Source organism: Pseudomonas sp. GW821-FHT09C09 (assembly GCF_059418105.1).
In genome coordinates this window covers 247615-362957 of the sequence record NZ_JBWKPF010000005.1, presented here as the reverse complement: position 1 = coordinate 362957, position 115343 = coordinate 247615, and the positions used below count along the sequence as shown (strand labels likewise).

Annotated in this window: 102 protein-coding genes (2 of these 102 only partly in view); 40 read left to right on the top strand and 62 right to left on the bottom strand. The window is 61.0% G+C overall.

Features of this window, described 5'->3' with window-relative positions:
- Positions 1–165 carry the beginning of a helix-turn-helix transcriptional regulator gene (locus AC07NR_RS18205; RefSeq protein WP_085709445.1) on the bottom strand. 636 nt of this gene lie to the left of the window's left edge, so 165 of the gene's 801 nt are visible here — the first part of the coding sequence; it begins with the start codon at positions 163–165; the stop codon falls past the left edge of the window.
- Positions 166–290: 125 nt separating this feature from the next.
- Here AC07NR_RS18205 and AC07NR_RS18200 point away from each other — a divergent pair, with 125 nt between their 5' ends.
- Positions 291–1112: a carbon-nitrogen hydrolase family protein gene (locus AC07NR_RS18200; protein WP_305833523.1), complete on the top strand. Its 822-nt coding sequence runs from the start codon at positions 291–293 to the stop codon at positions 1110–1112.
- Positions 1113–1229: 117 nt separating this feature from the next.
- Entirely contained in the window at positions 1230–2555 is a 1326-nt protein-coding gene (locus tag AC07NR_RS18195; protein ID WP_248739276.1) for an APC family permease, read from the top strand.
- A 12-nt stretch (positions 2556–2567) separates the two neighbouring features.
- On the opposite strand, the gene AC07NR_RS18190 is transcribed toward AC07NR_RS18195, so the two are convergent.
- Genes AC07NR_RS18190 through AC07NR_RS18170 form a run of 5 tightly spaced genes read right to left on the bottom strand, consistent with a single transcriptional unit; the run spans position 2568 to position 10492 of the window.
- Positions 2568–3971, bottom strand: a complete 1404-nt coding sequence (locus AC07NR_RS18190; RefSeq protein WP_495079091.1) for an ATP-binding protein — start codon at positions 3969–3971, stop codon at positions 2568–2570.
- Positions 3968–5782, bottom strand: coding sequence for a DAHL domain-containing sensor histidine kinase (locus AC07NR_RS18185; protein ID WP_495079206.1), 1815 nt, complete (start codon positions 5780–5782; stop codon positions 3968–3970). The genes AC07NR_RS18190 and AC07NR_RS18185 overlap by 4 nt, the downstream gene beginning before the upstream one ends.
- The gene (locus AC07NR_RS18180) at positions 5782–6705 is read right to left on the bottom strand and encodes a cytochrome-c peroxidase (protein ID WP_495079205.1); all 924 of its coding nucleotides are present in this window, start codon (positions 6703–6705) and stop codon (positions 5782–5784) included. Before AC07NR_RS18180 ends, AC07NR_RS18185 begins: the two co-directional genes overlap by 1 nt.
- 41 nt (positions 6706–6746) lie before the next feature.
- Positions 6747–8621 carry a putative bifunctional diguanylate cyclase/phosphodiesterase gene (locus AC07NR_RS18175; protein WP_495079090.1) on the bottom strand — a complete coding sequence of 625 codons (1875 nt, stop codon included), beginning with the start codon at positions 8619–8621 and terminating at the stop codon, positions 6747–6749.
- Positions 8618–10492: a putative bifunctional diguanylate cyclase/phosphodiesterase gene (locus AC07NR_RS18170; RefSeq protein WP_495079089.1), complete on the bottom strand. Its 1875-nt coding sequence runs from the start codon at positions 10490–10492 to the stop codon at positions 8618–8620. Before AC07NR_RS18170 ends, AC07NR_RS18175 begins: the two co-directional genes overlap by 4 nt.
- A gap of 248 nt (positions 10493–10740) precedes the next feature.
- On the opposite strand from AC07NR_RS18170, the gene nosR reads away from it, so the two are divergent.
- The 4 genes from nosR to AC07NR_RS18150 all read left to right on the top strand — a co-directional run bounded on the left by nosR (position 10741) and on the right by AC07NR_RS18150 (position 13798).
- A complete protein-coding gene (gene nosR, locus AC07NR_RS18165; protein WP_495079088.1) occupies positions 10741–12096 on the top strand; it encodes a response regulator c-di-GMP phosphodiesterase, NosR family in 1356 nt (451 codons plus the stop codon).
- A gap of 72 nt (positions 12097–12168) precedes the next feature.
- Positions 12169–12603, top strand: a complete 435-nt coding sequence (locus tag AC07NR_RS18160) for an NUDIX hydrolase (RefSeq protein ID WP_495079087.1) — start codon at positions 12169–12171, stop codon at positions 12601–12603.
- Positions 12604–12626: 23 nt separating this feature from the next.
- Positions 12627–13265 carry a LysE family translocator gene (locus AC07NR_RS18155; RefSeq protein WP_248739271.1) on the top strand — a complete coding sequence of 213 codons (639 nt, stop codon included), beginning with the start codon at positions 12627–12629 and terminating at the stop codon, positions 13263–13265.
- Between the two features lie 2 nt (positions 13266–13267).
- Positions 13268–13798: a GNAT family N-acetyltransferase gene (locus AC07NR_RS18150; protein WP_495079086.1), complete on the top strand. Its 531-nt coding sequence runs from the start codon at positions 13268–13270 to the stop codon at positions 13796–13798.
- Here the strand turns inward: AC07NR_RS18150 and metR are convergent.
- Positions 13782–14699 (bottom strand): transcriptional regulator MetR, encoded by a 918-nt coding sequence (gene metR, locus AC07NR_RS18145; RefSeq protein ID WP_096818509.1) that lies wholly within the window; start codon positions 14697–14699, stop codon positions 13782–13784. The genes AC07NR_RS18150 and metR overlap by 17 nt on opposite strands.
- Before the next feature lie 111 nt (positions 14700–14810).
- Here metR and metE point away from each other — a divergent pair, with 111 nt between their 5' ends.
- Positions 14811–17123 (top strand): 5-methyltetrahydropteroyltriglutamate--homocysteine S-methyltransferase, encoded by a 2313-nt coding sequence (gene metE / locus AC07NR_RS18140; RefSeq protein ID WP_495079085.1) that lies wholly within the window; start codon positions 14811–14813, stop codon positions 17121–17123.
- Positions 17124–17166: 43 nt separating this feature from the next.
- On the opposite strand, the gene AC07NR_RS18135 is transcribed toward metE, so the two are convergent.
- Positions 17167–22692 carry a dermonecrotic toxin domain-containing protein gene (locus AC07NR_RS18135; protein WP_495079084.1) on the bottom strand — a complete coding sequence of 1842 codons (5526 nt, stop codon included), beginning with the start codon at positions 22690–22692 and terminating at the stop codon, positions 17167–17169.
- A 207-nt stretch (positions 22693–22899) separates the two neighbouring features.
- Between AC07NR_RS18135 and AC07NR_RS18130 the strand changes: the two genes are divergently transcribed.
- Positions 22900–23934 carry an alpha/beta fold hydrolase gene (locus AC07NR_RS18130; protein ID WP_495079083.1) on the top strand — a complete coding sequence of 345 codons (1035 nt, stop codon included), beginning with the start codon at positions 22900–22902 and terminating at the stop codon, positions 23932–23934.
- 107 nt (positions 23935–24041) lie between these two features.
- Here the strand turns inward: AC07NR_RS18130 and AC07NR_RS18125 are convergent, their stop codons facing one another.
- A complete protein-coding gene (locus AC07NR_RS18125) occupies positions 24042–26375 on the bottom strand; it encodes an immunoglobulin-like domain-containing protein (RefSeq protein WP_495079082.1) in 2334 nt (777 codons plus the stop codon).
- Between the two features lie 251 nt (positions 26376–26626).
- On the opposite strand from AC07NR_RS18125, the gene AC07NR_RS18120 reads away from it, so the two are divergent.
- Positions 26627–27292, top strand: coding sequence for a DsbA family oxidoreductase (locus AC07NR_RS18120; RefSeq protein WP_495079081.1), 666 nt, complete (start codon positions 26627–26629; stop codon positions 27290–27292).
- A gap of 37 nt (positions 27293–27329) precedes the next feature.
- Here the strand turns inward: AC07NR_RS18120 and AC07NR_RS18115 are convergent, their stop codons facing one another.
- The 6 genes from AC07NR_RS18115 to AC07NR_RS18090 are packed head-to-tail and all read right to left on the bottom strand — an operon-like array spanning position 27330 to position 34638.
- Entirely contained in the window at positions 27330–28718 is a 1389-nt protein-coding gene (locus AC07NR_RS18115) for a sigma-54-dependent transcriptional regulator (RefSeq protein WP_495079080.1), read from the bottom strand.
- Positions 28708–30483: a sensor histidine kinase gene (locus AC07NR_RS18110; RefSeq protein ID WP_114885259.1), complete on the bottom strand. Its 1776-nt coding sequence runs from the start codon at positions 30481–30483 to the stop codon at positions 28708–28710. The genes AC07NR_RS18115 and AC07NR_RS18110 overlap by 11 nt, the downstream gene beginning before the upstream one ends.
- Before the next feature lie 6 nt (positions 30484–30489).
- Positions 30490–31617 carry a GNAT family N-acetyltransferase gene (locus AC07NR_RS18105; RefSeq protein WP_495079079.1) on the bottom strand — a complete coding sequence of 376 codons (1128 nt, stop codon included), beginning with the start codon at positions 31615–31617 and terminating at the stop codon, positions 30490–30492.
- Between the two features lie 42 nt (positions 31618–31659).
- Entirely contained in the window at positions 31660–32541 is an 882-nt protein-coding gene (locus AC07NR_RS18100; RefSeq protein ID WP_085709464.1) for an alpha/beta hydrolase, read from the bottom strand.
- Positions 32538–33932, bottom strand: coding sequence for an aspartate aminotransferase family protein (locus AC07NR_RS18095; protein ID WP_169431726.1), 1395 nt, complete (start codon positions 33930–33932; stop codon positions 32538–32540). The genes AC07NR_RS18100 and AC07NR_RS18095 overlap by 4 nt, the downstream gene beginning before the upstream one ends.
- Positions 33925–34638: an HAD-IB family phosphatase gene (locus AC07NR_RS18090; RefSeq protein WP_085709466.1), complete on the bottom strand. Its 714-nt coding sequence runs from the start codon at positions 34636–34638 to the stop codon at positions 33925–33927. Before AC07NR_RS18090 ends, AC07NR_RS18095 begins: the two co-directional genes overlap by 8 nt.
- A 218-nt stretch (positions 34639–34856) precedes the next feature.
- On the opposite strand from AC07NR_RS18090, the gene AC07NR_RS18085 reads away from it, so the two are divergent.
- Both AC07NR_RS18085 and AC07NR_RS18080 read left to right on the top strand, forming a co-directional pair.
- The gene (locus AC07NR_RS18085; protein WP_119427771.1) at positions 34857–35618 is read left to right on the top strand and encodes a MipA/OmpV family protein; all 762 of its coding nucleotides are present in this window, start codon (positions 34857–34859) and stop codon (positions 35616–35618) included.
- A gap of 67 nt (positions 35619–35685) precedes the next feature.
- Positions 35686–36552, top strand: a complete 867-nt coding sequence (locus tag AC07NR_RS18080; RefSeq protein ID WP_495079078.1) for a fatty acid desaturase family protein — start codon at positions 35686–35688, stop codon at positions 36550–36552.
- 45 nt (positions 36553–36597) lie between these two features.
- Here the strand turns inward: AC07NR_RS18080 and AC07NR_RS18075 are convergent, their stop codons facing one another.
- The 14 genes from AC07NR_RS18075 to AC07NR_RS18010 form a co-directional block, all read right to left on the bottom strand.
- Entirely contained in the window at positions 36598–36981 is a 384-nt protein-coding gene (locus tag AC07NR_RS18075) for a DMT family transporter (RefSeq protein WP_495079077.1), read from the bottom strand.
- Between the two features lie 31 nt (positions 36982–37012).
- The gene (locus tag AC07NR_RS18070) at positions 37013–37387 is read right to left on the bottom strand and encodes a DMT family transporter (protein WP_495079076.1); all 375 of its coding nucleotides are present in this window, start codon (positions 37385–37387) and stop codon (positions 37013–37015) included.
- On the bottom strand, positions 37384–38304 hold the full coding sequence (locus AC07NR_RS18065; RefSeq protein ID WP_495079075.1) for an arginase family protein: 921 nt from the start codon (positions 38302–38304) through the stop codon (positions 37384–37386). Before AC07NR_RS18065 ends, AC07NR_RS18070 begins: the two co-directional genes overlap by 4 nt.
- Positions 38305–38425: 121 nt before the next feature.
- On the bottom strand, positions 38426–38755 hold the full coding sequence (locus AC07NR_RS18060) for a GlpM family protein (protein WP_167443801.1): 330 nt from the start codon (positions 38753–38755) through the stop codon (positions 38426–38428).
- Positions 38756–38775: 20 nt separating this feature from the next.
- A complete protein-coding gene (gene aauR, locus AC07NR_RS18055) occupies positions 38776–40104 on the bottom strand; it encodes a two-component response regulator AauR (protein WP_085709473.1) in 1329 nt (442 codons plus the stop codon).
- Positions 40101–42014, bottom strand: a complete 1914-nt coding sequence (gene aauS / locus AC07NR_RS18050; protein WP_495079074.1) for a two-component sensor histidine kinase AauS — start codon at positions 42012–42014, stop codon at positions 40101–40103. Before aauS ends, aauR begins: the two co-directional genes overlap by 4 nt.
- 156 nt (positions 42015–42170) lie before the next feature.
- On the bottom strand, positions 42171–42905 hold the full coding sequence (locus tag AC07NR_RS18045) for an amino acid ABC transporter ATP-binding protein (protein WP_085709475.1): 735 nt from the start codon (positions 42903–42905) through the stop codon (positions 42171–42173).
- The gene (locus AC07NR_RS18040) at positions 42902–43573 is read right to left on the bottom strand and encodes an amino acid ABC transporter permease (RefSeq protein ID WP_495079204.1); all 672 of its coding nucleotides are present in this window, start codon (positions 43571–43573) and stop codon (positions 42902–42904) included. The genes AC07NR_RS18045 and AC07NR_RS18040 overlap by 4 nt, the downstream gene beginning before the upstream one ends.
- A complete protein-coding gene (locus AC07NR_RS18035) occupies positions 43573–44319 on the bottom strand; it encodes an amino acid ABC transporter permease (RefSeq protein ID WP_179693890.1) in 747 nt (248 codons plus the stop codon). The genes AC07NR_RS18040 and AC07NR_RS18035 overlap by 1 nt, the downstream gene beginning before the upstream one ends.
- A 192-nt stretch (positions 44320–44511) precedes the next feature.
- The gene (locus AC07NR_RS18030; protein WP_085709739.1) at positions 44512–45438 is read right to left on the bottom strand and encodes a glutamate/aspartate ABC transporter substrate-binding protein; all 927 of its coding nucleotides are present in this window, start codon (positions 45436–45438) and stop codon (positions 44512–44514) included.
- 342 nt (positions 45439–45780) lie between these two features.
- Entirely contained in the window at positions 45781–47316 is a 1536-nt protein-coding gene (glpD, locus tag AC07NR_RS18025; RefSeq protein ID WP_495079073.1) for a glycerol-3-phosphate dehydrogenase, read from the bottom strand.
- Positions 47317–47514: 198 nt separating this feature from the next.
- Positions 47515–48270, bottom strand: coding sequence for a DeoR family transcriptional regulator (locus AC07NR_RS18020; RefSeq protein ID WP_085709487.1), 756 nt, complete (start codon positions 48268–48270; stop codon positions 47515–47517).
- 95 nt (positions 48271–48365) lie between these two features.
- Positions 48366–49868, bottom strand: a complete 1503-nt coding sequence (gene glpK, locus AC07NR_RS18015) for a glycerol kinase GlpK (RefSeq protein ID WP_085709488.1) — start codon at positions 49866–49868, stop codon at positions 48366–48368.
- A gap of 78 nt (positions 49869–49946) precedes the next feature.
- The gene (locus tag AC07NR_RS18010) at positions 49947–50798 is read right to left on the bottom strand and encodes an MIP/aquaporin family protein (protein ID WP_134827960.1); all 852 of its coding nucleotides are present in this window, start codon (positions 50796–50798) and stop codon (positions 49947–49949) included.
- Between the two features lie 362 nt (positions 50799–51160).
- Here AC07NR_RS18010 and ybaK point away from each other — a divergent pair, with 362 nt between their 5' ends.
- Positions 51161–51631: a Cys-tRNA(Pro) deacylase gene (gene ybaK / locus AC07NR_RS18005; RefSeq protein ID WP_085709490.1), complete on the top strand. Its 471-nt coding sequence runs from the start codon at positions 51161–51163 to the stop codon at positions 51629–51631.
- Between the two features lie 89 nt (positions 51632–51720).
- Positions 51721–52503 (top strand): PhzF family phenazine biosynthesis protein, encoded by a 783-nt coding sequence (locus AC07NR_RS18000; protein ID WP_248739255.1) that lies wholly within the window; start codon positions 51721–51723, stop codon positions 52501–52503.
- 44 nt (positions 52504–52547) lie between these two features.
- Here AC07NR_RS18000 and AC07NR_RS17995 read toward each other — a convergent pair whose 3' ends face one another.
- Entirely contained in the window at positions 52548–53657 is a 1110-nt protein-coding gene (locus AC07NR_RS17995) for an ABC transporter ATP-binding protein (RefSeq protein WP_114885218.1), read from the bottom strand.
- Entirely contained in the window at positions 53654–54574 is a 921-nt protein-coding gene (gene argF / locus AC07NR_RS17990) for an ornithine carbamoyltransferase (RefSeq protein WP_085709493.1), read from the bottom strand. Before argF ends, AC07NR_RS17995 begins: the two co-directional genes overlap by 4 nt.
- Before the next feature lie 394 nt (positions 54575–54968).
- On the opposite strand from argF, the gene plzR reads away from it, so the two are divergent.
- The 3 genes from plzR (at position 54969) to grxD (ending at position 57941) form a co-directional block, all read left to right on the top strand.
- The gene (gene plzR / locus AC07NR_RS17985) at positions 54969–55259 is read left to right on the top strand and encodes a PlzR type 4 pili assembly inhibitor (RefSeq protein WP_085730176.1); all 291 of its coding nucleotides are present in this window, start codon (positions 54969–54971) and stop codon (positions 55257–55259) included.
- A gap of 137 nt (positions 55260–55396) precedes the next feature.
- Positions 55397–57502: a molybdopterin oxidoreductase family protein gene (locus tag AC07NR_RS17980; RefSeq protein WP_495079072.1), complete on the top strand. Its 2106-nt coding sequence runs from the start codon at positions 55397–55399 to the stop codon at positions 57500–57502.
- Positions 57503–57599: 97 nt separating this feature from the next.
- Positions 57600–57941 carry a Grx4 family monothiol glutaredoxin gene (grxD, locus tag AC07NR_RS17975; protein WP_039765841.1) on the top strand — a complete coding sequence of 114 codons (342 nt, stop codon included), beginning with the start codon at positions 57600–57602 and terminating at the stop codon, positions 57939–57941.
- Positions 57942–58047: 106 nt separating this feature from the next.
- Here grxD and bfr read toward each other — a convergent pair whose 3' ends face one another.
- Both bfr and AC07NR_RS17965 read right to left on the bottom strand, forming a co-directional pair.
- Entirely contained in the window at positions 58048–58524 is a 477-nt protein-coding gene (bfr, locus tag AC07NR_RS17970) for a bacterioferritin (protein WP_114885214.1), read from the bottom strand.
- A gap of 199 nt (positions 58525–58723) precedes the next feature.
- Complete coding sequence (locus AC07NR_RS17965) at positions 58724–58942, bottom strand: bacterioferritin-associated ferredoxin (protein ID WP_003227725.1); 219 nt, start codon at positions 58940–58942, stop codon at positions 58724–58726.
- Between the two features lie 291 nt (positions 58943–59233).
- Between AC07NR_RS17965 and AC07NR_RS17960 the strand changes: the two genes are divergently transcribed.
- Entirely contained in the window at positions 59234–59836 is a 603-nt protein-coding gene (locus AC07NR_RS17960) for a peroxiredoxin (protein ID WP_007963972.1), read from the top strand.
- A gap of 74 nt (positions 59837–59910) precedes the next feature.
- On the opposite strand, the gene rnt is transcribed toward AC07NR_RS17960, so the two are convergent.
- Both rnt and pyrC read right to left on the bottom strand, forming a co-directional pair.
- Positions 59911–60585 (bottom strand): ribonuclease T, encoded by a 675-nt coding sequence (gene rnt / locus AC07NR_RS17955; protein WP_085709496.1) that lies wholly within the window; start codon positions 60583–60585, stop codon positions 59911–59913.
- Complete coding sequence (gene pyrC, locus AC07NR_RS17950; protein WP_047296199.1) at positions 60582–61628, bottom strand: dihydroorotase; 1047 nt, start codon at positions 61626–61628, stop codon at positions 60582–60584. The genes rnt and pyrC overlap by 4 nt, the downstream gene beginning before the upstream one ends.
- 160 nt (positions 61629–61788) lie before the next feature.
- Between pyrC and AC07NR_RS17945 the strand changes: the two genes are divergently transcribed.
- Complete coding sequence (locus tag AC07NR_RS17945; protein ID WP_248739252.1) at positions 61789–62697, top strand: flagellar protein MotY; 909 nt, start codon at positions 61789–61791, stop codon at positions 62695–62697.
- Between the two features lie 129 nt (positions 62698–62826).
- Positions 62827–64044 carry an argininosuccinate synthase gene (locus AC07NR_RS17940; RefSeq protein ID WP_007963976.1) on the top strand — a complete coding sequence of 406 codons (1218 nt, stop codon included), beginning with the start codon at positions 62827–62829 and terminating at the stop codon, positions 64042–64044.
- 158 nt (positions 64045–64202) lie between these two features.
- Here the strand turns inward: AC07NR_RS17940 and AC07NR_RS17935 are convergent, their stop codons facing one another.
- A complete protein-coding gene (locus AC07NR_RS17935) occupies positions 64203–64787 on the bottom strand; it encodes a hypothetical protein (RefSeq protein WP_305833505.1) in 585 nt (194 codons plus the stop codon).
- A 335-nt stretch (positions 64788–65122) separates the two neighbouring features.
- On the opposite strand from AC07NR_RS17935, the gene AC07NR_RS17930 reads away from it, so the two are divergent.
- Positions 65123–65749 carry a response regulator transcription factor gene (locus AC07NR_RS17930; RefSeq protein ID WP_085730184.1) on the top strand — a complete coding sequence of 209 codons (627 nt, stop codon included), beginning with the start codon at positions 65123–65125 and terminating at the stop codon, positions 65747–65749.
- Between the two features lie 87 nt (positions 65750–65836).
- Here the strand turns inward: AC07NR_RS17930 and AC07NR_RS17925 are convergent, their stop codons facing one another.
- The 8 genes from AC07NR_RS17925 to metG all read right to left on the bottom strand — a co-directional run bounded on the left by AC07NR_RS17925 (position 65837) and on the right by metG (position 72866).
- Positions 65837–66010, bottom strand: coding sequence for a PA3496 family putative envelope integrity protein (locus AC07NR_RS17925; RefSeq protein WP_167443787.1), 174 nt, complete (start codon positions 66008–66010; stop codon positions 65837–65839).
- Positions 66011–66117: 107 nt separating this feature from the next.
- On the bottom strand, positions 66118–66756 hold the full coding sequence (nth, locus tag AC07NR_RS17920; RefSeq protein WP_085709532.1) for an endonuclease III: 639 nt from the start codon (positions 66754–66756) through the stop codon (positions 66118–66120).
- Positions 66753–67334: an Rnf-Nqr domain containing protein gene (locus AC07NR_RS17915; RefSeq protein WP_248739250.1), complete on the bottom strand. Its 582-nt coding sequence runs from the start codon at positions 67332–67334 to the stop codon at positions 66753–66755. The genes nth and AC07NR_RS17915 overlap by 4 nt, the downstream gene beginning before the upstream one ends.
- A complete protein-coding gene (locus AC07NR_RS17910; RefSeq protein WP_248739249.1) occupies positions 67331–67936 on the bottom strand; it encodes an RnfABCDGE type electron transport complex subunit G in 606 nt (201 codons plus the stop codon). The genes AC07NR_RS17915 and AC07NR_RS17910 overlap by 4 nt, the downstream gene beginning before the upstream one ends.
- Positions 67933–68916 (bottom strand): RnfABCDGE type electron transport complex subunit D, encoded by a 984-nt coding sequence (locus AC07NR_RS17905; RefSeq protein ID WP_248739248.1) that lies wholly within the window; start codon positions 68914–68916, stop codon positions 67933–67935. The genes AC07NR_RS17910 and AC07NR_RS17905 overlap by 4 nt, the downstream gene beginning before the upstream one ends.
- Positions 68903–70117 carry an electron transport complex subunit RsxB gene (gene rsxB, locus AC07NR_RS17900; protein ID WP_423204202.1) on the bottom strand — a complete coding sequence of 405 codons (1215 nt, stop codon included), beginning with the start codon at positions 70115–70117 and terminating at the stop codon, positions 68903–68905. Before rsxB ends, AC07NR_RS17905 begins: the two co-directional genes overlap by 14 nt.
- Entirely contained in the window at positions 70114–70683 is a 570-nt protein-coding gene (locus tag AC07NR_RS17895) for an electron transport complex protein RnfA (protein ID WP_495079071.1), read from the bottom strand. The genes rsxB and AC07NR_RS17895 overlap by 4 nt, the downstream gene beginning before the upstream one ends.
- Before the next feature lie 131 nt (positions 70684–70814).
- A complete protein-coding gene (gene metG / locus AC07NR_RS17890; RefSeq protein WP_248739245.1) occupies positions 70815–72866 on the bottom strand; it encodes a methionine--tRNA ligase in 2052 nt (683 codons plus the stop codon).
- A 155-nt stretch (positions 72867–73021) separates the two neighbouring features.
- Between metG and apbC the strand changes: the two genes are divergently transcribed.
- Positions 73022–74116, top strand: coding sequence for an iron-sulfur cluster carrier protein ApbC (apbC, locus tag AC07NR_RS17885; RefSeq protein WP_248739244.1), 1095 nt, complete (start codon positions 73022–73024; stop codon positions 74114–74116).
- A 68-nt stretch (positions 74117–74184) separates the two neighbouring features.
- Here the strand turns inward: apbC and AC07NR_RS17880 are convergent, their stop codons facing one another.
- Positions 74185–74943, bottom strand: coding sequence for an SDR family oxidoreductase (locus tag AC07NR_RS17880; RefSeq protein WP_011335726.1), 759 nt, complete (start codon positions 74941–74943; stop codon positions 74185–74187).
- Between the two features lie 162 nt (positions 74944–75105).
- On the opposite strand from AC07NR_RS17880, the gene AC07NR_RS17875 reads away from it, so the two are divergent.
- From AC07NR_RS17875 to groL, 4 genes are all read left to right on the top strand, one after another.
- A complete protein-coding gene (locus tag AC07NR_RS17875) occupies positions 75106–75837 on the top strand; it encodes a HugZ family pyridoxamine 5'-phosphate oxidase (protein ID WP_085709541.1) in 732 nt (243 codons plus the stop codon).
- 65 nt (positions 75838–75902) lie between these two features.
- Positions 75903–76379 carry an FxsA family protein gene (locus AC07NR_RS17870; protein WP_085709542.1) on the top strand — a complete coding sequence of 159 codons (477 nt, stop codon included), beginning with the start codon at positions 75903–75905 and terminating at the stop codon, positions 76377–76379.
- 259 nt (positions 76380–76638) lie between these two features.
- Positions 76639–76932 (top strand): co-chaperone GroES, encoded by a 294-nt coding sequence (locus tag AC07NR_RS17865; RefSeq protein ID WP_011335724.1) that lies wholly within the window; start codon positions 76639–76641, stop codon positions 76930–76932.
- Between the two features lie 51 nt (positions 76933–76983).
- A complete protein-coding gene (gene groL, locus AC07NR_RS17860) occupies positions 76984–78630 on the top strand; it encodes a chaperonin GroEL (RefSeq protein ID WP_495079070.1) in 1647 nt (548 codons plus the stop codon).
- A gap of 90 nt (positions 78631–78720) precedes the next feature.
- On the opposite strand, the gene AC07NR_RS17855 is transcribed toward groL, so the two are convergent.
- Together AC07NR_RS17855 and AC07NR_RS17850 are read right to left on the bottom strand one after the other, a co-directional pair.
- The gene (locus tag AC07NR_RS17855) at positions 78721–79464 is read right to left on the bottom strand and encodes a phosphatase PAP2 family protein (protein ID WP_408985996.1); all 744 of its coding nucleotides are present in this window, start codon (positions 79462–79464) and stop codon (positions 78721–78723) included.
- Positions 79465–79516: 52 nt separating this feature from the next.
- Positions 79517–81466 (bottom strand): LTA synthase family protein, encoded by a 1950-nt coding sequence (locus tag AC07NR_RS17850; RefSeq protein ID WP_134827945.1) that lies wholly within the window; start codon positions 81464–81466, stop codon positions 79517–79519.
- A gap of 203 nt (positions 81467–81669) precedes the next feature.
- Here AC07NR_RS17850 and colR point away from each other — a divergent pair, with 203 nt between their 5' ends.
- From colR to AC07NR_RS17825, 5 genes are all read left to right on the top strand, one after another.
- Complete coding sequence (colR, locus tag AC07NR_RS17845; RefSeq protein WP_085709546.1) at positions 81670–82353, top strand: two-component system response regulator ColR; 684 nt, start codon at positions 81670–81672, stop codon at positions 82351–82353.
- The gene (locus tag AC07NR_RS17840) at positions 82343–83653 is read left to right on the top strand and encodes a sensor histidine kinase (RefSeq protein ID WP_432217597.1); all 1311 of its coding nucleotides are present in this window, start codon (positions 82343–82345) and stop codon (positions 83651–83653) included. Before colR ends, AC07NR_RS17840 begins: the two co-directional genes overlap by 11 nt.
- 124 nt (positions 83654–83777) lie before the next feature.
- Positions 83778–84446, top strand: a complete 669-nt coding sequence (locus AC07NR_RS17835; RefSeq protein ID WP_114886777.1) for a class I SAM-dependent methyltransferase — start codon at positions 83778–83780, stop codon at positions 84444–84446.
- Positions 84447–84450: 4 nt separating this feature from the next.
- Positions 84451–85164 (top strand): lipopolysaccharide kinase InaA family protein, encoded by a 714-nt coding sequence (locus tag AC07NR_RS17830; protein ID WP_495079069.1) that lies wholly within the window; start codon positions 84451–84453, stop codon positions 85162–85164.
- Between the two features lie 2 nt (positions 85165–85166).
- A complete protein-coding gene (locus AC07NR_RS17825; RefSeq protein WP_114885184.1) occupies positions 85167–85394 on the top strand; it encodes a hypothetical protein in 228 nt (75 codons plus the stop codon).
- 67 nt (positions 85395–85461) lie between these two features.
- Here the strand turns inward: AC07NR_RS17825 and AC07NR_RS17820 are convergent, their stop codons facing one another.
- From AC07NR_RS17820 to AC07NR_RS17775, 10 genes are all read right to left on the bottom strand, one after another.
- The gene (locus AC07NR_RS17820; RefSeq protein WP_265813384.1) at positions 85462–88497 is read right to left on the bottom strand and encodes a multidrug efflux RND transporter permease subunit; all 3036 of its coding nucleotides are present in this window, start codon (positions 88495–88497) and stop codon (positions 85462–85464) included.
- A 13-nt stretch (positions 88498–88510) separates the two neighbouring features.
- The gene (locus tag AC07NR_RS17815) at positions 88511–89659 is read right to left on the bottom strand and encodes an efflux RND transporter periplasmic adaptor subunit (RefSeq protein ID WP_495079068.1); all 1149 of its coding nucleotides are present in this window, start codon (positions 89657–89659) and stop codon (positions 88511–88513) included.
- Between the two features lie 146 nt (positions 89660–89805).
- Complete coding sequence (locus AC07NR_RS17810) at positions 89806–90906, bottom strand: DUF1513 domain-containing protein (protein WP_085709552.1); 1101 nt, start codon at positions 90904–90906, stop codon at positions 89806–89808.
- A 14-nt stretch (positions 90907–90920) separates the two neighbouring features.
- Positions 90921–91985: an imelysin family protein gene (locus AC07NR_RS17805; RefSeq protein ID WP_134827940.1), complete on the bottom strand. Its 1065-nt coding sequence runs from the start codon at positions 91983–91985 to the stop codon at positions 90921–90923.
- 26 nt (positions 91986–92011) lie between these two features.
- Positions 92012–93439, bottom strand: coding sequence for a di-heme oxidoreductase family protein (locus AC07NR_RS17800; protein WP_495079067.1), 1428 nt, complete (start codon positions 93437–93439; stop codon positions 92012–92014).
- Between the two features lie 154 nt (positions 93440–93593).
- Entirely contained in the window at positions 93594–94937 is a 1344-nt protein-coding gene (locus tag AC07NR_RS17795) for an imelysin family protein (RefSeq protein ID WP_495079066.1), read from the bottom strand.
- A gap of 192 nt (positions 94938–95129) precedes the next feature.
- Entirely contained in the window at positions 95130–97181 is a 2052-nt protein-coding gene (locus AC07NR_RS17790) for a putative bifunctional diguanylate cyclase/phosphodiesterase (RefSeq protein WP_085709556.1), read from the bottom strand.
- Between the two features lie 354 nt (positions 97182–97535).
- Positions 97536–98132 (bottom strand): superoxide dismutase, encoded by a 597-nt coding sequence (locus tag AC07NR_RS17785; RefSeq protein WP_016773431.1) that lies wholly within the window; start codon positions 98130–98132, stop codon positions 97536–97538.
- Positions 98133–98308: 176 nt separating this feature from the next.
- Positions 98309–98911, bottom strand: a complete 603-nt coding sequence (locus AC07NR_RS17780; protein ID WP_085709557.1) for a LysE/ArgO family amino acid transporter — start codon at positions 98909–98911, stop codon at positions 98309–98311.
- A 5-nt stretch (positions 98912–98916) separates the two neighbouring features.
- On the bottom strand, positions 98917–99318 hold the full coding sequence (locus AC07NR_RS17775; protein ID WP_495079065.1) for an ACT domain-containing protein: 402 nt from the start codon (positions 99316–99318) through the stop codon (positions 98917–98919).
- Between the two features lie 96 nt (positions 99319–99414).
- Between AC07NR_RS17775 and AC07NR_RS17770 the strand changes: the two genes are divergently transcribed.
- The 4 genes from AC07NR_RS17770 to AC07NR_RS17755 all read left to right on the top strand — a co-directional run bounded on the left by AC07NR_RS17770 (position 99415) and on the right by AC07NR_RS17755 (position 103293).
- On the top strand, positions 99415–100308 hold the full coding sequence (locus AC07NR_RS17770; RefSeq protein WP_065258594.1) for a LysR family transcriptional regulator ArgP: 894 nt from the start codon (positions 99415–99417) through the stop codon (positions 100306–100308).
- Positions 100309–100362: 54 nt separating this feature from the next.
- A complete protein-coding gene (locus tag AC07NR_RS17765) occupies positions 100363–101355 on the top strand; it encodes an NAD-dependent epimerase/dehydratase family protein (protein WP_305833487.1) in 993 nt (330 codons plus the stop codon).
- Between the two features lie 105 nt (positions 101356–101460).
- Positions 101461–102315, top strand: coding sequence for an ATPase (locus AC07NR_RS17760; protein ID WP_495079064.1), 855 nt, complete (start codon positions 101461–101463; stop codon positions 102313–102315).
- Positions 102316–102447: 132 nt separating this feature from the next.
- The gene (locus tag AC07NR_RS17755; RefSeq protein ID WP_114885164.1) at positions 102448–103293 is read left to right on the top strand and encodes a cache domain-containing protein; all 846 of its coding nucleotides are present in this window, start codon (positions 102448–102450) and stop codon (positions 103291–103293) included.
- 44 nt (positions 103294–103337) lie between these two features.
- Here AC07NR_RS17755 and AC07NR_RS17750 read toward each other — a convergent pair whose 3' ends face one another.
- Positions 103338–104855 (bottom strand): MDR family MFS transporter, encoded by a 1518-nt coding sequence (locus AC07NR_RS17750; RefSeq protein WP_305833484.1) that lies wholly within the window; start codon positions 104853–104855, stop codon positions 103338–103340.
- A 79-nt stretch (positions 104856–104934) separates the two neighbouring features.
- The gene (gene pobA / locus AC07NR_RS17745; protein ID WP_495079063.1) at positions 104935–106128 is read right to left on the bottom strand and encodes a 4-hydroxybenzoate 3-monooxygenase; all 1194 of its coding nucleotides are present in this window, start codon (positions 106126–106128) and stop codon (positions 104935–104937) included.
- A 178-nt stretch (positions 106129–106306) separates the two neighbouring features.
- Here pobA and AC07NR_RS17740 point away from each other — a divergent pair, with 178 nt between their 5' ends.
- Complete coding sequence (locus AC07NR_RS17740) at positions 106307–107203, top strand: helix-turn-helix domain-containing protein (protein ID WP_248739228.1); 897 nt, start codon at positions 106307–106309, stop codon at positions 107201–107203.
- A gap of 9 nt (positions 107204–107212) precedes the next feature.
- Here AC07NR_RS17740 and AC07NR_RS17735 read toward each other — a convergent pair whose 3' ends face one another.
- The gene (locus tag AC07NR_RS17735) at positions 107213–107440 is read right to left on the bottom strand and encodes a hypothetical protein (RefSeq protein WP_248742765.1); all 228 of its coding nucleotides are present in this window, start codon (positions 107438–107440) and stop codon (positions 107213–107215) included.
- Positions 107441–107481: 41 nt separating this feature from the next.
- Complete coding sequence (locus AC07NR_RS17730) at positions 107482–108387, bottom strand: LysR family transcriptional regulator (protein ID WP_085709566.1); 906 nt, start codon at positions 108385–108387, stop codon at positions 107482–107484.
- A 114-nt stretch (positions 108388–108501) separates the two neighbouring features.
- On the opposite strand from AC07NR_RS17730, the gene AC07NR_RS17725 reads away from it, so the two are divergent.
- Both AC07NR_RS17725 and AC07NR_RS17720 read left to right on the top strand, forming a co-directional pair.
- A complete protein-coding gene (locus AC07NR_RS17725) occupies positions 108502–109380 on the top strand; it encodes an MBL fold metallo-hydrolase (RefSeq protein WP_096818389.1) in 879 nt (292 codons plus the stop codon).
- Between the two features lie 46 nt (positions 109381–109426).
- Complete coding sequence (locus AC07NR_RS17720; protein ID WP_248739227.1) at positions 109427–110041, top strand: NAD(P)-dependent oxidoreductase; 615 nt, start codon at positions 109427–109429, stop codon at positions 110039–110041.
- Positions 110042–110094: 53 nt separating this feature from the next.
- Here AC07NR_RS17720 and AC07NR_RS17715 read toward each other — a convergent pair whose 3' ends face one another.
- Entirely contained in the window at positions 110095–110973 is an 879-nt protein-coding gene (locus AC07NR_RS17715) for a LysR substrate-binding domain-containing protein (RefSeq protein ID WP_085709569.1), read from the bottom strand.
- 139 nt (positions 110974–111112) lie between these two features.
- Between AC07NR_RS17715 and AC07NR_RS17710 the strand changes: the two genes are divergently transcribed.
- The 3 genes from AC07NR_RS17710 to AC07NR_RS17700 all read left to right on the top strand — a co-directional run.
- The gene (locus AC07NR_RS17710) at positions 111113–112750 is read left to right on the top strand and encodes a 5-guanidino-2-oxopentanoate decarboxylase (protein ID WP_495079062.1); all 1638 of its coding nucleotides are present in this window, start codon (positions 111113–111115) and stop codon (positions 112748–112750) included.
- Entirely contained in the window at positions 112747–114198 is a 1452-nt protein-coding gene (locus tag AC07NR_RS17705) for an aldehyde dehydrogenase family protein (RefSeq protein ID WP_495079061.1), read from the top strand. The genes AC07NR_RS17710 and AC07NR_RS17705 overlap by 4 nt, the downstream gene beginning before the upstream one ends.
- A gap of 216 nt (positions 114199–114414) precedes the next feature.
- On the top strand, positions 114415–115343 hold the 5' portion of the coding sequence (locus tag AC07NR_RS17700) for an ABC transporter substrate-binding protein (protein WP_085730221.1). Its footprint extends 175 nt past the window's final position; the window shows 929 of its 1104 coding nt (coding positions 1–929); it begins with the start codon at positions 114415–114417; its stop codon lies off the right edge, out of view.

Below are 115343 nucleotides of genomic sequence, written 5' to 3'. Positions count from 1 at the left end.
CTGCGGGTGACGGTCGGCGCTGAACAGCAGGGCTACCCAGCTATCGAACGTGACGTACTGGTCGAGCAGGCGCACCAGTTGCGCCCAGAAATTCGGCTTGTCGAGGGCGTCGATCAACTGCCCGACGGCGCGGTGCCAGGTGATGTCGTCAAACGAAACAGTCATGCCTCTACCCCTATCGGGTTACCCCGGCCGCGTAATTCCCTGGCCAGTCGAATGCGAAGCATACTGGCCCACAGACAGCCGCCGGGCAATCTTTCGGCGCCCGGCGCTCATAACAAGGACTCCCCATGAAAGTCGAACTCGCCCAACTGGCGGGCCGTGACAAAGACACGGCGTACAACCTCGAACGCGCCCTGGCGGCGATTGCCGGGTGCCCGGCCGACACGCAACTGATCGTGTTCCCCGAGACCCACCTGATGGGCTTCCCGAGCGCCGACACCGTGGCGCAAATCGCCGAGCCGCTGGACGGGCCGACCGTCAGCGCGGTGCAGGCCGCAGCCCGCGAACGCAACCTCGCCGTGGTGATCGGCATGGCCGAAAACGACAACGGCCGTTTCTACAACACCACGCTGCTGATCACCCCCGAAGGCATCGCCCTGAAATACCGCAAGACCCACCTCTGGGCCTCGGATCGCGGTGTGTTCGAGGCCGGTGATCGTTACGCTACGTGCCTGTGGAACGGCGTGCGTGTCGGTTTGCTGATCTGCTACGACATCGAGTTCCCGGAGTCCGCCCGTGCCCTGGCGCAACTGGGCGCCGGGTTGCTGATCGTCACCAACGGCAACATGGACCCTTACGGCCCGACCCACCGCACCGCGATCATGGCCCGGGCCCAGGAAAACCAGGCGTTTGCGCTGATGGTCAACCGCGTGGAGGCGGGGGATGACGGGTTGATGTTCGCCGGCGGCAGTGCGCTGGTGGATCCGCTGGGCACAGTGCTGTTCGAGGCCGGGCGTGAGGAAGGGCGGTTCAGTGTTGAACTGGATTTCGGCCAGCTGGAACTGGCGCGCAAGGATTATCGGTATCTGGATGATCAGCGGTTGAGGTTGCCGGGGGCGGTGGTTGAACACGCTTCTGGACTGCGGGAGCTGCTGATTCCTTCACGCTAAAGAACAAGAGATATCCGATCGAACCCACCCTCTGCGTGGGAACGATCAGCAACACCCGGAACATTCGCCGAATTCGGCCTCTGCCATAAATCCAATAAAATCCGGAGTAAGTCGCCCATGGCTCGTTTGCAACGCACCCTTTCGCTAGGGTCGGTGGTGCTGTTCGGCATCGCCTACATGACGCCGATCATTGTCCTCGGCACGTTCGGCATCCTCGCCCAGTCCACTGCCGGCATGGTGCCCGCCGCGTATCTGGCGGCGCTGGTAGCGATGTTCTTCACCGCCATGAGTTACGGCCGCATGGCCGCCGCGTTCCCGGTGGCCGGCTCGGCCTACAGCTATGTGCGCAAGGCCATCAGCCCGAAGCTCGGTTTCATCGCCGGTTGGGCAGTGCTGCTCGATTATCTGTTTCTGCCGATGGCGATCTGGCTGATCGGCGCCGCGTACCTCGCGTCGGCCTTCCCGTCGATCCCGCAGTGGATCTGGGTGCTGGCGTTCATCGGCATCACCAGCGCGATCAACATCATCGGCCTGAAACTGGCCAACGGCATCAACGCCTTGCTGATGCTGGTGCAGTTCCTTGTGCTGGTCGCGTTCGTCGCCCTGTGCGTGCATTACATCGGCGGCGATGCCAGCACGCCGTTGTGGTCGATCAAGCCATTCTTCAATGGCGACATGCAGATGCCGCTGATCATGAGCGGCGCGGCCATCGCCTGCTACTCGTTCCTCGGTTTCGATGCAGTCAGCACCCTCACCGAAGAAACCCGCGATGCACGTCGCACCATCCCTCGGGCAATCATGTTGATCACCCTGATCGGCGGGCTGATTTTCGTCGGTGTGTCGTACTTCGTGCAGGTCGCGCATCCGTCGTTCCAGTTCGACAACGTCGACTCGGCGGCCTACGAGATTGCGCGCAACATCGGTGGCGATCTGTTCGTGTCGATCTTCCTCATCGGTCTGATCGTCGGTCAATTCGCATCGGGTCTATCGGCGCAGGCCAGCGGTTCGCGGCTGTTGTTTGCGATGGGCCGTGACGGCGTGTTGCCCAAGTCATTCTTCGGCACCTTGCACGAGCGCTTCGGCACCCCGGTCAACAGCATCCTGCTCTGCGCCGTGGTGGCCTTGCTCGCATTGAAACTCGACGTGACCACCTCGACCTCCTTCATCAACTTCGGCGCGTTCCTGGCCTTCAGCCTGGTCAACCTGTCGGTGATCTTCCATTACTGGATCGGTGGCGAGAAAAAAGGCCCGCGCGAGCTGCTGCTGTTTCTGGTGTTCCCGTTTATCGGTCTGGTGGCGGACTTGTGGCTGATGGTCAGCCTCGATCACCTGGCGGTGTATCTGGGCCTGAGCTGGCTGGCGATTGGCGTGGTGTATCTGGCGGTGCTGACCGGCGGTTTCCGTCGCCAGCCACCGGAAATGGATTTTCAGGAAGCGACCTGAACTGACCTGACATCAGGCCGCAGGCCGGGTCTGGCGCAAGGGCAATTGCACGCGAAACGTGGTGCCGGCGCCCAATGTGCTGCTGACTGAAATATCCCCGCCGTGTTTCTTCACGATGCCGTAGGACAGGGACAGACCCAGCCCTGTCCCCTTGCCTACGGGTTTGGTGGTGAAAAACGGGTCGAAGATTTTCTGCAGGGTTTCGGGCGCGATGCCCGAGCCGGTGTCGGCCACTTCGATGATCGCCGACTCGCCCTGCACCGCAGTGCGCAGGGTAATGGTGCCGCGCTCGGCCCCCATGGCCTGCGCCGCGTTGACCACCAGATTCATGATGACCTGATTGATCTGCGAGGGCAGGCACTCGATCTCCGGAAGGTCCTGATATTCCTTGACCACATCGGCCTTGTACTTGAGTTCGCTGGCGACGATGTTCAGGGTCGACTCGATGCCCTGTTGCAGGTTCGCCCACTGCCATTGCTGCTGGGTGTCTACGCGGGAAAAGTCCTTGAGGTCCTTGACGATCTGCCCGACCCGGCCGATGCCTTCCTTGGATTCGCGGATCAGCACCGGAATGTCTTCCAGCAGAAAATCCACTTCCAAGTGCTCGCGCATTTGTTGCAACTGCGCAGCCGGCTCGGCAGCCAGGGCCTGCCCCGCTGAGTGGTAGGCGCCGAGCATGGCCAGCAGTTGCTGGAAGTAACCGTCGAGGGTGCCGAGGTTGGAGGAAATGAAGCCGATCGGGTTGTTGATTTCGTGGGCGACTCCGGCGGCCAGTTGCCCCAGCGAGGCGAGTTTTTCCGACTGCACCAACTGGCCTTCCAGTTGCTTGCGTTCATCGATCTCTCGCTGCAAGGCTTCGCTGGCCTGCTTGAACTGGGCGGTGCGCTGGTCCACCAGATGTTCCAGGTGATGCATCTGCAATGAGGCGCGCTCGGTCATCTGCCATTTGGTCAGCAGGGTGTTGGCCATCTGCTGGACTTCGATGTTGTCGAACGGCTTTTTCAGGATCAGCAACCGGTCATGGGCGTGCAGGCGATCCAGCAGTTCATCCCAGGAATAGTCGGAATACGCGGTGCAGACCACCACCTGCAATTGCGGATCCTGCAGCCACAACTGCTCGATGGTTTTCGCTCCGTCCCAACCGTCGGGCATGCGCATGTCGACAAAGGCCAGGGCGTACGGGCATTGCTCCTGCAAGGCCAGGTTGAGTTTGGCCAGGCCTTCTTCGCCGCCATAGGCCGAGTCCAGTTCGAACATCGTCCGTCGGGGCTTGGCGGGGGCGCCGAACAGGGCCGCTTCCATCTCGTCCAGTTCCGCCGACTGCGCCCGGTTCGGGGTGAGGATCTTGCGAAAGTCTTCGTGGATCGACGGCATGTCGTCGATCAGCAGGATGCGGCGGTTCGACAGTTCGCTCATGCGTTCTCCGTTACCGTGATCAGCGGGATCTGCAAAGTGAACAGGGCGCCCAGGCCAGGCCCGTCGCTGTGGGCGGTGAGATGGCCGTTCATCTCGATGGCCGCCAGGGCGCAACTGTGCAGGCCGAAGCCGTGGCCATCCTTGCGGGTGGTGAAGCCGTGGGCAAAGATCCGCGTCATGTTCTCCGGTGCGATACCCTCGCCATCGTCCTTGACGCTGATCTCCAGAAAACCTTCATCGACGATCTTCACCCCCAGGGTCATGGTCCGCGGGCGGTTGCTGAGGTCGGACATCGCGTACTTGGCGTTGCTGATCAGGTTGATCAGGATCAGCAGCAGACGGTGCTTGTCGCCCATCACCTGGGGCACGTCGCCGTATTCCTTGAACACCGTGACGTGATGCCGGGTCAGCGCCCCGGCATTCATGCGCAGGGCGTCTTCGAGCAGTTCGTTGATGTACAGCGGCTCGGTCAGGCTGTTGGCGCCGGCATAGGATTGCTGGGTGGCGACGATGTCCTTGATGTGATCGACGCTCTTGTTCATCTGCGCCAGTTCGTCGGCCATTTCCTGCTGTTCCTGGGCGATGGCGCCCACCAGTTGGTTGAGGTAGCCCGGCAGCAGCTTGCCCTTGGCATCCTCGGTCAGGAACGGCCCGAGGTCGTCCGGGTGTTCGTTGATCAACTGCATCGCCTTGCCCAGACCCAGGGCTTTGCTGCTGCGCAGTTTTCGCGAGATCAGGTCGGAGGAAATGTTCACGCTGTTGAGCACGTTGCCGACGTTGTGCAACACGTTGGTGGCGATTTCCGCCATGCCGGCCTGGCGCGCGGCATCGAGCAATTCGCTCTGCACGTTCTTCAGTTCGCGAGTGCGCTCGTCGACCCGTTGCTCGAGCACATCGTTGGCCGTTTGCAGGGCCGCGTTGACCCGGTTGATCTCGGCAAAACTGCGGATCAGGCGGATGGCCAGCCACAGCAGCGACAACATCAGCAGGACAGAAAACAGCAGCAGGTAGAAATGGTATTTCTGGTCGGTGCGTTCGGCCTGTTGCTGATCCAGGTCGAGCATGTTGGTGATGGTGTCCAGGCGCTCGGCCACGGGGATCGACTCGATCTGATCGAGCAGGCGGTTGACGATCGGTTGCTCGCGCAGGATCAGGGCGATGTGATTGCTCAGGATCCTGATCGGAGTCTGAAAATCCGCCGGCAGGCGTTGCGCGTTCACCGCCAGTTTATTCAGACCCACCTCGATGTCGGACGCTTTGTCGTCGGAGGCGACCTGGGCAAATTCGAGTGCACTGAGCAACAGGTCATAGGTGTCGGTGACGATGTTCTGCAATTGAATCTTGTCGAGGTCGGACAGATTGGCCAGTTGTGCCTGAATGTCATCCTCGGCGCTGGGCAGAAACGCCAGGGAGTTGCGCAACAGCGCGTTGTGCGACTTGAACTGTTCCACCAGACGGGTCTTTTCCTGCATGGCGTCCAGGTAGCGTTCGTGGGCATGGTCCCATTGCCTGGATTCGTCGCGTCCATGCCCGGATTCCATGGATTCGAAACGTGCCCACAGGCGATTCATCTCGTTCATCGGCGAGACCAGCGGGTCGTAATTGTGAGTGATCGCCACCCGGGCCTTGAGGACTTCACTTTCCCACTGCGAATCCTGTTGCTTGATCTGACGGATCAGGTCCCGGGATTCGGTGTAGGTGGTGGTCTGCTCGGAACTGGACTTGAGGTAGAGAAACACCAGGACCGAGGCCAGCAATACGGCCAGGAGGCTGAGCAACAGCAGGCTGCGCCGCCCCGAGACGGTGGTCATCATGACTGACCCTCCCAGTGCCCGGTCAGGGTCTTGAGAAACTCGATGATCAGCGCCTTGTCTTCCTCGCTCGGCATGCGACCCAACTGATACTGAAACATCACGTCCACCGCCCGTTCGAGGGTGGACGCCGAGCCGTCGTGGAAATACGGCGCGGTCAGTGCGACGTTGCGCAGGCTCGGCACCTTGAACACGGCCCGATCGTTTTCGTCGCCGGTGACGTTGAACCGGCCCTGATCCGCCAGCGTCGGGTTGCCGCGATCGGCGATGTAGTCACCGAACACCCCGAACTTCTGGTACATGTTGCCGCCGATGTTTACCCCCTGATGGCAGGCAATGCAGCCGTAGTCCTTGAAGCGCTGATAGCCGTATTTCTCATCGAGGGTCAGGATGTCGGTGTTGCCAAGCAGGTACTGATCGAAGCGTGAGCCGGGTGTCAGCAACGTGCGTTCGTAGCTCGCCAGGGCGTTCTGGATATTGGCTTTCGTCACGGCATCCGGGTAGGCGGCACTGAAAGACTGGCGATAGCCGGCATCGTCGGCGATCCGTTGCACGACAGTGTTCCAGTCGCTGCCCATTTCGTGGGGGCTGGTGATGACGACGTTGGTCTGCTCTTCCAGCGTTTCCACGCGACCGTCCCAGAACTGGCGGAAGTTGAGGCTGGCGTTGAGCACGGTGGGGGTGTTGACCGCCACCGGTTGTCCATCGAAGCCCAGGGAAAGGGCCCGGCTGTCAGCGCCGTTCTTGTCCAGTTGATGGCAACTGGCGCAGGACAGGGTGTTGTTGAGCGATAGCCGTGGATCGAGAAAAAGCCGACGGCCCAGCTCGACGCGTTTCGGATCCTGTTTCGGAATGTCGGGCAGCGGTTTCAGGGGCTCGTCCAGCGGTGCGGCAACAATTCCGACGCAGGGCGCGAAAAGCATCAGGAACAAAACACTTCGCGACAGGCATGTCGTCGGCGTGTTCATGCAACGCTCCAGGGGCCAGGCACCCCGGCCACCAGCAGGCGGGCGAAGGCATCCGCCGGCAAGGCCTTGCTGAAATGGAAACCCTGGCCCTCCTCGCAGTCGTGGGCCCTGAGAAAGGCCAGTTGTTGTGCAGTCTCCACGCCTTCGGCGATGACGTTCAGGTTCAGGCTCTTGCCCAGGCTGATGATCGCGCCGACCAGTGCGGCGTCGCTGCTGTCATGGCTCAGTCCGCGAATGAACGACTGATCGATCTTCAGCACATCGATGGGGAACCGCCGCAGGTAACTCAGGCTGGAATAGCCGGTACCGAAATCATCGATGGCCAGCCTGACACCCAGCGCTTTCAACCGGTTCAACGCGCTCATGGTCGCGTCGACGTTCTGCATCAGTACGCCTTCGGTGATCTCGAGTTCCAGCAGGGCGGGATCCAGCCCGGTCTCTTTGAGCACCTGTTCGATGCCCTCGACAAACAGGCGCTGACGAAAGTCGATGGCCGAGGTGTTGACCGATATGCGGATCGGTGGCAACCCGGCTTTTTGCCAGTCCCGCGTCTGACGGCACGCCTCACCCAGTACCCATTTGCTCAGAGGCACGATCAGGCCGCTGTCTTCGGCCACGGGGATGAACTCCGATGGATACACCCAGCCATGCCCCGGTTTCTGCCAGCGTACCAGTGCCTCGGCGCCTACCACCCGGCCGCTGCCCAGATCGATTTTCGGCTGGTAGTGCAGGACGAATTCGTGCCGTTGCAGAGCCAGGCGAATGCCCGACTCGATGCCGTGCTGTTCCCGGGCGCGCTGGTTCATGGCCTCGATGAAGAAACCGATCTCGTTCGGACCGCTTTCCTTGGCGTTGCGCATGGCCGTCTCGGCTTTTTTGATCAGGTCGATGGCTTCCAGCCCGTCGTCCGGATAAAGGCTGATGCCCACGCTGGCGGTGACACTGACGTCGTGACCGACAATCGTCTGTGGCTCACGGATGGCCGCCAGCAGTTTTTCGGCGATGCTGCGGGTCTGCTGCGGGTGATTGATGTCGCTGAGCATCACCACGAACTCGTCGGAGCCGTAGCGAAACACCGAGTCCGATTCGCGCACGCAGGCCAGCAGTTGCTGGCCGACCCGTTTGAGCATTTCGTCGCCCGCCGGATGGCCCAGGGCATTGTTGATGCGCTTGAAGCGATCCAGGCCGAGAAACATCACCACCAGTTGTTTGTCATGGCGCCGGCAAGCGGCCAGTGACTGAGTCAGACGGTCACCGAGCAAGGTGCTGTTGGGCAGGCCCGTGAGGCTGTCGTACTGCAACAGGCGCGAGACCTTGAGCAGCTCATGCACCCGGGCTTCGACGGTCTGCTCGAGGCTGAGCAACTTCAGCGCCGCGTCCTGGGCCAGTTGCCATTTCCAGGTCAGGGCATTGGCCATCTGACGGATTTCCAGGGTGTCGAACGGCTTTTTCAGGATCAGCAACTGATCGCCGAATTCCAGCCGTTCGGCCATGGCTTCCCAGCTGTAGTCGGAGTAGGCGGTGCACAAGGCGATTTGCAGGTTCGGATCGACCTCCCACAGTTTTTCGATGGTCTCCAGGCCGTCCCAACCGGGCGGCATCCGCATGTCGGTGAAGGCGAGGGCATAGGGGCGACCTTCGTCCAGTGCGTGTTGCACCAGTTTCAACGCTTCCTGGCCCTGATAGGCGGAATCGAGCTGAAAGGTCAGGTGCGGCGACTGACGGGTGCCGAACAGCGTCTGTTCGAGACCGCTCAGATCCGCTTCAGCCGCCGTCTCGGGGGCGAGGATCTTGCGGAAATCGGCATGGATCGCCGGCGTATCGTCGACGATCAGAATGCGCCGGTTGGTCTGGGGAAAAGGCGTTTTCATCCTTCATCCTCCCTGGGCAGCGTGGCGGCCGCGCTGGCGTCCTTCAGCAGTCGGGCGGCCTGCTCAGGGCTGACCGCTGCGCTCAGGCAAAAGCCCTGCACGTTTTTCAACGGTGCGCCGGGCACGAGGGCGGCGCCCTGAGCGTCCGGCTGGATGCCCTCGGCGCTGATGTCGATGGCCAGGTCCCGGGCGAAATTGACGATCGCCCGCAGCCGGTTGGCGCCGTCTTCATCCCGGGCCGCATTGTCGATCAGGGACTGGGCGAGTTTGAGGTGATTGACCCGGTAGGTTTTCAGGTAATCGAACGATGAGTATTCGGTGCCGAAATCATCGATGGCGATGGTCACACCCAGCTCGCGCAGGCGCGGCAACGCATCGTTGTGGGTCCATTGGGTCTGGGCCAGGGTGGCTTCGGTGACATCGAAGCGCAGATCCCATGGCGCCAACTCCCAGCGAGCCGTGGTGCGCAGCACGTCGTAGATGAGTTCGGGGCCGGACTTGAGCTGCGCCAGGGAAATCTTGATCGCCATCACCGGAGGCGCCACCCCGTCGTTTTGCCACCGGTGCATCTGCCAGCAGGCGTGATCCAGAATCCAGCGCCCGAGAGGAATGATTGCCCCGGTCTTTTCCGCCGCCGGCACGAAGGCTGACGCCGGCAGCAGGCCAAGCCTGGGATGTTGCCAGCTGACCTGCGCGGCCATGCCGAGAATCCTGCCGCTGTGCAGGTCCACTTCCGGCATGTAATCGAGCTTCAGTCCTCCCTGGGTGAGGGCGGTGGTCAACTCCTCGGCAAGGACCATGCGCTCGGCCACCTCCCGAGTGATGTCCTCTGAGTGGAAGTGAAACTGATCGCGTCCGGACTCCTTGGCGCGGTACAGCGCCATGTCGGCCTGCCCCAGCAGGCTGTCGGCATCGAAGCTGGCGGGGGCATAGCCGCTGATGCCGATGCTGGCCGAAATGCGCACGGCGTTGCCGCCCAGTTGGTAGGGGGCCTGCAATGTTTCAAGGATCTTGGTGGCCATGGCGGCGGATTGTGTCGGTTCGCTGACGTCCAGTTGCAGGATCGCGAACTCATCGCCGCCCAGACGCGCCACCACGTCGTTTTCCCGGACCACGGCCTTGATCCGTTGTGCCACTTGCTGCAACAGCAGGTCGCCGACCGGATGACCGAGGGTGTCATTGACCCGTTTGAAGTGATCCAGGTCCAGGTAAAACACCGAGAATGGCGCCGCCCCCCGGCGCGCGGCAGCGAAGGCCTGGTGCAGACGCTCGATCAGCGTGGCGCGGTTGGCCAGCCCGGTGAGGCCGTCCGTGCGGGCCAGCAGGGTCACTTTTTGTTCCAGCTGATTCATTTTCAGCGCGGCGTCTTCGGTCATTTGCCATTTGACCGTCAGGGCGCTGGCCATCTGGCGGATTTCGATCGCATCGAAGGGTTTTTTCAGGATCAGCAGGCGATCATTCAGCGGCAACCGCTGATCGATCTCTTCCCAGGAGTAATCGGAATAAGCGGTGCACAGGGCCACTTGCAGCTTGGGATCGACCTGCCAGAGCCGCTCGATGGTTTCCAGGCCGTCCCAGCCCGGCGGCATGCGCATGTCGATGAAGGCCATGGCGTAGGGGCGACCGGCGGCCAGCGCGGCTTCGACCTTGTCCAGTGCTTCGCGCCCCTGAAAGGCCGAATCCAGTTCGAAAATTTCGTTCTGTGTGGCAGACGCGCCGGGCGGGGTACCGAACAGCAGGCTTTCGGTTTCGCCCAGACTGTCGTCTTCAACCGTGGATGACTTGAGGATTTTCGCAAAGTCGTCGTGGATCGACGCGGTATCGTCGACGATCAGCACACGGCGATTGATGGGTCCGGGTGGCGCACTCATGGCGCCATACCCGCAAGTTCACGCACGATCGTCATCGGGAGCATCCTTTTCCCCTCATCACAGGCCTGCGCGCAGGCTGATGGTGTCGTCCAGCGACTTGAGCATAGTTGCCCTGTGGGGACTTCGCCTTACCCGATGACTTGCGCGGTCCCGGCGCAAAAATCATCTAGCCTGTCACTCAGGCGCGGGCAAGGGAGGAGGTCTGTCGACACGCCTGCCACGTCCATCGTCTTTCGCGAGGCCACGCCATGGAAGAGCAATCCGCCCCGACTCCGGCCCATCGGCCTGCCGTGTTGCTGGTCGATGATGAGGAGTCGATCCTCAACAGCCTGCGCCGCCTGCTGCGGGGTCAGCCCTATGAGGTGTTGCTCGCCAGCAGCGGTGCCCAGGCGCTGGAAATGCTGGCGCAACGTCCGGTCGATCTGGTGATGAGTGACGCGCGGATGCCCAATATGGACGGCGCCACGCTACTGGCCAGCGTTCGTCAGCTGTACCCGGCGACCACGCGGATCATGTTGACGGGCTATGCCGACCCTTCGGCGATCATCAAGGCCATCAACGAAGGCCAGATCGACCGCTACATCAGCAAACCCTGGAACGACGAGGAAATGCTGCTGATCCTGCGTCAGGCCCTGGAACATCAGCATCTGGCCCGTGAGCGCGAGCGTCTGGAACAACTGACTCGGGTGCAGAACGATCAGTTGAAGCTGCTCAACAGCACCCTGGAAAAACATGTCAGCGCCCGTACCGCCGAGCTGCAGCAGACCGCCGACATGCTTGATCTGGCTTACGAGGAGCTCAAGCACAGCTATGTGACCGGCACCGAAGTGTTCTCGCTGCTGGCCAACCTGCGCCTGCCGCCGGCCAAGCAGACCAACCGGCAGATCATCGAACTGGTGCGCGGCTACTGCAAGGTGCATCGGCTGGACGAAGCCGCCAGCCGCGACCTGACCATGGCCGCCGCGCTGTACAACATCGGCAAGCTGAGCTGGACCGACAGCATGATGACCACCCCTTCGGACCTGTTGCACAGCACCGACCGCGACCGGTATCGGGGTTATCCGAAACAGAGCGAATCGCTGTTGATGACCCTGGACCCGATGAAGGATGCCGCGCGGCTGATCCTGCACCATCAGGAACACTGGGACGGCAGCGGTTTCCCCGACCGGCTCAAGGGCGAGGCCATTCCCCTGGGCTCGCGGCTGTTGAAACTGGCGGTGGATTTTGTCGAGTTGCAGCGCGGTTTGATTCTCGAACGGCAGATGAACAGCGATGAAGCATTGCTGTACCTGCGTCAGTACGCGGGCAAACTCTATGATCCCGAGCTGATCGAGGATTTCATCAAGGTGTGCGCGATGGTCAGCGACATCACCCTGACCGATCCGAGCGTCAAGGTGCTGGGCACCCGGGAGCTGGCAGCGGGGATGATGCTGGCGCGCAACCTCAATGCCGACAACGGCATGTTGCTGCTCAATGCCGGCAAGGTGCTGAGTGCACTGCTGGTGGACAAGCTGATCAGTTTCGAAGCCATGGAAGGTGGCAAATACAAGGTGTTCGTGAAAGTCCCGGAGGAGGGTGAGGCGGCGCTTCTGGCCCAGTCTTGAGACCGTATGAGGTGACGCTGGTGTCGCCGGCATGGGATCCTTGCGGTTTTTCTCAAGGCCGGTGGCTGCCCCATGACCTCTGTATCCGCTGTTTCCCCCCGCATCATTCGTATTGCCGCCGCGCTGCTGCTCAACCCCGACGGCCAGACCCTGCTGGTGCGCAAGCGCGATACCACCGCGTTCATGCAACCGGGCGGCAAGATCGAGGCCCATGAACTGCCGGTGCATGCGCTGGCCCGCGAGCTGGAGGAAGAGCTGGGGTTGGTGATTGATCCGGCGCAGGCGAGTTTTCTTGGCCAGTTCTCGGCACCGGCTGCCAACGAGCCGGGGTTCGTCGTGCAGGCCGAGATCTTTCAACTGACCATCGACGCCGAAGTCTCCCCGGCGGCCGAGATCGAAGAGGTGATCTGGATCGACCCGGCCACCGACGGCGATGTGGTTCTCGCCCCATTGACACGCGACCTGATCCTGCCGTTTTATCGAGCCTCGCTGACCGCGATCGCCTGATCATTCGTACAAAGGACTTCGTCATGATCCCGCTTCAAGACCTGCTGATTTTTGCTGCCGCTGCACTGCTGATGGTACTGACGCCGGGGCCGAACATGATCTACCTGATCTCCCGTTCGATCTGCCAGGGACGCAAGGCCGGGGTTACGTCGCTGCTCGGCGTGGTAGCCGGGTTCTTCGTGCATATGTTCGCGGCGGCAGCCGGTCTGACGGCGGTGTTTCTCGCGGTGCCGATGGCCTATGAAGTGTTGAAGTGGGCCGGTGCGCTGTACCTGCTGTGGCTGGCCTGGCAGGCGGTGAAACCCGGTGCGCGTTCGCCGTTCGAAGTGCAGGCATTGCCGGCGGACTCGTCGCGCAAACTCATCACCATGGGCTTTCTCACCAGCGCCCTGAACCCGAAGATCGCGGTGTTCTACCTCTCGGTGTTTCCGCAGTTCATCACGCCGGAACACGGCTCGGTGTTCAGCCAGAGCATCATCCTCGGCCTGACCCAGATCAGCGTCAGTTTCAGCGTCAACCTGTTGATCGCCCTGTCGGCGGCGGGAATCGCCTCGTGGTTCGCCAGCAACCCGTCATGGCTGGCGGCGCAGCGTTATTTCATGGGCTTCGTGCTCGGCGGCCTGGCGGTGCGCCTGATGCTTGAGCAGCGCAAGGCAGCTTGAGCATGTGGATCGAACGGCTGGATGCCAGTCATGCGCTGGCCTATCGGGAATTGATGCTGGAAGCGTATGACCGGCATCCGCAGGCCTTCACCTCCAGCGTGCGCGAGCGAGCGGCGATGCCGCTGAGCTGGTGGGAGTCGCGCCTGACCAGCAAGCTCGACGCGGTGTTTGGCGCGTTCGAAGCAGGCCGCCTGGCGGGCATCGTCGGCCTGGCGTTCGAGCCTCGGGAAAAGGCCCGGCACAAGGCAACGGTGTTCGGCATGTATGTGTCGGCTGAGTTTCGTCAGCGCGGGCTGGGTCTGAAGTTGATGGAGGCCGTGCTGAGTGAAGCGCAGCAGCATCCGGCGCTGAAAGTCATTCAACTGACCGTCACCGCCGGCAATGACGCGGCGTTCAAGCTGTACCAGCGCTGCGGCTTCATCCAGTTCGGCCTGGAACCGATGGCGGTGCGGGTCGGCGAGGATTACTTCGACAAGATCCATATGTGGTGCGCGCCTTTGCTGCCAACCGCCAGCCTCAACGAACCGCGCTGACCCCATCCAGCGTCGAGAACGACGTGTCCTTGGCCGTCAGCAGGAAATCGCGCATGTACGGCGCGTCCAGCATGTCGGCGCGGATCGCCGCGTACAGCGTCGCAAACAGACCTTTCTCACCCAGCCGCTTGGCCTTCACGTAACCCCGCGAGCTGTATTCATGCAGCGCCCAGTGCGGCATGCCGCACACGCCACGGCCGCTGGCCACCAGTTGCATCATCATCACTGTCAGCTCGGAAGTGCGTACCTGCGCAGGTTCGATGTCGGCGGGTTCGAGGAAGCGGGTGAAGATGTCGAGGCGGTCGCGCTCCACCGGGTAAGTGATCAGGGTTTCCGTCAGCAAGTCTTCGGGGACGATGTACGGTTTGCTCGCCAGAGCATGCTGGTTGGCGACCGCGAGCATCGCTTCGTAGGTGAACAGCGGCACGTAGGTGATGCCGGCGATTTCCAGCGGGTCGGAGGTCACCACCAGATCCAGGTCACCCCGGGCCAACGCCGGCAGCGGGGCGAAGGAGAACCCCGAGGCCAGGTCGAGTTCGACTTCCGGCCACGCATCGCGGAACTGGTCGATGGTCGGCATCAGCCACTGGAAGCAGCTGTGGCATTCGATGGCCATGTGCAGACGCCCGGCGGTGCCACCGGCCAGGCGCGCGATATCGCGCTCGGCACCACGCAGCAGCGGCAGGGTCGCGTCCGCCAGTTGCAGCAGGCGCAGGCCGGCACTGGTGAAACGCACGGGTTTGGTCTTGCGCACGAACAACGGCATGCCCATGCGTTCTTCCAGTTCCTTGAACTGGTGGGACAGCGCGGACTGGGTCAGGTGCAGGCGGTCGGCCGCATCCACCAGGCTGTCGGCTTCGCGCAGGGCATGCAGGGTTTTCAGGTGACGGATTTCAAGCACCACGGGCTCCATGAGGAAAATTTGTGATCAACACGAAAAGGTTGAGTTTGTCTCATGTTGGGTTGGCTGTCGACAATGGCGCCATCTTTTACGCAATGGAGAACACTCGACATGGCCGTGGCCCACACCCTTGGTTTCCCGCGCATCGGCGCTGACCGCGAACTGAAAAAAGCCCTCGAAGCCTACTGGAAAGGCGATCTCGATCAGCCGTCCCTGAATCAGGTCGGCCGTGAGCTGCGTGCCAGACACTGGCAATTGCAGAAAGACGCCGGCATCGACCTGTTGCCGGTCGGCGACTTTGCCTGGTACGATCAGGTGTTGACCCACTCGCTGACCTTCGGTGTGATCCCCGAGCGCTTCGACGGTGTGCGCGACGAGCGTGGCCTGCCGACCCTCGACACCCTGTTCGCCATGGCCCGTGGCGCCACGGCATCCTGCTGCGGCGGCGAGCACGGCAAGACTCAATACGCACAAGAGCTGACCAAGTGGTTCGACACCAACTATCACTACCTGGTCCCGGAGTTCACCGCAGACCAGTCGTTCAAGCTGAGCTGGGAACAGCTGTTCGATGAGGTCGAAGAAGCCAAAGCCCTGGGGCACAACGTCAAACCGGTGATCATCGGCCCGCTGACGTACCTGTGGCTGGGCAAGGCGAAAGGCAACGATTTCGACAAGCTCGACCTGCTCGAGCGTCTGCTGCCGGTGTACAACGAAATCCTCGGTCGCCTCGCCGCACAGGGCGTGGAGTGGGTGCAGATCGACGAACCGATCCTCACTCTCGACCTGCCGCAGGCCTGGAAAAGCGCCTTCGAGCGCGCCTATCACATCCTTCAGTACTCGCCGCTGAAGAAACTGGTGGCGACCTATTTCAGCGGTCTGCAAGACAACCTCGGCCTGGCCGTGGGCCTGCCGGTGCAGGGCCTGCACATCGACGCGGTGCGTGCGCCGGATCAGCTCGGTCAGGTGCTGGATCGCCTGCCGACCTACAAGATTCTTTCGGTGGGTCTGGTCAACGGTCGCAACGTCTGGCGCTGCGAGCTGGAGCAGGCACTGGCCCAACTGCAACCGGCCCAGGAGCGTTTTGGCGACAACCTGTGGGTCAGCAGTTCCTGCTCGTTGCTGCACAGCCCGGTGGATGTCGAGCGCGAAGACAAGCTCGATCCGGAACTGAAAAGCTGGTTGGCCTTCGCCGTGCAGAAGTGCGCCGAAATCTCCGTGCTGCGTGATGCGCTGAATGATCCACAAGCGCCGAAAGTGCAAAGCGCACTGGCCGAAAGCCGCGCTATTCAGGAAAGCCGCGCCCGCTCGCCGCGTATTCACAAGGCCGATGTGCAGGCGCGGATCGAAGCGATCAATGCCAGCGACAGCCAGCGTCATTCGCCGTTCGCCAGGCGCATCGCCGCGCAACAGGCACGTTTGAAATTGCCGGCGTTCCCGACCACCACCATCGGCTCGTTCCCGCAGACCGGTTCGATCCGTCTGGCCCGCCAGGCGTTCAAGCAGGGCAAGCTGTCGGCCAACGATTACCACGACGCGATGCGCAGCGAAATCCGCCACGCGGTGCAGGTCCAGGAGCGCCTGGGTCTGGACGTTCTGGTACACGGTGAAGCGGAGCGCAACGACATGGTCGAGTACTTCGCCGAGCAGCTCGACGGTTACCTGTTCACCCGTTTCGGCTGGGTCCAGAGCTACGGTTCCCGCTGCGTGAAACCGGCGGTGATCTACGGTGACCTGAGCCGTCCGAATGCCATGACCGTGGACTGGATCAGCTACGCCCAGAGCCTGACCGACAAAGTCATGAAAGGCATGCTGACCGGCCCGGTGACCATGCTGATGTGGTCATTCCCCCGTGAAGACGTGTCACGCAAAGTCCAGGCGCAGCAACTGGCGCTGGCCCTGCGTGACGAAGTGGTGGATCTGGAAAACGCCGGGATCAAGATCGTGCAGATCGACGAAGCCGCGTTCCGCGAAGGCCTGCCGCTGCGCCGCGCACAATGGCAGGAATATCTCGACTGGGCGGTGGAAGCGTTCCGCCTGACCGCCTCGGGCGTGAAGGATGAAACCCAGATCCACACCCACATGTGCTACAGCGAATTCAATGACGTGATCAAGGCCATCGCCGACATGGACGCCGACGTGATCACCATCGAAACCTCGCGCTCGGACATGGAATTGCTCGATGCCTTCGAAGCGTTCGACTACCCGAACGACATCGGCCCGGGCGTCTACGACATCCACTCGCCACGGGTGCCGGACACGGCGGAAATGGTCAAGCTGATGAGCAAGGCCGTGAAACGGATTCCGGCAGCGCGGTTGTGGGTCAATCCCGATTGCGGGCTGAAAACCCGTGCCTGGCCGGAGACGGAAGCGGCGCTGGTGAACATGGTGGCGGCGGCGCGACAGTTGCGCAGTCAGTTGGCTTGACGCATAGCAAAACGGGGAGCGGCCAACCGCTCCCCGTCTTGTTTTACAACGCTTCGAACCAGGGCAGGACCGCCGACCGTTTGCCGATGTCGGCATACGGCAGCGCCGCATTGTCGGCGTGAGTGAGGTAGCGGTGCTCCGGCAGTTTCAGATGCGCTTTCTCGAACTCTGCGAATGACGGCCTGGGTTTGTTGTAGTGGAAATGCGCATACCACAGCAGACGCGGCGGTCGGGCACTCAGGTCGTGGATTTCGTATTCCTGCAGATGGTCGGGACGACCGTCGGCGCGATTGCGCAGTTGTTTCATCAGGGCCACCTTGCGCACTTCCACGGCGTTCTGCCGGAGCAGGTCATCGAGCATGCCGTCTGTGGGTTTTCGACTCATCAGGGTTTGCCGGGTACGCAGCTGCCGCCCGGTGAGGCGCAATTCGTCGGCCTTCGATCTCAGTTCGCCGATGATCGGATTATCTGCCGACATCGCTTCAATGTCTCTGGCCCGATGGCTCAGGTCATCGGCTTCGCTGAGCATCATGTGTTCCAGATCCACCGGGAGCATGTCGCGTTCGGCGTGTCCCTGCACCTTGGCCTGATAGGCCGCTTGCCCGTCCAGGCGCTTGCGGGCGTCGGCCAGCAACGATGCAAGGTTCCGGGAAGGCGCGGGCTGCGGTGTGTTCACCGCCAGCAGGCGGAATTTGCCGTTGTCAGCCTGCTCCCAGACTTCCCGGCCCGCTTTGCCATGGTTCAGGACGAACTGCCGCTTGCGGGTTCTGGGTTCCCAGTTTTCCACCCCGATCAGCCATTGCTGGTCTTCGGTCTGGAAAATCTTCTTCTCGCTTTGTCCCGCTGTACGAGGGGGGGCGGGATGATCGATAGCCTTCCTGGCGCGTTCGGCCATGGCTTCGATGCCGGCCATCAACGGTTCGAATTCTTCCATGTGAAAGTACTGTGGATAGCTGGTCGTCCACTGATTCATTTCCCGGCAGTATCGGGCGTAGGTGTCGAGACAGTTGCCCAGGATCTGCATGCGCTGCGCCCGGTTGGCGCTGACTTCGGACAGGCTGAACTGGGTGAAGAGGGCCCGATCCATGTCCACGCGCAGTTGCCAGGACCGTTGTTGCAGGTAGAGCCAGGAAACATCACCGGTGTTTTCGAAATTCTTGATGGACTCCAGGCGGTGAGCGGTCTTCAGGTAACCCAGATTGAAGTCGTTCATGCGCCCGTTCAAATAGGTGACGGCCTCGGTCAGTCTGGCCTTGTCCGCACGTACCCCGATCAGCGCGTACCAGCGGTTCATATCGCCCATGAGCGCTTCGACTTCTTCAATGGCGGTGGTCACATCGACGCGCAATCTGCGCATTTCCTGCAGAAGAGCCAGGCGTTCGGCAATCGAGTTGTCCGGCAGGGCATCGAGGGTTGCGTGCCGGGTGTCGATCTCGTCGAGCCATTTGTAGATCCGGTGGTTGGCCATATAGACACGGTGCTTGAGCCGGTCGGTCACCCTTGCGGCGTCCTGGCTTTGTATTTCAAGCAGGGCGCGCAACTTGTTGCCATGGGTGAGGACGCGCAGCTCGGCGGCTGTCTGGTACTGCCGGGTGAGCAGGGCGATATCCTCGTCGCAGGCTTTCTGTGCGACGTTTCTCAGCAGAGCGTCATCGGGGGCCTGGCAGTAAGCGTTGATCGCCCTGTCGCTTCGCTCGATCTGGGGATCGAGGCGGTAACTCAGGTCATCACATTCAAGCGTCAGTTGGTGATGTCGGCGGTAGGTCCGGTCGACCAGCCAGCGCGGAAGACGCTCACGGATTGCCAGTGGCCACAGCGGGTCGAGTGTATCGGCCATATGCCCGAGCACACTGCCACCACCGGCACCGCCTCCTTCGAAGGTGGTGCCGTAGACGCCGAACCAGGTGTCCCACTCTCCGGCCTCGTTCAGGGCGATGGGTTGCCTGTAGGTATTCTGCGAAGTACCGCGCAGGCGCCAGTTGCGGGAATCACGGCTCCATTCGACCTGATAGATCCGGCCCTGCCGGACGATGAAATCACCGTCGGCGTGGCGGTAAATGTTGCGCCAGACGCCTCCCTCGGCCGCTCGCAGGCCTGCCAGCGAAATGGGATGCTCGTATTCGTAACCGGCAAAACGCTCAACGATGCGCCGGGCCTGTCGGGCATCGGGAACGGTCAGCGTACCGACCTCCGGGATCAGATTTCGCAGCAGGCGGGCACGGGTGGCCGAGCGGGCCGTCAGGGCTGCACCGGCGCCAGGCACGATGTCGATCAGCGCGTCGATCAGGCACAGCAACACCGATTCGACTTCGGCCAGGCCGTCGCCGAGCCTGCCTCGCAAAAAAGCGGCTACTGCCTGGTTGGCCGCGTTCCAGGCGTCGTACAGGGCGATGGCACTGCCAACAAATGGCAGCATGCCGAGGGCCATTTTCAGGTAATCGAACACCCGTGTGCCCTGCAGGGCATAACGTTCCCGATACAACGCATCGTTGGAGCGCGAGGAGCCGCGATGGACCTCGATCAGACGCCCCATGTGCGCATTGAGCAGATGAGCGGCCAGCGACGTGGTTACCGGCCAGCGCGGGCCGACACCGATCATGGCATCGAAGCGTTTGTCCACCGCCTGAGCGATGCGACGTTCGTGGGCGTTTACGCTGCCTTGCAAGGCCCGGTCGGCCAGATAGTGGATCATCTCGTCCTGGCTACAACGATTGAACAGATCCTTACGGGCGGCTTCAAGGCTGTCGTATCGGCGCAGAAACCTCGCGTCGGGAGCGTCCGGCAGATAGAGCAGCGTCGTACCGCTGTATTGTTCTTCGATGAAGGTCACTCCCGACAGCGTGGTGGGGCCTTCATTCGGTGTATCAGTGCCACCAGCGGCGAGGAATGCCGGAAGCAACGCAATGCGTCGACCGGCGGTGGTCCAGGCGTCGGCTGTGTCGGCATCGATTGCAGTTTCGAACAGGCTCAGGTCAGAGCCGCCAATGTGGTGCTGCAACTGTGCGCATCGGCCTTGCAGCCTGAGCATCACCCGCCAGGGTTCGAGCAGGCACTCCTGACGGTGCTCGCGCTGGAACGGTGGTTCATCGGTCGTGCCTTTGAAGGTGTCGTAAATCCTTTGTTCGTAGGCCTTGGGCAGGTCCAGCTCCGGTATCAGTTTGCGCAGGTAGGCCTGGGTAATACCAGCAGTGAGGGTCTGACGCTCCTGCTCATCGGTGGCGCTGACTTCGACGCGCATGAAGCCAAGGCGCAGTGGCAGTTGTTCAAGGTTCATCGACGGGGTGTTGTCGATATTGAGCTGGGCCAGGGTTTCGAGGGACATCCGGCTGCGGCTGGCGCTGGGGATGGCGACCACTTTTTGCGGGGTGCCTGGTGCACCGGAGGCACTGAAGGCCTGTTTTTGCAGCGCAACCGACTCCGGCAGATCCAGCTGTACCGAAAAGTGCCCCTTGAGAGAAAAGTCCCGACGCAGTCGGGCGTACAAATGCTGGCGAGTGAAGTCCTCCCGGGGTGGCAACGCGACGGTCAGCAGCTCATGACTGCGGTGCATCGCGCTGATCCAGGCCTGGATCAGCGTCTTGAGCGTGCTTTGTTCGTTGTCTCTCAGGTTGGCCAGCCAGGCGGGTGCCTGTGTGGCAAGGGTCGCGCTGCGTTCCTGCTGGATTCGATAAAGCAGCGCCAGGCGTCGTGCGGCATCGACAGGCACCTGTAGCAGGGGAAGTGTCTTGCGGCGCAGTTGCTCCAGTTCATCTGCACGCCGTTGTGCCTGTGATGGCTCGCTGTATCGCTGGCGAATCGTTGCCGCCCGGGTTTCAAACTCGCCGGTCAACTGATTCAACATAGAGAGTAACGGGTCACCGGTCAGGGTGTTCAATTGCAAGGTTTGCTGTGCGTCATTGGCGTGCAGCTTGAACACGTGCCGTTCAAGTGCCTGGCGATTGGCGAATCGCTGCAGGCCGCCACCGCTGCCGGGCCAGTAAAGCAACAGGCTCTGAATCGAGCTCATGGACATCAGTACGAGCGGGCCATGGAGTGTCTGGCGATGGTTGGTGACTTTGCCTCCTGCGGATTCGGTCAGTGACAGTGTCAGGCTTTTCACCACCCAGTCGGCATCGGTTCGGTCAGGTGCATCGAGCCATGCGATGAGCCGGTCATGCTCTTCGACACTCAGGCGATTCAGTGCCCGTTGCATCCTGGCTTCCGCCCGCAGACCTTGCATGTGCGCGTCGTACAGCGCGGTGAACTGGCGGTTGAAGCTGGTCAGGTCCAGCACCCGTTCGCGATAGAGCAGGGCGCGTGCTGCGAGATCGGCGGCCTGTTCGGCCGTTTCCAGTGTCGTTTGCAGCGCCTCGAACGATTTCAGGGTGTCGCCATCGCTTGATGCCTCGAGCGCATCGTGTGCCCGGGTGACGCTGGCCTGTCGCAGGGAACGGGGAATATCGGGGTGCAGGCTGCCGAACAGCGAGACTTCGTCTTCGTCCGCTGGCTGGGCGCCGGGCGGTTGATTGTCCAGGCCGGGCGGGGCGCAGAAGACGGCCATGCTGCGTTGCCGGTCGACCCTGTCGGCGAGGTCCAGCGCGTGGAGGCCCTGTTCGGCCAGACCGCGCGTTCCATCCGTGCCGTTGCGCAGGGCAGCAACCTGCGCGACTTGCTGCTGCAACAGCCATTCGTTGACCGCAGTGACCAGCGATTGCCCGGCCGGGGTGTATTCGACTTGAAGGCCTTCGAGCGACAGGCCGGCGGGCAACAGAGGTCGTTGCGCCAGCCAGGCATGCAAGTCACTGCGCCGGGTGAAAGCCTGGATCGCGTCCGCTTGATCAGGCACGTACAGCAACTGTGCGGCGTCGTCTCCACGGCTGATGACCCAGGCCGCCGGCGGTTTCACCCGCACGCCATTGTGCAGGCACAAGGTCGGCAGCTCGACGCCGAGGGTATCGTCAGCCGCAGGCCGTGTACCCGGCTCCCCCATCAGCGACCACAGTGGCTGAAGCTGGTCGGCTGTCACTGTGCGTCGGGCGAAGGCCATTTGCGCGGCCGCCTCGATATGCCCGCGATACAACCGGCTGGCCTGTTCCCGGCGGGAACGGGGCGTACCCGGAGCGCGGCTTTGCCAGTAGGCATTCCAGCGCTCATCGAGCGCCAGTGCCGGTTCGAGGGCTTTGATCCGCGCGAGCAGTTGCGACGGGGGGAGTGCCGCCAATGCATGACTGCTGTTCACACCGGTCACCCGGCATTGACTGTCGAGCCATTCCTCTGGTCGCGGGGATTGGGTGACGAAGGCACAGGCTGTCACCAGGCTGACCCGGCGCTCCGGGTACCCGTCGCCCGGGGGGAATGACAGGCCAGCCTGCTCACCGTCCAGGTTCAGTTCCTGACGGAGCAACCGGTTGAGCGTCTCGCGTACCGACAGTACGCCGGCACACAGTTGTCGCAATCCTTCGCTGCACGTCTGTCGGCGGGTGGCCGCATTGTGCAGCAGGCTTTCATCGATAGACGCCGGCAAGGCGGCAAAACCGGGAAACGCTGGTAATGGCGCAGGAGTGTTCACTAGAAAGAAGCGTTCGATCATGGCAATGGAGCTCAAGGGAAGGGCGGCGGATCCGCTCCACTCAAGCGCCATTCAAGGAAAATCAGCGGGTGCCCGGGTGCTACATAGTTATCGGCCCGTTCGACCGCTCGGCACTCTTCATCAAACTGTCATCGAACTGTGGCAGCGCGCTTGAACAAACTTCATCAGACTCGCGCTCTACTGGGGTTCTGCGTTTCGGTGTTTTTCATGTTCAAGGGAATTTTTGCAATCGCGGCGTTGTTGGCCGCGGTTTTTTTCGTTCCGGCGTCTTCTGCGGCGTCGCGTTGTGATGTCAATGTTCCGACCGAACGGGTCGATCTAGCACAGGTGAGCCTGGCGTACCAGAGCATCGGTCGTGCGTCGGATCCGGCGTTGCTGCTGGTGATGGGCCTGGGCGGGCAGTTGATCCACTGGCCGGACGAGGTGGTGATCGCCCTGTGTCAGCAGGGTTTCCGGGTGATCCGCTATGACAACCGCGACGTCGGCCTGTCGACCTGGCGCCAGGCGCCGGCCGACGCCAACCTGACGTTTGAAGTGCTGCGCTACAAACTCGGCCTGCCGGTGGCGGCGCCTTACAGCCTGACCGACATGGCCGACGATGCGCTGGGCCTGATGGACGCGTTGCACGTCGAGCAATTCCACGTGCTCGGCGCGAGCATGGGCGGGATGATCGCCCAACACCTGGCGGCCATGGCGCCGCAACGGGTCGAAAGCCTGACGCTGATCATGACCAGCTCCGGTGCCGAAGGCCTGCCGGCACCGAGCGCGGCGCTGGTGCAGTTGCTGTCGCGACGCGGCGCACCCAATCGCGAAGTGGCGCTGGAACAACAGGCCGATCTGCTGGCGGCGCTGGGCAGCCCGATGGTTACCGATGATCGTCAGGTACTGTTGCATCAGGCAGCAGTGGCCTATGACCGGGCCTTCAACCCCGAAGGCGTGAAGCGCCAGATCATGGCGATCCTCGCCGAGCCGAGCCGGGTGGCGTTGCTCAATCAGTTGCGGGTGCCGACCCTGGTGGTGCACGGCACCGCCGATCCGTTGCTGCCGGTGATGCACGGCGTGCATCTCGCTGCACACATTCGCGGCAGCCAGTTGAAGCTGATTCCGGGGCTGGCCCATCGTTTCCAGGAGGCGTTCAAGGCGCCGTTGCTGGCGGCGGTGTTGCCGTATTTGCAGCAGCACCGTGAAGACACTTCGCACTGGGCGCAGATCGAACCGGTGGGCGAGCGCAATCTGCTCTAGTAAGGGCGCCGTCGCGCGCAGGGGCAGGGCCTCCGATAAAGCCCATCGCATCAGTGGACGGTGATGGGCTTTTGTTCTGATCGGAAACCGATATGACGAGCTTCTGATCAGATTTTCCTGACATGGTAGAGAGGGGTGTCAGGGTGGGCGATAGCGCCTCGGTCATACGTCGCATTCAAATCATAGGCATAGGCTATACCTCCCACTTGATCATTGTTGGTATTTGACCAATACAAACCTGCGGGCCAACCGAGAAATGAAGCGACTGGCGTTCCGTTGAAGTAGATCGCTCGAAATACAGCCATCTCTGTAACGGAAAGTGCTGTCGCCCGCCAGCGCTGGCCCTCTATGTGATTTGGATAACCCGGCCAGCTCACCAGACCACCAAGCGTCACCAGGGTAATGCCGGATATGGTTAGAACAAAGGACGCTGTTTGACCCGAGCTGTCTCTGACTGTGATTGTCGCTGAGCCATTGCCGCAAGCCGTTATCAGCCCCGAAGTCGGGTTCACTCTCGCGACTAAGGTATTTGAGGACTGATAGTTGAAGCCTCCACTGCCTCCTGAGGCGGTGCGGAGATAGGTTCCCTGGGCAGGCGGTGACATTGGTGGTTGGTTGGGCACCAGAAAATAGTTCGACAAGGGGAGGTGATGGTTGGGGCCCAGATAAAGAGGTGCGCTAACGCGAAAACTCCAAGTGTTCGATACAGGTTGGCCGCCAGACTGCGCTTTAGCCATTATTTGATAACTGTTGGATCCGCTGACTGCAAATGTGAAGCGCCAAGTGCCATTCGATCCCGCCGTGGTGTTATCTAGGAGTATCGTTCCGTTTCGGATCTCCAGGTTTTCATTTGCTGATGCATCCCCGCTCACGGTCACACTACCTGCCGTCGTGGTACCGCCATCAGGTACAGGCTGGTTTGTCTGGGTGTTGATTGCAGCGGTAATTGTAGGCGTCTGTGTTTGTGGGGCACCGATCTGAAGCTGCAACGGTTCGGACTGGACTGAGGGCGCTCCCGGATTTTCGATTTTGTAGGCGACGATCAATGGTTTGCCAGGGAACCGTTCGATGTACTCGGCAAGCACGGTGAAGACAACCTCCTGGGTTGCATCGACAATGAATTGACTGAACATATACATGTTCACCACCCCGTCTGATCCGGTTATCTGCCAGATCATCGTAATCGTTGCACCGTTGACCAATGGCCAGTATCTGGGGATCACGACATGCGCCAGCGGGGTGTCCGCAGGTAGTTCGCCTCCTTGCTGTTCGGTAATGGTCGGGGCGGCGGCGGGGCTTTCGGATTTGCTTGCGCTGACGGTCACGGTAGCGGACTTGGAGTTTTGGATGATCGTGCCGCGTTCTTTCGTATAGCTGAGCGTAAACAGACCTTTGATGACGTTTCGAATGAGCTCGTTTGGCAACGGTATTTGCAAAAGCCGGCTGTTGGCCGCCACCGTCCTTTCGATCGCATGTTCGACCCGGTCACCCCCTGAAGTAAACAGGGCAATGGTGAGTACTACATAATCGCCAATGCTGAATTGGTCCGTCAAAAGAACCGTTGCTGCAGCGCCGGCCAGACTGCTGTAGTCAAGATTGTTTGCAGCATCCGCTTCATCCACCAGAGGGGCCGCGAGAAGCACATCGGTAGGCTTCAGGGAAAGCATGACTGCGCTTGACCATCCACTGCCGTTCTCCACCAGATCGACGATTTCATAACTGACCGGCACCTTGTCGGTGTTGGGCAGTCTGGCCAGGAAGTCGGGTGGCAAGTCAAAAAATACATCCCCCAGAGCGCTGACCGTTACGCTCACGACAAGCGGGCCTACCATCAGATAAACCGTGTCGCCGATTGCCTGATACAGGTACTGCGGCACGGTGACGATCATGCCGTTGTCCAGCACGGGTTTGTCGATTACCGTCTCCGAGGGAATCGGCAGTGCCAGCCCCTGGTTGTTGGGAAGATCGGGCCGGGTATCTGCTTCGCCAGGACCGAAGGGTTTGAACAGCAGAGGCAGGGGTGGAGAGGTATTTGTATTTCCGCTGGGGCGTGTGACAGTGAATACCAGCGGCAACGCATCAGGCATGGGGATTGGGAAGGAATACAACTGATTCAGAAGATCAGTTGGCAGGTAAAACGGTACAGGTTTGTCGACGTTTAGTCCCACCGGGATGGGGGCTCCGACAGGTCTGGGAGGTGTCCCGATGCGTAACTGTATGGAGTCCAGACTGTCCATGGCTGGGTACGGAAGAAAGTAACCCAATAACCCCCGACGATCGCTATTCACCATGTTGCGGTTCACGCCGTAGACGTTATTTGCCAGCGCTTTCGCCCCCGGGATGAACGGAGGGACATCCGCCATTGTGCCCAAGGGATTTGGATCCGTTGAAAAGACAAGTGTCTGAGTCGAAGCGTTGGTGTTGCTCGATAAACTGACCATGCGGTTGCCTCCAAGAGATAGCGCCATGCTCTCAACACGGGATGGCGTACAAGATCTGATTGGACGGTTGCTGCTGATGACTGTCGACTGTCAGAACTTACAGGTCAGGGTACTTTTCAGACTAGCGGTATGCCTGGTTCAGTCATGCGGATACGTCCGACATCTTCATGTGTCCCGGAGCTGTCTGACACCCCATTCATATGAGGTGTATCGTGCAGGCTTTCAGCTAAAGCAAATGTGCGAGGTGCGCGATGAGTTCTGCCCTGAAAATCGATTTTGTCAGCGACGTGTCCTGCCCGTGGTGCGTCGTCGGTCTGTACGGTTTGCTGCGGGCGCTGGAGATTCTGCGCGACGAGGTGCAGGCCGAGATCCGTTTCCAGCCGTTCGAGCTGAACCCGAAGATGGGCGCCGAAGGGCAGAACATCGGCGAGCATATCCAGGAAAAATACGGCTCGACCCCGGAGCAGTCACAGAAGAACCGTGAAGTGATCCGCGCCCGTGGCGCCGACGTCGGTTTCGCCTTCCGCACCGATTCCAACAGCCGCATCTACAACACCTTTGATGCGCATCGGCTGCTGCACTGGGCGGGCGAGGAGGGCTTGCAGTTGCCGTTGAAAGAGGCGCTGTTCAAGGCGTATTTCACCGATGGCGGTAACCCGTCCGATCACGGACAACTGGCAGAGATTGCCGAAAGCGTGGGTCTGGATCGGCAGCGCGCCGAGGCGATTCTGGCGTCCGACGAGTTCGCCAATGACGTGCGCCAGGAAGAACAATTGTGGCTGTCGCGGGGTGTGAGCTCGGTGCCGACCGTGGTGTTCAACGGGCAATACGCGGTGACTGGCGGGCAGCCGGTGGACACCTTTGTCGGGGCGATCCGGCAGATCATGAGCGAGGCGAAGGGCGGCACGGTGAATTGAAGCCGCGAGGTTCCCGGGCAACGCCCGGGAACCCGGATCAGCGGACGATCTTGTCGACGTGAATCCCCAGTTTCTTCAGGCGATACCAGAAGCTGCGCTCGGAAATCCCGATCAGTTGCGCCGCCGCAGCCTGCACGCCGTTGCTCTGGGCCAGCGCGGCGAGGATGTAGGCCTTTTCCACCTCTGCCAGCGCCGCTTCCAGGTCCGCCGGCACGCTGCCTTCGGCGACCAGCGCTCCCGACTGGGTCGGTTGTGAGGCGAACAGATAGGCCGGCAAGTCCTGCTCTTCAATCTCCGCGCCGGACGCCACGATGGTCGCGCGCTCGACGCAGTTCTGCAGTTCACGAATGTTTCCCGGCCACGAATAGCGGGCCATCGCCTGCAACGCTTCGGCACTGAAACCGCTGAAGCGTTTGCCCGCCGCAGCGCCCAGGGTATGGGCGAAATGCCGGGCCAGCGGGGCAATGTCTTCGACCCGTTCCCGCAGGGCCGGCAATGGAATCGGGAACACGTTGAGGCGGTAATACAGGTCTTCGCGAAATTCCTTGTTGGCCACCGCGTCCAGCAAGTTCTTGTTGGTCGCGGCGATGACCCGCACATCGACCTTGCGCTCGCGTGGATCGCCCACCGGTTCGATGATGCGTTCCTGCAAGGCGCGGAGGATTTTCGCCTGCAACGCCAAAGGCATTTCGCCGATTTCATCGAGAAACAGCGTGCCCTTGTCCGCCTGCTGAAAACGCCCGACCCGATCCGCCACCGCACCGGTGAATGCGCCTTTGCGGTGGCCGAACATTTCACTTTCCAGCAGCCCTTCCGGGATCGCCGCGCAGTTGACTGCGACAAACGGCTTGTCGGCACGGTTGCCGTGTTTGTGGATGGCCCGGGCGACCATTTCCTTGCCGGTGCCGCTTTCGCCGGTCAGCAGGATGGTGGCGTTGCTTTCGCGCACCGAATCGATCGCGCTCAAGACCCGGCGAAAGCTCGGGCTGTCGCCCACCAGGCTGTCGATCTGCTGGTGCTCGTCGAGTTCGGCGCGCATGCGCAGGTTGTCTTTGAGGATGTCGCGAAACTGCAGGGCCTTGCTGACGGTGATGTCCAGCTCATCGATGTCGAAGGGTTTGGCGATGTAGTCGAAGGCGCCGTTGCGCATCGACTGCACGGCATTCTTCACCGTGCTGTAGGCGGTCATCACGATCACCGGCAACTGCGGATAGCGGTTCTTGATTTCCGCCAGCAGTTGCGGGCCGTCCATGCCGGGCATGCGCCAGTCGCTGATCACCAGATCGATGTCTTCGGACTCCAGCACCTTGAGCGCGTGCAGGCCGTTGCCGGCGGTGAACACCACAATGTCGTTCTGACTCAAGGCCGATGCCAGCAGGTCGCAGAGCTTGGGCTCGTCGTCCACCACCAGTACGTTATGCGTCATCGCTGTCCTCGTCGAAATCTTCACCGTTGGCCGGAATGTACAGGCTGAAGGTGGCTCCGGCATCTTTTTCGCTGACGCATTCGATGCGTCCGTCATGGTTTTCCATGATCGAGAAGACTTTGGCCAGACCGAGCCCGGTGCCGGACGCCTTGGTGGTGACGAACGGCGTGAAAATCCGTTCGAGCATGTCCGCTTCGATGCCCTGGCCAGTGTCGCTGATGCTGATGACCGTGTTGTGTTGATCGCTGTGGATGCCCAGGGTCAGACGGCCGCCGTCGGGCATGGCGTCGATGGCGTTGACGATCAGGTTCAGCCCCGCCTGCTTGAGTTGCCGTGCATCGGCGTACAGGGTCGCACCCGGCGCGCGGTCCTCGATCTGCACATCGATGTTGTGGCTGGCCAGTTCCGGGGCGCAGAAACCCACCAGCTCATCCACCAATGGCCGTGCCAGTTGGGTCGAGCGCAGCGGTGCACTGGGTTTGGCGAAGTCGAGAAATTCGGTGATCAGGTCGTTGATGCGGCTGACTTCACTGACCACGTATTCCAGATGACGCTTGTCGGTCTCCGGCAGGTCGGCGCGTCGGTGCAGCAGTTGCGTGGCGGTTTTGATGATGCCCAGCGGGTTGCGGATTTCATGGGCCAGGCCCATCGCCACTTCGCCCAGCGCATGCAGGCGGTCGCGGCGCCGCAGTTGCGACTCCAGATGCTGCAACTCGCCGAGGCGTTCGCTCATGTGGTTGAAGATGCTGCTCAGTTCCGCCAGTTCATCGCCACCAGTGACCGGCAGGCGCTGGCGGTAATCCCCGGCGATCACCGCTTGCACGCCTTTGGCCAGACCGCGCAGCGGCTTGGTCATGCGCTCCGACACCAGCCAGCCCACCGCCAGCGAAGCCGCCGAGCTGAGGATGAAAATCAGGATGAACAGGTTGCTCTGGTTCACCAGCCCGACCAGCGTGGTGTGGCGCAGCAGACCGCTGAACACCACGCCTTGCAGTTCGCCGTTTTCGTTGAGAATCGGTCGGTAGATGCCGCTGTAGCGTTTGGTCGACTGCTCGATCGGCAGCTTGGTACTGCGTAACTGGTCCTCGATTTTCGCGGGCACGATTGCCGGGTGATCTTCAAAGCGCTGGGTGGAAAAGATCTCGGAGAAATCGGCGTCTCTGGCCAGGTACAGGCGCAGGTCCAGAGAATGCACGTCGGCGACGCTGGTGAGGAAGCTGTTGTCGAGGTAGGTCACCACGATCAGTTTGTAGTCGGTGCCGTCCTGCTCGCTCTCGAAGGTCGACACCACGGCGCCGGTCGCCACGCCGCCGACCTGCAGGGTTTGCAGCACGGCTTTGGGCGCGGTGCTGATCTGCCGCACGATGTCATCGGCGGCGGTGCTGAACACCACTTTGTGATCGCTGTTGCGCACCAGTGCGACCACATCGATGCCCATGGAGTCGGCGATGTCGGCGGTGAGTTTGTCGCGCCGGGCCGACTGGCGGTCCGTGGGTGGCCGGGTGTAGCGCAGGAACAACTGCGCGATCCGGGCATTGTCGCGCACGATCTCGCGGATCTCGTCCTCGACGATCTTGGTCGATTCCTGCAGCCAGATCCGCACGTTGCTGTCGAAAATCTGCGACAGGGTGGTGGCCGCCAGTTCCGCGGCGATCATGGTCGGAATCACGCTGACCAGCCAGAACGCCAGCACCAGTTTGCGTTGCAGGCTCCAGCCGGAGAGGGCGAAGGGTCGGGCGGTGGCGCGTCGGTCTTTGCTCATCATGCTCGCTTATTGTTGTTCGCTTATCGCAGTCGCCATGGCCGGATCGGTACGGTCCGGGCGGATGAAAATCTTCACCAGCCGCAGCAGGTGATTGAGTACGGGGTGGCGATGGCGGAAAAACACCGTATTGCCGATGAACGAACAGCCCAGGCGCAGCTTACTGGCATAACCGGCCTGGCCGCACGCGTAGATCGGAATCCGGTGTTCAATACAGTAGCCGACATTCGCCAGCCAGCTGCGCATGTACAGTTTGTGCTCGCGGGTGCGGGCCAGATCGTGGGCGAAGAACTTGTCCACCAGCCGCTGTTCGTCCAGCAGCACCAGATTGAACGCCACCAGCTCATCGTCCACCCAGTACAAAACGCAGGCGGCACGCTCGTCGAGGTGTTCCAGCACCTGGCGGAAATACGCAGCCGGCAGGCATTCGAAGGTCAGGTCGCTGCGTGCCAGGGTCGCTTCGTAAAGCCGCATCATGGTCGGCAGCAGATCGTCCACCGAGCGTCGCCATTCGATTCGCGGGCCTGAACCGCGCAGGGTCCGGCGCAGGTCCTTGCGGGTGGATTTGCCCAGGGTGCCGAGGTAAGCGTCAACCGAGGCAAATTTGATCGGCAGCTCGGCACCGGGCAATCCCGGCATGCTTTGCAAACCGGCCTCGCGGCAGGCCTGCAGCCATTGCGGGTTGCGGTGTGAAGCATCCTTGACCGCCAGCAGGCCGACTCCGGCCTGATCCGCGTCCTCTCGGGCCAGTTTCAGCAGGCGTGCGAACAGCGCCGGCAAACGTGCCGGATCGAGCGACGGGTACGTGCCGACATGGCACTGCTCCGCCACCGGCGAGCCGAGGGCGTAAAGACGAATGTCGAACAGCCCCGGCCAGCAACTGCGCAGCCACTGGCTCAAGCGTTTGCCGGTGCCTTGCAGGGTGGTGTCGAGCGAATAGGCCGTGGTGAAGGCCACGACCGCCGCAATCAGCCGGTCGTCTTCAAACAGCGCCAGATAGCGCCAGTGAAAGCCGTCGATGCCGGCCTGTTCCACGGCGCGATAATAGGCCCAGTCTTCGAGCTCCTCGGGAAAGCAGGCATTCCACGCGTCGCGATCAATCGCTTCGATGGTTGAAAAGGCTTGGGCCGTGATCACGTCGTTTCCTTAACCGGCATGGCATGTCGTTTTGCAGGCGCTTCACGCTCGCTGCCGGTATTCCTCGGTTGGCAGGGAATGAGCGGAGGGCGCAAGGTCGGTGCGATGGTTGTTGATGAACTGCACGCTCAGTTCCACGACACGTCGGTACTGCAGGTCGACGGTGATCATGTGATAGCAGTCGTCGAGCAGGATTTTCACCACTTCGCCACCGAGCTTGCGTTCCACATAGTCGGCATTCCAGCGGCTGGTGATGTCGTCCTCGATGGAATGCAGCACCAGCGCCGGCACGGTGATCGAAGGCATGCGCTTGCGCACCACGGCGTTCATCCGGTGCAGTTCGCGCACGGTCACGCCTTCCATGGTCAACAGGCCGGCCTCACTGCTGTGGCCTTCCTTCATCTGCCGTTCGACGATGGCCCGCAGGCGCTCGTTCTTGATGCCGTAGGGTGGTTTCTCTTCGAACTTGCAGATGTGTACGCCGAACGGGATTTTCATCAGCAACGGCGTGAGGAACGCCAGTTTGTTGATGCTCCAGCCGTCGTACTTCAAAGTCGTGGAATACATCAGTAATCCGGCGACCTGACCCGGGTGTTCGGACGCCACGTACATCGACATCACCGCACCCATCGACAGGCCGCCGACGAATACCTTGCTGTGCTGACGACGAATGCCGACGAAGGTCTTGCGCACGCCTTCGTACCAGTCGCGCCAGCCGGTGGCCTGCAGGTCGGCATTGCCGCCGCAGTGCCCGGCCAGGGTCGGCACGTACACCGTGCAACCGGCCTTGGCCAGTCCCACGGCGACCCGACGCAACTCCGTCGGGGTGCCGGTGAGGCCGTGGATCAACAACACCGCGACCTCCCCTGTGCCGAGAACGAAACCGGCGTCGCCTTCGCCCAGATCGATCCCGGCCGCGTTCATCGTTTCATCGCCCGGGCCAGCAGACGGTCGAGCAGGGCGATGCCCAGGTCGATTTCCGGGTAGCTGATTTCCAGCGATGGCGCGAGGGTGATCACGTTCTTGTAGTAACCGCCCACGTCGAGGATCAGGCCCAGTTTGCGGCCGTCGATCTCGATGTCGCCCTTCATGCCTTCCTCGACCATGAAGTCCAGGGTGGCCTTGTCCGGGGTGAAGCCGTCCGGGGCGCAGATTTCGCAACGCAGGGCCAGGCCCAGGCCATCGACGTCGCCGATGATCGGGTAGCGTTTCTGCAGGTCCTGCAGGCCTTCGAGGAAGTATTTGCCCTTGGCCATGACCATCGCGCCGTAGTCGACTTCGCTGGTCATCTTGAACATTTCCAGGCCCACGGCGGTGCCCAGCGGGTTGGAGGCGAAGGTGGAGTGGGTCGAGCCTGGCGGGAAGACTTTCGGGTTGATCAGTTCTTCCTTGGCCCAGATGCCGCCCAGCGGGTTGAGGCCGTTGGTCAGTGCCTTGCCGAAGACGATCACGTCCGGTTTGACGTCGAAGTGTTCGATCGACCACAGCTTGCCGGTGCGGTAGAAACCCATCTGGATTTCGTCGACCACCATCAGGATGCCGTGCTGGTCCAGCACATGCTTGAGTTCGCTGTAGAAGTTCATCGGCGGAATCACGTAGCCGCCGGTGCCCTGGATCGGCTCGACGTAGAACGCGGCGTACTCGCTCTGGCCGACTTTCGGGTCCCAGACGCCGTTGTATTCAGTCTCGAACAGACGGGCGAACTGCTGCACGCAATGGCTGCCGTATTCTTCCTTGGTCATGCCTTTCGGGCCACGGAAGTGGTACGGGAACGGGATGAAGTTGGCGCGCTCGCCGAAGTGGCCGTAGCGGCGGCGATAGCGGTAGCTGGAAGTGATCGACGAAGCGCCGAGGGTACGTCCGTGGTAACCGCCCTCGAAGGCGAACATCAGGCTCTTGCCGTTGCTGGCGTTACGCACGACTTTCAGCGAGTCCTCGATGGACTGCGAACCGCCGACGTTGAAGTGCACGCGACCGTCGAGGCCGAACTTCTTCTTGGCGTCCACGGCGATCATTTCCGACAGCTCGATCTTGCCTTTGTGCAGGTACTGGCTGGCGATCTGCGGCAGGGTGTCGATCTGCTGTTTCAGCGCGTTGTTCAGGCGCGGGTTGGCGTAACCGAAGTTGACCGCCGAGTACCACATTTGCAGGTCGAGGTAGGCCTGGTCTTCGGTGTCCCAGACGTAGGAGCCTTCGCAGCGGCTGAAGATGCGCGGCGGTTCGATGTAGTGAACGGTGTCGCCGTAGGAGCAGTACTTGGCTTCTTTTTCCAGAAGGATCTGGTCTTCCTGGGTAGCGATTCGAATATCAGACATGGTGGAAGAGTTCCTGGGTTTCGGTATTGAAGGTGTCGGAGTTGAAAGCGGTGGCGTTGGCCGCGCTGGCTTTTGGCAGCAGCGCCAGCAGCGCCGGGAGTTCGGCGAAGCTGTCGAAGCGCGCGTAAGGGATCGCGTTGCGTTCGCAGTACTCGGCGAGGCGACCCTTGGCGAAGACGAAGTCGGCAGTGGACGACACGCACATGTCGGACTGGCCGTCCCCGATCACCAGCACCCGTTTGTTGCCCGGCGTGGATTTGCATTTGCAGTTGCCGGACGCTGCGCGGCAGGCGTCGCTGGAATGCGGGAAGTCAATGCGCCAGCTTTCGTGGTCGAGCTGTCGCAGGCGGTTGGCGAGGATCGGCAGCAGGGTCACGTAGTTGCGCGACAGAATCCGCGCGATGCCTTGCTCGATGCCGTCGCTGACCACTTCGAACGAAGCGCCAAGGCCGATGGCGTGGTCGACGAAGTCGGGGAAGTCCGGATCGATCTCGATGCTGTCGAAGAATTCCAGCAATTGGCCGGGCGTGGCCTTGACCAGCGAGAGCTGGCGGCTGAGGCATTCACGGGAACCGATTTCACCGGCCAGCCACTGGTTTTCGATCGTTTCCCAACTCGGGTCGGCGAAGCGTTCGAGGATGCTGTCGATCACGTCGGTGCGGGTGATGGTCCCGTCGAAATCACACACGATATGCCAGTCAATCATCTGCATTACCTATTGGTCAGAGCGCGTTGTGTGCGCTTGCCGAGGGGTAGAGCAGGGACTGTGCCAAGTGCCATCAGCCCCTTGCCGGCGGGGCCGGTGAGGTGCTTTGGTAATTTGAAGCTACAATTTTTGTAGCTTGCTACAAACAACATGAGTGCTTGCGCGGTGGGTGGCATCCGGGGATTGATGCGTGCATGTTCAATTAAAGGAATGGCCTCATGATGAGGAAGACACTGTTTTTATTCGCAGCGCTGGGCGCTTTCTCAGCCAGCGCCATGGCGGACGGCATCACCGGGGAGGCGGGCGTGGGCCTGGGTTATCAGCCTCACGACCCGAGTGGCAGCCGTTATGAAACACGGCCGATACCCTATCTGGATCTGGACTGGGGTGACGTCAGCCTTAGCACCGACGACGGCCTGACCTGGAGCGCCTTGAAGACCAACGGCTTCAGCGCCGGCCCTTATGTGAATTACCTGCCGGGCCGCACCTCCAACGGCGAACTGCGCGGTTTGCGCGATGTGCCCGACATGGCCGAGGCCGGTGGCTTCGTGCAGTACGCGCCGGCCGACTTCTGGCGGGTGTTCGCGTCCGTTGGCCAGGCCATCGGCGGTAATGGCGGGCAGGGCGGCGTGCTCGGTCGGGTCGGCGGCGAGATCGGTTATCCACTGGGCGGCGGCGTGATCGGCAGCAGCAATCTGACCGCGCATTTCGCCAACGCCCGGCAGAACAACACGTTCTTCGGGGTCAGCGACAAGGAAGCCCTGGCGTCCGGCATCCGCGCCTACAACGCTGGCGGCGGCCTGCAGAACATCGCGCTGACCCAGAGCTTCGAGTTCCCGCTTGGGCCGCAATGGTCGCTGGTGACCAGCGCCAGCTGGATTCACCTGACCGGTTCGGCGGCCGACAGCAGCATCGTCAAGAGCGTCGGCGATACCAATCAGGGCGAGGTGCAGATGGCGATCGCCTATAAATTCAAGTAGGCCAGACGGGAACTGGTCTGGCCTTTGCAGACAGCCGTGACGAACCCATTGTTTCAGGATGTTCTTCATGGCTCGCCCTGCTTACCGTTTGCTGGCCCATTCGTTGTGGGACCTGATTCCCGTGGCCCTCGGCCTGGCCCATTTCGCCTTCGTGGTGTGGCTGGTCCTGGCCTTTCACGCGTTGTCCTGGTGGGCACTGCTGCCGCTGGCGCTGGGCTATGCGGTGAGCCTGTCATGGAGCATCAACAGCATTTCCCACAACCAGATCCACAACGCTTACTTCACCCCGGCATGGCTCAATCGGGCCTTTGACCTGTTGCTGTCGGTGACCATCGGTTTCTCCCAGACCCTCTATCGCGATATCCACAACCGTCATCACCGCGGAAATTCGGACCGGCCGGGGGCGGATGGCAAGACCATCGATCCGTTGTCGATCTATCAGCGCGGCAAGGACGGTCAGCCCGAGAATCCCTGGGCCTACACCTTCCTGAGCTTCTTTCGCGACGACCCCAAGCCGATCTACGACGAGATGCAGCGCAAACGTCCCGCCGATGCGCGTTGGGTCAAGGTGGAGATCGGTGTGACAGTGGCGTTCTATCTGGGGCTGGCGATCTGTGACTGGCGGGCAGTGCTGGTGTTGCTGCCGTTCTGGTATCTGGGTCAGGCGCTATCGTCGCTCAACGGTTATTACGAGCATTTCGGCGGCAACCCGGATTCGCCCATCGCCTGGGGCGTCAGCGCCTACAGCCCGCTCTACAACCTGCTGTGGATGAACAACGGCTACCACGCCGAGCATCACTACCGGCCAAAAATGCACTGGACCCGGGTCAAGGCGTTTCACCGGGAAATCGCCGGGCAGCAGCGGGAGGCGGGGGTGAAGGATATTCCGGTGGCCCACGGCCTCGGATTTCTGGTGGCGCATCGCAAGGATTGAACCGTAAGAAATGTGGGAGCCTGCAGGCTCCCACGACCGTTCACCTCAGTTTTCCTCGCCCTCGGCCAGCAGCGCAATGCCGCCCATGATCACGGCCACGCCCACCCAGTGCAGCAGGCTGATCTCTTCACCGAGCCCCAGCCACGATCCCAGCAGTACACCGACGAACACCAGCGAACTGAGCGGAAACGCCAGTGACAGGCTGCTGCGCCGCAGAATCAGCATCCAGACAAAGAACGCGCCGATGTAGCAGGCAATTGCTACCAGCACGCCCGGCGCCTGGGCGACGCTGAGCAGCCATTGCAGGGTGAAGTCCATCTGCCCCAGTTGATCGCCGCCGACCTTGGTCGCGATCTGCCCGCCACTTTCCAGAAAGATCAGCAACGCCCAGAGCACCACGGTGCCGAGGCGGCCGTGCAGCCAATCCATCGAGCCATTCCTTTTGAGTATGAGTTGAGAATCAGGCATGGCCGACACACACGAGCATCACGCCCGCCGTAATCACCAGAGTGCCCATCCAGCGCCGTCGGCTGACGGTTTCGCCGAGGAACACCTTGCCGGTCAGCACCACGCCGCAATAGGCCAGCGCCGCAGCGGGGAACAACAGGCTCAGCGGCGCCCGGGACAAGGCTTCGAGCCAGACGAAAAACTCGATCACGTAGGCGCCGATGCCGCACCACAGCAGCGGCGCGTTGAACACCTGGCCCCAGAACGCACCGAGCCGAAAACCGCCTTCCAGTTCCGGCAAACGGTCCAGGCCAAGCTTGAAACAGAGCTGGCCGATCACGTCGAGCACGATGGAAAACGCCACCAGCAGAATCACGGTCAAGGTCATGGGAACAGCTCCTCGAACAACTCGATCAGCGCCTGATTGGTCGCCGAGTTGCGCAGCAGATCGGTCTCGCTCCAGCGCTCGGCCGGCGGCTGGTCGGACTTGGCTTCCCAGCGTTTGAACGCGTTGCTGAAAGCCGGGCGGGCGAACTCGCCGCAGATGTCGATGCCGATCACGCGCTTGCTGGCGGCGAGGCTGCGAATGGCCTGAAGCAAATGGCTCAGGCGCATCTGGCCCTGATCCCAATTGGTCGCGGCGTCTTCACTGGCCAGCACGTCCTTGTCGATGGTGATCCACACGGCCTGGGTCGGAAGGCTGGCGATCATCCGCTCGAGAAACGCCGTCCAGTCCTGATCGGCCAGGTTGTTCCAGTGCAGCAGGTTCTCCTGTTGCTGATGGCCGGCGCCGTCACCGACCCGGCCCCAGACTTTCGACGGCGGGTGCTGCCACGGAAACAGCTGCAACACCCCGCGTTTGAGGGCCCCGAGATTGCCGCCCTTGATCTGCGGATTTTGCAGGTCGTCGCTGCACGGCCCGAGGGTGACGATGCGTTCGATGTTCGGCAGTTTCAGTGCCTGATTGACCCATGAACCGCAATGCCGGCGGGGCGCGAAGTGCACCCAGTCGGGGTGGTTGTCGAAGTGGATCAGGCTTACCGGCTCCGGTAAATCAGTCAGGAAGGCCGGGGTCAGATGGTGATAGTCGCCGGAGCCGACGAAGAAAATTTCCGGTGCCGGGCCATTGTGCCGGGGCCGCTCACGCAGGCGTTCGGCAAAGCGGCGGAAGGTGCGTTCGCTGGACCAGAGCCGCAGTTTCGGGCCCAGGTCGAGCAGGTCCAGGCGCCGGGCGCGGCCGCTGTCGAGCAGCCGCGCGATGGACGCCTGACCGGTCAGGCTGTGGTCGAGATCTAAAATATTCAAGGTCGCAATTCACCCTTGGCAGACCCTCCCAGACACCGGCCTCATCGAACATGAGCGCCGGCCGGGCGGGCTTTCGGGGGTAAATGCAAGGGACGGGCCAGGCCCTCTCCCGCACGGCAGCTCAGGCGTGCAGGCGTACCCAGACGCTGACCAGCACCGTCGCCGCCATCAGCCACGCAACAGCCGCCACGGCCAGCGAAGCTTCGAGACGCATCCGGTCGACCATCACGTACAGCGTCGCCAGATAAACGAAGTAGGGAATGATCGACCACATGCCGAACACGATGGTGGTCTTCAGGTCATCGACCGAGCGGCCCTTGCCGACGATGTAGTGGGCGATCAGGGCAAAAGTCGGAAACAGCGGCACCAGACCGGCGATGTAATAGTTTTTGGTCTTGGCCAGCATGGCGAGGATCACCACCACCGCCGCACCCAGGAAGGCTTTGAAAATCAGATCCACATCGTTCTCGCTTAATGGCTCAGGCCGTATTTTTTCACTTTGTCGAACAGCGTGGTCTTGGCCATGCCCAGTTCCAGGCTGGCCTGGGTCAGGTTGCCGCCGCTGCGCTGCAGAGCATCGCTGAGCAGGTTGCGTTCGAAGGCTTCCACCGCTTCGGCGAACGCCAGACCCTGGCCGCCGCTGCCGGCGCCGGACTTCTTGAACGCCGGCAAACCGAGGGCGAAGCGTTCGGCAACGTTGCGCAATTCGCGCACGTTGCCCGGCCAGTCGTGGCTCATCAAGCTCGACAGGGTCTGGTTGTCCAGTTCCGGCAGCGCGCGGTCGAAGCGCAGGGCCGATTGCTGGGTGAAGTGTTCGAAGAGTTGCAGGATGTCTTCGCGGCGTTCGCGCAGGGGCGGCAGTTCCAGCGTCACCACGTTGAGGCGGTAGTACAAGTCGCTGCGAAACTCCCCGGCCTTGCTCGATTCGTCGAGGTCGGACTTGGTCGCCGCGATCACCCGGCAATCCACCGCTACGCTCTGGTTCGAGCCGAGGCGTTCGAGGGTGCGCTCCTGCAACACCCGCAGCAGTTTGATCTGCAACGGCAGTGGCATGCTTTCCACTTCATCGAGGAACAGCGTGCCGCCGTCGGCGTGCTCGATCTTGCCGATCCGCCGTTTGCCGGCGCCGGTGAAGGCGTTGGCCTCGTGGCCGAAGATCTCGCTTTCGAACAGGTTTTCCGGCAGACCGCCGCAGTTCAGCGCGACGAACTGTTTGGTGTGGCGCCGGCTGAAGTCGTGCAGGCACCGGGCGACCAGTTCCTTGCCGGTCCCGGTTTCGCCTTCGATCAACACGTTGGCCGAGGTGTCGGCGACGTTGGCGATCAGTTCGCGCAGGTTCTGCATCGCTGGCGAGCGACCGATGATCCGTCCTTCAAGGGAATCGCGTTCGGCCAGTTGCCGGCGCAGGGACGAGACCTCACGAGCAAGGCTGCGTTGCTCCAGCGCACGCCGGGCCACATCCACCAGCCGTTCCGGGGAGAACGGTTTTTCCATGAAGTCGTAGGCGCCTTTCTGCATCGCGCCGACCGCCATGGAGATGTCGCCGTGACCGGTGATCAGCACCACCGGCAGGCTGCGGTCCCGTTGCTTGAGGCGGGTCAGCAGTTCCAGACCGTCGATGCCGGGCAGGCGGATGTCACTGATGACGATGCCGGCGAAATTGTCGCCGACCCGCTCCAGCGCTTCTTCGGCACTGCCGACGCCGATGCAGGGAATGTCTTCCAGGGTCAGTGCCTGCTGGCAGCCGAGCAGCACATGGGGATCGTCTTCGACGATCAGCACACTAAGGTCGTTGTTCATATTGGCTCGGCAGGAGTAGGGCTTACCAACGGTAAACTGAGGACGAAGGTGGTACCACCGCTGGCCGGGTGCTCGACACCCAGATGTCCGCCGGTGGCGGCGGCCAGGCTGGCGGAAAGGGTCAGGCCGAGGCCCAGACCCTGTTCGCCGGGTTTGGTGGTGAAGAACGGTTCGAACAGATGCTTGCGCGCTTCGGCATCGATGCCATGACCGTTGTCGCGCACCCGCAGGCGATATTTGCCGTCGAATTCTTCGCCTTCCAGCCACAGCTCCGGCAGCGGTTGGGCCTGCATGGCGTCGAGGGCGTTGCCGATCAGGTTAACCAGAATCTGTTCCAGTCGCGTCTGGTCGATCTGCACTTGTTCATCTAAGAACTGACGATGCACTTGCAGCGCGGCTTTTTCGACACGGGCGCCGAGCACTTGCAGTGCCGCGTCCACCGCTTTGCCGAGGCTGGCTCGGCCCTTGTCGTCACCGCGCCGGGCGAACGAGCGCAGGCTGGCGGTGATCCGGCCCATGCGGTCGATCAGGTCGTTGATGGTCTTGAGGTTGGTGCTGGCGACGTCGAGCTGGCCGCGCTCCAGAAAACGCACGGTATTGCCCGACAGCGTGCGCATCGCCGCGAGTGGCTGGTTCAGTTCGTGGGCGATGCTGGTGGACATCTGGCCGATGGCCGCGAGCTTGCCGGCCTGCACCAGTTCGTCCTGGGCCCGGCGCAGGGTTTCTTCGGCCTGACGGCGTTCGCGGATCTGACTCTTGAGCCGTTCGTTGCTGGCGCGCAGGTCGGCGGTGCGTTCGGTAATCCGACGCTCCAGCTGATTGTTGGCTTCCTGCAAGGCTTCCCGGGCAGCGAGGCGGGTGGCGATGACCTTGCGCCGCTCGTTCCAGGCAATCAGCAGGAACGCCACCAGCGCAAAGGCCACGGCCACCAGAATCCCCTGATTGATCGCCTCGCGCCGCAGGTCCTGTAGCGGCGTGAGCAGGGTGAAATTCCACGGCGTGTCGCTCAATGGCCGGGTCTGTGCCAGGTAGCTGATGTTCTCTTCGTCGCGGTCCTGTTGCGGCAGGACTTCGCTGTTGGCCGGGAAGGTGAGTTTCTCCACGCCTTCGGCCAGGGTTTCCCGGGCCAGCGGTTGCAGTTCGTTGAGCGGGAACCAGTAGTACTGCAGGCTGCGGGCAAGTTTTTCCTTGGTCTCGTCGCTCAGCGGCACCACGGATTTCAAACGTCGGGCCGGGTCGCTGGAGAGAATGATGATGCCGTTCTCGTCACTGACGAAGGCCTCCAGGCGCGCCCGTTGCCAGCGCTCTTCCATGGCTTCCATGCGCACCTTGACCACCGCGACGCCGATGATCTTGCCGTGTTCTTCCAGGCCGTGGGCCAGGTAATAGCCGGGTTCGCCATTGGTGCTGCCGATCCCGTAGAAGCGTCCGGGCTCGCCACGCACGGCCTTCTGGAAGTAGGCGCGGAAGGACAGGTCTTCGCCGAGGTAACTGTCGACGTCGCGCCAGTTGCTGGTGGCCATGACGCGGCCGGTGGTGTCCATGACATAGATGGCCCGGCTGCGGCTGCGCCGGTTCAGGCCTTCCAGGTAATCGTTGACCGTTTGCCGGTGTTCCGGGGTCGGGTCGCCGAGCAACTGCGAAACGCTCGATTCGAGTTCCAGCAGGCTGGGCAGGTAGGTGTATTTGCTGATTTCGCTTTCGACGGCGCGGGCGTTCAGTTCGAGCTGGCGCTGGCCGTTTTCGCTGAGGCTGCGAATGCCGAAGCGTTCACTGATCCAGAAGCCGGCGTAACCCAGTCCGACCATCAGGATGATGATCAGCGGCGGCAGGAACAAATGGCGGATCAGACGGGGTTTCACGGCAAGTGATGGCGTGGTTGCGCGATAGAGATTGGGGTCGCATTTCATCACAGATGCCTTGGGTCAACCACAACACTTACCTGAAAGCTGCCACTGCCCCTGTGGGAGCTGGCTTGCCAGCGATAGCGGTCTGTCAGTCGACATCATCGACAACTGACAGGGCCCCATCGCGGGCAAGCCCGCTCCCACAGGGATCGCAGTTTTTTAGTGCTGCAGGATTTTCTCGAGGAAATGCTGCGCGCGTTCGGAGCGCTGGCTGATGTCGCCGAAGAACTCTTCCTTCTTGCAGTCTTCGATGATCTTGCCGGCATCCATGAAGATCACGCGGTCGGCCACTTTGCGGGCGAAGCCCATTTCGTGGGTCACGCACATCATGGTCATGCCTTCGTGGGCCAGCTGCACCATCACGTCGAGCACTTCGTTGACCATTTCCGGGTCCAGCGCCGAGGTCGGTTCGTCGAACAGCATGACGATCGGGTCCATCGCCAGCGCACGGGCAATCGCCACACGCTGTTGCTGGCCGCCGGACAGTTGACCCGGGTGCTTGTGGGCGTGAGCCGACAGACCGACGCGATCAAGCAGTTGCAGACCTTTCTTGGTCGCTTCTTCCTTGCTGCGGCCCAGCACCTTGATCTGCGCGATGGTCAGGTTTTCGGTGATGGTCAGGTGCGGGAACAGTTCGAAATGCTGGAACACCATGCCGACGCGCGAGCGCAGTTTCGGCAGGTTGGTCTTCGGGTCGGCAATCGAGGTGCCGTCGACCACGATGTCGCCTTTCTGGAACGGCTCCAGCGCGTTGACGCACTTGATCAGGGTCGACTTGCCCGAACCGGACGGACCGCAGACCACGATCACTTCACCCTTTTTGACCTCGGTGCTGCAATCGGTCAGCACCTGGAAGTCCCCATACCACTTGTTGATGTTCTTGATAGAGATCATACGGCGAACCTTTTTTGCAGACGCTTGACCAGCTGCGAGGCGGCAAAGCTGATGATGAAGTAGACGACACCGGCGAAGATCAGGAACTCATTGGAGCGTCCGATGATGTCGCCGCTGGAGCGGGCGGAGTTGAGGAAGTCCACCAGGCCCACGGTGTAGACCAGCGAGGTGTCCTGGAACAGGATGATGCTCTGCTGCAGCAGCAGCGGGGTCATCTTGCGGAACGCCTGGGGCAGGATGATCAGGCGCATCATCTGGCCGTAGGTCATGCCCAGTGCCTGGGCGGCGCCCATCTGGCCCTTGGGAATCGACTGCACGCCGGCACGGACGATTTCGCAGAAGTACGCCGCTTCGAACATCATGAAGGCCACGATGCACGAGGTGAACGCGCCGATCGGGGTGTCTTCGCCGGTGATCCAGCGCAGCACGAACGGCACCGCCAGGTAGAACCAGGTGATCACCAGCAGCAGCGGGATCGAACGGAAATAGTTGACGTAGGCGCCAGCGAGGTTCGACAGCAGTTTGTTGTGGGACAGACGGCACAACGCAAGGATGGTACCGAGAATGATCCCGCCGACCACGCCCAGCGCCATCAGCTTGAAGGTCATCAGCATGCCGTTCCACAGGCCGGGAATGGCCGGGACGATGCCACTGAAATCGAATTCCATCATTTACCCCCCACGGAGATCAGGCCGGGCACGGAGACTTTCTTCTCGACCATGCGCATCAGCAGCATCAGGCTCATGTTCAGGGTGAAATAGATCAGGGTCGCCAGGGTGAACGCTTCAAACAGGTTGGCCGAGAACTCGGCGGTCTGTTTGGTTTGCGCCAGCAGTTCCATCAGACCGATCAGCGAGGCCACCGAGGAGTTCTTGAACACGTTCAAGAATTCCGAGGTGAGCGGCGGAATGATGATCCGGTAGGCCTGGGGCAGCAGCACGTTCCAGTAGATCTGCGGCAGCTTGAAACCCATGGCACGTGCGGCGGATTCCTGGCCGCGCGGCAGCGCCTGGATACCGGTGCGAACCTGTTCGCAGACCCGGGCAGCGGTGAACAGGCCCAGGCACACGACAACGCTCAGGTAGGCCGAGGTGGTCGGGTTCAGGTCCTGTTTGTACCAGTCCTGCAGGTTCTGCGGCAGCATGTCGGGTACCAGGAAGTACCAGATGAACAGCTGAACCAGCAGCGGCACGTTGCGGAACAGTTCGACGTAGCAGGTCGCGATGCCCGACACGATGCGGTTCGGCACGGTGCGCATGATGCCCAGCAGCGAGCCCAGCAACAGGGCGATGATCCAGGCCACGACGGCGATGGCGATGGTCCAGCCCAGGCCGGAGATGAACCAGTCGAGATAGGTCTCGCTGCCCACGCCGGTGGACTTGAAGAACACGCCCCAGTCCCAGTTGTAATTCATTAGGGTCTCCCCTCGATTCGATCGATGTACAAGTGCCCGCCTGGGGAAGATCCTTTCCCGTCTGACGTTGAACGTCAGGCACACGCGATCGGCTCGAAAACCACCAGGTCGAGTGTTCCAGTTGAAACCAGCAGGTATTAACTGTCGCCCGAGGGAGGGTTGGCTCCCTCAGGTGACAAGGTTAGATCAGTGTCAGATTTTTACGTCTGGCGCAGGCTTGTCGCTCGGATTGGCGATCAGCTCTTTAACCTTTTCGCTCATCGGGAAGTTCAGGTTCAGACCCTTCGGTGGGATCGGGCTCTCGAACCACTTGCTGTAGATCTTGTTGATCTCGCCGGACTTGTAGAGCGCGACAATGGCGTCGTCTACAGCCTTCTTGAAGGCCGGATCGTCTTTACGAACCATGCACGCGTAGGCTTCGAAGGACTGTGGAGTACCGGTGATGACCCAGTCGTCCGGCTTCTTGGCCTTGGCTTCTTCGCCGGCCAGCAGGGCGTCGTCCATCATGAAGGCGACGGCGCGGCCGCTTTCCAGCATCTGGAAGGATTCACCGTGGTCCTTGGCGGAGATGACGTTCATGCCCATCTGCTTGTCAGCGTTCATCGCCTTGATGATGCGCTCGGAGGTGGTGCCGGCGGTGGTCACGACGTTCTTGCCTTTCAGGTCGGCAAAGTCGGCGTAGGACGGCTTGCCTTCCTTGTCTTTCTTGACCAGCAGGCGGGTGCCGATTTCGAAGATGTTGACGGTGAAGTCGACTTGCTGGGCGCGTTCGGCGTTGTTGGTGGTGGAGCCGCACTCGATGTCCACGGTGCCGTTCTGCACCAGAGGAATACGGGTTTGCGAGGTGACCAGGTTGTACTTGGCGTTCAGGTCAGGCTTGTTCAGGTCTTTTTTCAGGGCTTCGACGATAGCGACCTGAATGTCGTGGGAGTAGCCCACAGGTTTGCCCGAAGCATCGGCGATGTAGGAGAAGGGAATGGAGCTGTCACGATGCCCGAGGGTGATGGTGCCCGAGTCGTTGATCTTCTTAAGGGTGCCGGTGAGCTCGGCAGCGAAAACTGGTGTGCTGATCAGAGCGGCAGCAATGGCTGCGCCCAGGATATGGGGAACGATGCGCATCAAATTTTCCTCGACATTGTTTTTTTTATGGAGCCGGTTGAGCGGGCCCTTTTGTGCTTCGAATGCCTGACGGCTCCTGTTGTGCTGGCGCAACAGGCATTCGTCGAAGGAGTGTAGAGCATGAGTCGTGCCAGACCAGTTGCAACAAGTTAACTGGTTGATTTTGCTGGTGATTAAAGTTTTGTGATGGTGTTTTTCAGCGTTTCTGATCCGGTTATCCGAACCGACCGACAGGTCGCGTTCGGAAAACCGAATGCCATAAGGCGGGCCGCGTTTCAGCCTGAATGCAAAAAGCCCCTGAATCTCGTGATTCAGGGGCTTTTCGTTTTACGGGCCGATCGATCAGGCTGCTTCGATCTTGCGGTTCTGCTCGACCTGGTTCAGGTACGCCGCCAGCTTTTCCTGTTCGGCCGGGGTGGTGAACAGGCCCAGCTTGCTGCGGCGCCAGAGGATGTCGTGAGCGGTGGTGGCCCACTCTTCGGCGCACAGATAATCGACTTCACGGGTGTAGAGACCGCCGCCGATGTGTTCGCCCATGTCGGCGAGGCTGTCCACGCCCTCGAGCATGCGCCAGGTGCGGCTGCCGTAGGTGGTGGCCCAGCGGCGGGCAATCTCGCTCGGGACGAAGTCGAACTTGTCGCGGATCAGCGCGCTCAAGGCCTGCGGCGTGGTCATGTCTTCGCCGCCCGGCAGCGTGGCGCTGGCAGTCCAGCTCGGACGCATCTGGGTGAAGAACGGCATCAGTTGCGCCATCGCCGACTCGGCGAGTTTGCGGTAGGTGGTCAGCTTGCCGCCGAACACCGACAGCAGCGGGGCTTCTTCGGTGCTGCCGGACAGCGCCAGGGTGTAGTCGCGGGTCACGGCCGAAGGATTGTCGGATTCGTCGTTGCACAGCGGACGGACGCCCGAGTAGGTGTGCAGGATGTCGTCACGGCTGATCTGCTTCTTGAAGTGGGCGTTGACCACTTTAAGCAGGTAATCGGTTTCGCCGTCGGTGATCGCCACTTTGGCCGGGTCGCCGGTGTACTCGCGGTCGGTGGTGCCGATCAGCGTCAGGTTGTTCAGGTACGGAATGGTGAAGACGATGCGCTGGTCTTCGTTTTGCAGGATGTGCGCGTGATCGCCTTCGTACAGTTTCGGCACGATGATGTGGCTGCCCTGGATCAGGCGGATGCCATACGGCGATTCCATCTTCAGGTCGTCACGGATGAATTTGGCGACCCACGGGCCGGCGGCGTTCACCAGTGCCTTGGCGGTGATCGAGAACAGGCTGCCGTTGGCGCGTTCCAGGTTCAGGTGCCACAGGCCTTTGGCGCGGCGGGCGCTGACGCAACGGGTCTGGGTGTGCACATGCGCGCCTTTTTCACGGGCGGCCATGGCGTTCAGTACCACGAGACGGGCGTCATCGACCCAGCAGTCGGAGTATTCGAAGCCTTTGGTGATTTCACTTTTCAGCGCGCTGTCGGCGCCGAACTTCAGGCTTTTCGAACCTGCGAGCTTTTCGCGCTTGCCGAGGTTGTCATACAGGAACAGGCCGGCACGGATCATCCAGGCCGGGCGCAGGTGAGGACGGTGCGGCAGCACGAAACGCATTGGCTTGACGATGTGCGGGGCCTTGGCCAGCAGCACTTCGCGTTCGGCCAGGGCTTCGCGCACCAGACGGAATTCATAATGTTCGAGGTAGCGCAGACCACCGTGGATCAGCTTGCTGCTGGCCGACGAGGTGTGGCTGGCCAGGTCGTCCTTTTCGCAAAGGAACACCGAAAGACCGCGACCGGCGGCATCCGCTGCGATCCCCACGCCATTGATCCCGCCGCCAATGACGGCGATATCGTAGATCTCGGAGATAGGGGGCGTACGCAAGGTAGAGGTGGACATCGGCTGGCCTCGGGCTCTTTTGATTTTCTGTCTTGGAAATCGAACATGAATGTTCATTTGCGAAAATGGTAGCCCATAAAGACGCGCGCAGCCAGTCGACTTCGATTGAAAAAACTCATCGAAGGGCGACTAAAAGAAAATATTCGAACATCAGATGCGCATAAGGCGCCCATGAAGGCGCCTTATGCGGGAGGAGGGTTAAACGACTTCCAGACGAATCTTGTTCTGGCTCAGCAGTTGCGCCAGGGCCGGCACCGGCTGCTGGTCGGTGACCAGGCAATCGATCAGGCTGATCGGGCCGAGTCGAATCATCGCGTTACGGCCGAACTTGCTGGAGTCCGCCGCCAGGATCACCTGCCGGGCATTGGCGATGATCGCCTGGGACACCCGCACTTCCTGGTAATCGAAATCGAGCAGGCTGCCGTCTTCGTCGATGCCGCTGATGCCCACCAACGCAAAGTCGACCTTGAACTGGTTGATGAAGTCCACGCTCGCCTGACCGACTACGCCACCGTCGCGACGGACATTGCCGCCAGTCAGCAGCACATCGAAATCATCCTTGGCGCTGAGCATCGAAGCGACGTGCAGGTTGTTGGTGATGATTTTCAGATGACTGTGGTTGAGCAGGGCGCGGGCGATGGATTCGGTGGTGGTGCCGATGTTGATGAACAGCGAGGCGTGATCGGGAATCTGTGCGGCGATGGCTTCGCCGATGCGTTGTTTTTCGTCGCGCATCTGGTCGGCGCGCATCGCATAGGCAGTGTTTTCGACGCTGGAATCATAGGCGGCGCCGCCGTGGTAGCGACGCAGCAGATTGGCTTCCGCCAGTTGATTGATATCGCGGCGGATGGTTTGAGGGGTAACAACGAACAGCGTGGCCATTTCCTCGATGCTCACATAGCCGCGTTCGCGGACCAGCTCGAGGATTTGCTGCTGACGGGGAGGCAGATTCATGGGGCTTCCTTTGGGCTGCCGTGCAAAATTTGCCCATGATGCCGCAGGAATCCGCTCCCGACCAGTTACATGCCGTTACCAGTCCTCAGACTGGCTTATTCAGCGTCCTCACGTTCCCAGTCACGGGTACGGCTGACGGCTTTTTTCCAGCCTTTATACAGCTTCTCTTTTGCCGCTTCGTCCAGGCTCGGTTCGAACTCGCGCTCGATCACTGCCTTGCCGCGCAGTTCTTCCAGGCTGCCCCAGAAACCGCACGCCAGGCCGGCCAGGTACGCCGCACCGAGTGCAGTGGTTTCGCGCATTTGCGGACGCTCGACCTGAGTGCCGAGGATGTCGGCCTGGAACTGCATGAGGAAGTTGTTCGCCACCGCACCACCGTCCACGCGCAGGGCTTTCAGGCGTTCGCCGGAGTCCTGTTGCATGGCGTCGAGCACGTCGCGGGTCTGGTAGGCGATCGATTCCAGCGCAGCGCGGATGATGTGATCCACACGTACGCCGCGAGTCAGGCCGAACAGCGCGCCACGGGCATACGGGTCCCAGTACGGAGCGCCGAGGCCGGTGAAGGCTGGCACCAGGTAGACGCCGTTGCTGTCCTTCACTTTATTGGCGAAGTACTCGGTGTCGTGGGCGTCGTTGATGATTTTCAGTTCATCGCGCAGCCATTGCACGGTCGAACCGCCGTTGAACACAGCACCTTCCAGCGCGTAAGCCACTTCGCCGCGGGGGCCGCAGGCGATGGTGGTGAGCATGCCGTGCTGGGATTTCACCGCTTTGTCGCCGGTGTTCATCAGCAGGAAGCAGCCGGTGCCATAGGTGTTTTTCGCCTGGCCCGGCTCGACGCACATCTGGCCGAACAGTGCAGCCTGCTGGTCACCGGCGATACCGCCGATGGCGATGCCGCTCTTGGTGCGACCGTAGATTTCCGAGGAGGCTTTGACTTCCGGCAGCATCTCGCGCGGGATGTCGAGGATCTCCAGCATCTTCGAATCCCACTCCAGCGAGTGGATGTTGAAGAGCATGGTCCGCGAGGCGTTGGTGTAGTCGGTGACGTGCACCTTGCCGCCGGTGAATTTCCAGATCAGCCAGCTGTCGACGGTGCCGAACAGCAGTTCGCCATTGCGCGCACGCTCACGGCTGCCTTCGACGTTGTCGAGGATCCACTTCAGTTTGGTGCCGGAGAAGTACGGGTCGGTGACCAGGCCGGTGTTCTCACGGATGTAGTCTTCATGACCGTCGCGCTTGAGCTGCTGGCAGATCTCGGTGCTGCGGCGGCATTGCCAGACGATCGCGTTGTAGACCGGGCGGCCGGTGGTCTTGTCCCAGACCACGGTGGTTTCACGCTGGTTGGTGATGCCGATGGCGGCGACCTGGTCGTGGTGCAAACCGGCCTGGGCCAGCGCCTCGACCATCACTGCGCTCTGGGTGGCGAAAATTTCCATCGGATCGTGTTCGACCCAACCGGCTTGCGGGTAATGCTGGGCGAATTCGCGCTGCGCGGTGCAGACCACGTTCGCATCGCGGTCGAAAATGATCGCGCGGGAGCTGGTCGTACCCTGATCGAGGGCAATGATGTAGTTCTTATTCTGAATGTCGGTCATGTCGATTGCCTTGGACGAAATAAGGGTGAGTGGGCCGTGGCGCGGGCTCGAAATGGGCAGGAACCCGCGCCGACTGTTTCAAGAAGTTCTTGGTTTGCCGTCAATGGCCGGTTCTGCGTCCTTTGTAGCAGGTGTGGCGCCGGTCAGGTGACGGGCAATCAGCCCGCGATACCCGGCAGCGCCGAGGCAGGCACCGACAATCGGTGCAAAAATCGGAATCAGGAAGTACGGGATTTCACGGGCGCCGGTGAAGGAAATTTCACCCCAGCCTGCGAAGAAAGTCATCAGTTTCGGACCGAAGTCACGGGCCGGGTTCATCGCGAAACCGGTCAGCGGGCCCATCGAACTGCCGATCACGGCAATCAGCAGGCCGATCAGCAGCGGCGCCAGCGGGCCTTTCGGTAGACCGTTATTGTCGTCGGTCAGGGACATGATCACGCCCATCAGGATCGCGGTGATGATCACCTCGACCAGGAACGCCTGAGCGGTCGACAGCGCAGGGTTCGGGAAGGTGGAGAACACCGAGGCCAGTTCCAGGCTGGCGGCCGAGCCACGAACCATATGGTGAGTTTGTTCGAAATCGAAGAACAGGTTGCTGTACAGCGTGTAAACCAACAGCGCGCCGCAGAAGGCGCCGGCGACCTGGGAAAGAATGTAGAACGGCAGTTTGCGCTTTTCGAAGTCGGCGAAAATGCTCAGGGCGATACTGACGGCAGGGTTCAGGTGCGCACCGGAAACTCCGGCGGTGAGGTAGATCGCCATGCTCACGCCGACGCCCCAGATGATGCTGATTTCCCACAGGCCGAAACTCGCGCCCGCGACCTTGAGCGCGGCGACGCAGCCCGTACCGAAAAAGATCAGCAGTGCAGTACCCAGAAACTCGGCCAGGCACTGGCTCGAGAGCGATGGTTGCTGTAACGCAGTTGTCATTGAAAACCTCGGTTTTTGTTGTTGTCTGGCGCGGTTGCCGACAGGGCAAGGCGCGATTTTCGCCGGGGCAGGATCCCCATCCTGTTCCCGGTTTACTGCTGGGTGCTGCGGTGACGATAATTCTTACATTATTCAGATTCGAAAAAATATAGACAAGAAACAAAGCTGTCAAAGGTCGAAAGTGAACCATCGGTCACAAATAAACTATCAGCCAGGTGAATGATTCTGCGGGGGCACTCCCCGGGCAATCCCGCTGTCAGCCTGCAAGCCCCGGGAAACGTGGCGTGCAGTAGAGCCTTTTGCGTGGCGATGGCCTAGAATCCGGCGCAGGATTTTTTGTCACTGCCGAGCCCGGAGCTGCCATGACCCCTGCGTTGGACTTGTTGAAAAAAGTTCGTGCCGAACATCGCGTGCACAGTTACGAACATGACCCAAAGGCTGCGTCCTATGGGCTGGAGGCCGCGGAAAAACTGGGGCTGGAACCGGCGCAGGTGTTCAAGACGCTGCTGGCGGCCAGTGAAAAAGGTGAATTGCTGGTCGCGGTGGTGCCGGTCGTCGGAAGCCTCGACCTCAAGGGACTCGCCCACGCCGCTGGAGTGAAAAAAGTGGAAATGGCCGACCCGGCCGCTGCCCAACGTTCCACCGGTTACCTGTTGGGTGGGATCAGCCCGCTGGGGCAGAAAAAACGCCTGCGCACCTTTATTGATAATTCCGCCCAAGGTTTTGCGACCATTTATGTCAGTGCCGGTCGACGTGGCCTGGAGGTCGAACTGGCGCCCGCCGTCCTCGCCGAGCACACCCAGGCGAAGTTCGCCGACATTGGTCGCGCCTGAGTTCTGTATGAGAAAAATTGACCGGTTCTGTCACTGGCGATGAACAAGCCGTAGCGGCATGCTCTTTCGACTGACACAGGGAGAAGGTTATGCAGCTCGAGTTTCATCAGGTCGACGCATTCAGCGATCGGCCCTTCAGTGGCAACCCGGCGATGGTTTATCGGCTCGACGCCTGGCTCGCGGACGACTTGATGCAGAAGATCGCCGCCGAGCACAACCTGGCGGAAACCGCATTTCTGGTGCGCGAAGGCCAGGCCTGGCATATTCGCTGGTTCACGCCGACCACCGAAGTGCCGTTGTGCGGTCACGCGACGCTAGCCAGTGCCTATGTGCTGTTCGAGATCTATAAGGAAAGCGCCGAGCGTCTGGACTTCACCTGCAAGTCCGGGCCGTTGAGTGTCAGCCGTGAAGGTGGCCGGCTGTGGCTGGATTTCCCGGCTATTGAAGCGGTGGAGAAAGGCGTCACCGTGGAGATCGAGCGGGCGTTGAATGTCCAGGCGGTGGATGTTCTGAGTTCCAACGAGCTGTTCGTGGTGCTGGAGTCCGAGCAGGCGGTGCTCGATTGCACGCCGGACATGGTCGCCCTGGCCAAGCTTCCTTGGCTCGGCGCCATCGTCACGGCCCGGGGCAATCAGCATGATTTCGTCTCGCGCTATTTCGCTCCGGCCATCGGCATCAATGAAGACCCGGTCACGGGGTCGACCCATTGCAGCCTGATTCCGTACTGGTCAAAACGCCTGGGCAAGTCGAGCCTGACCGCTTGCCAGCGTTCTGCGCGGGGCGGCGAGCTGTTCTGTCGGCTGGAAGGCGAGCGGGTGAAGATTGGCGGGAATGCGACGCTCGTTGCGAGCGGCACCCTGATGCTGGGTTAAGGCAAAAAGAGAGGGAGCCATCAGGCTCCCTCTCTTTTTGCGGGTCAGTGGGCAGTGCTATATCGGCGAACACCGTTTTCCACGGCCGGAATCTGCGCAGCCGTGCTACCGGACGCCTGGAACAACACCAGATGTTCCGCCGCCACCCGAATCCCGACATCCGCACCAACCTGGTGGTCTGCGTGGCTCGGGAAGATCGATTCCAGTTGCGCGCCGGTCGGCAGTTGCAGGCGATACAGGGTCGAAGCCCCGAGGAAGGTCTTGCCGACGATCCGTGCTTTCAACCCGCTGTCCGGCGCATAAACGATGTCATCCGGACGCAGCAGGACATCCACCGCGCCGCCGGTCGGCCAGGTGTAGGCGCGATTGCCGCGCAGTTCGCCGAGTTCGGTGTGCACCGATTCCGGGCTGCCGAGCTGGCCGCGAATGAAGTAACCCTGACCGATAAAGCTCGCCACAAACGGCGTCGCCGGCTCGTGATAGAGGTTGTACGGCGTATCCCACTGCTCCAGCCGGCCTTCCTTGAACACGCCGACGTGATCGCTGACGGCGAAGGCTTCTTCCTGATCGTGAGTCACCAGAATCGCACTGGTGCCACGGGCCTTGAGGATGTCGCGTACCTCGTGGCTGAGCTTGCGTCGCAGTTCGCCGTCGAGGTTGGAGAACGGTTCGTCGAGCAGCAGCAGTTGCGGTTCCGGCGCCAGGGCGCGGGCGAGGGCGACACGTTGCTGCTGGCCACCGGACAATTCGTGCGGAAAGCGCTTGCCGAGGTTCTTCAGGTTGACCAGTTCCAGCAACTCTTCGACGACGCGCTCCTTGTTCGGGTGCTTGCGAATGCCGAAGGCGATGTTGTCCGCGACGCTCAGGTGCGGGAACAGCGCGTAGTCCTGGAACACCATGCCGATCCGGCGTTTTTCCGGGGCGAGGGTGAAACCGGCGCTGGAGATGGTTTCACCGCCGAGCTGGATTTCCCCTTCGTGCACCGGTTCGAAACCGGCGATGGCGCGCAGGGTGGTGGTCTTGCCGCAGCCCGAGGAACCGAGCAGGCAACCGATGTCACCGGCGTTGAGGTGCAGATTGAGGTTCTGCACCACACGTTGATCTTGATAGCCGCAAGCGAGGTTGCGCAGGTTCAGCAGTAATTCATGACTCATGCGTGGTGATATGCCGGTTCGACGAGGAACTCGAGCAGGGCCTTCTGTGCGTGGAGACGGTTTTCTGCCTGATCCCAGGCGACGGAGCGCGGGTCATCGAGCAGATCGAGGCTGATTTCCTCCCCGCGATGGGCGGGCAGGCAGTGCATGAATAGCACGTCCTCGGCGGCCAGGTCGAGCAGGGCGCGATTGACCTGGAAAGGTGCGAACAGCTGCAGACGCTTGGCGGTTTCCTCTTCCTGGCCCATGGAGGTCCAGACGTCGGTGCTCACCAGGTGTGCGCCACGCACGGCGTCCTTCGGGTCGCGGACGATGGTCACGCGGTCACCGGCCCTGGCGACGAACTCGGGATTCGGCTCGTAGCCTTCCGGGCAGGCCACGCGCAACTGGAAGTCGAACTGGATCGCCGCTTCTATATAGCTGTTGCACATGTTGTTGCCGTCGCCTATCCACGCCACGGTCTTGCCCTGGATCGAGCCGCGGTGTTCGAGGAAGGTCTGCATGTCGGCCAGCAACTGGCACGGGTGCAGGTCATCGGACAGGCCGTTGATCACCGGCACGCGGGAGTTGGCGGCGAATTCGGTCAGGGTGCTGTGGGCAAAGGTACGGATCATCACCGCATCGAGCATGCTCGACATGACGATGGCGCAGTCGCCGATGGGCTCGCCACGGCCCAGCTGGGTGTCGCGCGGCGAAAGGAAGATCGCCTGGCCACCGAGCTGGATCATGCCGGCCTCGAAGGAGATCCGGGTACGGGTCGAGGATTTCTCGAAGATCATCCCCAGGACGCGGTTTTTCAGAGGCTCGAACAGTACGCCGCGGTTACGCAGGTCCTTGAGCTCAACGCCTCGACGGATCACGCTGACCAGCTCTTCGGGCGTGCAATCCATCAGGGAGAGAAAGTGCCTTGCGCTCATCATTGACTACCTTTTTGCTACAAACCGCAGATGCTCAAAGCCTTGTTTACGGGAACAACGGGCGAGACCTGCGGCGTAAGCCGCACGGGGGCGACGAAATAGGGGGAGGCGCGATATTGACACTAAATGTCGCGTTTTTCCAATAGGCTACGATTTTTGCGGATTTTGCGGGGGTGACGAGGTCACACGAAGCGCTTGTTTGAAGCCGGATTTCCCGACCTTTGTACACTGGCGCCGCAGGGCTTGGCAATCAGGCGGGGCGGGGATGGAGCAGACCTGGTCGGTTTGCGACCGGTCGGCCATGGAAGCGCCGGTCGGATGTCAGACCTGAAACATTTGCTAAAGCAAAGTGCTGGGTTATAAATAACTCACGAGCGACGCAGGAAGCCTCCGCATGGAATCGAAAGAAAAACTGTTAATGGAATTGCTGGGCCACACGGCACGCTCACTGACTCATCTGACCGCATCGGTCACCTCCCTGTCCTTCGAGCTGCTGCGCAGTGAAGACGAAGTGGTCAAGACCGCCGGCCGCCACATGATTGATCGCATGGCGACCATCAGCACCGGGCTCGACGAGCATTGGCGACTGATCGGCGAACTCACCGGCGTGCACGTCGCCCACGAGCAGATCGAAACCATTCAGGAAATCCAGCTGGCGGCGCCACCCCAGTTGCCCTCCAGTTGATCGCGATGAAGGGCTATCGGCTCGCCTGATAGTCGTCGATTCACAAGACGAACGTCGCTGGCGCCACGCCCGGCCACGCGCCATAGTTTTGTTCCCGCAGGCGTTATTGCCTGCCCAGAACAAGACAGAGACTGGCCATGACCAAGACTCTCCATCACCGTGCGTGCCACCTGTGCGAAGCCATTTGTGGCCTGAGCATCGAAACCACTGAAACCGACGGCCATGTGCAGATCACCTCGATCAAGGGTGACGCACTGGATACCTTCAGTCGCGGGCACATCTGCCCCAAGGCTGTGGCGCTGCAAGACATTCAGAACGATCCGGATCGCCTGCGCCAACCCATGCGTCGAGTCGGCAGTGAATGGTTGCCGATCGGGTGGGAAGAAGCTTTTGAGCTGGTGGCTGAAAAGCTGTCGGCGATTCAAACGCGTCATGGGCAAAACTCGGTTGCCGTGTATCAGGGCAATCCGAGCGTGCACAACTACGGGCTGATGACCCACAGCAATTACTTTCTGGGCCTGCTGAAAACCCGCAATCGTTACTCGGCCACTTCTGTCGACCAACTGCCCCATCACCTGACCAGCTACTTGATGTACGGCCACGGTTTGCTGCTGCCGATCCCGGACATCGATCACACCGACTTCATGCTGATCCTGGGCGGCAACCCGCTGGCGTCCAACGGCAGCATCATGACCGTGCCGGATGTGGAAAAGCGTCTGAAGGCGATTCAGGCCCGGGGCGGCAAAGTGGTGGTGGTCGATCCACGGCGCAGCGAGACGGCGGCGATGGCCGATCAGCATCTGTTCGTGCGTCCGGGTGGCGATGCGGCGTTGCTGTTTGGTGTACTCAATACGCTGTTCAGCGAAGGACTGACGTCGGACAGCCATCTGCCGGTGGACGGTCTCGACGACGTGCGCGCAGCGGTGGCGGCGTTCACGGCCGAGGCCATGAGCCCGTTGTGCGCCGTTCCCGCCGAGCAGATCCGCCAATTGGCCCGGGACTTCGCCGCTGCGCCAAGCGCCGTCTGCTACGGCCGGATGGGTGTTTCCACCCAGGCCTTCGGCACGCTGTGCCATTGGGTCGTGCAGTTGATCAACCTGGTGACCGGCAATCTCGACCGTGTGGGCGGCGCTCTGTGCACCGAGCCGGCAGTGGATCTGGTGGCGTCCACCTCGGGCGGACATTTCAACAAATGGCAAAGCCGGGTCTCGGGTCGCCCGGAGTACGGCGGCGAGCTGCCGGTCTCTGCGCTGGCCGAAGAAATGCTCACCGAAGGTGAAGGGCAGATCCGTGCGTTGATCACCGTCGCCGGCAACCCGGTACTGTCCACGCCTAATGGCCGACAACTGGAGCAGGCACTGGACGGGCTGGAGTTCATGGTCAGCGTCGACCTGTACATCAACGAAACCACGCGCTACGCGGACCTGATCCTGCCGTCCACCTCGGCGCTGGAGAACGATCACTACGACACCACGTTCAACCTGTTCGCGGTGCGCAACGTCACCCGTTTCAACCGGGCGATCCTCGCCAAACCCGAGGGCGCGCTGCATGACTGGGAAATCTTCGTCGGCCTGGCCAAGGCTTTTGCGGCGAAGACCGACAAGGAACTGAAGCCGACGATGCCGCCGGCGAAGATGATCGATATGGGCCTGCGCATGGGCCTGTATGGCGATGCATCCGAGCACAAGTTGTCGCTGGCGACGCTGTTCGATCATCCGCACGGCGTTGATCTGGGGGCTCTGAAACCCAACCTGGCATCGCGATTGAAGACTGCCAATCAACGCGTTCAGGCAGCGCCGCCGGAGATTCTCGCCGACCTGGCGCGGTTCTCTGCCTTGCAGGCGCCGGCTGCCGGTGAACTGTTGATGATTGGTCGCCGTCACGTGCGCAGCAATAACTCTTGGATGCACAACTATCATCGACTGGTGAAGGGCAAGCCGCGTCATCAGTTGCTGATGAACCCGGACGATCTCGCCAGTCGCGGGCTCACTGATGGTCAGCTTGTGCGCGTCAGCTCCCGGGTCGGGCAGATCGAGGTCGAGGTGCTCGGCAGTGCGGACATGATGCCGGGCGTGGTCAGCCTGCCCCACGGCTGGGGCCATGCCCGACCGGGTGTGCAGATGGCGATTGCCAGCGGCCAGCCGGGTTCCAGCGCCAACGATCTGACCGATGAATGCCAGCTCGACGAGTTGTCGGGCAATGCGGCGCTCAACGGCGTTCCGGTGACGGTGGCGGCGGCTTGAGCATGTCTGTCGGGGAGACCGAGCAGCGCGCTCGGGATTCCGTTACAATGCGCCACCGTGCCGACCCATGAGTCGGAAAGTTCAGCCGAGGTGCTCCATGGATATCATCGAAACGATTAAAGAGCAGATTGCCAACAACACCATTCTGCTTTACATGAAAGGCTCGCCGAATGCCCCGCAGTGTGGCTTCTCCGCGAAAGCTGCTCAGGCCGTCATGGGCTGTGGCGAGAAGTTCGCCTACGTCGACATCCTGCAGAACCCGGAAATCCGTGCCAACCTGCCGAAGTACGCCAACTGGCCGACTTTCCCGCAGCTGTGGGTAGCCGGTGAACTGGTCGGCGGCAGCGACATCATGGCTGAAATGTTCGCCAACGGTGAACTGCAGACTCTGGTCAAGGAAGCATCCGCCAAGGCTGCTGCGGCCAAGTCCGAAGCCTGATCGGTTTCAGCCCGGATTTCGGCGAGTCTGAAGTCCGGGCAATAAAAAGCCCCGCCTCTCGAAAGAGGGCGGGGCTTTTTAATGTCTCGAGTTCAGCGCTTGCTGATTACTCGTCGTCGCCCATCTGCGATTGCAGATAGTTCTCGAGACCGACTTTATCGATCAGGCCCAGTTGGGTTTCCAGCCAGTCGATGTGTTCTTCTTCGGATTCGAGAATGTCTTCAAGCAGTTCGCGGCTGCCGAAGTCGCCAACCGATTCGCAGTGAGCGATGGCGGCTTTCAGATCGGCATGGCCGGTCTTCTCGATGCGCAGATCGCACTCCAGCATTTCCTTGGTGTGCTCGCCGATGTGCAGCTTGCCCAGGTCCTGCACGTTCGGCAGGCCTTCAAGGAACAGGATGCGCTTGATCAGCTTGTCCGCGTGCTTCATCTCGTCGATGGATTCGTGGTACTCGTGCTTGCCCAGCTTGTTCAGGCCCCAATCTTCATACATGCGCGCATGCAGGAAGTACTGATTGATCGCGACCAGCTCATTGGCAAGGATCTTGTTGAGATGCTGGATGACTGTTACGTCGCCTTTCATGATGGGAGTCCTGCCCTAAGTAGCGGTATATACGGCAGAGTTTGAGCTTGGTATTTATAAGTGTCAAACCTAAGTTATTGAATAATATATGAAAATTAATCGGAATAAGAATGTTTGTGTTCCGCGTCTAGTCGCTAAGCAATTGATTTGCAGGCATAAAAAAACCGGACATTAGTCCGGTTCTTCGAATTGGGTGCAATTACGCTGCAGTAAATTCTACAGGGTAGGGGATCGCGGCCTGGGCGGTTTGCAGCTTGGTCAGGGTTTCGCGTACCACTTCCTTCGCAAGGCAGGCACATTTGCCGCATTGGCTGGCTACGCCGGTGGCCTGACGGACTTCTTTATAGCTGCAGCAACCTTCATAGATCGCTTCGCGGATCTGTCCGTCGGTGACGCCAGTGCAGAGGCAAACATACATAAGTGAGAACCGTCGCTGGTTGTGGCTCAATTGCGATGGATCTTAATGTTAACGAGAATGATTGTCAAAGTGCTTTCCCAACGGTTTTCATCGCCAACGGCTGTGACTGACGAACGGTGGTGAATGGCTGAATGCCAGCCGGGATTTCGCGAAAAACCTTTGAGGACAGTCGAAAAACGCAGTGTATGATGGTCGGCCCTTGCGAAGGGGGTTCGTGTCACAGGGCTGTCGCCTGAGGGTGACAGGCTGGCGCGGACCCTGAACTTCAAGTTTCTACACCAGGAGATATCAATGAGCGTACTCGTAGGCAAACAAGCCCCTGACTTCACCGTCCCGGCCGTACTCGGCAATGGCGAGATCGTTGACAGCTTCACCCTGTCCTCGGCCATCAAAGGCAAATACGGCCTGGTGTTCTTCTACCCGCTGGACTTCACCTTCGTCTGCCCGTCCGAGCTGATCGCTCTGGACAACCGCATGGCTGACTTCAAGGCGCGCAACGTAGAAGTGGTCGCTGTGTCGATCGACTCGCACTTCACCCACAACGCCTGGCGCAACACCCCGGTCAACAATGGCGGCATCGGCCAGGTGAAATACACCATGGCTGCCGACATGAAGCACGAAATCGCCAAGGCCTACGACGTTGAATCCGAAGGCGGCGTGGCTTTCCGTGGCGCATTCCTGATCGACGACAAGGGCGTTGTCCGCTCGCAGATCATCAACGACCTGCCGCTGGGCCGTAACATGGAAGAGCTGATCCGTCTGGTCGACGCTCTGCAATTCCACGAAGAGCACGGCGAAGTCTGCCCTGCCAACTGGAAAAAAGGCGACAAAGGCATGAACGCTTCGCCGGAAGGCGTTGCGGCATACCTGACCGAGAACGCTGCTGCCCTGTAAGGCGCAACGTCGAGGTACAAAAAAACCGGCTCTTGAGCCGGTTTTTTCATGCGTGGGGTTTAACCCGACGACCATCAGTCGTCGAAGTCTTCCCAGCCGCCCATCTGCTTCCAGCGGTTGACGATGCCGCAGAACAGCTCGGCAGTCTTTTCGGTGTCGTAACGCGCGGAGTGCGCTTCACGGCCATCGAAATCGATGTCGGCTGCCTGACAGGCCTTGGCCAGTACGGTCTGACCGTACGCCAGACCCGCGAGGGTCGCGGTGTCGAAGCTGGAGAACGGGTGGAACGGATTGCGCTTCATGTCCAGCCGCGCGACGGCAGCGTTGAGGAAGCCCAGGTCGAAGCTGCTGTTGTGGCCGACCAGGATCGCCCGCTTGCAACCGTTGGCCTTCAAGGCCTTGCGCACGCCTCGGAAGATATCGGTCAGGGCCGTCTCTTCGCTGACCGCCATGCGCAACGGGTGATCGAGCTTGATTCCGGTGAACTCCAGCGCCGCCGCTTCGATGTTGGCGCCTTCGAACGGCTCGACACGGAAGAAGTAGGTGTGATCCGGGTAGACGAAACCCTTTTCATCCATGGCGATGGTGGTCGCGGCAATCTCCAGCAGAGCGTCGGTGGCCGAGTTGAAGCCTCCGGTTTCTACGTCGACGACAACCGGCAGGTAGCCGCGAAAGCGTGCTGCCATCGGATGGCGCGAACCGCCGCCACCTTGACCGTCCAGTTCGTCGTCGAAATGGTCTTCACTCACGCGTGTTCCTCCAGCAGGCGCCAGCGCAGTTTTTCACCGGCGCGCAGCGGGATAACGTTCAGCTCGCCGAAGGGCAGGCTGGTCGGGGCGGTCCATTCTTCACGAACCAGGGTGATACGGTCGGTGTTGGCCGGCAGACCGTAGAAGCGCGGGCCATTGAGGCTGGCGAAGGCTTCGAGCTTGTCCAGCGCATTGCGCTGCTCGAAGGCTTCGGCATACAGCTCGATGGCGGCGTACGCGGTGTAGCAGCCGGCACAGCCGCAGGCGGCTTCCTTGGCGTGCTGGGCGTGCGGCGCCGAGTCGGTGCCGAGGAAGAACTTCGCGCTGCCACTGGTGGCCGCGTCGAGCAGAGCTTCCTGATGCGTATTACGCTTGAGGATCGGCAGGCAATAGAAGTGCGGCCGGATCCCGCCCACCAGCATGTGGTTGCGGTTGTACAGCAGGTGATGCGCGGTGATGGTCGCGCCGACGTTGGCCGAAGCCTCGTTGACGAACTGCACGGCATCGCCGGTGGTGATGTGTTCGAACACGACCTTGAGCGTCGGGAAACGCTCGACCACGCGGCGCATGTGCTCGTCGATGAAGATTTTTTCGCGGTCGAACACGTCGACGTCGCCACGGGTGACTTCACCGTGGATCAACAGCGGCATGCCGACTTCGGCCATGGCTTCCAGCGCCGGGAAGATCTTGTCGATGCTGGTGACCCCGGAATCGGAGTTGGTGGTGGCGCCGGCCGGGTACAACTTGGCCGCGTGGACAAAACCGCTGGCCTTGGCTTCACGAATTTCTTCGGGCTGGGTACGGTCGGTGAGGTACAGCACCATCAACGGCTCGAAACGACTGCCGGCCGGGCGGGCAGCGAGAATCCGCTGGCGATAGCCGTCGGCTTCAGCGGCGTTGCGCACCGGAGGTACCAGGTTAGGCATGATGATGGCGCGACCAAAGGTGCGCGCAACATCTGCAACGGTATTGGTCAACACGGCACCATCGCGAAGATGAATGTGCCAGTCGTCGGGACGCAGCAGGGTCAGGCGGTCGGACATGAGGGGATTCCAGGCGGGTCAAACTGAGGCGAATGCTACCGGAAAAGACTCTTGCAGGCACTCGCTATCAAGTTTTGCGACGAGCGTCCGATATCCCATAGGTATGCCGTAAACATGTATGTATCGGTCTTTTTTGTTGTAGAAGCCAATGGAGCCTCCCGTGCGCCAGCGTTATTTAGCCTTGCTCAGTGTGTTTGCCAGTCTTCCCGCGATGGCATTGACCTACCAGACCCGTCTGGAGAACATTGAGTGGACGGTCGAAGGCGACAAGTTCGAATGCCGCCTGACGCAGCCGATCACCGATTTCGGCTCGGGCCAGTTCGTGCGCAAGGCCGGCGAGCAGGCGATCTTTCGCCTGAATGCCTACAACGCGATGCTGGGCGGTGGTTCGGCAACCTTGCTGGCGGCGGCAGCGCCCTGGCAGCCGGGACGCAATGACATCAACCTGGGCAGCGTCAGGATCGGCACCGGCAACGTGCTGTTCAACAGTTCGCAATCGCAGGCCGGCGGGTTGATCAGTGGTTTGCTGGAAGGTCGCAGCCCGGTGGTGCGACGTGCCTCCGGCGATGGGCGGGTCTCCGAAGTGCGCCTGCTGCCGGTCAAGTTCAGCAAGGCGTTCAACGACTACCAGACCTGCGTGGCGAAACTGCTCCCGCAGAATTTCGATCAGGTCAAAAACTCGCAGGTCGGTTTTCCGGGCGAAGGCACCGATCTGGACGCCGCTGCGAAAGCCAAACTGCAAGTGATGCTCGAGTTCATGAAGGCCGATCCGACGGTCAATCACATTGAGCTCGATGGCTATTCCGACAACAGCGGCAATCGCCTGACCAATCGTGAGCTGTCGCGCCGTCGTGCGCTGGCGGTGGTCGATTTCTTCAAGGCCAACGGCATCGCCGAATCGCAGATCACCGTGCGTTTCCACGGCGAGCAATACCCGCTGGTACCGAACACCAACGCCGCCAACCGGGCGAAAAACCGGCGGGTCAGCGTGAAGCTGGCCCGGGTGGCACCGGTTGCCGCTCCAGCACCTCAAGCCAGTACGCCTGCCAACGCCGCGGCGACTTCCTGACCTGTCGGTCATCGTCGCGCTCTCGACAGATTCTGTCGCTTTGTCGTCTTAAGCTGTCGCGCCTCTGTAAATTATCGCGTTTGAGCGGTAGACTCCTCGGCTTTCCGTAGAACCCCGTGGAGTGATGGCATGGCGGACGTAAACAAGGTCGTTCTGGCGTATTCCGGCGGCCTGGACACTTCGGTGATCCTCAAGTGGCTGCAGGATACTTATAACTGTGAAGTCGTGACCTTCACCGCTGACCTGGGTCAGGGCGAAGAGGTCGAGCCGGCTCGCGCCAAGGCGCAGGCCATGGGCGTCAAAGAAATCTACATCGACGACCTGCGCGAAGAATTCGTGCGTGACTTCGTGTTCCCGATGTTCCGCGCCAACACCGTTTACGAAGGCGAGTACCTGCTGGGTACTTCCATCGCGCGTCCGCTGATCGCCAAGCGTCTGATCGAAATCGCCAACGAAACCGGCGCCGACGCCATTTCCCACGGCGCGACCGGCAAGGGCAACGATCAGGTACGTTTCGAACTGGGTGCCTACGCGCTCAAGCCAGGCGTAAAAGTGATCGCCCCTTGGCGCGAGTGGGACCTGCTGTCCCGCGAGAAGCTGATGGATTACGCCGAGAAGCACGCGATCCCGATCGAGCGTCACGGCAAGAAGAAATCCCCGTACTCGATGGACGCCAACCTGCTGCACATTTCCTATGAAGGCGGCGTGCTGGAAGACACCTGGACCGAGCACGAAGAAGACATGTGGCGCTGGACCGTCTCCCCGGAGAAGGCTCCCGACACCCCGCAATACCTGGAACTGACCTACCGCAACGGCGACATCGTCGCGCTGGACGGCGTCGAAATGACCCCGGCCACCGTACTGGCGACCCTGAACAAGATCGGTGGTCAACACGGTATCGGCCGTCTCGACATCGTTGAAAACCGTTACGTCGGCATGAAGTCCCGTGGCTGCTACGAAACCCCGGGCGGCACCATCATGCTGCGTGCTCACCGCGCCATTGAATCGATCACCCTGGACCGCGAAGTCGCTCACCTGAAAGACGAGTTGATGCCGAAGTACGCCAGCCTGATCTACACCGGCTACTGGTGGAGCCCTGAGCGTCTGATGCTGCAACAGATGATCGACGCCTCCCAGGTCAACGTGAACGGCGTCGTGCGCCTGAAACTGTACAAGGGCAACGTGATCGTGACCGGCCGCAAATCCGACGACTCGCTGTTCGACGCCAACATCGCGACCTTCGAAGAAGACGGCGGCGCTTACAACCAGGCCGACGCGGCGGGCTTCATCAAGCTCAATGCGCTGCGCATGCGGATTGCTGCCAACAAGGGCCGCAAGCTGTTCTGAGCCCCTCGGGCCTGATGTGAAATAGCGGCCTTGTCGTTGTGACAAGGCCGCTATGCTGGAAAACCCTTCTGTTTACCTGATCGTTGCCGATCAGCGTTTCCGAATTAATTGGCACTTTGTGCATCGCATTGATGTGCTTCGTGTATCCGCGCCTCAATTTAAACTTTTCCCAATACAGTGATGTTCAGCGATTGGACGTCGTAAATAATACAATGCGTCGTTCCCGTGGTTTTTTTTCCTTGTTTTAGCGTTTTGGCGAAATTTTCTTTCGGTAAAATATCCGACATGTCGTCGGTTAAAACGAGGAGTATTCTTGGTAAGTTCTCACCGGGATGTGGGATTTTTTTCAATAACGTGTCGATTTTTGATTCGGTATTCGGTCCTCGAGTATCAATGATGCACAGCGTGTGCAGTGGTTTTGGTAGTTTTACGGTGTGTGATCCTGTATTCGATTGAACTGTAAGTTCGCCGAGAAAGTCAGGGGGTTGATCTTTGAAAGCCTTGAGAAAGTTCTTGTCGTTATCAAAGTCGGAGGGCGCATAAAGGGAGCGGTAGTTGAAGTTCAATGTGATGAAGAACAGGAATAGCAAATAGAATGGAAAGCTGATCAGAAACCAGATGTAGATTTCCCTTTCATCCTGGTCAAGGAAGGGCAAGGACACCGCCGCGGACGTTTCGGAGATGAATGCGAATATGGCAATGACACTGATGGGGTTGGTGATTTTTCTGTTGATCTTTAACATATCCTTTACTCATGAGTGTGATCGTTCTCGTCATGTTGGGTGGTTTGAATTGTTGTAGTTGGGAGAATGTGCTTCCCGGTATTTGGTGTTTATAGTAAAAAAGGCTGGATGGGTATAAGTATGTTGTTTCGGCTTTTTTTTCGTATTGAGTGCATCTTTTTCAAGGTTCGCTATCAAGCAGTCATGCCAGTGAGCCTTTTCTGTAGGATAAATCTTTATTGCCTGTAGGAAGTGTCTCTCGCTACTGATGCAAGGGAACTTCGCTATGCCATGGATGAAATGACTACGTTATTGTGCCGGTTCTAAAAATTCGAACAGCGAAACTGGACTTGCCCATGAATAAAGTGCTGATCGTGGATGATCATCCTGTCATTCGTCTTGCGGTGCGTATGCTGATGGAGCGTCATGGCTACGAAGTCATTGCAGAAACGGATAACGGAGTGGATGCATTACAACTGGCTCGTGACCAGATGCCCGATATCGTCATTCTGGATATCGGTATACCGAAACTCGATGGTCTGGAAGTGATTGCGCGGCTGACGACCAGCGCGATGCCCCTGAAAGTGCTGGTGCTGACCTCCCAGGCCCCGGGGCATTTTTCCATGCGTTGCATGCAGTCGGGGGCAGCAGGATATGTTTGCAAGCAACAGGATCTGACCGAACTGCTCAGCGCTATCAAGGCTGTGCTGTCCGGGTACAGTTATTTTCCGAATCAGGCGTTGCACACCGTACGCACCAGCCTGGGAAATGCCAGTGAAGCGGATATGGTCGATCGCCTTTCCGGGCGCGAGATGATGGTGTTGCAGCAACTGGCACGCGGCAAGACCAACAAGGAAATCGCCGATGGCATGTTTCTCAGCAACAAGACTGTCAGCACCTACAAGACACGGCTGTTGTTGAAGCTCAACGCGCGTTCGCTGGTGGATCTGATCGAACTGGCCCAGCGTAATGGCCTGGTCTGACCGCTTCAGTCGCTGACGGATCATGGGCAGATCGGCATCAGCATGCAGCAGAAACGAAAAAGCCTCCGTTGCGGAGGCTTTTAAATGTCAGAGATCAAAGTCGTAATCGGCCAATTGCTTTTGCAGTCGGCGTTCCTCAAGCATGTTATCGATGGTCCGGCGTTTGCTCAGGTTGGTCTTGGCGACCTCAACCACCGGTTCGTCGTCCGCATCCGCGACGAAATCGTCTTCTACGTCCACTTGCTCTTTGCTGGTGCTCATAAGGTTAACTCCAGGCTAAGACTGCCTTTGGCGCTCCTTATATCGACATTCCGGCAGATCGTAAAAAAGATTTTTTCAATCGCAATATCAATAATTCCAATAGGCGCTCAATCGTCCGAAGTTTTGGCCTTGTATTCGCACAAGTCTTCGATCCGACAGCTGCCACACCGCGGCTTGCGGGCCAGGCACACATAGCGACCGTGAAGAATGAGCCAGTGGTGTGAATCGAGCAGGTATTGCTTTGGCACAAACTTCATCAGTTTGTTTTCCACTTCGACCACATTCTTGCCAGGGGCAATGCCGGTGCGGTTGCTGACCCGGAAAATGTGGGTGTCCACCGCCATCGTCAACTGTCGGAACGCGGTATTGAGCACGACGTTGGCGGTCTTGCGGCCAACGCCGGGCAATGCCTCCAGCTCTTCGCGTGTCTGCGGGACTTCGCCATTGTGCAGCTCGACCAGCATGCGACAGGTTTCGATCACGTTTTTGGCCTTGCTGTTATAGAGGCCGATAGTCTTGATGTACTCGGACAATCCTTCGACGCCCAAGGCATGAATGGCGGCCGGTGTGTTGGCCACCGGGTAAAGCTTTGCCGTCGCCTTGTTCACCCCGACGTCGGTCGATTGGGCGGACAGAATCACCGCGATCAACAATTCGAAAGGCGAAGAGTAGGCGAGTTCGGTCTTGGGTTCGGGATTGTCCTCGTGAAATCGGCGGAAGATCTCCAGACGTTTTGCGGCATTCATGGGTGATGCGTTTCCTCGGGTGGGGCGGCGGGGCGAGTCCAGGCCTGACGGGCGCCCAGTAACAGCCCCAGCAATATGAAGGCGCCGGGAGCCAGCGTCGCGAAATGCAGGCCGTCGCCGAACAGAATCAAACCTTGCCAGTGATCCGACAGGTGATGGCCGATGCTGCCCTGACCGAGCAGCTCGCGCAACACCGCCAGCACGGTCATCAGTGCGATGAACAAGCCGCACAGTTTCAGGCGTCCTCGGGCTGGCAGTCGAAAGAATCCATTGTGTTCGAATATGACGCACTGCAAACCGATCAGCCCGACGTAAAGGCTGACCAGTTGATGCCACTGCACAGCGCTGCGTTGCAGCAGAATATCGGCGCACCCCGCCAGCGTCGCGGCCAGTACCAGGCTGACCGGTAACAGGCTCTCGCCGCTCAGACGTGCCCGCAGCGCTGCCATGCACACGCCGTACAGGCTCACCACAACAGCGAACATCAGCACAATCGCCAGCGCGCCCGCGACTGAGTCAGTGGCGCCGATCAACAGCACCAGCATCATTGAGTTCGACAGTGTCGCTGACGTGTTCATGGCGCGCTCCCGAGCAGGGTCGTCCGGTGATCATCGAAATAACGCAGGGCATCGTGGATGGCGTTGATGGCTGCGCGGGACGTGATGGTTGCACCAGCGATCTGGTCGAATTGTCCCTGATCCTTTTTCAGGGCCCATCCGGCATCGGTCGGTTGGCTGCCGGATTTACCGATAAACGCCTGCAACCAGCTATTTGGCCAGTCGCCAATATGTCCGCCCAGCGCCGGCGTTTCAGTTTGCTCCAGGGTTTTCACGCCGAGCAACCGGCCATTGGCATCGATGGCAATCAGCAATTCGATGGGACCCGCATAGCCCTCGCTCCGGGTGCGTAGCAGCACCGCCACCGGTTGACCAGACTTGGTCGCCCGATAACCACCCAGCAACTCGCTGTGGCTCAAGTGGGTGTCGGCCAGCTCCAGAGGTTGTTCCAGAGGCTGATTGTCGTACGCATCGACCGAAAGCACGTCCAGCAGTTTGCGACTTTCGAGCTGGCGCTGCTCGGCGGCGATGTGCGGTGCGTTACTGCGTTGCACAACACAGGTCACACTGACGCCTATCGTTGCCAGCAACGCCAGGGTTATCAAACTGTTCGTACGGTTCATGGTTTCACCTGCGTCTGACGAGCGACTGCAAGGCGTTCCAGCGCCGGCACGCACAGATTCATCAGCAATACCGCGAACGCCACACCATCCGGATAGCCGCCCCAGGTGCGAATCAGATAGGTCAGCAGGCCGACGCCCACGCCGAACAACAAGCGGGCGAGTGGACTTTTTGCACCGGAAACCGGCTCGGTGACGATGAAGAACGCGCCAAGCATGGTGGCGCCGCTCAGCAGATGAAACAGCGGTGAGCCATGGGAGTCGGAGCCCGAACCGTTCCAGCACAGCAGGCTGATGACGAACAGACTGGCGAGCATGCCAACCGGCGCCTGCCAGCCGATCACCCGACGCTGCAGCAGGAACAGCCCGCCGGCGAGGAATGCCAGGTTCGCCCATTCGACGCCGTGCCCGCCAAAGCGACCGAATGCCGGATTGCCGGCAAACAGTTCGTCCATGGTCAGGCTTTTGTTGATGCGCAGACTGTCCAGTGCAGTGGCCTGAACCCAGGCGTCCGGCTGCGTGCCCAGATTGAACACTTGGCCAAAAGCCGCCGTCAGATCCATCCCATGGGCAGGCCAATGAGTCATCGGCTGCGGGAACATCACCATCACCAAGGCAAAGCCGAGCATGGCCGGGTTGAAAGGGTTTCGGCCCACGCCGCCGTACAAGTGTTTGCCCAACAGCAGGCCTGAGGCGATCGCCGTGACCGTCAGCCACCACGGACAATAAGGCGGCAGTGCGATGGCCAGCAGCGTGGCGCTGACCACCGCGCTGCCATCGGTCAGGGTCGCTTGCAGCGGCTGCCGGCGCAGAGAGGTCACGGCGGCTTCGACGCTCAAGGCTGTGGCGACGGACAGGATCAGGTTGATCAACACGCCCCAGCCGTAAAACCAGAACAACGCCAACAACCCCGGCAATGTCGCCAGCAGAACCAGCTTCATCGCCTGTTGCAGGCGCTCGTCCCTGGTTTCAATGGATGACATGGGCTTCTACCTGCCGCTCCGCCTCTTGCAGGCGGGTGCGGGCCTTGTCGAGGACCTCGGCTGGCGTGCCGTCGCGTCGCTGCAATTTGTTCAGGTCGGCGCGCGCGTAGGCCAGTTCGGTTTTCAGCTGACGAAGCTGATTGTCGATCGGACGTTTCTCCACACGCACAAGGTCGGGGGCCGGTTGATCGCTGGCCGCTTCTGCAGCGTGCAGCGCTTGTTCAGCGTCACGCAGCGCTTGTTCGAGTACGGCGATCTGCTCTGGCGGAGCCTCTGCGGTCTGCGCCTTTTTCAGCTCGGCACGGCGCATCGCCAATTGGATTTTCGCTCGTTTCAGGTCTGCATCCTTTGCCGGTGCCGGTGCCGCTGGGGCAGGAATAGCCTGGCTTTCCAGTTTGGACAGGGCCTGTTCGGCGGCTTCGAATTGCTGCTGTAAAACGATCAGTTGCGACTGCTGTTCGAAGGTCGGCGGATGGCCGAAGGCTTTCAGCGATTTGTGCAACTGGGCGCGGCTCATCGCCACGTCGATCTTGGCCTTTTTCAGCGCGGCGTCGGCGGTTGCGGCTTTCTGCGCGCGCACCCGTTCCAGTGCTGCCTGCACCGGATCTAGCGTGGCGGACGCAACTTCAACCTGTGCCGCTCGCTGCGCCCGGGCCTCACGTTCGGCCTGCTTCTGCTGTTCTTCTTTTTGCAGCCGGGCATTACGCCGTTCGAAACGTTGGCGGGCGTGATCGCGCTTTTCGGTGCGTGCCTGTTGCTCTTCGAGGCTGGTGGCCAGGCCGCCCACCACTGGCAGCGTTCCGATCGGCAGCGGGTGCATCTCGATGCAATCCACCGGGCACGGCGCTACGCACAGGTCGCAACCGGTGCACTCGTCGATGATCACCGTGTGCATCAGTTTCGCCGCGCCGACGATGGCATCGATCGGGCAGGCCTGAATGCACTTGGTGCAGCCAATGCATTCGGCCTCGCGAATAAACGCCACTTGCGGCGGTGCGGTGCCACGGCTGATATCCAGTTCCAGCACCGGAATTTTCAGCAGTTCGGCCAGTGCCGCGATGGTTTCGTCGCCACCCGGCGGGCACTTGTTGATCGGCTCGCCGGTGGCGATGCCTTCAGCGTAGGGTTTGCATCCGGGATGGCCGCACTTGCCGCATTGGGTCTGCGGCAGCAGGGAATCGATGCGTTGAATCAGACTCATGTTTTGATCAGTCCACTGAATCCGAGAAAGGCCACGGCCAACAGTCCGGCGCCGATCAACTGGATCGGCAGGCCACGAAAGGGCAGGGGAATATCGTTGTCGGCTGTGCGTTCGCGCAAATCGCTGAACAGGCTCAGCACCAGCCAGAAACCCAGGCCGGCGCCCAGGCTCAGCGCCGCTGCATGAAACAGGCCTTTATCCGCTTGCGCGTTGATCAGCGTCAGCCCCAGCACACCGGCATTGCCCAGCAGCAGCGGCCACAAGCCGTCGAACGGCATATCGGGTCGCCATCGCGTCAGCAACTTCAGCAACGGCGCGATCAGCAGCACGCTCAGCGGCAGGAAGACAAACAGACGCAGGAATTCCAGTTGCAATGGCACCAGCAGCCAATGCCAGATCGCGTAACCTGCCACACCGACAATCAGCATCAGGCACAACGTTGCCAGCCCCAGCGCATGCACCTGACGGCGTTCGCCCGCCAGCAGCGGATCGACGCCCAGCGGCCAGTGCAACACGAAGTTGTTGATCAGCGCAGCACTGAAGAGCGTAAGCACGAGTTCGGTCATGGTTCTGCCGGTGAGAGCGGGCGGGTGTCACTTAAGATTAGGCATTATCCGGCCGCCATGACGGGCGGGCCAGATATGAAAAATCCCACAGGCGCACGGGGTACGCCTGTGGGATCGGTCAGTGCAGAACCTTACTTGATGCGCTGACCCGGCTTGGCGCCGCTGTCCGGGCTCAGCAGGTAGATCTCTTCACCGCCAGGGCCGGCTGCCATCACCATGCCTTCGGAGATGCCGAACTTCATTTTCCGTGGCTTGAGGTTGGCGATCATCATGGTCAGACGACCGTCGAGTTTCGACGGATCCGGGTAAGCGCTCTTGATCCCGGAGAACACGTTGCGTTGCTCGTCACCGATATCCAGGGTCAGGCGCAGCAGCTTGTCCGCGCCTTCGACGTGTTCGGCTTTGACGATCAGCGCCACGCGAAGGTCGACGGCGGCGAAAGTGTCGAAGTCGATTTCCGGCGACAGCGGATCCTTGGCCAGTTCGCCGTTGCCGGCAGGCGCGGCGTCGCCGGTGTCGGTCTGGCTGGCGGTCAGGTCTTCTTTCGAGGCGTCGGTCATGGCTTGCACTTTTACCGGGTCGATGCGGGTCATCAGCGGTTTGAATTCGTTCAACTGGTGGTTGGCCAGCAGGGTGGTGTGGTCGTTCCAGGTCAGCGGGGCGACGTTGAGGAACGCCTCGGCATCGGCGGCCAGCACTGGCAGCACCGGCTTGAGGAAGATCACCAGCTGGCGGAACAGGTTGATTGCCGTGGCGCAGACCGCCTGGACTTCATCCTGCTTGCCTTCCTGCTTGTTCAGCGACCATGGTGCCTTGTCGGCGATCCAGGCGTTGGCACGGTCGGCCAGAGCCATGGTTTCGCGCATGGCACGGGCAAAATCGCGGGCTTCATAAGCGTCGGCGATGCTCGGCGCGGCAGCCAGGAACGCTTCAGTCAGTTCCGGCGCGGCGTTGTTGTCCACCAGCAGGCCGGCGTTGCCCTTCTGGATGAAACCGGCGCAACGGCTGGCGATGTTGACGACTTTGCCGACCAGGTCGGAGTTGACCTTCTGCACGAAGTCTTCGAGGTTCAGGTCGAGATCGTCCACGCCACGGCCCAGTTTGGCCGCGTAGTAGTACCGCAGGTATTCCGGCGACAGGTGATCCAGGTAGGTACGGGCCTTGATGAAGGTGCCGCGGGACTTGGACATCTTCTGACCGTTGACGGTCAGGTAGCCGTGCACGTTGATCCCGGTCGGCTTGCGGAAACCCGCGCCTTCGAGCATCGCCGGCCAGAACAGGGCGTGGAAGTTGACGATGTCCTTGCCGATGAAGTGGTACAGCTCGGCGGTGGAGTCCTTGCCCCAGAACGCGTCGAAGTCCAGCTCCGGCGTGCGGTTGCACAGGTTCTTGAAGCTGGCCATGTAGCCGATCGGCGCGTCCAGCCACACGTAGAAGTACTTGCCCGGCTCGCCCGGGATCTCGAAACCGAAGTACGGCGCATCGCGGGAGATGTCCCACTGTTGCAGGCCGGCGTCCAGCCATTCGGCGATCTTGTTGGCGACGGCATCCTGCAGGGTGCCGCTGCGGGTCCAGGTCTGCAGCATCTGCTGGAAGTCCGGCAGCTTGAAGAAGAAGTGCTGGGAATCCTTGAGCACCGGAGTGGCGCCGGAGATTGCCGACTTCGGATCCTTCAGGTCGGTCGGCGCGTAGGTCGCACCGCATTTTTCGCAGTTGTCGCCGTACTGGTCTTCGGTGCCGCATTTCGGGCAGGTGCCCTTGATGAAGCGGTCGGCCAGGAACATTTTCTTTTCCGGGTCGAAATACTGGGTGATCGAACGTTGGGCAATGTGCCCGGCGTCACGCAGTTTCAGGTAGATCTGGCTCGACAGCTCACGGTTTTCTTCGGCGTGAGTGGAGTGGAAGTTGTCGAAGTCCACCAGGAACTCGGCAAAGTCGGCGCTGTGTTCGGCCTGGACGTTGGCGATCAGTTGTTCCGGGGTGATGCCTTCCTTTTCCGCGCGCAGCATGATCGCCGAACCGTGGGCGTCGTCGGCGCAGACATAAATGCACTGATTGCCGCGATGCTTCTGGAAGCGCACCCACATATCGGTCTGGATGTACTCCAGCATATGGCCAAGGTGGATCGAACCGTTGGCGTAGGGCAGGGCGCTGGTGACGAGAATCTTGCGTGGTTCGGACATGTGGGGCTTCGCTACTTGATGAAACGGAGGTCGGCCACTATAAAGCGCCGGGAAAGATATTTCACCCCTGCAAATGGTTGCCGGACATGCCGTCCGGAGGACAGAAGGGGTAGGATACCCGCCATCTTTTCCCAGTCTTGTTATCGGAGTTGCCCATGAGCGCCGTCACTCGCGCAGCGGTGGAAGCCGTCCTCAGCCAATACACCGACCCTTACCTGAACCAGGACCCGGTCAGCGCCGGTTGCGTGCGCAACATCGAAATCGCCGGTGACCGCGTCAGCGTGCAGCTGGAAATCGGTTATGCCGCCGGTCTGTTCAAGAGCGGCTGGGCGCAATTGCTGCAACTGGCCATCGAAAACCTCGACGGCGTGGTGTCGGCCAAGGTCGAGGTCAACAGCGTGATCGCCGCGCACAAGGCGCAGGCGCAGATTCCGGGGCTGGCCAACGTCAAGAACGTGGTCGCCGTGGCGTCCGGCAAGGGCGGTGTGGGCAAATCCACCACCGCCGCCAACCTCGCGCTGGCACTGGCCCGTGAAGGCGCGAAGGTCGGGATTCTCGACGCCGATATCTACGGCCCGAGCCAGGGCATCATGTTCGGCATTCCCGAGGGCACCCGTCCGCAGGTCAAGGACCAGAAGTGGTTCGTGCCGCTGCAGGCCCATGGCGTGGAAGTGATGTCGATGGCGTTCCTGACCGACGACAACACGCCGATGGTCTGGCGCGGGCCGATGGTCTCCGGCGCGCTGCTGCAATTGGTCACGCAAACCGCCTGGGGCGACCTCGATTATCTGGTCATCGATATGCCGCCCGGCACTGGCGACATCCAGCTGACCCTGGCGCAGAAAGTCCCGGTGGCCGGTGCCGTGATTGTCACCACGCCGCAGGATCTGGCGCTGCTCGATGCGCGCAAAGGCGTGGAGATGTTCCGCAAGGTCAACATTCCGGTGCTGGGCGTGGTGGAAAACATGGCCGTACACATCTGCTCGAACTGCGGGCATGCCGAGCATCTGTTCGGTGAGGGCGGTGGCGAGAAGCTGGCGACCCAGTTCGGCGTCGAACTGCTGGCGTCGCTGCCGCTGTCGATGCTGATCCGCGAACAGGCCGATGGCGGCAAGCCGACAGTGATTTCCGAGCCGGACAGCCAGATCGCCATGGTCTATCAGGAACTGGCACGCCACGTCGGCGCGCGGATCGTGTTGCAGGAAGCGGCGTCGCCGGCGATGCCGAACATCACCATCAGCGACGATTGATGCCTGTGTTTTAAACAAAAACGCCCCGGTGCCAGTGCACCGGGGCGTTTTTCATTGTGCGACCGAGGTCAGATGCGCAACCCGCCATCCATCTCCAGAATCCGGCCGGTGTAGTAGTCGTTCTCGAAGATGTACGCCGCCGAATGGGCGATCTCTTCCGGCTTGCCCATGCGCTTGAGCGGAATGCCCGAGGTCATTTTCTCCAGCGCTTCCGGCTTCATGCCCAGGGTCATCTCGGTTTCGATGAAGCCCGGCGCAATGCCCGCCACGCGAATGCCGTAGCGCGCCAGTTCCTTGGCCCAGGTCACGGTCGCTGCCGCCACACCGGCCTTGGCGGCGGAGTAGTTGGTCTGGCCGACGTTGCCGGCGCGGGAGATCGACGAGATGTTGATGATCGCGCCGCTGTTCTTCAGCTCGACCATTTTTGCAGCGACTTCACGGGTGCAGAGGAACACGCCGGTCAGGTTGACGTCGATCACCGCCTGCCACTGGGCCAGGCTCATCTTGGTCATTTCGCCGTCCTTGACCTTGAGCAGCAGGCCGTCGCGCAGGATCCCGGCGTTGTTGATCAGGCCGTGGATCGCGCCGAAGTCTTCGGCGACCTGGGCAACCATGTGTGTCACCTGTTCTTCGTTGGCGACGTTGCATAGATAGCTGCGGGCCTCGACGCCCTTGGCCTTGCAGGCCGCGACGGCGTCGTCGAGTTTTTCCTGGTTCAGGTCGACCAGTGCCAGCTTCGCGCCTTTGCCTGCGAAATACTCGGCCATCGAGCGGCCCAAGCCTTGGCAACCGCCAGTGATAATGATTACTTTGTCGTTGAGTTGCATTCGCATGTCCCCGAGAGCAGGTCAGAGTGGTGTCCTTTAGAGAGCCTCTCGATCTGCGCCTGACATGGCCCGGCTGCACATGAGAACTGCCCCTGTGGCGACTGATACTTATCCGTGTCGCCCGTCCGTTTTTTCGACGGATTCTATTTAAGGAGTCATAAATTGAGCGTTGAAGCGGCTAAGAATGCCCGAGAATTGCTTCTCAAGGAATACCGTGGCGTGCTGTCGACCCACTCCAAATCGATGCCCGGTTTTCCGTTTGGCTCCGTCGTTCCCTACTGCCTGGACGAGCAGGGCCGGCCGCTGATCCTGATCAGCCGCATCGCCCAGCACACCCACAACCTGCAGAAAGACCCGAAATGTTCGCTGCTGGTGGGTGAGCGTGAGGCCGACGATGTGCAAGCCGTTGGTCGCCTGACCTATCTGGCGGAAGCGGAAAAGCTCGAAGACGCAGCCGCCATCGAAGCCGCCGCCGAGCGTTACTACCGTTATTTCCCCGATTCGCAGAATTACCACAAAGCCCACGATTTCGATTTCTGGGTGCTCAAGCCCGTGCGTCATCGCTACATCGGCGGTTTCGGCGCGATCCACTGGGTCGATCACCTGACCTTGGCCAACCCGTTCGCCGGCAAGGCCGAAATCAGCATGGTCGAGCACATGAACAGCGACCACGCCAAGGCCATCGCGCATTACGTCGACCTCGCCGGGCTGCCGAAAACCGTACCGGCACAAATGGCCGGGATTGACACCGAAGGCATGCACCTGCGCATCGGTCAGGCGCTGTACTGGCTGCCGTTTCAAGCGCCTTGTCATACGCCGATACAAGTGCGCGAAGCCTTGGTTTCTCTGGCTCACGCCGAGGTCTGGCCAAAAAATGCGGTGGCCGACGCTTGAATTCGCGAAAGGGCGACGTCATCTAAGGCTTACTGCAAGGCATTTCTTGCGTTGAGGAAACTTTGATGCGCCCTTTTTTGTTGCTCTTTCTGCTGTTCCCGGTGTTGGAGCTGTTCGTATTCGTCAAAGTGGCAGGTTCGATCGGATTTTTCCCGGCCCTGCTGCTGATCATTCTCGGCTCGATGTTCGGCGTATTCGTGCTGCGTATCGCCGGACTGGCCACCGCCCTGCGTGCCCGTGAAAGCCTGAACCGCGGCGAACTGCCTGCGCAGACCATGCTTGAAGGCCTGATGCTGGCCCTGGCCGGTGGTCTGCTGATCCTGCCGGGCTTCATCAGCGACGTGGCCGGTCTGATCCTGCTGCTGCCGTTCAGCCGTCGCCTGTTCGCCAACAAGATGCGCCAGCGCGCCGAAGAACAGGCCATGCGTCAGCGTGCATTTGCCGACGACCTGCAACCTCGCGGCGGTCCCGCACCGCGCCAGCCTCTGGGCCGCGAAGGCGATGTGATCGAAGGCGAGTTCGAACACCGCGATACCAAGTAACTTCTGCACTCACACGGCACCTTCGGGTGCCGTGTTCGTTTGCGGCCGTGCACATGACGAGCCGCGATGAAAAAATTTTAGGCCTGCCCTTGTAATAAGCTTATGCGCCCTTATGTATCGGTCACCGAAAGGTTTCCGGTATTTGAACCGGACAGACTTCCGCGGTTCGCTCGACGAGCCGCAACCGGCGCAGGCCGGATTCGTTAAACCCGCCGGGACTACACCGGCCGATGAAAACCACAATTAGGAGAGATCGACAATGAAGCTTCGTCCTCTGCATGACCGCGTCGTCATCCGTCGCAGCGAAGAAGAAAAGAAAACCGCTGGCGGTATCGTCCTGCCAGGTTCGGCTGCTGAAAAAGCCAACCACGGTGAGATTCTGGCTGTAGGCCCGGGCAAGGCACTGGAAAGCGGTGAAGTGCGCGCACTGTCCGTGAAAGTGGGCGACAAGGTTGTGTTCGGTCCGTACTCCGGCAGCAACACCGTGAAAGTCGACGGCGAAGACCTGCTGGTAATGAGCGAGAACGAAATCCTCGCCGTTATCGAAGGCTGATTACCCCCGTTCATTTTCCCGCTACTACAAAGTATTTAAGGAATATCGATCATGGCTGCTAAAGAAGTTAAATTCGGCGATTCCGCCCGCAAGAAAATGCTGGTTGGCGTAAACGTCCTGGCTGACGCGGTAAAAGCGACCCTGGGCCCGAAAGGCCGTAACGTGATCCTCGAGAAGAGCTTCGGCGCTCCGACCATCACCAAGGACGGCGTTTCCGTTGCCAAGGAAATCGAGCTGGAAGACCGTTTCGAAAACATGGGCGCGCAGCTGGTCAAAGACGTTGCCTCCCGTGCCAACGATGACGCTGGTGACGGTACTACCACCGCTACCGTTCTGGCTCAGTCGATCGTCAACGAAGGCCTGAAAGCCGTCGCTGCCGGCATGAACCCGATGGACCTGAAGCGCGGTATCGACAAAGCGACCATCGCTGTCGTTGCCGAGCTGAAAAAGCTGTCCGCACCATGCACCGACACCAAAGCGATCGCTCAGGTTGGCACCATCTCCGCCAACTCCGACAACTCCATCGGCGACATCATTGCCGAAGCCATGGAAAAAGTCGGTAAAGAAGGCGTGATCACCGTTGAAGAAGGCTCGGGCCTGGAAAACGAACTGTCGGTCGTAGAAGGCATGCAGTTCGACCGTGGCTACCTGTCCCCGTACTTCGTCAACAAGCCGGAAACCATGGTTGCCGAGCTGGAAGGCGCGCTGATCCTGCTGGTCGACAAGAAGATCTCGAACATCCGCGAAATGCTGCCAGTGCTGGAAGCCGTTGCCAAAGCCGGCCGTCCACTGCTGATCGTTGCCGAAGACGTTGAAGGCGAAGCCCTGGCGACTCTGGTTGTGAACAACATGCGTGGCATCGTCAAAGTCGCAGCCGTCAAGGCTCCAGGCTTCGGCGACCGTCGCAAGGCCATGCTGCAGGACATCGCCGTTCTGACCGGCGGTACCGTTATCTCCGAAGAGATCGGCCTGAGCCTGGAAAGCACCACTCTGGAACACCTGGGCAGCGCCAAGCGCGTGACCCTGTCGAAAGAAAACACCATCATCGTTGACGGTGCTGGCGTTGAAGGCGACATCCAGGCGCGTATCGCTCAGATCCGTGCCCAGGTTGCCGAGACTTCCTCGGACTACGACCGTGAAAAACTGCAAGAGCGTCTGGCCAAGCTGTCCGGCGGCGTTGCGGTGATCAAGGTTGGTGCCGGTTCCGAAGTTGAAATGAAAGAGAAGAAAGCCCGCGTTGAAGACGCCCTGCACGCAACCCGTGCAGCCGTTGAAGAAGGCGTGGTACCTGGCGGTGGCGTTGCGCTGATCCGCGCTCTGAACGCGATCATCAACCTGAAAGGCGACAACGCCGACCAGGACGTAGGTATCGCTGTTCTGCGTCGCGCCGTTGAAGCACCGCTGCGTCAGATCGCTGCCAACAGCGGCGACGAGCCAAGCGTTGTGGTCAACGAAGTCAAGAACGGCAAAGGTAACTTCGGTTACAACGCTGCGACTGGCGAATACGGCGACATGATCGAAATGGGCATCCTGGACCCAACCAAGGTAACCCGTTCGGCTCTGCAAGCTGCATCGTCGATCGGCGGTCTGATCCTGACCACCGAAGCCGCTGTTGCTGACGCACCGAAGAAAGAAGGTGCTGCTGGCGGCGGTATGCCGGACATGGGCGGCATGGGTGGCATGGGCGGCATGATGTAAGCCAGCCTTACCCCGAAACGAAAAACCCCGCCTGCGATGAGCAGGCGGGGTTTTTTATTGTCCTGATTTTGTTATCTGGCGTTTGAGTAATCAGGCGTTTACCGGTTGTGCCTTCATGACCGCTTCAGCTTTGACTGTCGGGCGATACAGCACCCAGTAATACGACCCCAGACAGATCAGCCAGCAGAAAATCGCCGTCCACACGTTGTGCGAAAAGAAGTGCGCGCCCTGCATCATCCGGCTGATCGAGAACACCGAGCCCAGCGCAAAGGCGAAGATGAACGCCTGTCGCGCCAGTCGCGGGCGACGGTCACGCAGCACGAAGAACAGCGCAAACAGGGTGAACCCCGTTGCCGCATGACCACCGGGCCAGCAGCGTCCGGGCTTGTCGGTCGGCGGGCGGTGATCCAGCAGTTTGCTGTAGGTTTCATGGCCGCCGAACTGCTCGAGGCTCCACGGGCACTGCACGGCGGTTACGGCTTTCATCGGTGTCACGAATGAGGTCGCCAGGCCCAGGGACAGCACCAGACAGCCCAGTTCACGCTTGTACGGTTTGATCCGGTCGATGAAAAACGCACCGATGAAACCAATGACGGCGAACACCGAAAACGCGATCACCACTTGCTTGGCGCGATCGTGAAGGATGTTTTCCAGGAAGTAACTGTGGCGCCCGATGAAGTCGCCGGCGGCGGGGTCGTAGAACATCCGGGCCAGGTTCATGTCCAGATCGGTCAGTTCCAGCAGGATCAGAAGGGCGGCCGCGACGGCGGGAATCCCCAGGCACAGCCAGAAGTTCAGCGGGCGAGGGGCAGGGCGTACAACGCTTGATGACATGACGGGTCCAGAACGGGAAAACGCCCCGGAGCATCAGTCCGGGGCGCTTCGATTAACGATCGCTGACTTGCGCGGCACCCTCCTTGGGTGCTTTCCAGCCAAGCAGCTGTTGCTTGAAGCCATAACTGGCGGTTTGGTAATACGAGATGGCGCGGCTGACCAGCGGGTCGTCGCTGTTGACCCGGGACTCGCGGCTTTCGGTCAATGCGTCGTCATGTCGACGCAGGCCCTGGCGCGGGCTGAGGATCGCCAGATCCTTGCCGTCGAACAGTCCCAGATGCTGATAGTTGCCCACCACGACCCGAGGTGGCAGCGGGTTGTCCGCCAGCAGGTTGCGACCGAAGAACGTCGATTGGTAATCCAGGTTCAACAGTCCCAGCAGCGTCGGCGCGAGGTCGATCTGGCTGGCCAGTTGTGCGTTTTCACGTGCTTCGATCAGCTTCGGTGCATAGATGAACAGCGGGATCTGGTAGTTGGTGATCGGCAGGTCTTCCTTGCCCGCGCTGCCGGCGGTGTGGTCGGCGACGAAGATGAAGATCGTGTTGTCGAACCACGGTTTCTGCCGCGCCTGCTCCAGGAACTGGCCGATGGCGTAGTCGGTGTACTTCACCGCACCATCACGACCGTTGCCGGATTTGATGTCGATGCGGTTTTCCGGGTAGGTGTACGGACGATGGTTGGAGGTGGTCATCAGCTGCAACAGGAAAGGCTGCTGCTTGGCGTAGTCGGCGTCCGCCAGTTTCAGCGTCTGCTTGTACAGATCCTCGTCGGCCATGCCCCAGGCATTCTTGAAGTGAATCTCCGACTCATCGACGCTGCTCTGGTCGACAACGCGGTAGCCGTTGCCGCTGAAGAACGCGTTCATGTTGTCGAAGTAACCACGGCCACCGTAGACGAACACGCTGTCATAGCCGACCGCACTCAATTGCTGGCCGAGGCTGGCGAAACCGCTTTCGCGACCGATGCGCTTGACGATCGAACGGCCCGGCGTCGGCGGAATGGCCAAAGTGATGGCTTCCAGACCGCGGTCGGTGCGGGTGCCGGTGGCATAGAAATTGTTGAAGTACAGGCTCTGCTTGCGCAACGCGTCGAGGTTCGGCGTCAGGTTGCGGCCATCACCATTGCTGCCCAGGTATTTGGCGCTGAGGCTTTCGATGGTCACTAGCACGATGTTCGGCTTGCGGGTGACGCCCGGATTGTCGATATCGCGACGGATGTCCTGTGGATCCTGACCGACGAAGCGGGCATTGGGCTCGTTCAGTTCTGCACGCATCTGACCGGCGACTTTGTCCGCTGGCAGGCTCTTGTAGAACTGGCTGTAATCCAGCTCGTTGTTACGGAATGCGGCGAAGAACTGATAAGGGCCGTTGCTCGCCAGTTCGTTCTGATAGGCGTTGCCGCCCTGGGCGCGCGGGGCGTCCTGGCTGATCAGTTGCAGGCTCAGACCCGCGACCACCAGCAGCGCCAATGCATTGAGCAGGCGCCCGCGCAATGGCGGCAGCGGGGCATCCAGTGCCGCGTTGAACGGTTTGCGCAGCGCGAAACTCAACGCGATGGCCAGCACCGCCAGGATGCTCAGCAACTTGCCGATCGGGTAGGACTCCAGCACGTTGTTCAGCACTTCGTCGGAATACACCAGATAATCGACGGCGATGAAATTGAAGCGCACCCCGAACTCATCCCAGAACAGCCACTCGGCCACCGCCGTGAACAGCATGGCGTACAGGCTGACCGTCAACAGCCCCTGCAGGAACCAGCGGTGACCGCGCCGCCGCCACAGGCCCGGCGGGCACAGCAGCAGATACAGGCCCATCGGCAGGGCCGCGTAGGCGAGGAAGCCCAGGTCGTAGACCAGGCCGACGCCGAACACGGACAGCGCACCGCCACCGGCCTCATCCAGATGAGTCAGCAGCAGTACGGTGCGGGTGAGGAGAAACACGACCAGCCAGGCGCCGGTGACCAACAACAGATAGCGCATAGGCGCTGTCTTGAAGAAACCCATTGTTTTCTTTTCCTTTTATCAATGGCGCGGGAGTTTCGCGGCGCCACTGTAGTCAGGTTGTGAATCGATAGTGAAAACTTTGTTAAAGATTTATTTCTTCCGGGCAATTTCATCCGCCGGGGCACCAGCGCTGGCCCTGAGCCGAAACAGGCCTTAAGCTGCGCGGGCCATGACGGCCGTTACTGTGTACGGAAGAGGTGCCCATGCGAATTCTATTGGTCGAAGACAACCGCGATATCCTGGCCAACCTGGCCGATTACCTGGGCCTGAAAGGCTATACCGTCGATTGCGCCCAGGACGGTCTGTCGGGCCTGCATCTGGCTGCCACCGAGCACTATGACCTGATCGTGCTCGACATCATGCTGCCGGGTATCGACGGCTACACCCTCTGCAAACGCCTGCGCGAAGATGCCCGTCGCGACACGCCGGTGATCATGCTCACTGCCCGCGATCAGCTCGATGACCGCTTGCAGGGCTTCAAGTCCGGGGCTGACGATTACCTGGTCAAGCCCTTCGCGCTGTCGGAGCTGGCAGCGCGGATCGAGGCGGTGATGCGTCGGACCCAGGGCGGCGGTCGCCGTTCCCTGCAGGTCGGCGACCTGAGCTACGACCTCGATACACTGGAAGTGACCCGCGAAGGCAAGCTGCTCAAGCTCAACCCGGTGGGCCTGAAACTGCTCGCGGTGCTGATGCAGAAGAGCCCGCACGTCCTGCGTCGGGAAATTCTCGAAGAAGCCCTGTGGGGCGACGATTGCCCGGACAGCGACAGCCTGCGCAGCCACGTCCACCAATTGCGTCAGGTGATCGACAAACCGTTCGCCAAACCACTGCTGCACACCGTGCACGGCGTGGGTTATCGCTTGGCCGAGGGCCGCGATGGAGTTTAAGCAGAGCCTTGCCCAGCGGATCATCATCGCCTTTGCGCTGATGAGCGCACTGGTGGCGGGGGCCTTCGCCATGGGCATTGTCGCGACCGTGCACCTGGTGGAAGAGAAACTGATTTCTGCCGGACTGGGCGGCGACCTGCAGCGTCTGTTGCTGATGGACAACGTTTCGGACTGGAGCCATCGGCCGGAGCCGGACCAGTTGTTCTATTTCAGCGGTGGTCCGGGGGACTTCGAGTTGCCCAAGGATCTGCGGCATCTGGATTCGGGGTTCCACGAAGTCTTCCGTGAACAGCTGTCCTATCACGCGATGGTCGAAATCGTCGACGGTCGGCGTTACGTGTTGCTGCAGGATCAAAGCGATTTCGAAGAGCGTGAGCGCGTGCTGTTTGCCGTGGTACTGGTAGGCTTCGTGCTCAGTCTGGCGCTGGCGGTTTTCCTTGGCTGGGTGTTGGCGCGCAAGGTGATGGCGCCGGTGGTCCGGCTGGCGCGTCAGGTGCGTCATCGCGATCAGTTGCTGGGGCTGGCACCGCCGCTGGCGCCGGACTATGCCGCTGACGAAGTGGGTGAACTGGCGGTGGCCTTCGATGCGACGCTCGGGCGCTTGCGTCAGGCGTTGACCCGTGAGCGGTTGTTCACCAGTGACGTCAGCCACGAATTGCGCACACCACTGATGGTATTGGCCACCTCCTGTGAACTGCTGCTGGAAAACCCGGGCATCGATCAGCGCGGCCGCGCCCAGGTCGAGCGAATTGCCCGTGCCAGCGAAGAAATGCGCGAACTGGTGCAGACCTTCCTGATGCTGGCCCGTGCCCAGCGCGAAGATGCGGGGGCGGCGCCCCGGCACAGTCTCGGCCAGGTGGCGGACAATCTGTTGGGCGTGTGGCGCGAGCCGATCGAATCCAAGGGGCTGAAGCTGATTTTCGAGCCGGGCAATCCGCCGGACACCCTTTACAACGCCACACTGCTCAATGCCGTGATGGGTAACCTGCTGCGTAATGCCCTGCACTACACCGAGCAGGGTTTCATTCGGCTGACGCTCAACGATAACGGCTTCGTGGTCGAGGACTCGGGTGTAGGCATTCCCGAGGAAAAGCGCGAGGAAATGTTCAAACCGTTCGTGCGCGGCAGCGAAAAACGCGGAGAAGGCCTTGGACTGGGGTTGTCATTGGTGCAACGCATCTGTGAAAACCAGGGCTGGAGCGTCACTTTGAGTACGATGGAGCCCAATGGCTGCCGTTTCGAGGTAGATCTGGGCAAACAAGAATCCCTCCCAAATGGCACAAAAAAGCTGCCAACCTGAACGAAACCTGTATAACCTTGAAATAGTTCGTGGGTTTACGCGACGTTTTTTTCACAAAGGGATGACCTGACGCTGACACGCCCCTGCATAAGGTGGGGATATCAGCAATTCAGGAGTCCCGATGATGGCCGGCCCGATCAAACTCGATTTTTCCGAGAAGTACGACGACAACCATGCGCAGAAATATCTGCGCAAGCACCAGGATGGTCTGGGGCGTCGCCTGTCCAACTGGCGTGATCAGCAGTTGGCCCGCAAGGCGCTGACGCTGGTTGGCGAACCGGGTCTGGTGCTGGATCTGCCGTGCGGTGCCGGGCGTTTCTGGCCGTTGCTGGCAGAAAAGCCCAATCGGGTAATCATCGGGGCAGACAATTCCGAGTCGATGATCAAGACGGCGATGCAGGCCCAGCCGGCGGATGTGGTGAAGCGGGTACAACCCTTGCACACCTCGGCGTTCGATATCGCGCTGCCTGACAACTCCGTGGACAGCATTTTCTGCATGCGTCTGCTGCATCACATCGGCGAGGCCGAGCATCGGCAGACGATTTTGCGCGAGTTCGAACGCGTTACCCGGGACAGTGTGATCGTTTCGTTGTGGGTAGACGGCAATTTCAAGGCCTGGAAACGCAAGCGTGCCGAGAAACGCCGCGGCCAGGAAGGTTATCAGAACCGGTTTGTGTTACCGGCCGCTACGGTCGAAAAGGAATTCGAAGAGGCAGGATTCAGGATCCAGGAACAACTGGACTTCATTCCGCTCTATGCCATGTGGCGAGTTTACGTATTACGCAAGAGGTAAGAGGATGGCAGTGCAATTTGCAGCAGAAACGGGAGTCGCTCCCCAGGATCGCTTTGACTATTACTGGAACCAGCGCGGTGAGTGGGTGGAAGAACCCAACGTGCGTCGTGGTGGCGAAAGTGGTGTGCAGCGTGTGGTCGGGCGCGATGGTCAACTGCTGTATGCCAAACGCCAGACAGGACATATCTATCGCAGCTGGTTGCATCCCTTCGGTCGGCCGACCGTATTGCGTGAACTGGATGCGCTGACCGGTGTAACCAAGCTCGGCGTCCGGGTGCCGGAAATCGTTTTTTGCGGGGCCCAGCCTGATCCGCAGCACAAGTGGCGGGCGTTGCTGGTCACCAAGTCGCTGGACGGTTTCCAGGAGCTTGAACAGTGGGAAGCGGCAGGTGGCCGCGAGCAGTACGGTGAAGCCGTGTATGAACGCGTGCTCAAGGACCTCGCCGAAAACCTGGCCCGCATGCACAAGGGCCGCTGGCAGCACAGCTGCATTTACATCAAGCACGTCTTTGTCCGCGTCACCGGCGAAGGCGACTCGGCCAAGGTCGAAGTGGCCCTGATCGATCTGGAAAAATGCCGTCAGCGTCTGACCGCTTATCGTGCGGCCTCCCATGACATGAAACAATTGCGCCGCCACTCGTCGTTCAGCCCTACGGACTGGAAAAAACTCGTCTATTTTTATGAGACGGCGTTTGGCAGCGCTATCAAGGGTTTATAGCGATGAAACTAGAAATTGCGCGAGGTTTGTTTCTGGTAGGAGCCTTGGCAGTTGCATCTTTGGCGGTGGCGGCCTGGGAACAGCCACGCATGCAAGTGATCGGGGCATCGAGCAGCGATGCCCATTGTCCGATGCCACGGGTGGCGAAAGCCTCCGTGGCAACCAAACCCGACCATGATTTGCTGCTGTTCATGTTCGGGCTTTCTCAAGGGATGAGGCCGCAGAGTTGAATCGATTGAAGAGTGCCAAAGGCCTCGCAGATGCGAGGCCTTTTTTGTGCGCGTGTGAAAATGGTGGTTACGGGGCGGGGGCGGGATCGGGTTTGGCCAGCACGGTGTAGACACAGGGCAGGACGAACAGTGTAAACAGGGTCCCGATCGACATCCCGGTGGCAATCACCGTACCGATATCAAAACGGCTCACCGCGCCCGCGCCACTGGCGATGATCAGCGGCACCATGCCGAACACCATGGCGGCAGTGGTCATCAACACGGGACGCAAGCGAATCGCCGCCGCCTCTTCAACGGCCTCGCGGGCCGTCAGGCCTTTTTCCTTGCGCAACTGGTTGGCGAATTCGACGATCAGGATCCCGTGCTTGCTGATCAGGCCAATCAGCGTCACCAGCCCGACCTGGGTGTAGATATTCATGCTCGACCAGCCGAGGAACAGCGGAATCAGCGCCCCGCAAATCGACAACGGTACGGTCACCAGAATCACCAGCGGGTCGCGGAAACTCTCGAACTGCGCCGCCAGCACCAGGAAAATGATCGCCAGTGCCAGCGCGAAGGTGACCCACAGTGCACTGCCTTCCTGGACGAATTGCCGTGAGGCACCGCCGTAGTCGAAGGCAAAACCGGCAGGTGCCTCTTCCCGTGCGATCTGCACCACGCTGTCGATGGCCTCGCCCATGCTGACCAGCGGAAACCCGGACAGCTTCGCCGCGTTGAGTTGCTGGAACTGGTTGAGCTGTCGCGGGCGTGCCCGGTCGGTCACGGTGATCAGGGTCGAGAGTGGCAACAGCTCGCCCTGGGTGTTTTTCACGTAGTAGTTGTTCAGCCAGTCCGGGTTATCGCGATAGGCCCGTTCAACCTGGGCGATCACCTTGTAGCTGCGACCTTCGATGGTGAAGCGGTTGATTTCCGCCTCGCCGAGCAAGGTGGCGAGCGTGCCGCCCAGATCCTGCATCGACACGCCCATCTGCGCCGCTTTCGCACGGTCGATATCGACCACCACTTCCGGTTTGTCGAAGGCCAGGTCGAGGTCGACGAACGCGAACTTGCCCGACTCCATCGCGCGCTTCTTGATCCGGTCAGCCACCTGCAGCAACAGCTCGTAGTCGTTGGCGGTGTTGATCACGAATTCGAATGGCAGGCCCTCGCCGGTGCCGGGCAGGGAGGGCAGGTTGAAGCCGAAGATCTGCAGCCCCGGGATGCTGCCGAGTTTGCCTTGCACCTCGGGAAGAATCTGCATCTGTGTACGGCTGCGTTCGTTCCATGGCTTGAGCAGGAAACCACCGATGCCGCTCTGCACACCGTTGTAGCCGTTGATCTGGAACGAGGAGTAGTACTCCGGGAATTCCTTGAAGATCTTCACGAATTCTTCGGTGTAGGTGTTCAGGTAATCGAGGTTGGTCGGTTGCGGCGCGTTGGCCATCATGAAAATGATGCCCTGGTCTTCGTCCGGCGCCAGTTCCGATTTGGTGAACTTGAGCAGCACCGGAATCAGGCACAGCACGATCACTGCGAACACCAGCACCACCGGCCGGGTGTTGAGCGTGCCGTGGAGCATGCTCTGGTAGCGTCGCTTGAGGTTTTCGAAGATCCGGTCGAGGCGATGGGCGAGCCCGCTGGGGTTCTCCTCGTGACGCAACAGCAGGGCGCACATCATCGGCGACAGGGTCAGGGCGACGATGCCGGAAATCACCACGGCCCCGGCGAGGGTCAGCGCGAACTCCTTGAACAGGGCCCCGGTCAGCCCGGTCAGAAAACCGATCGGCGCATACACCGCCGCCAGGGTGATGGTCATCGACACCACCGGCATCGCGATTTCCCGGGCGCCTTCGAGTGCGGCCTCCAGCGGGGTCTTGCCTTCCTCGATATGCCGATGGATGTTTTCCACCACGACGATGGCATCGTCCACCACCAGACCGATGGCCAGTACCATCGCCAGCAGGGTCAGCAGGTTGATCGAGTAACCCATCATCTGCATGAAGAACATCACGCCGATCATCGACAGCGGAATGGTCACCACCGGGATCACCACCGAACGCAGGGCGCCGAGAAACAGGAACACCACCACGATCACGATCAGCACGGCTTCGAACAGGGTTTTCACCACTTCGTCGATGGAGGCCTGGATGAACAGCGTGGCGTCGTAGGCGATCTCGCTCTTGAGGTTGGGCGGCAACTGGGCTTCCAGCTCCGGCATGATCTTGCGCACTTCCTTGATCACGTCCAGCGGGTTGGCGCCGGGGGTGGCCTTGATCCCGATGTACACCGAGGGCGTGCCGCCGAAGGAACTGATGGAGTTGTAGTTCTCCGCGCCCATTTCCACCCGCGCCACATCGCTGAGCAGTACACGGCTGTCGCCACTGACCTTGAGCGGAATCTTGCCGAAGGCCTCGGCAGACTTCAGTTCGGTGTTGGCGTTGATGCTGGTGACCACGTACTCGCCTTTTACCTCGCCGGCGGCGGAGAGGAAGTTGTACTGGCGCACCGCGTTGCTCACGTCGCTGGCGCTGAGGCCGAAACCGGCGAGTTTTACCGGGTCGATCCACAGGCGCATGGCGAACACCTGGTTACCCAGAATCTCGGCTTCGGCCATGCCTGGCAGTGTCGCCAGTTTTGGCTGGATCACCCGCGACAGGTAGTCGGTGATCTGCGGGTTGCTCAATTCCTTGCTGAAGAAGCTGATGTACATCAGCGCCGAGGCATCGGCGGATTCCTTGCTCAGCACCGGGTCTTCGGCATCCTGCGGCAGTTTGTTCTTCACCTCGTTGGCCTTGGCCAGCAGTTCGGTGAACAGTCGGTCGCTGTTGGAGCCGATGCGTGCGTAGATCGAAATCACCGAGAAGTTCTGGCGACTGACCGAGGTCATGTAGTCGATGCCTTCGGCGCTCGCCAGGCTCTGTTGCATCGGCTGGGTGATGTAGCCCTGGATGGTTTCGGCGTTGGCCCCGGGATAGGCGGTAGTCACCGTGATCAGGGCGTTTTCCATCTGCGGATACTGGCGCAACGGCAGCTTGCTCCAGGCCTGGAAGCCCAGCAGCACAATCAGCAGGCTGACCACGGTGGCGAGCACCGGGCGGCGAATGAACGGATCGGTAAAGGCCATGAGGATTCCTTGATCAGTCGGCGCGGCGCGGACTGTTCGGCTCGCCGAGGGTCTTGTCTTCGCTGATGGCGATGTGGGCGCCGTTGTCCAGTTTGATCTGGCCGGCCGTCACCACTTGTTCGCCGCTCTGCACGCCCTTGTTGATCATCACCAAGCCTTCGCGGCGCTCACCGGTTTCAATAAAACGACGCTCGGCTATCAGCACTGGCTGGCCCTTGTCGTCTTTTTCGAGGCTGCCGTCCTCGGCCTTTTTCTGCCCGACCACGTAGATCGAGTTGCCATAGAGGGTGTAGGTGATCGCGCTTTCCGGCACGACGATGTGTTTCTGCGGATCCGGCAGCAGCACTTCAAGGCTGGCGAACATGCCCGGCAGCAACTTGCCATCGGGGTTGGCCAGCGTCGCGCGAACCAGAATGTTGCGGGTGGTGCTTTCGACAATCGGGTTGATTGCGCTGACGGCGCCGGGAAAATTCTGCCCGGGATACGCGGCTACCGAAATCTGTACCGGTTGGCCGATGGCCAGTTTCGGCACTGATTGTTCGGGCACATAGAAGTCGGCGTAGAGGCTGCTCAGATCCTGCAGGGTGGCGATTTTCGTGCCGCTGGCGAGGTAGTCGCCGACGTCCACCTGACGGATGCCGATGGTGCCGCTGAACGGTGCGACGATGCGTTTTTTCGCCAGCGATGCATTGAGCTGATTGACCGTGGCGCGGTTCTTTTGCAGCACCGCCGACAGTCGGTCGAATTCGCCCTTGGAAATCGCGCTGCTGCCCACCAGCTGGCTGCCTCGGCCGAAGTCCAGTTGCGCCAGGCCGAGGTCGGCCTTGGCGGTTTCCAGCAGTGCGGATTCGACGGCGCTGTCGAGTTGCAGCAACGGTTGCCCGGCCTTGACCTTCTGGCCTGATTCGAACTTCAGCTCGGTCACGGTGCCGGCCACTTCCAGGCTCAACTCGACACCTTGCAGCGCCTTGAGCGTGCCGACGGTAGGCAGGCGCATCTGCCACGGGCGCTCGGCGGCTGTGGCCACGGCGACACTGATCGGCGGTTTCGGTTTGGCAAAGCCCTGGATCATCGTGTAGATCGAGAAGGCCTTGTAACCGGCGAGAAGCAGAACGATCAGCAGTACAACACCCAACATGATCAGCATGCGGCGACGCAGCATATTCCAGTTCCTTGGAGAAAATCAGGCGAGACAGGCGGGAACATTACCCCGACTCCGGCAGGGATTCCAACTGCCAGTTTTTACAGGGTAGGAGGGGATGAGGTGGAGGAGGTGAGCACCGCCGACCGAACGGCCGGCGGCGATTTTCAGGCCATCAGGTGCAGATGGTTGTCCCAGAGCCCTGCGGGCAGATCCAGCGGTTTGGCCAGCAGTTCATCCTGGCGGCAATCGTAGTAGCGGCAACGTCCTTGCCCAGAAGTCACGACAAAGCCGTCCTTCACCGCTCCGACACCGGCGCAGTCGGGCAACGGTGCGTCGAGGCGCACTTCGCCGCTGTCCAGATCCCAGATGAAGAAGCGGTTGCCACGCGGTGCGGTCAGTGCCACCAGACGCAGTTCGCTGTGTACGGCGACGCTGGCGGTGTAGTGCCCCATCGACTGCAACTGATGCTCCGGCACCGGGAACGCCACGAACGGCTGGCCCGGACGCTTGATCGCCAGCAGCTCGGAACGCTCCTGGGAAGGGCCCATGAATTGCTGACCGGCGACGATGGTGCCGTCGCTGGCGATCCCCAGGTGGCGCACGCTGTTCATCTGCTGGGCGAGGGTTTCCTTGCTCAGCAAAGTGCCGTCGCGTTGCATCAGCACCAGGCTTGGCTCCATGGCGTCGAGGTTCATGTCGACCCGGCTTTCGGCCTCGGTGCGAATCCCGCCGTTGGCCACCACCAGGGTTTCGCCGTCGGGCATCCACGACACTTGATGCGGGCCGAGACCGTGGGTGGAAATCTCCCCACTGTGCACCAGCCGTTCACCCTCGAACTTGTAGACCCCGAGCAAGCCACGGCCCGGATCGGTGGTGTCGTTCTCGGTGGCGTACAGGTAATCGCCGCTGTGGTGGATCACGGCGTGGCCGTAGAAATGCCGGTTCGGTTGTGAGGTCACGGTTTGCAGCAATGCACCGTCGCGCAGGTCGATCAGGTAGCTCTCGGTGCCCGGCCGGCGGGCAACGAACAGCGCGATCGGCAGCGTCGGGTGATTGATGATGTCGTGGCAGCGCTGACCCACTTCGGTGGCGAACACCCGGGTGCCGTCCAGCCGATAACCGACGGCGTAGTGCTTGCCGTCGGTGTCGTCCCGCGCCGACAGCAGCAGCGGGCTCTGATCCTTGCGCTTGAACAGCGTCCAGCCGCCCAGTGTCACTGCTCCCAGCAGCAAACTACCTAAAGTCAGAGCCTGGCGTCGCAGCATGGCACTTGCCCTCATCAGTCACCGTCGTTGGCGTTGAAGCCCAGTTGGATGCCCAGCGCCTTGGCCAGTTCGCCTTCGTGCAGGCGATGGACGACGTTGAGGCTGTCGTAGATGTCGTTGAGCTGCTGGCGACCGGCGTCGTCTTCGAGCATTTCGGTCAGCGAGCGCTGAGTGCTGCCGAACAGTTTGAGCGAGGCTGCGTACGCCGCGTCGATCTTGTCCGCCAACGGTTTCTGCTCGGCCGGCAGCAAGCCGCGCAAGCCTTTGTTGTCGACGCCTTCCCACACGGTCTTGGCGGCGGCGAGGCTGGCTTCCATCGCCGTCAGCGACGACTGGCTGCGCCATGCATCGGCCTGGAACGGTTGCGGCACGCCTTTGCTCTGACGGCCCATCGGGGTGCCGAGTTTTTTCTTCAGGGTGTCGAGGGCGGTGACCTGTACCCGCAGCAGATCGGCGATCGCTTCGTGGGAGTCGGCGTAGCGCTGGTTGGGGAACTTGCTCATCTGCGCGAGCATGCCGTCGGTGTTGTTCCAGTTGCTCAGAATCTCTTCGGCCAGTTGTTTCTGGCGTTCGCCGATGGCTACCAGCAACGGGCAGTATTTGGCTTTCTGTTCGTCGTTGGCTACGTCAGGCTTGGCGTCGAACAGGATGTATTCGTAGGCCGACAGGCCCTGGACCACGACGCTGGATTTGGCCAGGGCGGCGGCATCGATCTGCGGCTGGGCGGTGACCAATTGCTCGACCTGACGGCCGACGAGGTTTTTCTTGTCCGGCCAGAACTGCACCTGCCACGAGCGGTTGCCTTCGGACAGCGGGCCGATCAGCAGCGGTTGCAGTTCGGCCCAGGCTTTCTGCGCGTGCAGGAAGTCGGCGCGGGCGGTCTCCAGGTTTTCCTTGCCCTGGCAGTAGGCGAGGGCGCTGACGGCCAGTTGCCGGTCAGCTTCGACCCAGCGGGTGTAGGTCGGCAGGATCACCGATTTGGCGATGGCGGCCGAGGTGACGGCTTGCGGATCCTGCGGTGAACAGGCGCCGAGGGCCAATGCGGCAAGGCTGGTGAACAACAGCTTGGGACGGAACATGTCGGGCTCCCGATTCTTTTAAGTGTTTAAAGTGAATTCAAGAACGCCAGCAGCGCGGCACGCTGCTCGGCATTGAAAGACAAAACCTGTTGCTTCGCCGCCCGGGCTTCGCCGCCATGCCAGAGCACAGCTTCGAGCAAGTTGCGGGCGCGGCCATCGTGCAAAAACTGGGTGTGACCGCTGACTGCCTGCGTCAGGCCGATGCCCCACAACGGCGGCGTGCGCCAGTCGCGGCCGCTGGCCTGGAATTCGCTGCGGTTGTCGGCCAGGCCTTCGCCCATGTCATGCAGCAGCAGATCGCTGTACGGGCGAATCACTTGATTGGCCAGTTCAGGTTCGGCCGCGTTGGCGGCGGTGGTGTATTTCGGCGTGTGACAGGACTGACAACCCGCCTGGAAAAACAGGTTCTTGCCGGCCAGCACCTGAGCATCGTTGACGCCACGGCGTGCGGGAACGGCGAGGTTGCGGGTGTAGAACAGCACCAGGCGCAGGATGTTGTCGCTGACTTCAGGTTCGCCGTCCGGGCCGTTGCCATTGGGCGCCTGTTTGCAGGCGATTTGCGCGTCGGTGCAGTCATCAAACGGTCTCAGGCTCGTGGTGAGGCCCATATCACCAGAAAACGCGTGAACATTTTGTTGATTGAGGTTCGGTTGTCCGGCTTTCCAGCCAAATCGGCCCATCACGGTCTTTTGCTGCGCATCGTCCCAGACCCGGTTTGGCCGGCCGTTGATGCCGTTGTTCTCTTTGGCCTGCGCAGTGGCGTTGGCGAGGATGGCTTCTTCGGGGATCGCTTCGAGCAGACCCAGGCCGATCATCGGCGGCGCAACCCGGGCGGAGAAACGCGTGTCAGGGTGCATCGGGCCGTAGCCAAGCTGAGAGAACTGCAGCACCGGTTTGCGCAGCTCGATTTCGGTGCCGTCCTTGAAACGCACCGGTACTGGCGTGTAATCGACCCGCACTTTGCCTTCCGGCGCGACGCCAGGCACGGCCATGTCCTGGAACTGTCCGCCATAGACAGGCTCCGGCACCACACCGACCTGCTCGATCAATCTGGCGTACTGCGGCGCATCGGGAATCGACAGACGCACCAGCATCGATACGGCGTTTGGGGCATCCGGGGGCGGTGGATGGCCGCGACCGTCCTTGATGTGACAACCCTGACAGGCGTTGGTATTGAACAACGGGCCCAGGCCATCGCGGGCGGTGGTGGTCGACGGCGCGATCACCCAGGGGCTGCGAAAGAAACTGTTGCCGACGCTGAAGTCCACCCGACGCGAAGGTGGCAGGTTGGCAGAAGGCAGGGAAAATGAATTCTGATCGGTCTTGCGCACAGTCGCGGCACCGCCGGAGCGGGCTTCGCCGGGCTCGGCCTTGGTGAAACGCGGGGCGTCATCGCAGGCACTCAGGCCCAGGGCCAGAAACAGTGCGGACAAGCGAAGAGGCAACGACGGCATCAGACTTCCTGCGGACGGGCAAAAATAAAGGCGCAAAGTCTAACAGGGCGAGGGGGTTTGAATAAGAGGAATTATCGTTTGCTTGATACAAGTCAGGCCGGCCGAAACGAACAAGGCGACCCGAAGGTCGCCTTGTTCAGTCAGACACTGTCGATCAGAACTCGTGATCGGCGTTGTCCGGGTTCAGGTCGCTGATGCCCAGTTTGCCGGCAGCCGCTTCGATCGAGCTGGTCTGCTTGACCAGCGAGGCGATGGCGTCACGGACGATCTGGTTACCGGCGGTGTTGCCGGCAGCGATCAACTGGTCGTAGTGCTCACCCTTGTTGGCGTGATCGACCATGACCTGGATCTTGGCTTCGGTAGCGGCCAGATCGTTTTTCAGGGCGGTGTCGGCAGCCGGGTCAACCTTGGCCACCAGCGACGACAGGCTGGCGCCGGTCATTTTGGTGCCGTCGACGCGGGTGTACTCGCCCAGGTAGACGTTACGAATGCCTTTGGCATCGTAGAAGTGCGAGTTGTGGGTGTTGTCGCTGAAGCAGTCCTGTTCGTCTTCCGGGGAGTTCGCTTCCAGGGACACCTTCATGCGCTCGCCGGCCAGCTCGCCCAGGGACAGGCTGCCCATGCCGAACAGCATTTTGCGCAGGCCGCTTTCAGCCGGTTCGGCTTCCAGGGTGGCGCGGTAGTTGTCGGCCACGTTCGGCTTCCAGTTGCCGACCATTTCTTCCAGGTCGCTGACCAGCAGTTGGGTCACGGCTTTCAGGTAGGCACGACGACGATCGTTGTGGCCGCCGGTAGCGCCGGCGCCTTCCAGGTAGTCCGACGCCGGACGGTTGCCGGCGCCAGGGCCGGTGCCGTTCAGGTCCTGGCCCCAGAGCAGGAATTCGATGGCGTGGTAGCCGGTGGCAACGTTGGCTTCGGAACCGCCCAGCTCGTTCAGGCTGGCAAGTTTTTCCGGCGTGATGTCCTTGACGTCGACCTTGTCTTCGCCGACCTGTACTTCAGTGTTGGCGATGATGTTGGCGGTGGCGCCCGGGTTGCCCAGTGCGTGTTCGTAGGATTTGTCGACGTAGTCGATCAGACCTTCGTCCAGCGGCCAGGAGTTAACCTGACCTTCCCAGTCGTCGATGATGGTGTTGCCGAAGCGGAACACTTCGCTCTGCAGGTAAGGAACGCGGGCGGCGATCCAGGCTTCACGTGCGGCTTTCAGCGTCTCGGCGTTCGGTTTGGCGAGGAATGCGTCGATAGTGGTCTGCAGGGTTTTCGCGGTGGATTCGGCATCGCTGTAAACGGCGAAGACCATGTCGGCATAGTGCGCGACCACAGCCTTGGCAGCGGCTTCGTCGACTTTACCGGCAGCGGCAGGCGTCGCCGGTGCGGCGGTGCTGGCGGCTGGCGTCGGCGCAGCTGGAGCGGCGGCCTTGTCTTTACCTTCGCCGCAACCGGCGAGGGAAATGGCGATGGCCAGCAGACTGGCGGTAGCCAGAGGCATACGAATCATGGCGAACATCCTGCTTCGGTAATTGAGTGGACAGGCGCGGGGGTGCGCAAAAGCTGCGACATAATGCAAATCTTTCGCATTATGTGTAAAGGGTTGTAGCTGGAAATATTTCCTGTTTGCGCAGGGGTTGCGCTGGATCAACGGCGCGGGTTCTTCCCGGTATCGGTGGCGGGGAGTCCAGTGCCGGAGGTTTCAGAGAATGGCGGCGTTGCTGCGTTGCGCCTGCTTGAGATAGACGCTCAGTTCCCTCGCCGGCAGCGGCTTGCTGTAGTGATAGCCCTGACCTTCGTGGCAGCCTTCGGAGATGATGTAGGTCTCCTGTTCGGCGGTTTCCACGCCTTCGGCGATCACCTGCATGCCCAGGCTCTTGCCCAGTTGAATGATGGCGCGAACGATGGTCGCGTCATCGTCGTCATCCAGCAGGTCCTGGACGAAGCTCTTGTCGATCTTGATCTTGTCCAGCGGCAGGCTCTTGAGATAACTCAGCGAGGAGTAGCCGGTCCCGAAGTCGTCGATGGCGATCAGTGCGCCGGAGCGGCGCAGGCTCAGCAAGTGCTGGGCGGCGGTGCTGATGTCTTCCATCAGGCCGGTTTCGGTGACTTCCAGTTCCAGGCTGCGCGGTGGCAGGCGGTACATCTGCAACAGGTTGTTGACCACTCTCGGCAGCTCGGCGTGGTGCAGTTGCACGGTGGACAGGTTGACCGCCATGCGCAGGTCGACGAAACCCTGATCGTGCCATTCGCGCAGTTGCTTGCACGCCTGATCCAGCACCCATTCGCCGATGGCGATGATCGTGCCGTTCTGTTCGGCCAGCGGAATGAACAGGTCCGGCGGCACCAGCCCGTGCTCCGGGTGTTGCCAGCGGATCAGGGCCTCGACGCCGACCACGCGGTGATCGCGGTAGCTGATCTGTGGTTGATAGACGAGGTAGAACTGATCCCGCAGCAGGGCATCGCGCAGGTCTTTTTCCAGTTCGCGACGGCGGCGCATCTCGCTGTCGACGCTGGCGATGTAGAACTGATAGCGATTGCGCGAGCGGGTCTTGGCCAGGGTCATGGTCTGCTCGGCTTTCTGCAACAGCTTCTCGGTGCTGTCGCCGTCCTCCGGAAACAGGGTGATGCCGATGGTGGCGCGCAGGCGGATTTCCTGATGATCGAGGGCGAACGGGGCTTCCAGGTCGTCGAGGATGCTTTGCGCCAGTTCCGCCGCTTCGTAAGGCTGTTCGATGTCGGCCTGCACCAGGGCGAACTGGTCGCCACCCAGTCGGGCGAGGGCGCCGAGGCGTCCGCTGTGGGCGCGCAGTCGATCCGCCAGGGCCAGCAGCAACTGGTCGCCGGTCTGGTAGCTGAATTGTTCGTTGATGCCTTTGAAATCATCCAGCCCGACGCACAAAACCGCAACCCGGCGCTGCAGCTTGCCGGCGTCCACCAGGATCTTGTCCAGTTGCTGCTGTAACTGCTGGCGGTTCGGCAGACCGGTGAGAAAGTCGTATTGGGCCATGCGCAGCAGGCTGTTTTCCGCTTCGTGGCGCAGATGGGTGTTGCGTTCGATGGATTCGAGCAACTGGTTGGCGGTGTTGATCCAGATCCCGAGTTCGTTTTTCTCGTGACCCTTGAGCTGCGGAATCTTGTGTTCGCTGGGGCGATCCGGGTTGATTTCCGTGAGGTGCTCGATGATCCGCGACAGCGGCTTGGTCAGCAGCCAGTGATAGACCAGATACAGCACCAGCCCCATGGCCAGGGCGCGCAACACGCCGGAAATGAAGATGATCACCGAACTGACGATGAAACCCTGGCCGTAGGTGGCGGTGTCGAGGGTGATGCTCAGGTCGCCGTAATATTCGCTGTAGGGACCGCGCCCCACCAGTTGGGTGGTGAAGGTGCGTTCCTGGCCGAGGATCAGGTCGGTCAGCCAGCGGCTGCTGGATTGCTGCAATTCACGGGATTTCTGCGCGAGCATCGCTTCGTTGGGATGCCCGATGGAGGCCTGGCGCACGGCGTCGTCCTGGAACAGGCCTTCGATTACCTGCATGCCCATTTCCCGGTCCAGGCTGTAGACCGCCTGGGTCGAGGGATCGCGGAACATGTCGAGGATGCGTTCGGCATCGCCGGCGACGGCCTGACGGGTTTTATAGGCATCGAAGACAATCTGCGCGCAGCTCAAGACCACGCCGACGATCAATGCCGACAGGAGCACGACCCGGAGCAACTTCACCGACAAGCTGTTCTTGAGTTCCAGCTTCAAAGGGTTATTCCTTGTTCCGTGCGGGTAGCGTCAAGTTGCCATGAGTATTGGCAATCCCGTGTTGGCAGTCAAAGGGACAATCGAACCGCGGAAAGTTTGTCCGTGGCCTTGGCCGAAATGCGGCTGCCTGGAGTATTGGCCCTGATTGTACTGTGTCGGTAGTTTTGCTCTCCAACTTGAGGGGCGTCGGACAATTTTTCCTCTGTTTGATGTTAGTCCGCTGTGGCTTGGGAGCAAGGGGGCAAGGGCTGCTTTGCGTGTGGGAAATGGCCTTGTTTGTGACGGGATTCGCCGACCTGATTGCGCAGGCATAAAAAAACCCGGCAATAGCCGGGTTTTTGTCTGGCGCGCAGCTTAAGCGGTGAAGGTCTTGCCTTCGAACTGCTCGGCCACGAACTTCCAGTTGACCAGGTTCCAGAACGCCTCGACGTACTTAGGACGCAGGTTGCGGTAGTCGATGTAGTAAGCGTGTTCCCAGACGTCGCAGGTCAGCAGCGGGGTGTCGCCGCTGGTCAGCGGGTTGCCGGCGCCGATGGTGCTGGCCAGGGCCAGGGAACCGTCAGCCTTTTTCACCAGCCAGCCCCAGCCGGAACCGAAGGTGCCGATCGAGGTTTTGCTGAACTCTTCCTTGAACTTGTCGAACGAACCGAAAGCCGCGTTGATGGCATCAGCCAGTGCGCCGGTTGGTTGACCGCCGGCGTTTGGCGCCAGGCAGTTCCAGTAGAAGGTGTGGTTCCAGACCTGAGCGGCGTTGTTGAAGATGCCGCCCGAGGAAGTCTTGACGATCTCTTCCAGGGTCTTGCCTTCGAACTCGGTGCCTGGCACCAGGTTGTTCAGGTTCACGACGTAGGTGTTGTGGTGCTTGTCGTGGTGGAATTCCAGGGTTTCCTTGGAAATGTGCGGCTGCAGGGCATCGTGTGCGTAAGGCAGCGGCGGCAATTCGAAAGCCATGATGATTCTCCTAATCAGGTCTGTTGCGGTGAGCGCAAGGCCGATCACGGGCGGCCAGAAATGCACCGGCGAGTTTTTACTCTTTGCGGCGCAGGGTTCGGATCATAGCACCGGGGGTGCGGCATAACCACGCAACAACTGTGTGGGATAGAGGTTCCAGAGCCTTTTGGAATAAATCACGAAGCCAATATCAATTGCCCGGCTACCGTGAACATCATCACCGCCACCAACAGATCGAGAATTCGCCAGGTCCCCGGCCGCGCCAGCCACGGTGCCAGCCATGCCGCGCCGAACGCCAGAGTGAAAAACCACAGCAGCGAAGCACTCGCCGCGCCCACTACATAGGCGCCCGGCACCGACTGTTGTGCACCGAGGGAGCCGATCAGCAGCACGGTGTCCAGATAGACGTGCGGGTTGAGCAGGGTCACCGCCAATGCGCTGAGCATCACCGCCCGCAATGAACGCACGGTTTGATTCTCACCCTGTTGCAGACTCTGTTTCGAAAACGCCCGGCGCAACGCCTGGCTGCCGTACCAGATCAGGAACACCGCACCGCCCCAACGGGCGACTGCCAACAGCGTCGGGTTCTGCGCCAGCACCGTGGCCAGACCGAATACGCCTGCCGCTACCAGCAATGCATCGCAGGCGACGCACAGCGCGGCGACCGGTAGGTGATGCTCGCGACGCAGGCTCTGGGCCAGTACAAAAGCATTCTGGGTGCCGATCGCCATGATCAGCCCGAAGGCCACCAGCAGGCCGTTGGTATAGCTTTGCCACATGACAGTTACTCCGCGTTGGCTGCGAGATCGCGCAGCACTTGCATGGCGCGTTCGGCGTCGGCCTGACCGACGAACAAATGGTCGTGGTAATAGCCGGCAATCACGTTGCAACTGATGCCGGCCTTGCCCAGTGCGGTGGCGAATGCGGCGGTCAGGCCGACGGCTTCCAGCGCCGAATGCACGTTCAGAGTGATCCACGCTGCGACGTAGTCGAAGCTGAACCCGACCCGTTCGGCGTGGGACCGTTCGAGAATCACCGTCAGGCCTTCCTGTTCACGGAAACTTCCGACAACTTCCAGACCGCTCGGGAACTGCCCGTCGCGCAAGGTGCAGAACACATATTCGCCGGCATTGAGCTGCGGGCTCATGCTGCGCAGCAGGGTGGACAACGAGGTTTCGCCAGCCATGGGGGTGGTCCTTGATAAAGAGTGCTTGCTGGCTATTCTCCGGGCAGACGCTGTATAAGAAAAACCAATAGTGCTGATCGCTCATTAGGAAAACTGATGTTCGACTACAAATTGCTTTCCGCTCTGGCCGCCGTGGTCGAGCAGGCCGGATTCGAACGGGCGGCGCAGGTGCTGGGCCTTTCGCAATCGGCGATTTCCCAGCGGATCAAACTGCTGGAAGCGCGGGTCGGCCAGCCGGTGCTGGTACGCGGGACACCGCCGTCACCCACCGAGATCGGCCGGCGTCTGCTCAACCATGTGCAACAGGTGCGCCTGCTCGAACGGGATTTGCAGACGCTGGTGCCGGCACTGGACGAAGAGGGTCTGCCGGAGCGGCTGCGCATCGCCCTGAACGCCGACAGCCTCGCCACCTGGTGGGCCGAGGCCGTGGGCGACTTCTGCGCCGAACAGCATCTGTTGCTGGACCTGATCGTCGAAGACCAGACCGTCGGCCTCAAGCGCATGCGCGCCGGTGAAGTGGCCGCCTGCCTATGTGCCAGTGAACGACCGGTGGCGGGCGCCCGCAGCGTGTTGCTCGGCGCCATGCGTTATCGGGCGCTGGCCAGCCCGGCGTTCATCGAGCGGCATTTCCCCGACGGCGTGCGGGCTGAACAATTGCCGCGCACTCCAGCTCTGGTGTTTGGCCCGGACGACTTTCTGCAACACCGTTACCTTGCGTCCCTGGGCGTCGATGGTGGTTTCGAACATCATTTGTGCCCGTCGTCCGAGGGTTTTATTCGCCTGACCGAAGCCGGGCTCGGCTGGGGACTGGTGCCGGAATTACAGGTGCGCGAGCAACTGGAACGCGGCGTGTTGCGCGAACTGTTGCCAGATAAACCGATCGACGTGCCGTTGTACTGGCATCATTGGCGCAATGGCGGCCAGTTGCTGGGGTTGTTGACCGAGCAATTGGTGCGTTCGTCGTCGCAATGGCTGGTGCCGTTGGACTGACGGCCAGCGTCAAGACTCACGAATCAGGCAAAACGAAAGACAGCGGAGCTCTACATGAAAATTCTGGTCACCGGCGCAAGCGGCTTCATTGGCGGACGCTTTGCGCGTTTTGCCCTGGAGCAGGGCCTGGACGTGCGGGTCAACGGCCGCCGGGCCGAAGGTGTCGAGCATCTGGTGCGTCGCGGCGCCGAGTTCGTTCAGGGTGATCTGAGTGACCCGGACCTGGTGCGTGCGCTCTGCACCGATGTCGAAGCCGTGGTGCATTGCGCCGGCGCGGTCGGGCTGTGGGGGCGGTACCAGGACTTTCATCAGGGCAATGTTCAGGTCACCGAGAACGTGGTCGAAGCCTGCCTCAAGCAACGGGTGCGGCGTCTGGTGCATCTGTCGTCGCCGTCGATCTACTTTGATGGCCGCGACCACCTTGGCCTGACCGAAGAGCAAGTGCCCAAGCGTTTCAAACATCATTACGCGGCGACCAAATATCTGGCCGAACAAAAGGTCTTCGGCGCCCAGGAATTCGGCCTCGAAACCCTGGCCCTGCGCCCGCGTTTCGTCACCGGCGCCGGCGACATGAGCATCTTCCCGCGTCTGCTGAAGATGCAGCGCAAGGGGCGTCTGGCAATCATCGGCAACGGCCTGAACAAGGTTGACTTCACCAGCGTGCACAATCTCAACGAAGCCTTGCTGAGCAGTCTGCTGGCGGCCGGTTCGGCGCTGGGCAAGGCCTACAACATCAGTAACGGTGCGCCGGTACCGTTGTGGGATGTGGTCAATTACGTGATGCGCAAGATGGAAGTCCCGCAGGTCACCAAGTACCGATCCTACGGGCTGGCCTACAGTGTGGCGGCGCTCAACGAAGGCGCATGCAAACTCTGGCCGGGACGCCCCGAACCGACCCTGTCGCGCCTGGGCATGCAGGTGATGAACAAAAATTTCACCCTCGACATCAGTCGCGCCCGGCATTATCTCGACTACGATCCGAAGGTCAGTCTGTGGTCGGCCCTCGATGAGTTCTGTGGCTGGTGGAAGGCCCAGGACATTCGTTGATACCAAGTGCTGAACCCCACCGCGGGTTGGGGGTCAATCCCTGCGGCTGCGGGGTTTATACTGCGCCGCAATCAGCCATTACCGGGTTTCACAAAGGTTGCCTCAATGTCCATGCGTAACGATGCCCACGACGATTTCGACGATGTTCCGAGCCTGCGTGCCGACACACTCGATGACGACGATTTCCCGACCACCGCCCGCACTTCCGTGCATTCGCGCACACCGCCGGTGGTCAAGGTCAAGTCCGCCAGCACCGGGCCGTTGTGGGCGCTGGTCGGTGCGTTGTTCTTTGCTTTCATCGGCCTGGCCTGGTGGAGTTTCCAGCAGATCTCGCTGATGGAGCAGCAATTGGTGGCGACCCAGGAAAGCTTCGCGCGGATCAGTGAAGAAGCGGCGGGGCGCCTGCAGGACATTTCCGGCAAGGTCGTGGCCAGCCAGACCAACGTCAACACCGACAGCGAAGCGCTGAAACTGCAGATCAAGCAGTTGCAAAGCGCACTGCAGGATCAGAGCAAACAGCAGCAGGGCGTGGCCGGACAGGCTACGGATCTGGACAAGCGCCTCGCGCTGATGACTGCCCAGACCACTGAGCAACAGAACGCCAACACCCAGTTGCAAGCCCAGGTCAAAGCCCTGAGTGCCGAGTTGGCGACGCTGAAAAGCGCGCCGGCCGACACCAGCAAGGTCGACGCGCAACTCAAAGGCTTCGACGCGCAGTTCAAGAGCCTCGGTGCCGACATCACGGCGCTGAAGAAACAAGGCAGTTCGAACGCGGCCATCGAGCGTCTGGAACAGGAAATCGTCGTGCTCAAGAGCGAGCAGGACAACCGCCCTGCCGCTGCACAGGGCGGCTCCAGCACCGCCGAGTTTGACGCGTTCCGTGGGCAGATGACCCGCAACATCAACACCCTGCAGGCGCAGATCCAGAACCTGCAACAGCAGCTCAACGCCCGGCCGTAAGCCCCTTCTGTGGCGAGGGAACGTGCTCCTTCGCCGCAACCCTCTCGCAACATTCAGAAGCTTTCTGAATATCCATACCTGCCTTCAGGCCGTCTACGCTCTTGAAACACCAACAAGAACGAGGGATGCGTCATGGGGTTTGTGCAAAAACTGGCCTGGCTCGGCGCGGTGCTGTTGTTGAGTTTCGGACAGGCCAATGCGGCCACGGAAAAGGACGACAGCAAGGCCGCCATCGCCTTGCTGGAAAAGGCCCTGGCCTACTATCACGACAACGGCGACAAGGCGTTCGCGGCCTTCAGCCGCCAGGGCGAATTCGTCGACAAGGATCGCTACGTGTTCGTGGTCGATACCAAAGGCGTGATGCTCGCCAGCGGCGGGCCGTCTTCGGCGTTGATCGGCCGGGATGTGAGCGAAGTGCTTGGTCCGGATTTGCAGAAGGCGTTCAAGGACGCGTTGAAAGTGCCGGAAGGCAACGGCATCCAGCAGGCCGAGTATCGCTGGCAGAACCAGGCCGACGGCAAGGTCGAGCGCAAGCATGTGTTCTATCAGCGCATCGGCCAGCGGATTCTGGCGGTCGGTTACTACTTGCCGCGAGCCTCGGCGGAGCAGGCAAAATCGTTACTCGACAAAGCCGCCACCGATCTGACCAAGGATGAAAAGGGCACGCTGACGGCGATCAATTCGCTCAAGGGCGGTTACCTGCAGGATGACCTGTATGTGTTCGTGGTGGATCTGAACACCCAACGCTACGTCGCCCATGGCACCAACCTGCGGTTGATCAATACCGACTTCGCCAAGGTCAAGGACCCGGAAGGCAAACCGGTGGGCGAACCGATTCTGACGTTGATCGGCAAGCAGGATGAGGGCGAGTACGAATACCGCTGGAAGAACCCGGTGACCGGCAAGGTCGAGGACAAGCATGCCTACCTGAAGAAGGTCGGCGGGTTCCTGGTGGCGGTCGGTTATTACAGCGCTTGAACCCTGTGTGCTCCCACGTCACGCGTGGGAGCCATCGGCATCGGTCAGCGGGCGCCGTGCTCACGCCCGCGCAACAAGCGGTTCGGCATCGCGATCGCCGCCGCCAGCCCGAGCAGCGACACCCCGGCGCTGACCATCAGCAAATGCCGGAACGTCACCAGCAATTCGGCGCGCAAGGCATTCTGTGCATCGCCGGGCGCCGCGTTCAGGCCATCGAGCAGCACGTTGCCGGAGTGACCTTCGCCGATCAACGATGCGCCGGTCAGGTGGGCAAAGCTGGAGTCCTGCAACAACGCCAGCAGCAGCGCTGACATCAACGCCACGCCCACCGCGCCGCCCAACGAGCGGAACAGGTTGGTGGTGCTGGTGGCGACGCCAATGTCTTTTTGGTCCACCGAGTTCTGCGTACCGACCAGCGAGGTCGGGAACTGCATGCCGCCTGCGATACCGCTGAGCAACATGAACAGGCTGCTGATCAGCGTCGCATCGGGCGGGCTGAAGGCCATGCCGAGGATCGAGATCGGCATCAGCAGCGCGCCGGTGAGAATCTGTGGTTTGTAGCGCCCGGTAATCGACGTGCGGCGACCGGCGAAATACGCGCCGATCGGCAAGCCCATCGCCAGCGGCAGCAAGTGCAGGGCTGCGCTGTCGGCGCCGGCACCGGTCACGCTCTGGAAGCGCAACGGCATCAGCACGATCAACGAAATCGCCTGGAAGCTGCAGAAGAAAATCGTGCACCAGCACAGCAGAGCGTTGCGGTTGGTGAACAGGTGCATCGGCAGCAACGGCTCACGGGCACGGCGCTCATGCCAGACGAACACCGCCAGCACCGCCACCGCGCAAGCGAACAGACCGAGCACTTCGCTGCTGCGCCACGCATGACCCTGGCCGACCTGAGTGATCGCCAGCAACAGCGCCGTCAGGCCGATGATCATCAGCAGTGTGCCAAGGTAATCGATGACCGGTTTGCGCTGGGGAATCGGCAGGCCGACCAGATTGCGTCGCGCCACCCAATACGCGCCGAGGCCCAGCGGCAGGTTGATCAGGAACACCCAGCGCCACGACAGATACTCGGTCATGTAGCCGCCGAGCACCGGACCGGCCACGCTGGCCACCGCATACATGCTGGAGAAGTAACCCTGATAGCGCCCACGCTCACGGGGCGGCACGATATCGCCGATGATGGCCTGGCTCACCGAGATCATCCCGCCAGCGCCGATGCCCTGGAAAATCCGCGCCAGCACCAGTTGTTCCATGCTCTGGGCCATGCCGCAGAACAGTGAGGCGAGGGTGAACAGGCCCATGCCGAACAGCATCAGTTTGCGCCGCCCGTACAGGTCACCGAGCTTGCCGTAGATCGGCACCGCCACGGTCATCGCCACCATGTAACCGGAAATCACCCAGGCCAGCAGGCTGACGTCCTTGAATTGCGCGGAGATGGCCGGCATGGAAACGGCGACGATGGTCTGGTCCAGCGCGCCAAGGAAGATCGCCAGCATCAGCGCGACCAGCACGCTGCGAATGGCCGGTTTGGGCGTTTCGGGGTGGTTGAGATTGGTCACGGGCAAAACCTGCGGGCAGTGAGGGTCCCGCAGATCGTCAGGCGAGCGGGGATGCTCGCCAGTGTAAGTCGGTAGCAGGCTATTCGATAGCCTCATAAGGAAGTCCGACGTAATTTTCTGCAATGGTTTTTTGTCCCGCTTCTGAACTGACAAAGTAGTCCAGTTCCGAGGCGCTGATGCGCTGACTGAAATCGTCGTGTTCGTCGAAACGGTGCAGCATCGAAGTCATCCACCAGGAAAACCGCTCGGCTTTCCACACCCGACGCAGGCAGATTTGCGAATACTTCTCCAGCAAGTCCGTGCGACCTTCGCGATAGACCTTCAGCAGAATCCTGAACAGCGTGCTGACATCGCTGGCGGCCAGGTTCAAACCCTTGGCCCCGGTCGGCGGAACGATATGCGCCGCGTCGCCCACCAGAAACATCCGCCCGTACTGCATCGGCTCGACCACAAAACTGCGCAGCGGCGCGATGCTTTTTTCAATCGTCGGGCCGGTCACGAGTTTCTGCGCCAAATCCTCCGGCAGACGATTGCGCAGTTCATCCCAGAAGCGCTGATCCGACCAGTCGTCGACGTTTTCTTCGGCCGGCACTTGCAGGTAATAACGGGTGCGGGTTGCCGAACGCATGCTGCACAGGGCGAAGCCGCGTTCGTGGCGGGCGTAGACCAGTTCATCGTGAATCGGTGGCGTGTCGGCGAGAATTCCCAGCCAGCCGAACGGATAAACCCGTTCGAAAATCTTCAGGCATTCGGCTGGAATCGACTGACGGGCCACGCCGTGGAAACCGTCGCAACCGGCGATGTAATCGCAATCGACGCGCCAGGTTTCGCCATCCTTTTCAAACGTGACGAAGGCCTCGTCGCTTTTCATGCCATAGGGAACGACATGGCTGGCTTCGTAGATGGTCTGTCCGCCGGTCTCCCGACGAGCGGCCATCAGGTCGCGGGTGACCTCGGTCTGGCCATAGACCATCACGGTTTTTCCACCGGTCAGGGCTTGCAGATCGATGTGCACCCGACGCCCGTCGAGGGCCAGTTCGAACCCGCCGTGGACCAGCCCTTCGGCATCCATCCGCTGACCCACGCCAGCCTCGCGCAACAGCTCTACCATGCCCTGTTCAAGGACCCCGGCGCGGATTCGGCCGAGCACATAGTCAGGTGTCTGACGCTCAATGATCAGGGTGTCGATGCCGGCGTTGTGCAGCAGTTGGCCGAGCAATAATCCGGACGGACCGGCGCCAATGATGGCGACTTGGGTTTTCAGCGTTTTCATTGTTTTTATGACTCGCAAGCTTCACGCGACAACGGCCGGTGAATGATTTTCAGGATTCGAGTGCTTGCATTTTTCCCTTGCGGGTCTGTCAATTGAAGGTGAAAACTGAGCCGATACCTGTACATTCTGCCAATCGGTGCGATTATCGCCCGCAACCTTCGAGGCCTGGATTGAAGTGATGAACAAGCCTGACCTGCCTTCGATTCCGGTGTTCAAGCTCTACGGTGAAAGCCTGGACTGGCCGACCCCTGACTTGCTGCACTGTGAAACCATTTCCAAACGCAGCCGCGAACATCAATGGGAAATCAAACCCCACCGCCACGCCGATTTGTGCCAGTTGCTCTTCGTATTCAAAGGTCAGGCAGAGCTTGAAATCGAAGGTCAACGCACGCAACTGAACGAAGCCGCGATCCAGATCCTGCCGCCGCTATCGGTGCATGGATTCCGTTTTTCCGAGGACGTCGAAGGATTCGTCGTCACCCTCGCCACGCCGTTGATCAACCATTTGCAGGCGCAGCTGGGCAGCGCGGTACAGGCCCTGGCCCAGGCCGAAAGCTATCCGGCGGGACAGGACGCGGAGTACCTCAACAGTCTGTTTGCCGCGTTGCAGGCCGAGTACAACGGCCATCAACCGGCGCGGGAAATGCTCATGCATTCGCTGGTGAGCGTGATCATGGTCTGGGTCAGCCGTCAGGCGATCCGCCGGCATAACGCGAGCCAACGCCCGCAGCGTCAACGTGAGTACCTCAACGGTTTTATCCAGTTGGTGGAAGAGACGTACCGCCAGCACGTCAAGGTCGAGGACCTGGCCCATCGTCTGGGGATTTCCGTCTCGCATCTCAACGGCACTTGTCGCGAACTGGCGGGGCAACCGGCGTTGCAGATCATGCATGAGCGTCAGTTGCTGGAAGCCAAGCGTCTGCTGACGTACACCAGCATGACGATTTACGAGATGTCCGAGGTGTTGGGTTTTTCCGATCCGACCAACTTCACGCGCCTGTTTCGGCGCCGTGTGGGGATCTCGCCAAAGGCGTTCCGCGACCGCTTGAAGGCCGAGCAGAACGACGACGTCTGACGTCCTGTATCAGCGCAGGGCGTTGAGGGTGGCGTTGTGAGGGATGCAGCGCTCGAAGTTGCAGCTCGCGTACTCACGGGGCAGTTGTCGCAACTGCTCCACGCGCCATGCCGCGGTGCCGTACAGCGCCAGCGTGGCCGCGCAGGTGATGAAAATCGCGAGGTATCTTCTTGTTCTGGTGCTCATGATCATGACGTTGACCTCTGAACGAATACCCTTGGGTACTACTTTCAGCATAGGTCAGCGCCGGGGAGTTGCCAGCCGCGCGGCGAACGGGTTTACAACCCGACATCCCATTGCGGGTTTTCGGGAAAGCGCAGTACCAGGAAATCCAGCATGCTGCGCAGTGCCGCCGGCATGTGCTTGCGTGAGGCGTACACCGCGTAGATGTTCATCCTCCGAGGCTCGGCGTTGGGCAGCAGGCGCACCAGTTCGCCGCTGTGAATATGCACCCCGGCCTGATAGGTCGGCAGCATCGCCACGCCGGCGCCAGCCAGTGTGGCGCGCAGCAGGGTGCTGGCCTCGTTGGCGCTGATGTTGCCCTGCACCGGCACCGAGACCGGCTCGCCATCCTCTTCGAAATGCCACAGGCTCTTGCCGAAATAGGAGTGGGTCAGGCAGTTGTGCCGGCTCAGATCTTCTACGCGCTGCGGTTGTGGATGTTCCTGCAGATAGGCGGGAGCGGCGCAGACCACCGAGCGACAGACCGTCAGGCGCCGGGCGATCAGGTTGGGGTCGAGGTCGTTGCTGGTGCGGATCGCCAGGTCGATGCGCTCATCCACCAGATTTACCGTGCGATCGAGCATTTGCAGGTCGATGTTGACGCCGGGGTAGCGTTTGACGAACGCGGCCATGGCATCGGCCAGTTGCGCTTGGCCAAACGAGGTACTGACGCTGATTCGCAGCAGACCCCGTGGTGCATCGTCGGGCTCGCTGACGGCGGCCTGCATGTCGCTCGACAGTTCGAGCATCTGCCGGCAGCGTGGCAGGATTTCGTTGCCGGCGGCGGTCAGGCTCAGTTTGCGTGTGGTGCGGTGCATCAGGCGCGCGCCGACCCAATCTTCCAGTTCCGCCAGATACCGCGATACCACCGGCCGGGAAAGATCCAGGTGATCGGCCGCCGCCGACTGGCTACCCAGATCCACCACCGTGACAAACACCCGCATTGCTTGGAGACGATCCATGATTTGCCCGCTTTCAGAAACAAACTATGTTTAAGCATCGCATTTTTTGTAACGAGTCTGGCAACTAAGCTCTGTCCCATCGCCAAGCACGGCATTCGAACAGCGGAGCAACCCATGATCGGCTTCACCACTCTCAAGCGCGTTTTACTGGCCACCGCCACCCTCGGCTTTGCTGCCCACGCAGCGGCCGCGAACCTGAGCCTCGATGTCTACAACCCGGGCACCAACGCAATCTTCCCGGTGACTTCGGTACTGGTCAGCGGCGAGAAGGACGCGATCCTGGTGGACGCGCAGTTCGGCAAGTCCCAGGCCGAGCAAGTGGTGGAAAAGATCCGCGCCAGCGGCAAGCAACTGACCACCATCTACATCAGCCACGGTGACCCGGATTACTACTTCGGCCTCGACACCCTGACCAAGGCATTCCCGAATGCCAAGGTACTGGCTTCGCAGCCGACCGTTGATCACATCAAGCAAACCGTCGACGGCAAACTCGCCTTCTGGGGCCCGAAAATGGGCGCCGACGTGCCGGCCAAAACCATCGTGCCGGGTGTGCTCAAGGGCGACAGCCTGATGCTCGAAGGCCAGAAACTGCAGGTGGTCGGCCTGGAAGGCAAGCAACCGGATCGCAGCTTCGTGTGGATTCCATCGCTGAAAGCCGTGGTCGGTGGTGTCGTCGTCGCCGAGAACATCCACGTCTGGATGGCCGATACCCAGACCGCGCAATCCCACGCCGACTGGCTGGAAACCCTGCACTCGATCGAAACCCTGAAGCCGAAAACCGTGGTGCCGGGTCACTACCTGGGTGACAGCGCCCGTTCGCTGGCAGCGGTGAAATTCACTGCCGACTACATCAAGGCCTTCGACGAAGAAACCGCCAAGGCCAAGGACTCTGCCGCGCTGATCGCAGCGATGAAAAAACGCTACCCGAAACTGGGCGAAGAAAGCTCGCTGGAACTGAGCGCCAAAGTCGCCAAGGGCGAGATGAAGTGGTAACCCGATTCTGAAAAACGCAGCACTCTCAAGCCAACTGGAGAATGTCATGAGCAAGATCGCAATCATTGGTGCCACCGGCCGTGCCGGCAGCCAATTGCTGGAAGAAGCCCTGCGTCGCGGCCATAGCGTCACCGCTATCGCTCGGGATACCTCGAAGATCGGCGCCCGCGCCGGTGTGGTCAGCAAGAATGTCGACGTGCTGGATGCCGCCGCGCTGCAAGCGGCAGTCGCCGGTCACGATGTGGTGATCAGCGCCGCGCATTTCGCCACGGTGCCGGCCAGCGCGCTGATCGGCCCGGTGAAACAGGCCGGGGTAAAACGCCTGCTGGTGGTCGGCGGTGCGGGTTCGCTGTTGCTGCCGGACGGCACCCGAGTGATCGACAGCGCCGGTTTCCCGGCCGAGTACAAGGCCGAGGCCAGCGCCGGTGCGGCGTTTCTCGATGCCCTGCGTCAGGAGAAGGAACTGGACTGGACCTTCCTGTCGCCGTCGGCGCTGTTCTTCGAAGGTGAGCGCACCGGCCAATTCCGCGTCGGCAAGGATGACTTGCTGGTGAGCGCCGAAGGCCAGAGCTCCATCAGCTTTGCCGACTACGCGATTGCGCTGATCGACGAAGTGGAAACGCCGAAGCATTCGCGTCAGCGGTTTACGGTCGGTTACTGATGTAACCCGATCAAACGTTCCCGCGCCTTGCGTGGGAACGTTCAGTAACAGGCTCACCGCGTATGAGCCTGCTCCACCAACCACCCCATCAATTCCTGCAACTTCGCCGACGGCTCCGACGCCGGCGCCACGATGTAATAGCCCAATCCCGTCTTCACCTTCAGATCGAACGGCATCACCAGTCGCCCGGCATTCAAGTCATCGCCGATCAACGACCAGTCTCCAATCGCCACGCCTGTCCCGTGGGACGCCATCGACATCGCCTGATCCAGCGTCTCGAAATGCTGACCGCTGCTGATGTTGCTCAAGTGCAGTTCGGCGGCTTCCAGCCATAGCGTCCAATCGTCATCGGTGTGAGTCGGATGCAGCAGCAGGTGTTGTTGCAAGTCTGCCGGCGTGTGCAGCGCCGGGCCACCGTTGAGCAGCGTTGGCGAGCAGACCGGCGTCAGTTGTTCATCGAACAGATGCAGCGTGGCAGGGGAGTCGTGGGGCGCGGTGCCGTAGATCACCGCCGCGTCGAACTGCTCGCGATGAAAATCTACCCCGTGTTGCAACGACGCCGTGAGTTTCACCGGCACGTCCGGGCGCTCGCGCTGCCATTGCAGCAGTCGCGGCAACAGCCAGCGCATCACGCAACTCGGGGCCTTGAGTTGCAGGGTCTCGCGCTTGGCGCCGATCTGCTCCATCGAATCGCCGATCAGGCTGAACACCTGCTGCACCCGTGGCAGCCATTCGCGACCTTCGGCCGTCAGCTCCAGGCCCCGGGCCAGGCGAATGAACAGCTCATAACCCAGATGTTCCTCCAGCCCGGCGATCTGCCGGCTCACCGCACCTTGAGTGATGTGCAACTGCTCGGCGGCCCGGGTGAAGTTGCAGCACTGCGCGGTGATCAGAAACGTGTGCAGGGCGGGCAGGGGAGGCAGTCGTTTCATGTGGATCCAAGGTATGACGTGAGGACATGGCTAGTATGAGCTTTTATCGATTGTTGCGGCTACGGGTCGCCCGTTTCAATGAGGCCAATCACCGGTTCCCTCAAGGCCCGGTGCCTCAACGAACAAGAAGGGCAAAGACATGGCGACGTGTGGCGAAGTACTGGTCAAGTTACTCGAAGGTTACGGGGTCGAGCAGGTGTTCGGCATTCCCGGGGTGCATACCGTGGAGCTGTATCGCGGGCTGGCCCGTTCGAGCATCAACCATGTGACTCCGCGTCACGAGCAAGGCGCCGGCTTCATGGCCGACGGCTACGCCCGCACCAGCGGCAAACCGGGTGTGTGCTTCATCATCACCGGCCCGGGCATGACCAACATCACCACCGCCATGGGCCAGGCCTACGCCGATTCGATCCCGATGCTGGTGATCTCCAGCGTGCAGTCGCGCAGCCAATTGGGCGGCGGTCGCGGCAAGCTGCATGAACTGCCGAACCAGAGCGCGCTGGTCGGCGGCGTGGCGGCGTTCTCCCACACCTTGATGTCGGCGTCCGAATTGCCGGGCGTGCTGGCCCGTGCGTTTGCGCTGTTCCAGGCCGGGCGTCCGCGTCCGGTGCATATCGAAATTCCGCTGGACGTGCTGGTCGAAGAAGCCGACGAACTGCTGACCAGCGTGCCGGTCAACATCGACCGCGCCGGTGCTGCGCCGGCCGCCGTGAGCCGCATGACTGAACTGCTGGCCGGCGCTCAGCGTCCGCTGATCCTTGCCGGCGGCGGCGCTATCGATGCGGCTGCCGAGCTCACAGAGCTGGCCGAATTGCTCGATGCGCCGGTGGCCCTGACCATCAACGCCAAAGGCATGTTGCCGTCCAGCCATCCGCTGCTGATCGGTTCGACCCAGAGCCTGGTCGCGACCCGCGCCTTGGTAGCCGATGCTGACGTGATCCTGGCGATCGGCACCGAACTGGCGGAAACCGACTACGACGTGACCTTCGCCGGCGGCTTCGAAATTCCCGGCAAGTTGCTGCGCGTCGATATCGACCCCGACCAGACCGTGCGCAACTACCCGCCTTATGTGGCGCTGGTGGCCGATTCGCGCAACGCCGCACAAGCATTGCTGAGCGCGCTGTCGCACAAGCCGCTGGCCGAACGCCGTAACGATTGGGGTCAGGTGCGCGCTGCCCGTCTGCGTGAAGACCTGGCCGCGACCTGGGACGCACCGACGCTGGCCCAGACCCGTTTCCTCGAAACCGTGCTGCACGAACTGCCGAACGCAGTGTTCGTCGGTGACTCCACGCAACCGGTATACACCGGCAACCTCACGTTCAACCCGGAGCGTCCGCGCCGCTGGTTCAACTCGTCCACCGGTTACGGCACCCTCGGTTACGCCTTGCCGGCGGCGATTGGCGCGTGGCTCGGCGGCAACCTCGAACACGGCGCACGTCCGCCGGTGGTGTGCCTGATCGGCGACGGCGGTCTGCAATTCACCCTGCCGGAACTGGCCAGCGCCGTGGAAGCGCGCACCCCGGTGATCATCTTGCTGTGGAATAACCAGGGTTACGAAGAGATCAAGAAATACATGGTCAACCGCGCCATCGAGCCGGTCGGCGTGGACATCTACACCCCGGACTTCATCGGTGTGGCCAAGGCCCTGGGTTGCGCGGCGGAAGCGATCAGCTCGGCTGAACATTTGCGTGGCGCCCTGCGCGCCGCCACCGATCGTCAGGGCCCGACCCTGATCGAAATCGACCAGACCCAATGGATGAAGGCGGTGGCCAAATGATCAATTTCCCGACCACACTCGATGGCCTGTACATCAACGGCCAATGGTCCGCCGGCCGCGAGCACCTGCGCGTGATCAACCCGGCTACCGAAGCGCTGCTGACCACGGTCAATGGCGGTGACGAACGCGCCGTCAACCAAGCGGTGACGGCAGCGACCGAAGCTTTCAAGGACTGGTCGAAAACCACCGGCACCGAGCGCGGTGCAATCCTGCGCAACATCGCCAATGGCGTGCGCAATGGCCGTGATCACTTGATGAAGTTGCAGTCGAGCAACAACGGCAAACCGCAGTTCGAAGCGGGCATCGATGTCGATGACGTGATCGCCACGTTCGAGTATTACGCCGAACTCGCCGAAGGCCTCGATGCGAAACAGGACAGCGATGTGCCGCTGCCGAGCGACGACTTCAGCGCACGCCTGCGCCGCGAACCGTGCGGTGTGGTCGGGCTGATCGTGCCGTGGAATTTCCCGATGGTCACCACCGCGTGGAAACTCGCGCCAGCCCTGGCCGCTGGTTGCTGCGTGGTGCTCAAGCCGTCGGAAGTTACGCCGCTGCCGGAACTGGAACTGGCGGCCATCATCGCCGAATCCGGCCTGCCCAAAGGCGTGTTCAACCTGGTGTGCGGTACCGGTCTGGCGGTCGGTGCGCCGCTGTCGGCGGATCCGCGCATCGCCAAGGTTTCCTTCACCGGCAGCAACGCTGTCGGTGTGCAAGTGATGCAGCGCGCCGCCGAATCCGTGAAGGGCGTGAGCCTGGAACTGGGCGGAAAATCCTCGCTGCTGATTCTGGAAGATGCCGACCTTGATCTCGCAGTAGAGCTGGCCTGCGGCGGCGGTTTCTTCAATGCCGGGCAGATGTGCTCGGCCACCAGCCGGGTGCTGGTCGCCGATGAACTGGCCGATGAATTCCTGATTCGTTTGCAGGCCCGTGCGGAAAAAATCCGTGTGGCCGATCCGTTCGATCCTGAAGTCGAGATGGGCGCGCTGGTCAATCAGGCGCAGTACCAGCGTGTGCTCGGTCACATCGACCGTGGCCTGAGCGCCGGGGCCAAGCTGATCTGTGGCGGCAATCGTCCTGCAGATCTGCCGCGCGGATATTTCTTGCAGCCGACGATCTTCACCGAAGTGCCCCTCGACAGTGCGCTGTGGTGTGAAGAGATCTTCGGCCCGGTGATCTGCGTTCGCAGTTTTGCTTCGGAGGCCGAGGCGATTGCCCTGGCCAACGACAGTCAGTTCGGTCTGGTGGCCAGCGTGGTCACGCGTAATGCCGAGACTGCGGATCGGGTCGCCAACGCCTTGCAGGCGGGGCTGGTGTGGCTCAACGCACCGCAGGTGATCTTCCCGCAGACCGCATGGGGCGGCTACAAGCAGAGCAGCATCGGTCGCGAATTGGGGCCGTGGGGTCTGGCGGCATTTCAGGAAATCAAGCACGTGATCCGCGCGCGCTGAATGCCCGAAAAAGGTCAGCGCATGCCTCGCAACGAGGCATGCGCCGGCGTCATGGCTCCAATGAGTTTTTATCGATAGTCAGGTGTTTTGCACGACCTCAGGATGAACCCGCTGATCACGTTAAAGCCCTTTGAAACCGGGGGCTTGAGCGGTTCCGATCACGCACGGCAAGGGTTGCGGTCAATCTCATACTTACAAGAATAATGGGAGTCCCAAATGGGCGAGCACGATCTGAACAGGCGTCAATTCATCAAAACCGTCGGCGTGGCCTCGGTGGCTGCGGCGGCCATGAGCATGCCCTTCATCCGGGCCAGTGCCAGCGACACCCGATTTGCCGGCAAGACCCTGCGCCTGCTGACCTGGTCCGATGACACGGGCCTGGCCGCATTGCGCAACATCGCTGCAACGTTTGAAGCGAAGACCGGCGCCAAAGTGATTGCCGACCGCACCGGCAGTACGTCGGAAATGGTCGCCAAACTCAAGGCCGGCGGCGACCGTCCGCAGTACGACATCATCACCCTGGCCGGCGTGGGCGCCGAAGGTCTGGCAGCTGCCGGACTGCTGGAAAAACCCGACCTCAACCGCATTCCCAACCTGATCGACGTCCCGGAAAAATACCGCACCGGGGCCAACGGTCACGGCATCGGTTACCTGCTGTGGTGCAACAGTCTGGTTTACAGCACCCGCACCCAGAAGGAAGCGCCGGACAGTTACGCCGCGCTGTGGGACGCCGATCTGGCACCGAATATTTTCCTGCCGCCGCCGAACTGGACCGAGGCGATGGACCTGATCATCATCGCCGCCAAACTGGCCGGTGGTGACGAGCACAACATCGAACCGGGCTTCAAGAAACTCGCCGAACTCAAGGAACGCGTGGTGACTCTGGGCGAAAACCCCAACCAGATTGCCGAGCTCTTCCGCACCGGCTCCCTGGACATGGGTGGGCTCTACGCCCCGGCGTTTTTCCCCAAGCAGATCCGCGATCCGAACTATGGCCTCGGCGCCACGTTCGGCATGAAGGAAGGTTTCTACACCGACCTGATGCTCTCGGTGATGCCGAAGAACCGCCCGGGCGACACCGACCTGGCCTACGCTTTCATCGACCACTCCCTCGACCCGCTGGTGCAGGGCAAGATGGCCGAAGA

Bases quoted from the DNA above. Each gene is read 5' to 3' on its own strand.
- AC07NR_RS18200 (WP_305833523.1), top strand. From the start codon at position 291: ATGAAAGTCGAACTCGCCCAACTGGCGGGCCGTGACAAAGACACGGCG.
- AC07NR_RS18195 (WP_248739276.1), top strand. From the start codon at position 1,230: ATGGCTCGTTTGCAACGCACCCTTTCGCTAGGGTCGGTGGTGCTGTTC.
- AC07NR_RS18190 (WP_495079091.1), bottom strand. From the start codon at position 3,971: ATGAGCGAACTGTCGAACCGCCGCATCCTGCTGATCGACGACATGCCG.
- AC07NR_RS18185 (WP_495079206.1), bottom strand. From the start codon at position 5,782: ATGACCACCGTCTCGGGGCGGCGCAGCCTGCTGTTGCTCAGCCTCCTG.
- AC07NR_RS18180 (WP_495079205.1), bottom strand. From the start codon at position 6,705: ATGCTTTTCGCGCCCTGCGTCGGAATTGTTGCCGCACCGCTGGACGAG.
- AC07NR_RS18175 (WP_495079090.1), bottom strand. From the start codon at position 8,621: ATGAAAACGCCTTTTCCCCAGACCAACCGGCGCATTCTGATCGTCGAC.
- AC07NR_RS18170 (WP_495079089.1), bottom strand. From the start codon at position 10,492: ATGAGTGCGCCACCCGGACCCATCAATCGCCGTGTGCTGATCGTCGAC.
- nosR (WP_495079088.1), top strand. From the start codon at position 10,741: ATGGAAGAGCAATCCGCCCCGACTCCGGCCCATCGGCCTGCCGTGTTG.
- AC07NR_RS18160 (WP_495079087.1), top strand. From the start codon at position 12,169: ATGACCTCTGTATCCGCTGTTTCCCCCCGCATCATTCGTATTGCCGCC.
- AC07NR_RS18155 (WP_248739271.1), top strand. From the start codon at position 12,627: ATGATCCCGCTTCAAGACCTGCTGATTTTTGCTGCCGCTGCACTGCTG.
- AC07NR_RS18150 (WP_495079086.1), top strand. From the start codon at position 13,268: ATGTGGATCGAACGGCTGGATGCCAGTCATGCGCTGGCCTATCGGGAA.
- metE (WP_495079085.1), top strand. From the start codon at position 14,811: ATGGCCGTGGCCCACACCCTTGGTTTCCCGCGCATCGGCGCTGACCGC.
- AC07NR_RS18135 (WP_495079084.1), bottom strand. From the start codon at position 22,692: ATGATCGAACGCTTCTTTCTAGTGAACACTCCTGCGCCATTACCAGCG.
- AC07NR_RS18130 (WP_495079083.1), top strand. From the start codon at position 22,900: ATGTTCAAGGGAATTTTTGCAATCGCGGCGTTGTTGGCCGCGGTTTTT.
- AC07NR_RS18125 (WP_495079082.1), bottom strand. From the start codon at position 26,375: ATGGTCAGTTTATCGAGCAACACCAACGCTTCGACTCAGACACTTGTC.
- AC07NR_RS18120 (WP_495079081.1), top strand. From the start codon at position 26,627: ATGAGTTCTGCCCTGAAAATCGATTTTGTCAGCGACGTGTCCTGCCCG.
- AC07NR_RS18115 (WP_495079080.1), bottom strand. From the start codon at position 28,718: ATGACGCATAACGTACTGGTGGTGGACGACGAGCCCAAGCTCTGCGAC.
- AC07NR_RS18110 (WP_114885259.1), bottom strand. From the start codon at position 30,483: ATGATGAGCAAAGACCGACGCGCCACCGCCCGACCCTTCGCCCTCTCC.
- AC07NR_RS18100 (WP_085709464.1), bottom strand. From the start codon at position 32,541: ATGAACGCGGCCGGGATCGATCTGGGCGAAGGCGACGCCGGTTTCGTT.
- AC07NR_RS18095 (WP_169431726.1), bottom strand. From the start codon at position 33,932: ATGTCTGATATTCGAATCGCTACCCAGGAAGACCAGATCCTTCTGGAA.
- AC07NR_RS18090 (WP_085709466.1), bottom strand. From the start codon at position 34,638: ATGATTGACTGGCATATCGTGTGTGATTTCGACGGGACCATCACCCGC.
- AC07NR_RS18085 (WP_119427771.1), top strand. From the start codon at position 34,857: ATGATGAGGAAGACACTGTTTTTATTCGCAGCGCTGGGCGCTTTCTCA.
- AC07NR_RS18080 (WP_495079078.1), top strand. From the start codon at position 35,686: ATGGCTCGCCCTGCTTACCGTTTGCTGGCCCATTCGTTGTGGGACCTG.
- AC07NR_RS18075 (WP_495079077.1), bottom strand. From the start codon at position 36,981: ATGGATTGGCTGCACGGCCGCCTCGGCACCGTGGTGCTCTGGGCGTTG.
- AC07NR_RS18070 (WP_495079076.1), bottom strand. From the start codon at position 37,387: ATGACCTTGACCGTGATTCTGCTGGTGGCGTTTTCCATCGTGCTCGAC.
- aauR (WP_085709473.1), bottom strand. From the start codon at position 40,104: ATGAACAACGACCTTAGTGTGCTGATCGTCGAAGACGATCCCCATGTG.
- aauS (WP_495079074.1), bottom strand. From the start codon at position 42,014: ATGAAATGCGACCCCAATCTCTATCGCGCAACCACGCCATCACTTGCC.
- AC07NR_RS18045 (WP_085709475.1), bottom strand. From the start codon at position 42,905: ATGATCTCTATCAAGAACATCAACAAGTGGTATGGGGACTTCCAGGTG.
- AC07NR_RS18040 (WP_495079204.1), bottom strand. From the start codon at position 43,573: ATGGAATTCGATTTCAGTGGCATCGTCCCGGCCATTCCCGGCCTGTGG.
- AC07NR_RS18035 (WP_179693890.1), bottom strand. From the start codon at position 44,319: ATGAATTACAACTGGGACTGGGGCGTGTTCTTCAAGTCCACCGGCGTG.
- AC07NR_RS18030 (WP_085709739.1), bottom strand. From the start codon at position 45,438: ATGCGCATCGTTCCCCATATCCTGGGCGCAGCCATTGCTGCCGCTCTG.
- glpD (WP_495079073.1), bottom strand. From the start codon at position 47,316: ATGTCCACCTCTACCTTGCGTACGCCCCCTATCTCCGAGATCTACGAT.
- AC07NR_RS18020 (WP_085709487.1), bottom strand. From the start codon at position 48,270: ATGAATCTGCCTCCCCGTCAGCAGCAAATCCTCGAGCTGGTCCGCGAA.
- glpK (WP_085709488.1), bottom strand. From the start codon at position 49,868: ATGACCGACATTCAGAATAAGAACTACATCATTGCCCTCGATCAGGGT.
- AC07NR_RS18010 (WP_134827960.1), bottom strand. From the start codon at position 50,798: ATGACAACTGCGTTACAGCAACCATCGCTCTCGAGCCAGTGCCTGGCC.
- ybaK (WP_085709490.1), top strand. From the start codon at position 51,161: ATGACCCCTGCGTTGGACTTGTTGAAAAAAGTTCGTGCCGAACATCGC.
- AC07NR_RS18000 (WP_248739255.1), top strand. From the start codon at position 51,721: ATGCAGCTCGAGTTTCATCAGGTCGACGCATTCAGCGATCGGCCCTTC.
- AC07NR_RS17995 (WP_114885218.1), bottom strand. From the start codon at position 53,657: ATGAGTCATGAATTACTGCTGAACCTGCGCAACCTCGCTTGCGGCTAT.
- argF (WP_085709493.1), bottom strand. From the start codon at position 54,574: ATGAGCGCAAGGCACTTTCTCTCCCTGATGGATTGCACGCCCGAAGAG.
- plzR (WP_085730176.1), top strand. From the start codon at position 54,969: ATGGAATCGAAAGAAAAACTGTTAATGGAATTGCTGGGCCACACGGCA.
- AC07NR_RS17980 (WP_495079072.1), top strand. From the start codon at position 55,397: ATGACCAAGACTCTCCATCACCGTGCGTGCCACCTGTGCGAAGCCATT.
- grxD (WP_039765841.1), top strand. From the start codon at position 57,600: ATGGATATCATCGAAACGATTAAAGAGCAGATTGCCAACAACACCATT.
- bfr (WP_114885214.1), bottom strand. From the start codon at position 58,524: ATGAAAGGCGACGTAACAGTCATCCAGCATCTCAACAAGATCCTTGCC.
- AC07NR_RS17965 (WP_003227725.1), bottom strand. From the start codon at position 58,942: ATGTATGTTTGCCTCTGCACTGGCGTCACCGACGGACAGATCCGCGAA.
- AC07NR_RS17960 (WP_007963972.1), top strand. From the start codon at position 59,234: ATGAGCGTACTCGTAGGCAAACAAGCCCCTGACTTCACCGTCCCGGCC.
- pyrC (WP_047296199.1), bottom strand. From the start codon at position 61,628: ATGTCCGACCGCCTGACCCTGCTGCGTCCCGACGACTGGCACATTCAT.
- AC07NR_RS17940 (WP_007963976.1), top strand. From the start codon at position 62,827: ATGGCGGACGTAAACAAGGTCGTTCTGGCGTATTCCGGCGGCCTGGAC.
- AC07NR_RS17935 (WP_305833505.1), bottom strand. From the start codon at position 64,787: ATGTTAAAGATCAACAGAAAAATCACCAACCCCATCAGTGTCATTGCC.
- AC07NR_RS17930 (WP_085730184.1), top strand. From the start codon at position 65,123: ATGAATAAAGTGCTGATCGTGGATGATCATCCTGTCATTCGTCTTGCG.
- AC07NR_RS17925 (WP_167443787.1), bottom strand. From the start codon at position 66,010: ATGAGCACCAGCAAAGAGCAAGTGGACGTAGAAGACGATTTCGTCGCG.
- nth (WP_085709532.1), bottom strand. From the start codon at position 66,756: ATGAATGCCGCAAAACGTCTGGAGATCTTCCGCCGATTTCACGAGGAC.
- AC07NR_RS17915 (WP_248739250.1), bottom strand. From the start codon at position 67,334: ATGAACACGTCAGCGACACTGTCGAACTCAATGATGCTGGTGCTGTTG.
- AC07NR_RS17910 (WP_248739249.1), bottom strand. From the start codon at position 67,936: ATGAACCGTACGAACAGTTTGATAACCCTGGCGTTGCTGGCAACGATA.
- AC07NR_RS17905 (WP_248739248.1), bottom strand. From the start codon at position 68,916: ATGTCATCCATTGAAACCAGGGACGAGCGCCTGCAACAGGCGATGAAG.
- rsxB (WP_423204202.1), bottom strand. From the start codon at position 70,117: ATGAGTCTGATTCAACGCATCGATTCCCTGCTGCCGCAGACCCAATGC.
- AC07NR_RS17895 (WP_495079071.1), bottom strand. From the start codon at position 70,683: ATGACCGAACTCGTGCTTACGCTCTTCAGTGCTGCGCTGATCAACAAC.
- metG (WP_248739245.1), bottom strand. From the start codon at position 72,866: ATGTCCGAACCACGCAAGATTCTCGTCACCAGCGCCCTGCCCTACGCC.
- apbC (WP_248739244.1), top strand. From the start codon at position 73,022: ATGAGCGCCGTCACTCGCGCAGCGGTGGAAGCCGTCCTCAGCCAATAC.
- AC07NR_RS17880 (WP_011335726.1), bottom strand. From the start codon at position 74,943: ATGCAACTCAACGACAAAGTAATCATTATCACTGGCGGTTGCCAAGGC.
- AC07NR_RS17870 (WP_085709542.1), top strand. From the start codon at position 75,903: ATGCGCCCTTTTTTGTTGCTCTTTCTGCTGTTCCCGGTGTTGGAGCTG.
- AC07NR_RS17865 (WP_011335724.1), top strand. From the start codon at position 76,639: ATGAAGCTTCGTCCTCTGCATGACCGCGTCGTCATCCGTCGCAGCGAA.
- groL (WP_495079070.1), top strand. From the start codon at position 76,984: ATGGCTGCTAAAGAAGTTAAATTCGGCGATTCCGCCCGCAAGAAAATG.
- AC07NR_RS17855 (WP_408985996.1), bottom strand. From the start codon at position 79,464: ATGTCATCAAGCGTTGTACGCCCTGCCCCTCGCCCGCTGAACTTCTGG.
- AC07NR_RS17850 (WP_134827945.1), bottom strand. From the start codon at position 81,466: ATGGGTTTCTTCAAGACAGCGCCTATGCGCTATCTGTTGTTGGTCACC.
- colR (WP_085709546.1), top strand. From the start codon at position 81,670: ATGCGAATTCTATTGGTCGAAGACAACCGCGATATCCTGGCCAACCTG.
- AC07NR_RS17840 (WP_432217597.1), top strand. From the start codon at position 82,343: ATGGAGTTTAAGCAGAGCCTTGCCCAGCGGATCATCATCGCCTTTGCG.
- AC07NR_RS17835 (WP_114886777.1), top strand. From the start codon at position 83,778: ATGGCCGGCCCGATCAAACTCGATTTTTCCGAGAAGTACGACGACAAC.
- AC07NR_RS17830 (WP_495079069.1), top strand. From the start codon at position 84,451: ATGGCAGTGCAATTTGCAGCAGAAACGGGAGTCGCTCCCCAGGATCGC.
- AC07NR_RS17825 (WP_114885184.1), top strand. From the start codon at position 85,167: ATGAAACTAGAAATTGCGCGAGGTTTGTTTCTGGTAGGAGCCTTGGCA.
- AC07NR_RS17820 (WP_265813384.1), bottom strand. From the start codon at position 88,497: ATGGCCTTTACCGATCCGTTCATTCGCCGCCCGGTGCTCGCCACCGTG.
- AC07NR_RS17815 (WP_495079068.1), bottom strand. From the start codon at position 89,659: ATGCTGCGTCGCCGCATGCTGATCATGTTGGGTGTTGTACTGCTGATC.
- AC07NR_RS17810 (WP_085709552.1), bottom strand. From the start codon at position 90,906: ATGCTGCGACGCCAGGCTCTGACTTTAGGTAGTTTGCTGCTGGGAGCA.
- AC07NR_RS17805 (WP_134827940.1), bottom strand. From the start codon at position 91,985: ATGTTCCGTCCCAAGCTGTTGTTCACCAGCCTTGCCGCATTGGCCCTC.
- AC07NR_RS17800 (WP_495079067.1), bottom strand. From the start codon at position 93,439: ATGCCGTCGTTGCCTCTTCGCTTGTCCGCACTGTTTCTGGCCCTGGGC.
- AC07NR_RS17795 (WP_495079066.1), bottom strand. From the start codon at position 94,937: ATGATTCGTATGCCTCTGGCTACCGCCAGTCTGCTGGCCATCGCCATT.
- AC07NR_RS17785 (WP_016773431.1), bottom strand. From the start codon at position 98,132: ATGGCTTTCGAATTGCCGCCGCTGCCTTACGCACACGATGCCCTGCAG.
- AC07NR_RS17780 (WP_085709557.1), bottom strand. From the start codon at position 98,911: ATGTGGCAAAGCTATACCAACGGCCTGCTGGTGGCCTTCGGGCTGATC.
- AC07NR_RS17775 (WP_495079065.1), bottom strand. From the start codon at position 99,318: ATGGCTGGCGAAACCTCGTTGTCCACCCTGCTGCGCAGCATGAGCCCG.
- AC07NR_RS17770 (WP_065258594.1), top strand. From the start codon at position 99,415: ATGTTCGACTACAAATTGCTTTCCGCTCTGGCCGCCGTGGTCGAGCAG.
- AC07NR_RS17765 (WP_305833487.1), top strand. From the start codon at position 100,363: ATGAAAATTCTGGTCACCGGCGCAAGCGGCTTCATTGGCGGACGCTTT.
- AC07NR_RS17760 (WP_495079064.1), top strand. From the start codon at position 101,461: ATGTCCATGCGTAACGATGCCCACGACGATTTCGACGATGTTCCGAGC.
- AC07NR_RS17755 (WP_114885164.1), top strand. From the start codon at position 102,448: ATGGGGTTTGTGCAAAAACTGGCCTGGCTCGGCGCGGTGCTGTTGTTG.
- pobA (WP_495079063.1), bottom strand. From the start codon at position 106,128: ATGAAAACGCTGAAAACCCAAGTCGCCATCATTGGCGCCGGTCCGTCC.
- AC07NR_RS17740 (WP_248739228.1), top strand. From the start codon at position 106,307: ATGAACAAGCCTGACCTGCCTTCGATTCCGGTGTTCAAGCTCTACGGT.
- AC07NR_RS17735 (WP_248742765.1), bottom strand. From the start codon at position 107,440: ATGCTGAAAGTAGTACCCAAGGGTATTCGTTCAGAGGTCAACGTCATG.
- AC07NR_RS17730 (WP_085709566.1), bottom strand. From the start codon at position 108,387: ATGGATCGTCTCCAAGCAATGCGGGTGTTTGTCACGGTGGTGGATCTG.
- AC07NR_RS17725 (WP_096818389.1), top strand. From the start codon at position 108,502: ATGATCGGCTTCACCACTCTCAAGCGCGTTTTACTGGCCACCGCCACC.
- AC07NR_RS17720 (WP_248739227.1), top strand. From the start codon at position 109,427: ATGAGCAAGATCGCAATCATTGGTGCCACCGGCCGTGCCGGCAGCCAA.
- AC07NR_RS17715 (WP_085709569.1), bottom strand. From the start codon at position 110,973: ATGAAACGACTGCCTCCCCTGCCCGCCCTGCACACGTTTCTGATCACC.
- AC07NR_RS17710 (WP_495079062.1), top strand. From the start codon at position 111,113: ATGGCGACGTGTGGCGAAGTACTGGTCAAGTTACTCGAAGGTTACGGG.
- AC07NR_RS17705 (WP_495079061.1), top strand. From the start codon at position 112,747: ATGATCAATTTCCCGACCACACTCGATGGCCTGTACATCAACGGCCAA.